The following is a 115,343-nucleotide window of genomic DNA, read 5'->3' as shown; positions in this document are numbered from 1 at the left end:
CCATCGGACGCTTAAGTAACATGCATTCTAAGGCAACAGTACCAGAAGCCAACATCACCGCGTCTGAAGCCGTAATTACGTTACGCGCTGTATCATCCACCAACTTAAAGTCCAATTCTGGAGCGTATTCTTTCCACGCTTGTTCGAATTGCTCACGACGTTTTTGATTTACTAACGCAACGACAAAACCAAGATCTGAGAATTTCTGATGGAGTTTTTTACACGTTTCAATGAAGGGTTGAGAGAGCATTTTCAGCTCACTACCACGACTCCCCGGAAGCACCGCTAGCCATTGCTTATCTTGTTCTAGACCCAATAGCTCGCGAGCAGGCATTTTGTCTGATTGCAGTGGAATCGCATCTGCGAGAGTATGACCAATGAATTCACAAGGTACATTGAATTTGTCGTAGAACGCTTTTTCAAACGGAAGGAATGCCAGCACTAGATTGGTTGCTGCTTCAATTTTGAAAATACGCTTCTGACGCCAAGCCCAAACTGAAGGGCTCACGTAATGCACGGTTTTTATCCCTGCATTTTTCAAATCCAGTTCAACACGCAAGTTAAAATCTGGTGCATCGATACCAATAAAGACATCTGGCGGGTAATCAGTAAAGTACTTAACAAGCTCAGCTTTGACTTTTAGCAATCTTGGTAAGCGCCCTAGAACTTCTACTAAGCCCATTACAGCAAGCTCTTCCATATCGAAGAGAGACTCACAACCTTGAGCGATCATCTTTGGACCGCCAATACCAACGAACTCCGCGTCAGGGTATTGTTGTTTCACCGCTTTGATAAAGCCTTCACCTAGCGTGTCGCCAGACAGTTCTCCGGCAATGATGCCGATACGTAATGGTCTTTCCATATCTACTTCGCTATTTTTCCTGTGCGCTATGGATAACGGTTTGCACTTTCTCTCACACAAACCGTTATCCATAAAACACAAAAAGACCGCAGCCCTGCTTGGGCGCGATCTTTTCTATTTAACCGCTCACTCGTTGATTAACGAATGATGCCACGTTCCGTCGTTTCCAGAATGTCTGAGAAACGTTTCACTGCTGGCCACTCTTGTGCCATTTCAGCTAGGATTGGTTTTACTTCTTCCAGAGTCTTACCTGAACGGTAGATTTCTTTATACGCTTTCTGTAGTGCACGAATCTCTGGTTTTTCAAAACCATTACGCTTCAAGCCAACCAAGTTCAAACCAAATGGCGTCGCATGGTTACCTTGCGCGAGTACGTAAGCTGGTACGTCTTGAACAACGGCAGAACAGCCGCCAACGTAAGCATAAGCACCAACAGTACAGAACGGATGAATCGCAGAAAGTGCCATAACACCAGCATGATCATCAACCGTTACGTGACCACCAAGGATCGCGTTGTTGCCAATGTGAGTGTGGTTACCTACGATAACATCGTGTGCGATGTGAGCGTTAACACACAGCAGGTTATCATCACCAATCACTGTTGTTGCTTTATCTTGAACCGTACCACGGTGAATTTGAACCGCTTCACGAATCACGTTGCGGTCACCAATAACCACTGTTGTATCTTCGCCACCGTACTTCTTGTCTTGGTTCTCTTCACCAATCACAGCATGTGGGAAAATGCGGTTATCTTTACCAATTTTGGTGTGGCCTTTGATCACTACGTGAGACATCACTTCAGTGCCTTCACCAATCTCCACCGTAGAGGTGATGTAAGTGAAAGGACCAACGGTCACGTTAGCGCCAATTTTCGCGCCTTCTTCTACCACCGCTGCTGGGTGGATTTTAGCGGTTTCATGAATCATATTAAAACTCTCGACGAGCACACTTCAGCTCAGCTGAACATACCACTTCGCCGTCAACTTTTGCTACACCGCTAAATGCAGCAATGCCACGGCGCTCTTTCAGAAATTCTACTTCAATAATCATTTGATCGCCTGGTACTACTGGCTTACGGAACTTAGCACCGTCTACACTTGCGAAGTAGTACAGTTCGTTTTCCGTTGGTGCACCAAATGATTTAAATGCAAGTAGGCCTGTCGCCTGAGCCATCGCTTCCAAGATCAATACACCTGGGAATACTGGTAGCTGTGGAAAGTGACCTGTAAACTGAGGTTCGTTAACCGACACGTTTTTAATTGCGTGAAGGTACTTCTCTTCTTGGAAGTCAATCACACGGTCGATCAATAAGAATGGGTAGCGATGAGGTAGTAGCTCTTGAATTTCAGAGATGTTCATCGTTTTCTTTTCAGTAGTCAAAGTCGTCTTCCTATATCAATTCTCAACAACCAAGATGGCAAGGCAGCGGCAAATGCCACTTATTCAGGAATTGCCTGCAAAGTGTATACCAGCTTGGTGATAAATCTACTTATAGCGCGTCATTATAGAAGAAAAAGACCCGCATTTCGCGAGTCTTTGTTCAGAATGTGGAACTAAGATTCTTCTTTCTGTTCCAGCTGCTTTTCAACAGCTTTCAGGCGTTTGTTCATCTCGTCAATACGGTGAACTCGAGTCGCCGTTTTACGCCACTCTCGGTTGGTTTGCAGCGGAATGCCTGATGAGTACAGACCTTTCTCTTCGATACTGCGCATCACCATGCCCATACCGGTGATAGCTACGCCATCTGCAATCGTGATGTGACCATTAAGAACCGACGCGCCGCCGATCTGACAGTACTTACCAATTTTCGTACTGCCCGCCACAATAGTACCACCTGGCATCACAGTACCATATCCGATCTGCACGTTATGAGCGATTTGAAGTTGGTTATCAAGAACTACGTTGTCTTCGATGATGGTGTCTTCTAGCGCACCCCGGTCAATAGTGGTACATGCACCGATCTCGACACGGTTACCGATACGCACAGAACCCAGTTGAGGAATCTTGATCCATTCGCCTTTGTCATTTGCATAACCGAAACCATCAGAGCCAATGACTGTACCAGATTGAACTAGACAATCATCACCCAACGATACTTCATGATAGATCGTCACATTAGCCCAAAGCTTAGTATTGTTACCTAGCTTTGCGTTTTTACCGATAAAGCAACCAGCGCCAACACTTACGTTGTCGCCTAGTTCTACACCCGTTTCAATCACTGCGTTAGCACCGATTGTCACGTTAGTACCCATCTTTACATCCGCTGCGATCACTGCACTTGGTGCAATCTCATCAGCGGGCTTTGGCGTGGTGTCCATCGCTTGAACAACACGAGCGAAAGCAATGTAAGGGTCAGCAACAACCAGAGCGTTACCCGCGCACTGGTCTTTGTGTTCTGGTTTCACCATTACCACAGTTGCTTGGCACTCAGATAGGTGTTTCGCGTATTTTGGGTTAGACAAGAAGGTCACATCGCCTTCTTGTGCTTTATCCATTGGAGCTACGCGGTTTACAACGAGAGACTCGTCACCAAATAGCTCACCCCCGGTAATTGTTGCCAACTCGGCTAATGTCAATTTCTTCATAACTTCTTATTTTAGAGCTTTAATTACGTCTTCAGAGATGTTGTATTCTGGCTTACCGTACTGAAGCGAAGAGATGTCGATAACTAGGTCGTAACCTTTTTTCTCTGCTACTTTCTTCACTGCGTCTTGGATAGTTTTGAATAGTTTTGCTTTCTCTTCAGCTTCGCGACGTGCACTTGCTTTCTCAAGCGCTTGTGCTTTCACTTTGTATTCGCTGTCTAGTTTAGCGATATCAATACGCAGTTTTTCGATCTCTTCTTGACCTAGAAGCTCGCCGTCACGCTGCAGCTTTTCAATCTTTGTCTTAGCTTGCGCTTGGATTGATTTCAGCTCATCAGCTTTGCTCTTAAAGTCTTTCTGCATTTTTTGTAGAACCACTTCACGTTGAGGAAGTGCTTGGAAAACTTGAGCAGTGTTGATGTAGCCAATTTTCTGAGCAGCTTCTGCCGCGTTTGCAAACATTGAAGAGCTAAGTACAAGAAGGCCAATGCCTGCCGCTTTGATCATTTTATTCAAAATATTTTCCTCTTTAGAAGGTTCTACCGATAGTGAACGTGAAGAACTCTTCATCGTCGCCATCAAATTTCTTAATTGGTTTCGCTAGTGAGAATACTAGTGGTCCCATTGGAGACATCCATTGCAACGCCGCACCATAAGATGAACGGTAGTTGGTTGGATCTGAGTAATCGTAGTAGTAACGGTCGCCGTATTCAGCACCAGAACTGCGGTAATCGAATTCCGTATCCCAAACACTTGCCATATCAAAGAAGATACTGGTACGAATTTGGTTACGAACTTCATCCGAAGCAAATGGGGTTGGTACGATCAACTCGATACTTGCAAGCGCTACCGCGTTACCACCAACAGAATCATCTGTTGCGGTGTCAGCACCGTTGTTTGAGCCTGAGTAATCACGGTAAACCGCTTTCGGACCTACTGAGTTAGAGCCGAAACCACGTAGTGTTGTAAAACCACCTGCGTAGTAGTTTTCGTAAAATGGGAACAAGTTATCGTTGCCATCCGTTTGACCATAACCGTTACCATAACCTAGACGACCACGGAACAAGAGCGTGAACTCATGCTTCTTGGTTAATGGCACGTATTGACGAACATCATACTGCATCTTGAAGTATTGAACGTCAGAGCCAGGTACGGTCATCTTGTAGAATGCACGTTGGTGGTTACCTGCTGTCGGGAAGTAACCACGGTTCAGGTTGTTACGTGTCCACGAGATGTTGAAGTCAAAGTCATTAGTATTCAATGCGCCGCTAGAATCAATGTTGTCAGCTTGCGCTTGTAGGAACTGTTCTACCTGTAGGTAAGGTGACAAGTTACCGATCTTGTTGTGGGTGTAACCAACACCGAACTCAAAGCGGTTCAGTTCGTCAAATGGGAAGCCCCATGTCAAACTTGCACCATAGCTTTGGTTGGTATAGTCAACGATACCCGCTTCAGATGCTTCGAACTCATCGTAGAAGATCTTACCACCCAAACTTACACCATCTAGGTTCCAGTATGGGTCACGGTAGTCCAAGCTCACGTTTTTCTGGTAGTCGTTCATCATCGCGTTAATACCAACGCGGTTACCACTACCAATAAAGTTGTCTTGTTGTAGACCAACTTGGAAGCTCACGCCTGATTCAGTACCGTAACCTACACCGAAGTTTACGCTGCCTGAGTTAGCCTCTTTTACGGTATAAACAAGATCAACTTGGTCATCGCTGCCAGGTACACGGACCGTTTGAACCTCTACATTTTCGAAATAGCCAAGACGGTTTAGACGCGTTTTACCCGTTTCGATAGATTTCGAGTTTAGCCAGCTACCTTCCATCTGACGCATTTCACGACGCAATACTTCATCTTTCGTCGAGTTGTTACCCGTAAAGCGAATATCTCGTACATAAATACGGTTGCCTGGGTCAACGTTCACAATCAAAGAAACTTGCTTGTTCTCGTCATCAAACTCAGGGATGGTATTGACTTGTGGGTAAGCGTAACCAGATTCACCAAGTACGCGCTTAATGCCTTCTTCCATCGAAGTCACACGAGAACCATTGTATGTCTCGTTATCTTCAAATGGCACAAGCTTTTCGAATTCCGCCTCTTCACCAATCAGGTTGCCACGGAATTTTACGTCCTTAACGGTGTAAACGTCGCCTTCTTCAAGACCAAGTGTAATGTATACGCCTTTTTTGTCAGGAGAAATCGCCACTTGTGTCGAATCAACGTTAAATTTCAGGTAACCACGGTCTAGGTAGTAAGACTTCAGAGCTTCGATATCACCAGCAAGCACTTGCTTTTGGTATTTTTCGTCCGCTAGGAAGTTCCACCATGGCACATCAACATTTAGGTTGAAACGAGAAAGAAGTTCTTCGTCAGAAAAGACTTCATTGCCGATAAAGTTGATTTGTTGAATTTTCGCCGAAACACCTTCGGTGAAGACGAATTTCAAGTCAGAACGGTTACGAGGCAATGGAGTAACAACCGCTTTTACCGTTGCGTTGTATTTACCAACACTGTAGTAAAAGTCTTCCAAACCTTTTTCGATGTTGCTTAGCGTTGTACGGTCAAGCGCTTCACCTTCACGAACACCAGAAGCATTCAGGTTTTCTTGTAGCTGCTCGTCCTTGATTGCTTTGTTACCCGAGAATGAGATGCTCGCAATAGTTGGACGTTCTTTCACTTGAACAACCAGAACATCACCATCACGCAGTACTTTTACATCTTCGAAGTTACCCGATGCGTACAATGCACGAATGATCTCTGCAACATCGCCTTGGTCAACGGTGTCACCGACACGTACAGGCATTTTCAGCAACGCGGCACCTAGTGCGACGCGCTGCAATCCATCGATTTCAATATCTTTAACTACAAAGTTCTCTGCTCCATTTGCAGATACACTGGTCGCCAGTAAACTTGCAAACAGAATTCGCTTAATCGCCATACTTGTTCTAATTATTCCTTGCTACTACTTTTGTCTCTGAACTATCACAGACGAGTAAAATCATTAAATAGCGCTAACGCCATGAGCGAGAAGATAATCGCACCACCAATTCGATACCCCATTTCCTGTACTTTCTCAGGAACTGGGCGTCGGATGACCGCTTCAATTGCGAAAAATAGCAGATGACCACCATCCAACATTGGTAAAGGAACGAGGTTAATAATACCTAGGTTAACACTAATTAGTGCCAGAAAACCTAAAAAGTAAACCAGACCGTAGTCTGCTGTCGCCCCTGCTCCTTTGGCAATCGAGATTGGTCCACTCAAATTGTTCAGACCAACATCACCTACAATCAGTTTCTTAAGCATACTGATTGTAAGTCCAATAACTTGACCAGTTTTGTCAATCGCTTTGCCAATAGACTCGAATACACCAAACTGTAATTCGAAGCGATAACTTTCTGGCCATTCTGCGACTTCAGGTGCGATACCCGCAAAGCCAACGACTTGTTTGTTAGCTAGCTCACGACTACCCGGTGTCAGTGTGAATGATTGCTCCTCACCTTGACGCAACACCGTCAGTTCCATTGGCGTATCTGGGTTAGAACGAATGGCTTCTACCACTTCATCCCATTTAGAAATCTTATTTCCATTAATCGCAATGATCTTATCGCCAGCTAGTAGACCTGCTTTCTCTGCAGCACCACCTTCGCTTACTTGCGCTAACTCCGTAAAAATCTCTGGAGTATATGGCTTGAAGCCCAACGATTGCATCGCTGATTGTGTTTCTGGATCAAACTTCCAATCACGGATATCAAGTGTCTTCGTGACTTCTGAACCCACTTCGTTTGCAGAAGAGAGTGTCACTGTCATCGAATCATCACCAATATGAGAAACTAATCCCATGTTGACTGATTCCCAGTCCGGAGTTTTGATGCCTGAGATAGATTTTAGTTCCATCCCTGATTCAATTCCTGCTTCTGCAATGATTGAATTGGGCGTAACTTCACCAATTACGGGTTTAACCGCTGGAACACCGATCAGGAAAACCAGCCAGTAAGCCACAATGGCAAAAAGGAAGTTAAAAATAGGACCTGCCGCCACGATGGACGTGCGTTTCCACAAAGGCTTTTGGTCGAAAGCTAAGTGCTTTTCATGCTCTGGGACTTCATCAACACGGCTATCCACCATTTTGACGTAGCCACCCAGAGGGATCATAGAGATGCTGTATTCTGTTCCATCTTTGCCTACCTTGCTCCAGATAGACTTGCCAAAACCGATGGAAAACTTTTCAACTTTTACACCACAACGACGCGCGACCCAAAAGTGACCATACTCGTGCACGGCAACTAAAATGCCCAATGCAACGATAAAAGAAACCAAATTCCACAAGATACCAGTCATTAGCTACGCTCGCGTAAAAAGTCTAAGGCGATAGTTCGTGACATTCTATCTAGCTCTATCAAGCTTTCCAAGCTATTCACATTCTCAGTTGTATGGCTTGCAGTGATTTTGTTCAAAACTGATTCATTGATGCGAGCGATATCTGTGAAACCAAGGCGGTTATTTAAGAAGGCATCAACAGCAACTTCGTTCGCTGCATTCAATGCCGTTGTTGCATGTTGCCCTTCGTAACAAGCATCAATCGCTAGCTTTAAACAAGGGTAACGAGCAAAATCAGGCTGAAGGAAAGTTAATTCTCCAACTTGAGTAAAATCGAGTGGTTTCACCCCAGCATCCACACGCGATGGGTAAGACATTGTCAATGCGATTGGTGTTGCCATGTCAGGCTCCCCCATTTGCGCTAACACAGAGCCATCACGATATTGCACCATAGAATGAATAACCGACTGAGGGTGAATGATCACTTTCAACTGCTCACGAGCAGCATTAAATAACCATTTCGCTTCAATGTATTCGAGACCTTTGTTCATCATGGTTGCAGAATCAACCGAGATTTTTGGCCCCATTGACCAGTTCGGATGAGCAATAGCTTGCGCTGGGGTTACGTTTTCTAACTCTGCAATATCGGTATAGCGGAATGGACCGCCTGATCCGGTAAGAAGAATCGAAGAAATACCATGCTCTTCAAGATTGCAACGACCCAAGTTGGTTTGAACTTGTTGCGGAAGACATTGGAAGATAGCGTTGTGTTCACTGTCGACAGGAAGCAGCTCTGCACCATGTTCTGCAACCGCATCAATAAACAGTTGACCTGACATCACTAGCGCTTCTTTGTTCGCTAACAGCACTCGCTTGCCTGCTTTTACCGCTGCCATCGTCGGCAACAGGCCTGCGGCACCGACGATTGCTGCCATTACGCTATCCACTTCCTCTAACGCAGACACATGGCAAAGCGCATCAACACCACCTAACACTTCTGTGCTTGGAGAAACTGAAGCTAGCTCACTTTGTAGAGCCACAGCCGCCGCTTTATCCGCCATTACCGCGTACTTAGGTTGCCATTTACGACAAAGTGCGACCATCTTTTCAACGTTCGTGCTTGCCGCTAATGCGACGATAGAAAACAGCTCAGGGTTTTGTTCAACCACTTTTAGTGTGCTTGCACCAATTGAGCCTGTTGCACCAAGAATCGTTAACTTTTGCATGATGTAAGACCGTTAGAAAAATTCAGGAGCGACGATGCCGCTCCCGATAAATTAGAATACGTAGTAAAGAAGAGCAAATACTGGGAATGCAGCAGTTAGGCTGTCGATACGGTCAAGAATGCCACCGTGTCCCGGAATGATGTTGCTGCTGTCCTTGATACCTGAAACACGTTTGAACATGCTTTCGACTAAGTCACCAAGAACAGATATCACAACAGTAATCAGAGTAATCATCACCATATGAAGTGGGCTGGTGAATTGGATATCGAACCAACCTGCGAATAACCATCCGACAACTAGTGCTGCGATGATGCCGCCAACCAAACCTTCAATTGTCTTATTTGGGCTCACATGAGGCGCCATTTTGCGTTTACCCATGCTTTTACCAGCAAAGTAAGCGCCGCTGTCTGCAGCCCATACCAAGAAGCAAACGTACAGCACAAGTTTTGCGCCGTGGTATGGATCTACTGAAATATCAGAAGCTCTAAGAATGATCACACTCCAAAGAAAAGGGATCAATGTTAGAAAACCGAATACATGACGAAGGGCTTTGCTACCTTGCCATAAATTGGTGGTTTTAGGGTAAGTGATAGCCATCCCACTTGCGATAATCCACCATACAAAGCCAAGCGATAATACTGCGTAGTGTGGCATTGCTAGTTGATTTAAGCTGGTTGCGTCTGGCGAAATGAATAGAAAACTTAGTCCGGTTACAACGGCTGCCGGAACAAGCGCAGCAATACGTGAATTGCTTTCTGTAAACTGGGTCCACTCCCAAAAGCCTAATAGCGTTACCGCAGTCAAAGCGATAATGAAGCCAATTAGGGGTAATTTAAAAATACCTAAAATAACCAGGGGAGCTAAAATTAGTGCTGTTATTATTCTCTGTTTCAAACTAACTAGTCCTTATTGAGCAGCCATTAATGCCTTTACTTGTTCACCAGTACAACCAAAACGACGCTCTCGGTTAATAAACCAAGTCACAGCCTCTACTAAGCTGTCTTCGTCAAACTCTGGCCAGTACTCGGGAGTAAAGTACATTTCTGCATACGCCATTTGCCACAGCATAAAGTTACTGATGCGGCACTCACCACTCGTACGAATCAATAGATCCACTTCAGGTAAGTCTGACATCGTCAAATGCTGGGAAATTAACTGCTCGTTGATATCCTCTACACGGATCTCACCGTTGCGAGCTTTGAGCGCCAACGTTTTTGCCGCCTCTGTGATGTCCCATTTACCGCCATAGTTAGCAGCAATGTTGATCACCATCCCCGTGTTGTTCGCCGTCAGTGCTTCTGCTTCGACAATTTTACCTTGTAAGCGCTCGCTAAAACGGCTGGTATCGCCAATAACGCGCAAGCGTAAATTGTTTTTATGCAGCTTTTTTACTTCGCTCGATAAAACAGAAATGAACAGCTCCATCAGTAGCCCCACCTCTTCTTCAGGTCGACGCCAATTTTCGCTGCTAAAAGCGAATAAGGTCATGGCTTTAATGCCGAGTTTAGAAGCGGCTGCAACGGTCTTACGAACGGCACTAACGCCTTTTTTATGACCGAATACGCGAGGTTTTCCTTTGGACTTAGCCCAACGACCATTACCGTCCATGATGATGGCAATATGCTTAGGGAGGGAATCAGAGAAGGCTTGAGAATTTTGCATAGGGAGTTAATTGAGTTCCATCAGTTGGATAGACTAACACAAAAAAACGCTGCACTGTGAGCACAGCGTTTTCCAACAGTGATGTGGGTGGGAGTATTAAACTTCCATCAACTCTTTTTCTTTTGCAGCAAGAACTTCATCGATCTTCTTAACTGCAACGTCTGTCAGTTTTTGGATCTCGTCTTGTGCTTTGCGATCTTCGTCTTCAGAGATTTCTTTATCTTTTAGAAGACCTTTTAGGTCGCTGTTTGCGTCACGACGGATGTTACGAACTGCAACACGTGCGCCTTCAGCTTCACCACGAACGATCTTAACTAGGTCTTTACGACGCTCTTCTGTTAGCGGTGGAAGTGGAACACGGATGATTGTGCCAGCAGACATTGGGTTTAGACCAAGATCTGACATCATGATTGCTTTCTCAACTTTTTGAGTAAGCTCTTTGTCGAAAACTGTGATTGCTAGAGTACGAGCATCTTCAGCAACAACGTTTGCTACTTGGTTAAGAGGAGTAGCAGCACCGTAGTACTCTACAGAGATACCAGATAGTAGGCTTGGGTGCGCGCGGCCAGTACGAACTTTAGAAAGGTTGTTCTTTAGCGCTTCAACGCTTTTGTCCATGCGCTCTTGCGCGTCTTTATTGATTTCGTTAATCACGGTTTCACCTTAAAAATGTCATCTTTCCTGAAGAAAGCCTAAAAGGGTTGAGCAAAGCGAAACGCCATCCAACCTAGCGTGGATGGCGTTTAGGATTATGCGTCAGCGTTGATCAGCGTGCCTTCAGCTTCACCCATAACCACGCGACGTAGTGCGCCTGGCTTGTTCATGTTAAATACACGGATTGGCATTTTGTGGTCACGAGCTAGAGTGAACGCTGCCAAGTCCATTACTTTCAGCTCTTTATCCAGAACTTCTGCGTAAGATAGCTTATCATACAGCTCTGCGTCTGGGTTTGCTACTGGGTCTGCAGTAAATACGCCATCAACTTTCGTTGCTTTTAGAACTACGTCAGCTTCAATTTCGATACCACGTAGACACGCCGCTGAATCTGTTGTGAAGAATGGGTTACCAGTACCTGCAGAGAAGATTACCACTCGGCCTTGACGAAGTTCGCGGATAGCGTCTGCCCAATTGTAGTCGTCACACACACCTTTTAGAGGAATTGCAGACATTACACGAGCGTTTACGTATGCACGGTGAAGTGCGTCACGCATTGCCAAACCGTTCATTACCGTTGCAAGCATACCCATGTGGTCGCCTACTACGCGGTTCATACCAGCTTCCGCAAGACCAGCGCCACGGAACAGGTTACCACCACCGATTACCACACCAACTTGAACACCCAGTTCAACCAGCTCTTTAACCTCTTGAGCCATACGGTCAAGAACCGCTGGGTCAATACCGAAACCTTCTTCGCCTTGAAGAGCTTCACCACTCAGTTTTAATAGAATACGTTGATATGCTGGTTTAGGGTTCGTAGTCATGGAGTTTACCTTCCAAAAGAGAGTTGTCGATTAACAGTCATGAATAGACACAAGTTTGCTGATGACTATTCATCACGGCTAATTTTTTGCCGCTCTTTTCGTAAAAAGACCGCAGCCAAGGCCACGGTCTAATCTTTGCACAAATCTCTAAGGATTAACCTTTTTGAGCTAGTGCTACTTCTTCAGCGAAGCTCATTTCAGCCGCTTTCTCGATACCTTCACCTACTTCTAGACGAACGAAAGTCGATACTGATGCACCTTTCTCTTTTAGCATTTCGCCAACAGATTTCTTAGGTTCCATGATGAAAGCTTGACCAGTTAGAGAGATTTCGCCAGTGAATTTCTTCATGCGGCCGATAACCATCTTCTCAGCGATCTCTTGTGGCTTGCCTTCGTTCATAGCGATTTCAACTTGAACTTCTTTCTCTTTAGCAACTACGTCAGCTGGAACGTCTTCTGGGTTAACGAACTCTGGCTTAGAAGCAGCAACGTGCATTGCAACGTGCTTAAGAGTTTCTGCGTCGCCTTCACCAGCAACAACAACACCGATTTTCTCACCGTGACGGTAAGAAGCGATAGCAGTACCTTCTACGTATGCAACGCGACGGATGTTGATGTTTTCGCCGATTTTAGCAACTAGAGCTACGCGCTCTTCTTCGAACTTAGCAACTAGCTCTTCAGCAGTAGCTTTAGTCGCTAGAGCGTCAAGTGCTACTTTGTCTGCGAATGCAGTGAAGTTACCGTCTTTAGCAACGAAGTCAGTTTGGCAGTTAACTTCAAGAAGAACAGCAACGCCGTTTTCTTCTTTGATGATGATTGCGCCTTCAGCTGCAACGTTACCAGCTTTTTTAGCTGCTTTCGCTGCGCCTGATTTACGCATGTTTTCAATTGCTAGTTCGATGTCAGCGTTTGCTTCTACAAGCGCTTTCTTACATTCCATCATGCCAGCGCCAGTGCGCTCGCGAAGTTCTTTAACTAGAGCAGCAGTTACAGTTGCCATTCTCTATTCCTCGTTTGATTCGAAATAAGGTAAAAAACAGGGGCCTACATTGTCGGCCCCCATTGCTAACTATAACTCAGTCTATGCTACAACAAGGTTTCACATAGACTAAGTGTGACACAGAGCCGCTATTATTCAGCTTCTACGAAACCGTCTTTTTCAGCAACTGCTGCAACGTCTTTGTTGCGACCTTCAGTTACTGCAGATGCAGCAGCGTTTAGGTATAGTTGAACTGCGCGGATCGCGTCGTCGTTACCTGGGATGATGTAGTCAACGCCGTCTGGGTTAGAGTTAGTATCTACCACAGCGTATACTGGAATACCTAGGTTGTTAGCTTCTTTAATTGCAATGTGCTCGTGATCAGCGTCGATTACGAATAGAGCGTCTGGTAGACCGCCCATATCTTTGATACCACCAAGAGATTTCTCTAGCTTCTCCATTTCACGAGTGCGCATTAGAGCTTCTTTCTTAGTTAGCTTGTCGAAAGTACCGTCTTGAGACTGTGCTTCGAAATCTTTTAGACGCTTGATAGACTGACGAACTGTTTTGTAGTTCGTTAGCATGCCGCCCAACCAACGGTTGTTTACGTAGTATTGGTTGCTTGCGATTGCAGCTTCTTTAACAGCTTCAGATGCAGCGCGCTTAGTACCTACGAAAAGAACTTTACCTTTTTTCTCGCCAATTTTAGCAAGCTCAGCTAGAGCTTCATTGAACATTGGTACAGTTTTTTCTAGGTTGATGATGTGAACGCGGTTACGAGCACCAAAGATGAATGGCTTCATTTTTGGGTTCCAGTAACGAGTTTGGTGACCGAAGTGAACACCAGCTTTCAGCATATCGCGCATTGATACAGTTGCCATTTTAAAATCCTCTATGGGGTTAGGCCTCCACATCCCCCATAATTCCGACCAAGCTTCTGCTCAGCACCCCGGAACATGTGACGGAATGTGTGTGATTTAAAGATAAAAAGTTAATCGGAAGAAGCTTGCTTCGCCACTTCTCTAACGAAAAGTAAAGAGAACAGTCCTCGATTCCGGCGCGCTTTATACCATATTTTAGCCCAACATGGCTAGTAAAAATTGTTTCTTACCATTCTAATTTACCTATCACAGTCCCCCCTACTCTCTCTTTAATTACATAACTAAACTACAAGTAAGAATGACTCATATTCTTAACTGGCTTGGGTTAGCCACTCGATATCTGATAGAATGCGCGCATTCGCACGTTTGCGTGCTTACGAATAAGTAGAGAAAGCCAATGTCAATCAAGATTAAAACTGCTGAAGAAATCGAACGCATGCGCATTGCGGGCAAGCTAGCCGCAGAAGTTCTAGAAATGATCGAACCGCACATCAAAGCAGGTGTGACAACAGAAGAGCTAAACCAAATCTGTCACGATTACGCTCTAGAGAGAGGCGCTTACTCTGCACCGCTTGATTACCATGGATTCCCTAAATCAATCTGTACGTCGATCAACCACATCGTTTGTCACGGTATACCGGCAACCCAAGATGAAAAGGGTGCTAACGGTCAAATGAAACCTGCGGTCCTAAAAGACGGTGACATCATCAACGTCGATATCACAGTGATTGTTCCAAACGATGAAAACGCAGACCTAAGCGTTCGTCCACAAGGCTACCACGGTGATACGTCTAAGATGTTCCTAGTTGGTGATGTTTCACCAGCAAACAAGCGTCTATGTATGGTTGCACAAGAGTCACTTTACATCGGTATGCGTCAAGTTAAGCCTGGTGCAACTGTTGGTGACATCGGTACTGCAATCGAGAAGTACATTAAAGAAAACAACAAGAACAACCCACGTAACAAGTTCTCTATTGTTAAGGACTTCTGTGGTCACGGCATCGGTGATGAGTTCCACGAAGAGCCACAAGTGGTTCACTACAAGAACAAAGACCGCCGTGTGCTAAAAGAAGGCATGTGCTTTACGATTGAACCAATGATCAACGCGGGTAAATTTGGCTGTACTGTTGACGCGCAAGACGATTGGACAGTTTACACCGGCGACGGTAAAAACTCAGCGCAGTGGGAACACACTATCGTGGTAACTAAAGAAGGTTGTGAAGTGCTTACACTTCGTAGCGACGATACCATTCCACGTATGATGAAAAACGTTTAATCGCCCATCACTTTCCCTATCCCCGCTCATGCGGGGATATTTTTTATCTGCTTCAAATTTGTTAGATTGCTAATAGTTTAGCTTGCACGGATAGCAAATATGACCCTTCAGTCTCCTCTTACGTTTACCGATGAACAAATCAATATCGGAGAACTTAAGCAAGAACTTGAAAAATTCAGTTCATACCAAAAAGAAGAATTTCTACAGCACCACCCTGTGACCAACCTTGTTTTGTCACGAGCCGAGTACATGGACTTACTCCTCAATCGTTTGTGGCAACACTTTGGTTTTAAAGACATCCATAATATTTCTCTGGTCGCGGTAGGTGGTTATGGTCGTGGTGAATTGCACCCCCTTTCCGACATCGACATTTTGATTCTGTCGAACAACAAACTGCCTAATGCACTGGAAGCCAAAATCAGTGAGTTCATTACGCTACTGTGGGATTTACGCCTTGAAGTAGGTCATGCGGTTCGTACTGTCGAGGAGTGTGCTGAAATTGGGCGTTCAGATTTAACTGTCGCCACCAATTTACAAGAAGCTCGTTTGCTCTGTGGCAGTGAAGACACCTTCCAGGCGCTGAAGAAAGTGGTGCTATCTGATTCTTTCTGGCCAAGCGAGACCTTTTATCGAGCCAAAATTCAAGAACAGCGCGAACGCCATGCTCGGTACCATGACACGACCTACAATCTTGAACCAGACATCAAATCCACACCAGGTGGTCTACGTGACATTCATACATTAAGTTGGGTGGCACGCCGTCACTTCGGCGCGACTTCATTGTTGGAGATGAGCCGCTACGGATTCTTAACCGATGCCGAATACCGTGAGTTGGTTGAATGTCAGGATTTCCTGTGGCGCGTGCGTTTTGCGCTGCATATTGAACTACGACGTTACGACAACCGTTTGACCTTTGCCCACCAAGCGCAGGTCGCGGAGCACCTTGGCTATGTGGGTGAAGGTAATCGCGGCGTCGAAATGATGATGAAAGAGTTCTACCGTACCCTTCGACGTGTGGCAGAGCTCAATAAGATGCTACTCAAGCTGTTCGATCAAGCCATCATCAATGGTGGTGCAACAGAAGATGCAGAAATCATTGATGAAGACTTCCAACGTCGTGGCGCCTTAATTGAGGCACGTAAGCCCGCTTTGTTCCAAGCTCGCCCAGAGACGATTCTGGATATGTTTCTGCATATTGCCAATGATTCAAGCATCGAAGGGGTTAGCCCACCAACATTGCGTCAGTTGCGTACTGCGCGTCGTCGATTGAATAAATTCTTACACACCATGCCAGAAGCGCGTGAAAAGTTTATGGCATTGTGTCGCCACCCGAACGCCCTGCATAAAGCGTTCAGTCTGATGCACAAGCTTGGTGTCCTCGCGGCATACCTTCCACAATGGAGCCAAATTGTCGGTCAGATGCAGTTCGACCTATTCCATGTGTATACCGTAGATGAGCACAGTATTCGCCTGCTCAAACACATTAATACCTTCAGCTACGCAGAGAACCACAGTAAGCATCCGATTTGCTGTGAGGTTTACCCTCGCATTCAAAAGAAAGAGCTGCTTATCCTAGCCGCGATTTTCCATGATATTGGCAAAGGCAGAGGTGGTGACCATTCGGTGATAGGCGAAGGTGAAGCGTACGACTTCTGTATTGAACACGGTTTGTCTAAACCAGAGGCGAAATTAGTAAGCTGGCTGGTAAGGCATCACCTATTAATGTCGGTGACTGCACAACGCCGTGATATTTACGATCCAGATGTGATCACAGAATTCGCCAAGCAAGTACGTGATGAAGAGTACCTTGAGTATCTTGTTTGTCTAACGGTAGCCGATATCTGCGCAACTAACCCAGAGCTTTGGAATAGTTGGAAACGCACCTTGCTCGCGGAATTGTTCTATTCCACCCAACGTGCACTGCGTCGCGGCTTAGAAAATCCCGTCGATGTGCGTGAACGTATTCGCCATAATCAACAAATGGCGTCTGCCCTACTACGTAAAGAGGGCTTCTCGGCACGAGAAATTGAGGTGCTATGGCAGCGCTTTAAAGCTGATTACTTCTTGCGTCACACCCATAAGCAAATTGCGTGGCATTGCGAGAATTTGCTGCGTATGGAAGACCCAGCAAAGCCACTGGTACTTATCAGTAAAAAAGCGACACGTGGTGGTACCGAAGTATTCGTTTACAGCCCTGACCAGCCCGCGTTGTTTGCTACCGTTGTTGCTGAGTTAGACCGTCGTAACTTCAACGTGCACGACGCACAAATCATGACCAGTAAAGATGGCTATGTTCTCGATACTTTTATGGTACTTGACCAACATGGCAAAGCGATTGAAGAAGGTCGCCACGGAGCCGTTACTAAGCACATTACTCATGTATTGGAAGATGGTCGCCCAACCAAGATCAAAACACGTCGCACACCGAATAAACTTCAGCATTTTAATGTAAAAACCAAAGTCGACTTCTTGCCAACCAAGAGTAAGAAGCGCACTTTGATGGAGTTTGTCGCTCTAGATACTCCGGGGCTTCTGGCAAAAGTTGGTCGTACATTTGCTGACTTGGGAATTAACCTCCACGCTGCGAAAATCACCACCATTGGTGAACGAGCAGAAGACTTGTTCATTCTAACCAGTGAGGCGGGTGGTAGGCTAAGCGAGGAACAGCAAGCAGAACTGCGTGAGAAGTTGATTGAGAACTTGTCTGAGCCAGTCTCAGCTTAAGAGAAACCTTCCTTTCATCAATAACTAACGTGGGCAAGAACGATAGCGATCTTGCCCACAAGTTGAGCAATTTGGCTAAATATCAGCTATCTAGCTCATTAATGGGCTGCTACAGTTATACGGAAACTAATTCTAGTTATTAGATAGAGGTAGCCTATGTATCCACACCTCACTGGTTTGGGCATCCATGACCCGAAACAGATTGAACGTTACTCCCTGCGACAAGAAGCACACAAAGACGTCCTAAAGATCTACTTTCACAAACAGAAAGGCGAGTTCTTCGCGAAAAGTGTTAAGTTCAAATACCCGCGCCAAGTTAAAAATGTACTGGTCGACAGTGGCAGTCACAAGTACAAAGAGGTCACGGAGATCAACCGCAACCTGACGCTTGTGATCGATGAGCTGAACAAGATAACCAAGCCTGTGAAAGTGGCTGAAGTGGATGTGAAAGAGAAGATACTTTCTGATCTTCGTCATCTAGAAAAGGTGGTTTCAAGCAAGATCGCCGAGATCGAAGCGGATCTGGAAAAACTCAAGTAGCCCGCTCAATTCCTCAAGAATAAAAAAGGGGGGGGGTGATACATATACCCAAGTGACTTCAAGATGCAGGATTCAGAGTGTTGTCATTGATTCGAGAGCAAGGAAAACAATGCAGTGTAATAGCCAGCTCTTTCCAAGTTGTTTGACGCAGCAATCGGGTCAATGACACGCTCCCAAAGGGCGAGCTGCCTTGGCTTGTATACTTTGTTGCCGATTCTTGATTTAGACCCACTAAACCTTTAAATCGCCGCTGCGTCTACAAACCAAGTCAGTCTCGCTGAACCTAGCATCTTGAGGTTACTTGGGTATATACCACCCCTCCTATCTTTCGACTTAATAAAGATAGCCGTTTTATCTTACCAACGATTCATCCCATGCAAATCGAGCAAACAACTGCTGCCAAGTCTCATCGATATTGGCTTTCATCACGATTTCTTCATCAGTGAACGGATGCACAAAGCGCAGCGCTGATGCATGCAACAATAAGCGATGGGAATCAAATTCCGTGCGATAAAGTTTGTTGTGTTTACCGTCACCATGCGTCGTATCCCCAACAATTGGATGACGCAGGTGCGCCATGTGGCGACGCAATTGATGCTTACGCCCTGTCTTTGGCTTCATCTCCATCAAACAGTAGCGTGTAGTTGGAAACTTACCCGTAGAGTATGGCACTTCCACTTTCGCTAACGGTTTGTATGCCGTTACGGCGTCTTGCGCTTCTTTCTCTTGTGAAGCGAACTTATCAGCGATCTTATCAAGCTCAACTTTCAAGGCGTAATCAAGAACACCTTCTTCTTCAATCCAGCCTCGAACAATTGCATGATAGGTTTTCTCCATTTTATGCTCAGCAAACATAGGCATCACTTGCGATGCGACTTCACTGGATAAAGCAAAAACCAGTACACCTGAAGTTGGGCGGTCCAACCGGTGCAATGGAAAAACATGCTGACCAATTTGATCGCGCAATGTTTGCATCACGAACTGAGTTTCGTGCTTATCCAACCAACTTCGGTGTACCAACATACCCGCAGGTTTATTAACCGCGACAAAATACTCGTCCTGATAAACGATCTCTAGTACCACTGGCTCAACCGATGGTGATGTTTCTTGTTCTGACATTGAGGTTACTTACATAGTTCGTCGATGGTTCGAATGGTTACCAGTAGCTCGGCGTAATGCGGCTCTTGTTTCCATACTTCTGCAAAATACGGCTCGATAGAAAAGCCTCGAGGTAAAGGTTGATTATCTTCAACTAACGCACGCATACGGGCAATAAAGATCCATTGTAACCACTCATGTGGATGCAGCGTGTCAATCGCGAAAGGTTCTGTACTCTGTAGCGCTTCTGCAGAGGGCATAGTTTGTTGCCACAACTCATGATGCTGCAGTTGTGCCTCAAGTTGTTGAAGTAAGTCGACCAATTGGATGTTTGTTGCCATTAATTCCGTCTCGAACCTTGAATTAGTCAAGAATGATACCATTTCTTGTGAAAAGAACATTAGGATGTCGTATTTAATGGAAAACATTCAAACCCTCACTCAGTTGCTAAGCAACAGTCAGTGTGAGTATCAAATCTTCGACCTTGGTCGTCGTATCAAGACCATCGAGCCACAAGTATTTGCTGACGTGGAAAAAGGTCAATGCCCATACCCATTCCCAATGCAGCGAAAAGCACACTTGGCGATCGCATACTGGAATGAGCAAAAGCAACCTTGGATTTGGTTCTTAAAGTTCGAGCTGGATGAGCGAGGTCTGCTAAAGCAAGCGGATATCGGCAACTTCATTAAATACGTCGTAGAAGCAATGGGTACTCGCCTAAGTGAAGAAATGACAGAAGAGCAGCAACAAAAGCTCTCTAACAACCCATACACCTTCAAACCCGCAGAAGAAAAGATGGCAGTCTTCCATAGCCAAGTTCGCGCAAACTTGGACTTACCCACCAGCCAATACTACGAGCATACTCAGCACTACTTTACGGGCGGTTTAGGCTGGGAAAACTGGCAAACAGTTGGTCTGCAAGGTATTACTGATATGGCGGCACGTCTGGGTAAAGAGCAAAATGCCGTGACTTTGCGTAAAGCCCTTAACTACTTACCCAATGAACCGCTATACGCCCTACTTGGCGCGTTAGAGCATGTTGATTTGCAAGAACGTTTGGCTAAGCGCATTGCAGAGAAAGCGCAGCAAGAGATCGAAAGTAACGAGCCCGATCTATTCTTACTCTCAGCTTTAATCCGCTCTCTAGCAGGCGCACCAACCGAGATTTCCTTGCCAATCTTGAAGGCAATTTTACAAAGCCCACGCTTAAGCCACCAAGAAGTACTAATCGGTATTGCAGGTCGTACGTGGCACCTACTGGCTGATGCTAGCATTGCTGAACAATTTTTATTGCGCCTCGCACAAACTGGTAATCAGGCTTTATTTAATCAGCTATTTGCCGATTTAGTTATGCTGCCAGAGCTAAGAATGGTATTGCTGCCTTTGCTGCACTCTAGCCCATCGGAAGAGCTAGCGACTGCATTGGTGAAACTGCAGCAAGCAACAAAGGGATAATGAAGGATTAGGGATGATCGGTGACCTATTAGCCATTTTAGGACTGTGCTTTTTCTGCTTTTTGTTTTGGCAACAACGACGTCAATCAGAGTTGGCAAAAGCGGCGATTACGCGTAAATGTGAGCAGTTAGATCTTCAACTGGTAAGTATCGCTTTTGGTGCCCATAAACTGAAAACGCCAGACGGAATCTGGCGTTGGCATACAGTGTATCAATTTGAGTTTTCATCTCTTGGTGATGATTGCTACCAAGGTGAATTGACGATGATCGGGTTTAGGCCGCTGAACTTTCACCTACCGCCACATCGCTTGTAAATTCCATTTCAAAGTAAGGGCCGTAAAGGTCCTTGCTCTCTCTCGTCTTTATAAATCCTAGTTTTTCCAGTACTGCCATGGATGCTTTGTGATGGCTATTCACATTTGCTTTGACTTTGTGTAGCCCAAGCTCACGGCATGCTTTCGGGAAAAACGCCTTTAGCGCTTCTGTCGCTAACCCTTTACCCCAATAAGCTTTATCAAAGATAAACCCTAGCTCAGGTTCATGATCTAGGTTTGAAATGAACACGTGTCCCATATAATCACGGCTGGTACTTTCAAGCACCGCCATACTGTGGACATTCTCATCATCCAGAATCTTCTCAAACAGTTGTTTGGCAGAAGACACCGTATGAGGTCCATTCATCTCTGCGCGATTTTTAGCACAGCAATTCAACATCACGAACTCTAGTTGCAACGACTCATTGTAGGGTAGAAGAAGCATTCTTCTGGTTACTATGGTCACATCTGTTCCTTGATTACAGCAAACTTAATTTATCCACATAACAAAAGTTCAATAGCTTTGAACATATTATGCGGCACATAACGCCTTTTTGAGAAGCCGAAAGTTAAACCAACTGATTGGAAAGGATATTGATCTGGATTGTTTTTTATTCAGTGTTATGAGGAATTTATAAATAATGTGATATTGCCACTTTCAATCATCCCAAAATATGAAAGGGCTTAAATAAGAAAGACCCCGACACAAGCGTATCGGGGTCATAGTCTTACTCGCAGCAGTCCGGCTACTAATTAGTGCTCCATGCATCATCCATAATAGTGGCTGATTCCGTCAGCTTAGTCCTTACGTCGCCGTCCTAGCGGTGTCCTTATCATCCTGATAGCTAACATTCCCCGTTAGCGCACATCACTTGTTCCTTGAGCGGTGTCCCTTGCATCATCCTGATGCTGTCCCTACCTCAATCCTATGAGGGGTTCATTGTCTATCCTTAGTCATCAACATCCTATTGATGATTGTGTCCTTACAATGTCCTACGCTCCTTGCTTGATCATTCATCCTGAATAACCAAATCGTCTTCCTGACGATAACCAAATCCTTGGTGCTTTCCTGTTCCATGTCTGCTTCCTGCCGACAAGGTTTAATTTACGCTTTTCCCTTCAAATCACAATCTACCCTAGAAAATCTTTTGGCAAAAAACTTGGTTAAAAACATGTTAAAACCATACTTTTCAATAGCTTAACTTAAATATTTTCTATTTAACTGATGACGAAATCGTTTTCTCTCACAACCACTGTGAGAGATCTCGCACAAGGCTCTGCCGAAATTGCTATTCGCTAAAATCGACCGTGCAAAGTATGATGATAGAAGTCATTTTAGTATGGATAAATTATGTTAACTCAAGACGTCACTAAAGAGCTGGAAGCCGTGATGGAGCAACTGCAACAGCAGGGTAAAGAACCCACTGTGGCTCTGGTAAAAGCTCGCATGAAAACACCTGTGCCTATGCCAGCACTGATTGCGACTATTAAAAGTTGGAAGAGCGCAAACCGCATTCCGAAAGTTGAAGTCGCGGTCCAAAAACCAAAAGAAGAGGATCGCCTTGCTGCACTTGAAGAGACAGTAGCCAAATTGACTGCTCGTGTTGAAGAACTCGAAGCGAAATTGAGTGAGAAAACATCATGAAATTATGGGTAGATGCGGATGCCTGTCCGAAAGTTATTCGCGAAACAATCGTACGCGCGGCTGAACGTACTGGTGTTGAATGTACATTTGTGGCAAACCATGTAGTGCCAGTACCCAAGCGTGCCAATATTCACTCTTTGCAAGTACCGGCGGGCTTTGATATTGCCGACAATGAAATCGTTCGTCGTGTAGAAGCCAATGACTTAGTGATTACCTCTGATATTCCATTGGCAGACGAAGTGATCAGCAAAGGAGCTCAAGCATTAAGTTCACGAGGCGAGTTATATACTAAAGACACCATCAAAGCGCGTTTGAACATTCGTGATTTTATGGACACCATGCGCTCAAGCGGTATTCAAACAGGCGGTCCTGCGGCTCTATCTCAAACTGAACGCAGAGAGTTTGCTAACCATTTGGATCGTATTTTAGCCAAATTTAAGAAGTAAAACTCTCACCTTTTAAATTGAGCCAGTTGATCAACACCTGGCTCATTAGTGAATATTTTGTACTCAGTCTTGCAAACAAAGCGTGTTATCGCTCCCATTCGCATTGTCTCACTTATTTTTTTAACCTTTTCGATATAGACCCAATATGCAACTTAAATTATTTTGAACGGCGTTTTTAATAACTTTGTAGAAAATAATGGGCTTTAATATCCTTTCCAGTGGAAGCTATCTGCCAGTCAATCAATGGTCAGATCGGGAGATGGATCGCTTCCTAAAATTACCCTCAGGGACTTGTCGAAACAAATTTGATGTTGAATATCGTCATGTAGCCAGCACGAAAGAAACCGCTGTATATATGGCAATGCAAGCGATAATGCAATGTCTCGGCAACACACACTCGCTAAGTTCTGTTGACCTCCTTATTTATGCCAGTGGCACACATCATCAGGCTTTACCTTATGATGCTTCAGCAGTTTTAGCTGCATTAGACGCCCCGACATCGCTAGAAAGTTTTGATTTAAACAGTACCTGTTTGTCTTTTCTCTCAGCTCTCAATCTTGCTCAGAACCTTTTCATAGCAAAACGCTACCAACGTATTATTATTGTCACCAGTGAGCTCGCTACGGGCATCACACTGAATCGCAGCTTCACACTCAAACCTGAAGTTGCGACCTTATTTGCCGATGGTGCAGCAGCGTTTTTACTAGAGCAAACAGAGAATGAAGGGCTGATCACAAGCCACTTTGAAACGCATCACGCTGGGTATTCATTCTGTCAAATTAAGGGGGGAGGCAGTCATATCAACCCGCATACTTCAGAGCATCAAGCCTATTTGAAAAACTGCCAATTTGAGATGGAAGGCAAAGCACTGTTTAAACATGTGCGCAAAACTTTGCCAGCGTTTCTTGAAAAAGGCTTTGGCTCCTCTCCAGTCACTCTTCGCGATATTGACTACTTTCTTCCACACCAAGCAAGTGCTCACGGTTTAAAGAAGTTACCCTCACTTGTCGGTTTACCGAAAGAGAAAACCGTTAATCACTTTTCTACTTTGGGTAACCAAGTCGCTGCGTCACTGCCGATAAATTTGCACTGGCTACGCAACCAACCAGGCACACAAGGGAAACATGTGTTATTGGCGGGCACTGCTGCTGGGCTCTCGTTGGGGATGGGCGTACTTAAATTATGAGAATATTAGTCACAGGTGGCAGTGGTATGCTGGGCAGTGCGATTCTACGAATGTTTCACCAGCAAGATGAACTGCACTTTACTGCGCGAAATACTGTCATCGCAAAACAACTCACAGACCAACTCAATGTCACACCGCATTTAATCAATTTAGAGGATAAATCAGCGGTTCATGACGTATGCCAAGGTATGGATGGGATCATCCATTGCGCTGCACTCTCAAGCCCTTGGGGTAAGTGGGAAGCATTTTATCAATCCAATGTAGATGCCACAAAAAACCTTATCTGCGCAGCGAATGCACATCAGGTACCACGTTTTATCCATATCTCCTCCACCAGCGTCTATTTTGACCACAAAGACAGATGGAACATCCGAGAAACAGACGATATTGCTTCGCGTTGGTGTAATGATTACGCGCACACTAAATACTTATCTGAACTTGAAGCCATACAAGGGCACAGCAAAACAATCATTTTAAGACCTCGTGGTATTTTCGGTCCGAACGATCGCGCGATTATCCCAAGGGTACTTAAAGCGATAAAAAACGACACACTACTTCTGCCATCCGGGCGAAATCCGGTTGTTGATCTGACTTATGTCGATAATGTTGCCCATGCTGCCATGCTTGCTTGTTCTAAAGCGGAACAACTTCAACATGGTGACATCTTCAATATATCCAATAATGAGCCAATGCCGATTGAGACCGTGCTAAGAGCTTTATGTGAAGCATTGGACATAAACGTTAAATTAACATCACTCCCATACCGCTTTGTGTTGCCGTTATTAAAACTCAGTGAGCAAATACGGATGCGCTTACCACACCAACCGGAGCCAAAGCTCACTTCATACAGCGCAGGGCTATTTAACTATCACCAAACTCTAGATATCAGTAAGGCGCAACAAAAGCTGAATTACCAACCACTTTTTTCAGTTCAAGAAGGAATCCAACAGTATGCAGACTGGTCTAAAAATAAAAATCTTTGAGGCTGGGCACTGCGTACACCCTGGTTTTGTCGTCAAGCCCGGCTCTGGGTTAAAACCAAGATCGTTTCCAGCGGCTGTCGCGTTAATTCAACACCCAACTCAAGGTAACATTCTGTTTGACACGGGGTATCACGAGCATTTTTTTCGTGCCACTCGCCCCTTCCCTGAACGCTTTTATGCTTGGACAACCCCATGTCACTATCAAAAAGAGCACGGAATTGTGGCTCAGTTAGCAAAAGAGAAAATCGGACCTCATGAGATTGAACACTTGGTTCTTTCTCATTTCCATGCCGATCACATCGCTGCCGTGTCTGAGTTTGCGCACTCTCAACTACATTGCCAACAAAAAGGAGTGGACGCCCTAACTAAGAGTGGTCGAGTGGGAGGCGTAAAAAAAGGATACCTAAAAGCGCTACTCCCTCAACAACTCGAATCCAACTTGGTCATGCACCGTGATTTTTCCATACCAATTGGTGAAATCCTTCCCCATTGCCAAGGCGTTGCTCTGCTTTGTAAAGATATGTTCAACGACGGCTTAATTTATATGGTGAGTTTACCCGGGCATGCAGCTGGTCAAGTAGGGCTTTTAGCGAAGAGAGAGCAAGGTTGGCTGTTCTTATTAGCAGATGCCTGTTGGTTAATCGAGAGCTTGAGTGAAAACATCGATCAACATTGGCTCGCGAACATGCTTTGCGATGATACCCAAGCTTACAAACAAACACTCTCTGAGTTGAGAAATTGCTACCAGAATACCCATCACTTTGTGCGCTTTGTGCCTTCTCATTGCCAAGCGACAATCCAGCAGTTAATTACAGAAGGATGGATAGTGTGAGAACTTTTCTCTCTGAGTTTTGGCGTACACGCTACCGCCCTTTTAGCTCAAGAACACATGTTGAAAAGTGGCAACAAAAACAGATAACACAACATCTGGATTGGGTGTGTCGTCATTCTCCTTATTATCATTCATTTCAAGGAGCGTCACTCTGTGATTTCCCAATCATGAATAAGCAAACCATGATGGAAAATCTTTCTGAGTTAAACACAAAAGGTTTGGATGCAAACTCATTAATGCAACAGGCGTTAGAGGCAGAACAATCACGTAATTTCGCAGCTTCAAAAGTTGGCAATGTAACTGTTGGATTGTCTTCGGGCACCTCTGGTATGCGTGGATTGTTCCTCGCGGATAAACAAGAAACGCAACTCTGGGCAGGCAACATTTTGGGTCGCCTCTTACCCGGCTTGTGGGGAAAACATCGAATTGCTCTTGCCCTGCGAGCCAACAGCCCGTTGTATAAATCCGTAGCAAAAGGTCCTGTTACGTTCTTTTATGCTGATTTAAACAAACCTTACCAAGAGTGGATAAAGGAACTAGATGAGTTTCAACCCACGCTTTTGGTTGGTAGCGCTCAAGCCCTTCAACTCTGTGCTCAATTCAGTGGTCAGTTTGGTCAGCCAGCGATCCAGCCAAAGCGGATCATTTCTGGAGCAGAGGTGCTAACCGAGAGCGACCGTCACTATATTTCTCAAAAATTCGATAGTGAATTGCATGAAGTCTATCAATGTACTGAAGGTTTTCTTGCGTGCACGGACCAACAAGGACAAATGCGATGGAATCAAGATATTGTCTATATTGAAAAACATTGGCTAAACGCTGAACGCACTCATTACAGCCCTATAATCACTGATTTTCGTCGTAAAACTCAGCCAATTATTCGCTACCAGCTTGACGATATCATTGAGAGCAAACAGGACGACGGCGTATTTGAACCACTCGGAGCCATTGCCGGGCGATGTGGCGACTGCCTAACATTGAACGCAAGCCAAGTACCAGTGTCGGTGCTGCCTGATCTTATTTACCGATCCATCACTTTAGAAATTCAGGATCGTGTCGATTACCGAATCACCCAAACCGGAGCGCAAGCTATTCAAATCGAGGCGGATGTTTACCACCACCCGAGCATTTATCGAGCCCTAGTAAAACTGTTTGATCAACTAAAGCTTGATCCAGTCACATTCAATTATCGCTCCGCTCCAATTTGGACTCCGATGAACAAACAACGACGAGTGGTGAATACATGCGGATTTTAATCACTGGCGCCCGAGCCCCCGTCGCATTAGAGTGGGCAGCAATGTGTATGAACCATGGACACGATGTCGTTCTCACTGATTCATTAGCACAACCTCTGGGGGCGTTTTTACGAGGCATTGAGCATTACGTAAAAACGGCTTCACCTCGATTTTCGTTTCCTACTTACCAGCAACAGATCCTCAATTTACTAACTCAGCAGCGCATTGATATGGTGATACCGACTTGTGAAGAAGTGTACTATTTGGCACACATCGCCCAACAGTGTCCGAGAGTCCATTTTTTTCTACCCAATTCGACATTACTGCGCTCACTGCACAACAAGTTTACCGTCTTTGACCAACTTCGAGATTTACCCGAGATTTTCCTACCTAAAACTCGTTTGGTTACCGATAAACATGACATTGAGATTGATGCTGGCTCAGTACTCAAACCGGTTTACTCTCGATTCGGCGGTGAAGTGATACGAGATATTACCCGTCAGTCTATTTCCACTCTCACGATGTCGACTCAACACCCTTGGGTACAGCAAGAAAAAATCCACGGAGCACCTATTTGCAACTACGCGATTTTTGAACATGGTCAAATGAGAGCGCACCAAGCTTATTTACCCAAAAACTGCGTAAATGGCTCTGCCGCTAGTGCATTTCAACCAGTATTTGATGATCGATTAGATGCATTTATGACTGCTTTTGGACACCGGCATCGCTACCATGGTCAAGTTTCATTCGATTTTATCAAGACAAACAATAAGTTATATATAATCGAGTGCAACCCAAGAGCCACTAGTGGTTTACACCTGCTCTCACCGCAATGTATTCAATTGTTTCCCGAACTTGCGTTCTCTTTTCCTACAAAACCGCAGTTACACCATCTAGGTGCGGTTTCGCTCATCGCACAAGGCTTATTATCTCTCTTTAAAACAAATACTTGGCGGGGTTGGCTATCTGGCGTCAACGTAATGCAGCAACACAACTTACCGATCAGGAGCCAAATGTTAAGCGTTTTTGAACTGCTTCAATTAGCAAGGAAGAACAAAGTGAAATTGGCTGCGGCTTCGACTGTTGATATAGAGTGGAATGGTGAAGAATTGCCTTCATAATGTCTTTCCATCAAAACAGGTTATCAAGTGAGGAAATGGTCTCGCCAGTTCAAACGAAGAAGTGAGGCACGCTCTTCAGTTGACTCCTTATCAAACGTCAAGCAACACCTACTTCTCCGTTGTAATAATTCACCAATGAAATATAAATCCGAAAACTCCGTTCTCTGTAGTTATAACAAGAATGGAGTTTTATTTATGAATGCACGGATCGTCCTTCCCCTATCATTACTTTTTGTCTCTGCCACTTCACTTGCCAATCAAGAATCTTTTGGCATTGTGGGAGGCAGCGTTACCTATGGCGAAAACGTCTTTTCCGTCAAAGACAAGCCTCAGTTTGGTGCCACCCCTAACTTGTTCTATTCCGGTCCTATCGGTTTTGTCGATGGTAGCTTAGCAAACTGGCAAGCGTTACCTTATGTGGGGCTATCAGCAAACTGGCGCTTCGCGGAAGTCTCCGATACGTTTGCCGATCTGCCAAACGGTATTGACGATCGTGATGGGAATGGTGAACTTGGTATTACTTTAGGCACTGTTGGCGCGAGATTGACTTATCTGCATGATGTCACCTCAGAACATAATGGCTACGAAGTTCAACTGCATCTCGGTCGAACGCTAGAAACTTGGTTACCACCGTTTACCCTCACCCCCTTTCTAGAAGTCGATTACCGAGATAAAAAACTCTCTAACCATCTGTACAGTGTTTCAGCACAAGAAGCGGCAGCATCAGGACTAAAAGAATTTAAGGCCGATTCTACTTTTGTTTATCAAGCCGGAGTTATTGGTTTGTATGAGTTCACACCATCTTGGATAGGCATTACAAAGGCTGAATTCATTCATCATGATAGTGAGAGTCCTTTGATTCAGCGTGATGTCGGTTGGTCATTTGAACTCGGGCTGACGTATCGTTTTGCAGGGCTATAAGTAGACAAAAGCCTGCGATAAACGCAGGCTTTGATTGAGCTGAGTGAAGCTTCTAGTTAAGGCGTGTAGTACGTTGCCGCACCTGGACCTACTGGTAGACCGAATACGAATACCCATAGGTAGAATAGAACGCTCCAGCCAACAATGAAGACAATTGAGTAAGGTAGCATGGTCGCAATCAGCGTACCGATACCTAAGTTCTTCATGTAGCGTGTGGCTACCGCGAGGATAAGACCGAAGTAGCTCATCATCGGTGTAATGATGTTCGTTGTTGAGTCACCAATACGGTAAGCCGCTTGAATAGTTTCAGGTGCGTAGCCCACCAGCATCAACATAGGTACGAAGATTGGCGCTGTTACTGCCCACTGTGCTGATGCCGAACCAATCATCAAGTTGATGAAGCCACACATTAGGATGAAGGCGAAGAACAACATTGGACCAGTTAGACCAATTTCCTGCAGGAAGCTTGCGCCCGCAACCGCAAATACCTGACCGAAGTTTGTCCACTTGAAGAAAGCAACAAATTGAGCGGCGAAGAATACCAAAACAATGTACATACCCATTGAAGACATTGACTTCGACATTGCATCAATCACATCGCGATCATTCTTCATAGTGCCTACAACGCGACCATAAACAAAGCCTGGTACTGCAAAGAAAACAAAGATAAACGCAACAATACTCTTTAGGAATGGAGAGCCCGCAACCGTACCTGCATCAGAACGCAGAACACCATCAGCCGGAACAATAGTCCATGCCAGTAGTGCAGAAACGACCAGTACTGCGATACCCGCCAGCTTAAGACCTTTCTTCTCTACGTCAGTCAAACCACCCATTTTATCTTGAGATAGGTCTTCTGCCGCTTCTTCATCATTGTATTTGCCAAGTTTTGGCTCAACGATTTTTTCAGTTACAAATGCGCCTGTAATCGCGATGAAGAAGGTAGAAACAAACATGAAGTACCAGTTTACTTCTGGACCAACGGTGTAAGTTGGGTCAATCATCTGCGCTGCTGTTTCAGTAATACCAGACAACAGAGGGTCAACCGTACCGATAAGTAGGTTGGCAGAATAGCCGCCAGATACACCAGCAAACGCAGCGGCTAGACCAGCAAGTGGATGACGACCTAAAGAGTGGAACAGCATCGCCGCTAGTGGAATCAGTACCACGTAGCCAAGCTCAGAAGCCGTGTTTGAAATGATACCAGCGAAAACAACCGTTACTGTAACCATGCGCTGAGATGCGCCCATTACAAGACCGCGCATTGCAGCAGAAAGTAGACCAGAATGTTCTGCAATGGCAACACCAAGCATCGCAACCAGTACGGTACCTAACGGTGCGAAGCCTACGAAGTTTTTCACTAGGTTAGTTACAATCAGTTGTAAACCTTCAGCATTTAGCAAACTTACAACTTGGATCATGCCATCTGCAGCGCGACCCGGAGCACCTTCAGGGCGAGGATCAACAACGGAAACTTCAAAGTAACCAGCAATGCCGGACATAACTAGGATTGCAAGACAGAAAATGGCGAAAAGTGTGATTGGGTGGGGTAATAGGTTCCCCAAATATTCAACTGTATCTAAGAAGCGCGTAAATAGTGGCTTCTTTGGCGAGTTTTGTTTCATTGAAGCAGATGAACTCATCTGTTCCCTCCTTGTATTTATTCCTGCGCGTTTGTGACAAAAATGTCACAAAGCTTGCGCAGGGTACTCGACACAAGGGTTAAGTGAAAGTTCAAAACGTTACAGAATGTAACGAATAGTCGAACTTATGACCTATAATCGACAAAAATATAGTTATATCACCCACATATAGATCATAAATCAGAATTATAACTCATCGCATTCCATAAATTACTACCATATTTATGGTTATTTCTGCACCGCCTTAAAACGTGGATTCGTTTTGCAAATCACGTATAAACGCCCTCTTCTTTTGACGATTTGACAATCAGGGTGGCGGTTTTTTGCACTCTTTAATGACTTAACGACTTTCATCTCTTAATCCTTATCTTTGCCAAATTGCCCAAAACGACGATTGAAGTTCGCAATACGACCTTCTGCTTGTACTACACGTTGCTTCCCGGTATAGAACGGATGAGACGCAGACGATACATCGAGTGTGAAATATGGGTAAGTTTTGCCATCTTTCCATTCAATCGTTCGGTCGGTTTGCAACGTTGAACCCACAACAAAATATTCATCTACGCTAGTATCATGAAATACCACAGGTCGATATTCAGGATGGATACCTGGTTTCATATAACTTGTCCTTTTGATTAACTGTTATGTTATAACATTTTAATTAATAATCATTCTCAACAAGAAAAGCAAGCAAAATTTGTGATACTTTGCTCTTTAAACCCCAGTTAAAGATCCTACTCATGTATTCCATTGAGCCGATTGGCATTATCGAAAGCCCTTATAAAGAGAAATTCGCCGTTCCTCGCCAGCCTCGTTTGGTACCCGCAGCACGCTCGCGCGTTAAACTACAAGGTGCGGCAAATAGCCCCGAAGCCGTGCGTGGATTAGAGCAATTTTCTCACGTATGGTTACTGTTTTTGTTTGATCAGAATTTAGAAGCAGGATGGAAGCCGACGGTACGTCCCCCTCGTTTGGGCGGAAACGAACGTATTGGCGTGTTTGCTTCACGTTCTACCTTCAGACCCAACGGTATCGGCATGTCCGCAGTGGAGGTCAAAGGTATCAGTAAGAAAGGCGACCAGATCTATTTAGATCTTGGTAACGTAGACCTAGTCGATGGCACACCAATTATCGATATTAAGCCATATATCCCTTACTCGGATTCGATTACAGAAGCACAGGGTGGTTACGCAGAAGAAGAGCCTGAAACATCTCAGGTAGACTTCTCTTCCATTGCACTGGAAACACTCGAAAAGCGTAACGATACTGGGTATGTGAAAACAGTTCTCGAGCAAGTTCTGGCACAAGATCCTCGTCCGGCTTACAAGAAAAACAAGCCTGACAGCAAGGAATATGCGGTAAATTTGTTCGATTTAAACGTCAAGTTCACGGTTAGCGATAACTTAATAACAGTTACTGCGATTGAAAGCTTTTGACAAAGGCATTTGGCTGATATTATAGGCGGCTAACAATTTTCCCCTCGTGGGACCTTCATACTCCTGCCCATTCTGGCTTGAGTATCTAACTTTAATAAACGGATAAATTTAATGCGTACCAGTAATTATCTTCTTTCTACTCTGAAGGAGACTCCAAACGACGCAGAAGTAGTGAGCCACCAGCTCATGCTACGCGCGGGTATGATCCGTAAGCTGGCTTCAGGTCTTTACACCTGGCTGCCTACTGGTCTACGTGTGCTGCGTAAAGTCGAAAACATCGTTCGTCAAGAAATCGACAATGCAGGTGCAGTCGAAACTTTGATGCCCGTTGTTCAGCCGTTTGAACTATGGGAAGAGACAGGTCGTTCTGAGAAGATGGGTCCTGAGCTACTTCGCTTTACTGACCGTCATACTCGTCCGTTTGTTCTTAGCCCTACAGCTGAAGAAGTGATCACTAGCCTTGTGCGTAACGAAGTGAGCTCTTACAAACAGCTTCCGCTAAACCTGTACCAAATCCAGACTAAATTCCGTGATGAGCGTCGCCCACGTTTCGGCGTAATGCGTGCACGTGAATTCTGCATGATGGATGCATACAGCTTCGACATCGACAAAGAAGGTCTAGAGAAATCTTACCAAGCGATGCACGATGCTTACTGTAAAGCATTCGATCGCATGGGTCTTGAGTACCGTCCAGTACTTGCTGACTCTGGCGCTATCGGTGGTAGCGGCTCTCAAGAGTTCCACGTACTTGCTGAAAGCGGCGAAGACCTAATCGCATTCTCTACTGAGTCTGATTACGCAGCGAACATTGAAAAAGCAGAAGCAGCAGCGCCTGCAGGTGATCGCGCAGAGCCAACTCAAGAGATGACACTGGTTGATACACCAAACGCGAAAACAATCGCTGAACTTGTAGAGCAGCACGGTCTACCAATCGAGAAGACGGTTAAAACTCTATTCGTGAAAGCGTCTGACGAAGTTGATGCTGACATCATCGCTCTTATCGTTCGTGGTGACCACGAGCTAAACGAAGTGAAAGCAGAAAACCTACCTCAAGTTGCTTCTCCACTAGAGATGGCATCAGAAGAGGAAATGCGTGCACTTATCGGTGCTGGCGCTGGTTCTCTAGGCCCTGTAGGTCTTAAGCTGCCATTCATCGCTGACCGCTCTGTTGCTGTAATGAGCGACTTCGGCGCGGGTGCAAACATCGACGGCAAACACTACTTCGGTATCAACTGGGGTCGTGACGTTGAACTAGGTCAAGTTGAAGATCTGCGTAACGTAGTAGAAGGCGATCCAAGCCCATGTGGTCAAGGCACGCTAATGCTTAAGCGTGGTATCGAAGTTGGTCACATCTTCCAACTAGGTAATGTTTATTCAGAAGCAATGAACTGTGGTGTTCTTGGTTCTGACGGTAAAAACGTAATCCTAGAAATGGGTTGCTATGGTATCGGTGTTTCACGTGTTGTTGCTTCTGCAATTGAGCAAAACCACGACAAATACGGCATCATTTGGCCAGACGCACTAGCGCCTTTCCAAGTAGCTATCGTTCCTATGAACATGCACAAGTCTGAAGAAGTGAAAGAAGCGGCTGAGAAGCTGTACGCTGAACTGACGGCTATGGGTATCGAAGTACTATTCGATGACCGTAAAGAGCGCCCAGGCGTAATGTTCTCTGATATGGAACTTATCGGTATTCCTCACACTATCGTGATCGGCGATCGTTCAATGAAAGAAGGCAACTTCGAGTATAAGAACCGCCGCACTGGTGAGAAAACCGCAGTTGCAATGGCAGACATCGTTGAGCACGTTAAAGCTCAACTTCAATAAGCTGCACTAAGCACATTGTGCTGAATACATAGCGATGAAAAGGGTTGGCTTCGGTCAGCCCTTTTTTACGTCTGTTTTTATGGGTATAGACCCTCTCTGATATTTGCGTTGTTAATCTTTGGTTCAGATTCATCACCTTACACTGGATTTAATCTAGTAAGGAGGTCACTCATGGATCTAAAAAGTCTTCTTAACCAAGCGCTCAAATCAGACCTACTCAAGCAAGGCGCCGATGCTCTTGGTAAACAAACTAACAATATCAAATCTTCATCGAGCTCTAACCAACTGAAAACACTTGGTGCGGGCGCAATTGGTGGCGGTCTTATCGGCATGCTAATGGGCTCTAAGAAAAGCAAAAAGATGGCGAAGAAAGTGGGCACTGGAGCTCTAAAAGTCGGTGGCGCAGCGGCGTTAGGTGCTCTGGCTTACAAAGTCTACAACGATTGGCAAGCGAAGCAGGATACGCAAGGCGTCAACGAAACCTTCGATCCTGATGACAACAAACACGCGAAACTGATCCTTAAAGCCATGATTGGTGCAGCCAAAGCTGATGGTCATGTCGATGAACAAGAAATGGCTCGTATCGAACAAGCCCTGACAGAGATGGGCGCGGACGAACACGTAAGACAACTGGTTCATCGAGAACTTCACAAGCCTCTTGATCCTGCAGAAATTGCGCGCTTGGCAACATCACCGCAACAAGCATCAGAAATTTATCTCGCGTCATTGATTGTGGCAGATGAACAAAACTTTATGGAAAAAGCCTACTTACAAGAGCTTGCGAAGCAGCTCAATCTTTCTCCAGAAGTCACACTTCAATTGGAAGCACAATTACAGTGATGAATGTTTGCTCAAGTTGTCTGTGAATTTGAGCCAAAACAATTCTCTGCTTTGAGTTTCAAAACGGCTATGTGTATATTTGAGAGCAGTTATCATTTATTAAGGATTTAGCCATGCAAGTATACGGCTGTTGTGATTTGGTTCGTGAGCTTTACGCTCAAATTGGTAGTGGCGATCAAGCTTACGTTCCTCAAGCAATCTCATGTGCAGTAAGAGCACTAAATGATGTTGCTGCTGACGAGTCTTTACCAAAAGACGTTCGTGATAAAGCAGCATTTGCTGCAGCAAACCTACTGATCTCTGATTTCGAGGATAAGTAATGAATCTAACGAACTTCGAATCCATGGATCCAATCATGCTGATGAGCATCGTCAACATGAAGCTGCGTGATGACTTTGGTGGTGATCTGGATAAGTTGGTTGCATTCTTTGATATCGACCGAGCAGCACTTGAAGCAAAACTAGCTACGGCGGGCTTTGACTTTCTGCCTGACGCTGGTCAGTTCCGTTAATCGCTAACCAATACGGACAACGTAAGCAACGAATAGAAAAAAGGGCTTGATGCATTCATCAAGCCCTTTTCTTTTGTGCTTTGCGTAAGCTGATTAGCCGAACGAAGCCCAGATAACTGTCGCGACCAGAATCGGACAAACAAACTTCACGTATGCCGGCCACAGCTTACCGAACCAACCTTGAGTGAACTCCGGACAGCCTTGCTCAAGTTCTTTAATCTTCGAGTGACGGTTCCATACCCAACCACCAAATAAACAGAACAATAGCGCCGCCATAGGCTGTAAGTATTGCGTTGCGATAGTCGCAACCATGCCAAACAGAGCACCAAAGTTAAATACGATAACCACACTAAATAGCGCAATCAGACCACCTAAAACCCAACTCGTCGTGCTACGTTTGGTGTTAAATCGCTCACCCACCAATGCCACTGGGCATTCAAGCATCGAGATAGATGATGTCAGTGCCGCAATCGTCAGTAGTAAGAAGAAGACGATTGAGAACAGTTGACCAAGCAAACCTAAGCTATCAAACATCAATGGCAGAACAGTAAATACCAGCGTATCAGAACTCAATAGCGAACCATCTTCTGCGTAGATTTGAACGCCTTTTTGCATCGCAACGAACATCGCAGGCATCACCACTAGACCCGCAATAAAGGCAACTGCGGTGTCTACCATGGTTACGTTCATTGCCATCTTCGGTAGGTTCTCTTTCTTGCTTAAGTAAGAGCCGTAAATAAGCATCGAGCAGCCACCAATGGTCAGAGAGAAGAAACCTTGTCCCATTGCTGCAAGAATAAGCTTGCGATCCCATACTTTCTCGAAATCAGGCACTAGGTAATGCTTCAAACCTTCCATCGCACCGTTTTGCGTCATGATGTAGATGAACAGCAGACCAAATAGAACAAACAGTGCAGGCATTAGTCGTGTAGACCATTTCTCAATGCCTTGCTTCACGCCGCCTTGTACGATCAAAATGGTTAATACATAAAATGTAATCGTACCAAACAAATTGCGCTCAACACTGAAGCCTTTCAACCATTGTGTTGCTGCCTCCATGCCCATAATGTCGGTAATAGCCCCCAACATAAAGCAAATCAACCAGCCGCCAACAATCGAGTAAAATGCCAAAACGGCACTTGGCACACTCAGACCAATCCAACCAACAAGACCACCAAGCTTTTTGCCTATTGGGTTGCCTGTTAGAGAGCGCATACTATCAACTGGGTTGGCTTGACCATGACGACCGATCGCCATTTCAACCACCAGCATTGGAAATGCAACGATAAGAATCATCACCAAGTAAACCAACAAGAAGGCACCACCACCGTTACTTGCTGCTTGAGTAGGAAAACCCCAAATGTTACCTAGACCCACCGCAGCACCAGCTGCCGCTAAAATGAATCCAAGGCGAGAGCCAAAATGCTCACGAGGCTGAGAAGAAGTTTGTTGTGTCATACCACTCACACAAAATATCAATGAACTAGCTGACTAGTACACTATAGCAATATCGTCTACTCAACAAGAGTGATTAGGTTAATTACTCGACAATCGGATCAATTAGCAGACATTCAGTTTGTAAATTTCCACGTACATCTCATATTCACCACGTATCCGTTTTTGTCCTTTTGATGAATTTATAAATCAGCGTGAAGTGAGCCGAAAAATAATGAGTCGGTTTGTAAAGCATGAATAGTTCAGCGTGATTTCGTGTTGAAAAGTGGAACATAACGCTTCGATTTTCTCTCCTGAGGTCTATTTATCAACTAGTTATCTAACTATATCTGTTCATGTTCTTGCGAACATCGAGTAACTCAAGGAGAGAAAAATGAAGTTCACTCTACTGCATGGTGCAGTGATAGCGACCCTTAGTGTTAGCTATCAAGCTCAAGCCTACAATTGCCAAACTTTACCTGTATGGGATAACACAACGGTTTATAACTCCGGTGACCAAGTGCAAACCAAAGGGGCTGCGTATGAAGCGGCGTACTGGACACAAGGTAATGATCCGGTAAACAATTCAGGTCCATGGGAGGCTTGGAAAGGTCTTGGTCAATGTGATGGTGGCAGTACAAACCTACCTCCTACGGTGTCCTTCTCTTCTCCCGCGAATAATGCGCAAATCCCAGAAGGCAGCGTGATCACCTTATTAGCCAATGCCGCAGATGAAGATGGTCAAGTCGCTCAAGTTGAATTTCTTGCCGGGAACCAAACCGTGGCTATTGTAACCCAATCCCCGTTTCAAGCTGACTGGACAGCATTGGAGGGGGTCTCTCAGTTAACGGCGATCGCAACCGACAATGAAGGTGCCGTAACCACAACCAATGTGTCTATCTTCGTTCAACCACAAACCGAACTACCACCGCCAGTCGTTTCTCTAACGAACCCAACAGGCACAGAAACACCAAGTGTAGGTGACACTATTTCGGTAACCGCCGATGCAGCAGACAGCGATGGTTTAGTCACCCAAGTTGAGTTCTTCATAAACAACCAATCGGTTGCCGTCGATACCACTGCACCGTACGAATACGTCTGGACTGCAGCAGTTGGAACTCATACCTTTAAAGCGCAAGCAACCGACGATTCAAACCTATCGACCATGAGTCAAGAAGTCTCACTCGTCGTCAGTGACTCCAACTCTGGTGGTTGTGCAGACGCCGTGCCTTATGTTGCCGGTAACCGCTATGAAGTCGGTACACTAGTCTCTAACCTCAACCAGAAATACCGCTGTGATGTTGCAGGTTGGTGTTCTTCTGATGCAGCCTGGGCTTATGAACCGGGTGAAGGTTTGTACTGGCAAGATGCGTGGACTGGCTTAGGAGCCTGCTCAACGCCGCCTCAAGTTGCTATTACCGCACCAAGTGAAGGTCAAGTCTTACTTGCTGGTAGCAATGTTGAGATCTCAGCAGATGCCAGTGATGCAGATGGTAACGTGAGTCAAGTTGAGTTCTTTGCTAATAGCACCAGCTTAGGCGTGGTCGCTCAAGCGCCATATTCCGTTTTATGGAATGCAACGCTAGTTGGCACAAATCAACTTAAAGCCGTTGCAACAGACAACGATAATAATATTTCCGAGTCTGTTGTTAACGTGACAGTGAGTGACCAAGACTTGGTGATTTCATTGACGTCACCGAGTGCAGGTCAAACCGTAGGTTTAGGTAAAAATCTCGTCCTAAGCGCGGATGCAACCTCATTAACCTCCGGCGTTAAACACGTCGATTTTATGGTGAACGGAGCAATTGTCGCAACAGACACGACGGCACCTTACTCGACGAACTGGACACCAGCCGCGATAGGCAACTTTACGGTAAGCGCTCAAACCACCGACCTTTCAGGCACAACAGCACTCTCTGATGCCGCTTCAATTACCGTGGTCGAGAAAACCGAGAAACGCCACAAGTTGATTGGTTACTGGCACAACTTCGTGAACGGCGCAGGCTGCCCTATCCGCTTAGCTGATATGTCTGATGCATGGGATGTGATTGATATTGCCTTTGCAGAAAATGACCGCAACAGCGATGGTACCGTACATTTCAACTTGTACTCTGGAGACATCTATAGTGATTGTCCTGCATTAGATCCAACCCAGTTCAAACAAGATATGGCTGCATTGCAAGCCAAAGGTAAGAAGTTTGTTCTATCTCTTGGTGGCGCTGAAGGTACGATTACACTGAACACCGACCAAGATGAAGCAAACTTTGTATCGAGCCTGACCGCACTGATTGCCGAATGGGGCTTCGATGGTTTGGATGTGGATCTAGAAAGTGGTTCTAACCTACTGCATGGTTCGCAAATCCAAGCGCGTTTAGGTCGAGCTTTGTTGCAAATTGAACAGAACATGGGCGGCGATATGTACCTCACCATGGCACCAGAACACCCTTACGTGCAAGGTGGCTATGTGGCTTACAGCGGCATCTGGGGCGCATACATTCCAGTGATCAATGAGACGCGCAGCACGCTCGACCTACTACACGTACAGTTGTACAACAATGGTGGTTTGCCAACCCCTTACTTACCAGGATCGGCACCAGAAGGCTCAGTGGATATGATGGTGGCGCAATCTAAGATGTTGATTGAGGGCTTTGAATTAGCAGATGGCACCATGTTTGAGCCACTGCGTGATGACCAAGTCGCGATTGGCTTGCCATCGGGACCGAGCTCAGCTAACTCTGGTCAAGCACCAACACAGAACATCCTTGATGCGTTAGATTGCTTAACCAAGGGCACTTCATGTGGCACAGTGAAACCAGCGTTCAACTACCCGAACTACGCTGGTGTGATGACATGGTCAATCAATTGGGATGAACACGATGGCTTTAACTTCTCAAAACCAGTGGGTGACAAGTTAACTCAAATGAATGCTGAATAACTCGAATAGATACTGAATAGTACCCATGTAAAAAGAGCGCCGATAATAGGCGCTCTTTGTTGTTTCTGCTTCGCAAATTAAATCGTGAAGACTTGATAGTCTTTTAGCTCTGGAATTTTCTTCAGCAGATCCTGTTCTTCACCAGCCATATCATCCAGTGATTCACACAAATCTTCCGCTTGTTTCTCTACGTCTTTCGAGTGCTCTGCTAGGCGTTCTTGTACCTTAGCTTGCAGTTCTGTCATGCTTTCAGACAGTGCAGTTAAATTCAAACCACCATCTTCTTTCATCTTGGCAGACAACGCATCAAAAGCGCTGGCTAGGAATTCTTTGTTGAAAATTTCTTGTGCCTTCTCGAAGTCCTTTGACCACGATTCTGCCATCGACTCAAAGCTGTCAGCAGGCAGAATAAAATCACCATCTTTGTAGTAACGCGCTTCCACATCTGCGAAGAAGTCCTTTATCGCGACTTTAACATTATCAAACGAGTCTGGCGCATCAAGACTGACCGCAATGTCATCAATAATGTCGTTCGCTAATGCTAAGCCATCACTTGCCAGTTGTTTTGCTTGGGGAATATAAGCATTCATCTTCTCGCGGTAATTCTCGATTGCCGCTTTCTGATCATCATCAAGCTCAATCAGTTCGCCTTTAATGAACAGGTTATTGTCTTCGTCGACAACCGCTTTTTCACCATTGGTATGTACGATTTCTAAGTTCTGACCATCCATACGAACTTCGTTGTTAATATCGACGCGACACTGGGCTGCATAGCCACTGGCGCTGATGGTCAACAATGAGAGTGTGAGCAGTTTCTTCATTACTTTCTCTTTTTTCATGATTATTCCGCTTAACTATAACAACCAACTATGGATACGATGTCAGCAAATCGTCACGACTTCATAACAATTTGTTTTATCACCAATTTTCACATCAATCTCTTCCCCTTCTTCTCTGCCAATCAAAGCACGACCAAGGGGAGATTTTGGAGTAAGTACAAATACCTCTTTGCCTTGCCATTTAACAGTCAGTCCACCAGAGCAAGGACCGATAAAAAAGGTTTTTTCAACATCGTTCTCGTCGACTAATTCCACATAAGCACCAACCGCGATACGAGCATCGACAAAGTCACGTAGGACAAGAGCACGGTACTGACGAAGCTCTTCTTCACTTTCTTGCACACGCATCGCTTGCCCGTGCGCCAGATACGAAGCTTCAAGTGCTAGGGTGTCGTACTTGTGCTCTGGCACTGTTTCTTCATCGGTCGCGGCGTCAATGGCTCTTTGTGTCGAGGCGTGAGCAACGTGCAATTTATCTTCAAGTTGTTGAATGATTATTTGGACTAAATCAGCTTTGTTCATACTTTTAGGGCGCGCGTTAGGCACTCAGGGTGTGTTAATGTAACCCAGTTTATCATCAAACCAAGGTTTCCCTATTATGCAAAGTGCCTCGCTTCAGCAAACGCTTCAATCTGTGTTCGGATTTGACTCATTAAGACCCGGTCAACAGCCGGTGATTGAAGCAGTGATGAACGGACACTCGGCAGCAGCCATCTTTCCGACTGGTTCGGGGAAATCACTTTGCTACCAACTTCCTGCAACCCAGTTACCACACCTAACACTGGTGATTTCACCACTTCTTGCTCTGATGAAAGATCAGCTCGGTTTCCTGCAAAGTAAAGGCATAGCTGCGGCATCTATCGACAGTAGCCAAAGCCGAGAAGAAGCGCAGCAAGTTATGGCTGGCGTGAAGAATGGGCAGATTAAGATTTTGATGATTTCGGTAGAGCGGCTCAAGAACGAACGTTTTCGTGAATTCATTCGTCAGATTCCGCTCTCTTTGATGGTGGTCGATGAAGCACACTGTATCTCGGAATGGGGTCATAACTTCCGTCCTGACTACCTTAAACTGCCACAATACCAACGTGAACTGAATATCCCTCAAACGCTCTTGCTAACCGCAACGGCAACGCCAGCGGTTATCGAGGACATGCAAAACAAGTTTAATATCGCTGGTGAGAACATTACGGTTACTGGCTTCTATCGTCCTAATCTCGATATTTCTGTGGTGCCTTGCGACGAAGAAAATAAGCAAACGCAACTGAATGACATCATTGCTGCAACACCTAAACTACCGAGCATCGTGTATGTCACTCAGCAACAGACCGCTGAGCAAGTTGCCAGCTCTCTTATCCGTTTAGGCATCAATGCTCACGCTTATCATGCGGGTATGAAGAGCGACATTCGTGAGAAAATTCAACAACAGTTTATGGACTCGCAAATCGACTGCATTGTCGCAACAATCGCATTTGGGATGGGGGTAGATAAATCTGACATTCGCCGTGTTATTCACTTCGATTTACCAAAATCTATCGAAAACTACGCACAAGAAATTGGGCGCGCCGGACGTGATGGACAGCGTTCGGAGTGTATTCTTTTGGGCAATACCTCCGGCTTAACGGTATTAGAGAACTTTGTTTACGGTGACACGCCAGAGCCAAGCTCAATCAATTATGTACTGGAGCAAATTCGCGAGAACACTCCGCAGTGGGAGGTGATGGCGTTGCGATTGTCTCGCGACAGCAACATTCGCCAACTTCCGCTAAAAACCTTATTAGTTTACCTAGAGCTGGCAAAAGTAATTGAAGCCAAATACAGTTATTTCGCAGAATATCGCTTCAAGTTTTTACAAGAACAAAGTTTCATCCTCAATCAGTTCCAAGGCGAGAGACGTCAGTTTGTTGAAGCCATTTTTGCTTGTTCAACCAAAGCCAAAGTATGGTGCCAAGTGGATTTAGAAGCATTATGGATGAACTATCAGTCTGAGCGCAGCCGTGTGGTTGCGGCGCTAGATTACTTCCACCAAAATGGCTGGATTGAATTAGAAAGCAAACAGCTTACGGATGTTTACTCGGTTCTCCCTGCCACTCAAAGCCAAGAAGCTATCTCTCAGCATTTAATTGAGTTGTTCCAATCCAAAGAACACAAGGACATTGAACGAATTCATACTATGTTGAGTCTGTTCCAATCGTCAGACTGTTTAAGTCACCAACTGGCGCAGTACTTTGCCGATCACGATGCTCCAACTCAATGTGGTCACTGTTCAGTGTGTCGTGGACAAGTCGCATCTTTTCCTCAACCACAACAAACACAACCTGAATTGGGACACCTATCGACTTGGGTTGATGAATTTGTCCAGCTTTCACCAACGGCGATTAGCAATGCAGCTGTCGCACGCTTCTTATGTGGAATTAGCACACCAATTATCACGCAACTGAAAGCGAGCAAGTTACGCGGTTATGGGTCAATGGCAAATGTCTCTTTTGAGCAAGTACTAAAGCAGGTTGAATTAGCGCGAGCTTAGAAGAAACTCAATTGACGCGCTTGTTGCTCAGGCTTGAGCATCACACTTAAGCCTAATAAGCGTATCTCTCGACCATTTTGGCGCTTGAGTATATCTCTTAACAGTACTTTAAAGTCATCGAGCTCTAACTGAGGGTGGATGTGCTCAATTGTCGTGAGTTGAAAATCGGCAAATTTGAGTTTAATACCCTGTTTGATAATAGACTTATCCGGACAGGCTTTTTCCAATCGTTTCTCTAGTTCAGGGTAGAGCTTGTCTTCAATCACCTGCCAGCATTCATCGTAAGTCACAATGTTTTCGCTAAAGGTGCGCTCGACCCCAACCGACTTACGTTCACGCTCAACCACCACTTCACGATCGTCGATGCCATGACTACGTTTCCAAAGCGAAGCACCTTGGCGTCCAAATTGACGTAGCAGCTCACGATAGTCGCTGTTTTTGATATCCTCACATAGGTAAAAGCCCGCTTGATGTAGCTTCTCCAAGCTCACTTTACCAACTCCTGGAATCTTTTCTAACGGCAGTTTGTCTACGACTTCTTGAACCTTTTCTGGCGGAATAACAAATTGTCCATTGGGTTTATTCATGTCTGAAGCCACTTTGGCAAGAAACTTAATCGGTGCAATACCTGCCGATGCAGTAAGTCCAAGCTCATTCCAGATATCATTGCGGATCGATTCTGCGATTAAGGTTGCAGAACCCCGACAAGCAGTCGAGTCAGTCACATCAAGATACGCCTCATCAAGTGATAGTGGCTCGATAAGTGGCGTGTATCGCTCGAAAATGGTACGGATCTGTTGGGACACTTGTTTGTATACGTGCATTCGTCCCGGGACGACGAGCAAATGGGGGCAAAGTTGAAGCGCTCTGGCTGTTGGCATCGCACTGCGCACACCGAATTTACGCGCTTCATAGTTACAGGTGCTGATCACGCCGCGTTGTTTCTCATGACCGCCAACGGCAAGCGCAATACCACGATAACTGGGGTTGTCACGCATCTCGACCGCTGCATAAAAGCAATCCATATCAACGTGAATTATTTTTCTGACTCGCTCAATCACGTTCCGCACACAAATAAACACTGTTTAAAAAAACAGTATAGCTCTAAATACACGTATTGGAAATAGTGTTATCTGGAGTCAGGTAGCAACAATTTTTCATGGCATTAAAGTGACATTTCATTATTATTGACTTCTATAACACTAAAGTTGATTTATATACGAAAGTAGGGAAACTTTTTGAGTAATAAAATACTGGTCGTCGAAGACAGTCGCGCCTTTAATAACTACTTACAACAAATCTTAAATCAGGCGGGTTATGAAGTACTTGCTGCCGAAAGCTATGCGGAAGCACAATCTATTTTAACGTCTCAGCCTGAGCTTCTCTGTGCAGTTTTAGATTACTGCTTACCGGATGCGCAGGACGGTGAGATCATCGATTTAGTCCTTTCTCACCAACAAAAAGTCATCGTGCTTACGGCGATGTTGCAAGATGATGCTCGTGAAAAGATGCTGGCAAAAGGCGTACTCGATTACATCTTAAAAGACAGCATGGCCTCCGTTTCTTACCTTCTTCCTCTGATTAAACGCCTGACCAACAACCAGCAACACAAATGTCTGGTTGTTGATGACTCAATGACGGTTCGCCGCCATGTCGTACAATTACTTGAGCATCAATACATCCAGACATTGCAAGCCGAGAATGGTCAACAAGCAATCGAAGTTATTGAACAAAATCCAGATATTACCTTGGTTCTGACCGACCATGATATGCCAATCAAAGATGGCATCACTATGATCCGAGAGCTTCGCCAAAAGCTCGATAAAAACCAATTGGCGATCCTTGGGATCTCTGGAAGTGATGACCACTCAATGACAGCGCGCTTTCTAAAAGCGGGAGCAAACGACTTTCTGTACAAGCCTTTTAATCAAGAAGAGTTCTTTTGTCGGGTCCATCAAATCTTGGATATGAAAGAAGCCACAACAGATTTATTTAGAATGGCGAACCAAGATTCACTCACTGGCTTATGGAACCGTCGCTTTTTATTTGGGCAAACATGTGACAACGATGAGCAACGCAATATTGCTATGCTAGATATCGATTTCTTTAAGAAAGTGAATGATAACTATGGTCATGATGGTGGCGATGCTGCACTTGTTATGGTCGCCAATATATTAAAAATCTATTTTCCTGATGATGTGATTGCACGATTTGGGGGCGAAGAGTTTTGCATCCAAGCCTACGGCAGCTACGACGACTTTGTGACACGTTTAGAGCAAATGCGTCAACGCGTAGAGAAAACTCCGATTCCTTATCAAGATGACCAGATTCAAGTAACCATCAGCGTCGGTGTTTCAAACATCAAGGGCAATTTAGATCAGCAAATTAAAGTCGCGGATGACCGTTTGTATCAAGCGAAAGGAAACGGGCGGAATCAAACCGTATCTCAGTAGACGGCACTTAATGTCACCAACCTAATTCAATACTCAAACAGAAACCAAAGCCGAAAAAACAAAACCCAGCCATTGGCTGGGTTTTATCATTCTTATTATCGCATATTAAGCAATGCGATCTTTTTCCCATGCAGCAAGCTTCTCTGCGCGGGCTGCTTCACGTGCTTCGCGCTTCTTACGTGCATCACATGGTTCTGGGCAGTTACATACTTTCTCAATACCAACCGCACCTAGACCGCCACAGCTGCCTTTCACGACCTTCTTTTGGAAGATGTAACCAACTGCCATCGCTGCAATTACCGCAACAAAGACAGCAAAAGTAATTAGAAATGTACTCATAAGGACATGCTCACTTCTGTTGTTATTTCTTCATGAACGGCTTGTATGCTTCCGAAGCCAGCTCTTTAAAACCATCATCCGTTTTCACAATCATGAAAACAGGAATATTATTCTCATTTGCGATTTCCATGCCTTTGTCTTCACCTAGCACCATAAGACCAGTTGCAAGACCATCAGCTGTCATCGACGATTTATCCAGTACCGTTACAGACACCACCTTATGATGGATTGGTTTGCCCGTATGCGGGTTAATGATATGAGAGTATCGCACACCATTGCTCTCAAAGTAATTACGATAGTCACCGCTTGTTGCAATTGCCATGTCACCTGGTTCAATAATCTCTTGAATTGAACGCTCATCAACGGTTGGTTTTTCAATCGCAATACGCCATGGCACACCTTCACGGTTTATGCCTTTCAAACGCATTTCACCGCCAACTTCCACCATGTAGTTATGAATGCCTTCTGATTGCAGGTAATCTGCCACAACATCCACACCCCAACCTTTGGCAATCGTCGATAAGTCAACGTACAAGTTTGGAATATCTTTCGACAGCTTGTTACCTTCAACAGAAAGGTGATGGATACCAGTATTCGCTTTACGAGCTGCTAGCTCTTCATCTGTTGGAACCACATCCGGGCGCGCTTCTGGACCAAAGCCCCATAGGTTCACTAGTGGACCTACGGTTACGTCTAGTGCTCCTAGAGTAAGACCGTTCAAGCGAATCGCTTCTTTCACTACCGTTGCTGTTTGTGGCGATACTTCAAATGGCTCGCTAGTTTTATGTTGATTAAAACGGCTAAGCTCTGAATCTTCACGGTAAGTCGACATTTGATCGTTCACTTCTTCTAGCAATCGATCGATTTCAGTCTGAAGCGCTTCTGGTGAAGGTAAACCATCTTGCTCGATGTATTTAATGTTGTAAGTAGTCCCCATCGTTGGACCACTTAAATGAATTTGATCCGCAGGCTGCTCACAGCCAGCCAAAACCAATAGAGAAGCGAATGCAACAAGCCACTTTTTCACTTGTTTACTCCTATTATCGTTAAATTGATATGGAAAATGGGTTCTCTTGAGATAAACCGATTTCCTATATCAACTGTTGAATATCATTTTGTTTGTTACAAAAAATAATGGCTAGCCCTTATAGAGCTAGCCATAGATTCAATCACTTGGGAGGATTAACCACCGAAGTCATCTAGAAGGATGTTCTCATCCTCTACACCTAGATCTTTTAGCATGCCGATTACAGCAGCGTTCATCATAGGTGGACCACACATGTAGTATTCACAGTCTTCTGGCGCTTCATGATCACGTAGGTAGTTCTCGTAAAGAACATTGTGAATGAAGCCAGTGTAACCATCCCAGTTATCTTCTGGCATAGGGTCAGACAGTGCACAGTGCCATACGAAGTTATCGTTCTCAGCCGCTAGGCCATCGAAGTCTTCTACGTAGAACATTTCACGCTTAGAACGTGCACCGTACCAGAATGACATCTTACGCTTAGAGTGCAGACGTTTTAGCTGGTCGAAGATATGAGAACGCATTGGAGCCATACCTGCACCACCACCAACGAATACCATTTCAGCATCAGTGTCTTTCGCGAAGAACTCACCGAACGGACCTGAAATCGTACACTTGTCGCCTTCTTTTAGAGACCAGATGAACGATGACATGATACCAGGTGGTACATCAGGATTATTAGGCGGCGGCGTAGCGATACGCACGTTCAGCATAATAATACCTTCTTCTTCTGGGTAGTTAGCCATTGAGTAAGCACGGATCGTATCTTCGTTTACCTTAGACTCGTAACGGAACAAGTTAAATTTGTCCCAATCTTCACGGTACTCGTCAGGTACATCGAAGTCAGCGTACTTAACGTGGTGAGCTGGTGCTTCAATCTGGATGTAACCACCAGCACGGAAAGGTACTGATTCGCCATCTGGAATTTGTAGCTTAAGCTCTTTGATGAATGTCGCTTTGTTATCGTTAGAGATAACTGTACATTCCCACTTCTTAACGCCGAAGATCTCTTCAGGAAGCTCGATGTCCATGTCAGTTTTCATTGCAACCTGACACGCTAGACGCTCACCTTCACGTGCTTCACCTTTAGTAATATGGTCAAGCTCGGTAGGTAGGATGTCACCACCACCTGATTTAACTTTTACGCGACACTGACCACAAGAGCCACCGCCACCACAAGCAGAAGATACGAATACGCCAGCACCAGCTAACGCAGATAGTAGCTTACCACCTGGTTGTGTAACGATCGCCAGTGAAGGGTCATCGTTCACAGAAATTGTAATGTCACCTGTTGGTACAAGCTTAGACTTAGCGAAAAGAATCACTAGTACTAGCGCAAGTACGATCAGAGTAAACATCACTACACCAAGAATAATGTCCATTGACTATTCCTTAATTGTTGCGGTTTACCCGACTTACAGTTGAACACCAGAGAAAGACATAAAGCCTAACGCCATAAGACCTACAGTGATAAACGTGATGCCTAGACCACGTAGACCTGGAGGTACATCTGAGTACTTCATCTTCTCACGGATACCTGCAAGAGCGACGATCGCTAGCATCCAGCCCACACCAGAACCGAAACCGTAAACAACAGATTCAGCAAAGTTGTAGTCACGTTGTACCATGAAAGATACACCACCGAAGATCGCACAGTTTACTGTGATCAGCGGTAGGAAGATGCCTAGCGCGTTGTACAAAGGTGGGAAGAAACGGTCAAGAACCATCTCTAGGATCTGTACAAGTGCTGCGATTACACCGATGAAGGTGATGAAGTTTAGGAAGCTAAGGTCTACGCCCTCAACTAACGCGTTCTCTTTCAGAACTAGGTTGTAAACTAGGTTGTTCACAGGAACCGCGATAGTTAGTACTACCACTACTGCAACACCTAGACCGAAAGAGGTCTTAACTTTCTTAGATACGGCAAGGAAAGTACACATACCTAGGAAGAAAGACAGTGCCATGTTTTCGATGAAAATCGATTTAACTAGCAGACTGATGTAATGTTCCATGACGCCCTTACTCCTTCGCTTCTACTTGTTCTGGTTTCAGAATACGGATTACCCAGATTAGGAAGCCGATTAGGAAGAATGCAGATGGTGCTAGTAGCATCAGACCGTTTGGCTGGTACCAACCACCGTTGCTCACTAGAGGTAGAACTTCCATGCCGAATAGCTTGCCTGAACCGAATAGTTCACGGAAGAAACCTACAGTGATAAGAACGAAGCCGTAACCTAGACCGTTACCGATACCATCAATTAGCGATGGGATTGGCGCAGATTTCATTGCGAATGCTTCAGCACGACCCATTACGATACAGTTCGTGATGATAAGACCTACGAATACAGATAGCTGTTTAGAGATATCGTATAGGTAAGCTTTAAGCACTTGGTCTACCACGATTACTAGCGATGCGATGATTGCCATCTGAACGATGATACGCACACTGTTAGGAATGTGGTTACGGATCAGAGAAACAGAGAAGTTAGACAATGCAGTTACGAAAGTTACCGCTAGTGTCATTACAAATGCTGTTTCTAGTTTAGTTGTTACTGCAAGAGCAGAACATACACCAAGAACCTGCAGCGCGATCGGGTTGTTGTCCAACACCGGCGCCATAATGCTCTTTTTAATGTTTTGTGCGCTAGACATTAGTTCAGACCTCCGTCACGAACTTTTGCTAGGAAAGGACCAAAGCCCATGTCACCTAACCAGAAGTCAAATGTACCTTGAACACCGTTACCAGTTAGTGTCGCACCAGATAGGCCATCAACGCCGTGTTCAGAACCTTCTGGAGCACCACCTTTAACAATCTTGATTGCTGGTTTGTGGTTCTCGTCGAATAGTTTCTTACCAACGAATTGAGCACGCCATGCTGGGTTTTCTACTTCACCACCAAGTCCAGGAGTTTCACCTTGCTCGTAGTAAGTAATACCAGACACAGTGTTACCGTCAGTTTCAACCGCAACGAATGCGTACATCATAGACCATAGACCGTTACCGTGAACTGGAATGATAACTTTAGAAATGTCATCACCACTTTTCACTAGGTAAACGATACCTGTGTTAGCACGACGCAGGATCTTAGCTTTGTCTTCATCAGCCGTTAGCTTGATAGACTCAGCAGGATCTTTAGCTGCTTTACGTTGGTCGTAGTTAGCTGCTGTAGAGCCGTCTTCAGCTTTCTCTACAAAATCACCAGTTTTGAAGTCAACTAGACGAGGTTCGATGTACTCAGCAAATAGCTCAGGAACTTTCTTACCTTCAGCGTCGATACCCGCAACTTCGATGATCTTAGATTGCTTATCTAGTACAGCGTTAGCTTTTTGCTGGTCACGCAGACCCACTGCTGCTGTTGATACGATGATTGAACAAACAAGGCTCAACCCGACAACAACACCCAGCGTCTTTTTAATGCTGTCGTTATTACTTGCCATAGCGTGCTAGTCTCCGCTTGATGTTCTTCTCGATAACTACATGGTCGAACAGAGGTGCGAACAGGTTCGCGAATAGAATCGCCAGCATCATACCCTCTGGGTAAGCCGGGTTAACTACACGGATCATCACACACATTGCACCGATTAGGATGCCGTACCACCATTTACCACCGTTAGTAAATGAAGCTGATACTGGGTCAGTTGCCATGAAGAACATACCGAATGCAAAACCACCTAGAACTAGGTGCCAGTGCCATGGCATGTTGAACATTGGGTTGGTGTCAGAACCGATCACGTTGAATAGTGTCGATACTGCGATCATACCGATCATTACACCTGCGATGATGCGCCATGAAGCGATTCGCATGTAAACGATCATCGCTGCACCGATCATTAGAGCAAGCGTTGATACTTCACCAATTGAGCCTGGGATGTTACCGATGAATGCATCCATCCAAGTGATAGGAGCGCCAGTGATGTTGTTGATCAATGCGCCGCTACCGCCGTGAGCCCATTGGCTAAGAGCAGTTGCACCAGAGAAGCCGTCAGCCGCAGTCCATACTACGTCACCCGAGATTTGCGCTGGGTAAGCGAAGAATAGGAAAGCACGACCTGCAAGAGCAGGGTTCAGGAAGTTACGACCTGTACCACCGAAGATCTCTTTAGCAACAACAACACCAAATGTGATACCTAGTGCCGCTTGCCATAAAGGTAGCGTTGGTGGAACGATAAGTGCGAACAGGATAGAAGTTACAAAGAAACCTTCGTTAACTTCGTGCTTACGCACCATACAGAAAAGCACTTCCCAGAAACCACCAACAATAAATACTGTTGCGTAGATTGGTAGGAAGTAAGTCGCACCTAGTAGCATCTTACTGCCAACGCCAGCTTCCGCACCGATGGTGCCACCAAGCATTTCTGTTAGCCAGTAGTGCCAGTTACCTGCGATAACTGTCGCTAGTTGGTCACCAGCGTACATGTGGTTAAGTGCTGCGATAGCTTGGCCACCCGCATTGTACATACCCCAGAACATTGCTGGGAATACTGCGAACCAAACCATGATCATGATACGTTTTAAGTCAACGCTATCACGAACGTGCGAGCTACGTTTTGTTACTAGACCTGGCGTGTAGAATAGTGTTGCTGCTGCTTCGTACAGTGCAAACCACTTTTCGTGCTTACCGCCTGGTTCAAAATGATGCTCGATATCCTCAATGAATTTCTTAAGCATGGATTACCCTTCCTTCACGATGGTATCTAGGCATTCACGAAGTAACAGACCGTACTCGTATTTACCAGGACATACAAAGGTACACAATGCTAGATCTTCTTCATCCAGTTCAAGCGCACCAAGTGCTTGAGCACTATCAGTATCGCCTGCACATAGATCACGAAGTAGCAGTGTCGGTTCCATATCAAGCGGCATTACGCGCTCGTAGTTGCCGATTGGAACCATTGCACGGTCACTACCGTTAGTCGTTGTTGTCATGTTGAACAACTGACCTTTGAAGATGTGACCAAGGAAAGATTTCGTGATTGAGAACTTGTTTTTACCAGGTACAGCCCAGCCAAACAGTTCTTTGTCACGACCTTCGCGTAACACAGAAACTTGTTGGTGGTAACGACCTAGGTAGGCATGTGGACCAGACGCTTGAGTACCAGAAAGTACCGAGCCTGAAATCACACGAACTTCACCAGGCATCAACTCGCTGTCAGTTAGGTCTTCAAGAGAAGCACCAACAACTGTACGAAGAAGACGTGGGTTGTTCACAACAGGACCAGCTAGAGACACAACACGATCAGTGTAAAGCTCACCAGTTAGGAAAAGCTGACCGAACGCGATAACGTCTTGGTAGTTGATGCTCCATGCCACATTTTCTGCATTCACTGGGTATAGGAAATGCATGTGGGTGCCAGCAAGACCTGCTGGGTGAGGGCCATCGAAGACGTGTTCTTCTACGTTTGACTGAGAAGAGCGTGGCAAGCTAGTGCCAGACTTACATACGTAAACCTTGCCTTCTGTCAGGGCTGAAAGAATGTCTAGACCGGCAACGAATGCTTCTTGTTGTTCATTGATGATCAACTCAGGCTGTGCTGCTAGTGGATTAGTATCCATTGCAGTTACGAAAATAGCCTTAGTAGCAGACTCGATTGCTGGAACCTTGCTAAACGGACGAGTACGTAAAGCGGTCCAAAGACCAGATTCAACCAATTGAGTCTTGATCACTTCGCGATCTAGACCTGCTAGTTGAGCTGCTTCGAACTTATCAAATGTAACCTGCTCTTCGCCTGCTACTTCAATCACTACTGATTGAAGTACACGCTTAGCGCCACGGTTAATTTCGATCACTTTACCGGCTGCTGGAGCAGTGAACTTCACGCCAGGGTTCTTTTTGTCTTCAAAAAGAACTTGCGCTTTTTTCACTTCATCGCCAACGCGGACATGCATGGTAGGACGCATGCCAACGTACTCTTCGCCAAGCAAGGCGACTTTTTTGATGGTCTTACCATCATTAATCACCTGGGATGGAGCTCCTGCGATAGGAAGATCCAAGCCCTTCTTTATTGTAATCATACGCACTTGCACTACTTTTATCGGGAAAAAGATTCTTTTGATTGCGTAACTTTTAGACACGACATCAGTGTCCGGTTTTGATGTTGTTTAAAACATCAAAATCGCAACATCCTATTAATTATCTCGTCACAAATATTAGGCGAGATTTATCAGGTGCCGTAGTCTAGCATTTTTTAGGAACTTGATGCCATGACCAATCTTAGGAAAGGAGGGTTTATTTCGGTAGAACAAGGTCTAAAAGGTTAAAGAATAGTCATAAGTTTGACCGAACGCACAAATGCCAATTCCCATATATTTGATATGGAATAAAAACATTCATGCTTTGAAACATGCATTAATTTTCATTCATTTGTTGAAACACTGTTAACACTTTTTATAACCTTTATTTGTGCCACATTTTTGTCCCGAAAAGATGTAAAACAAAAAAAGATGGCCGAAACCATCTTTTTAAATCAGTGTTTTAATCGCGCTCTAGCGACCGCCACCCATACACATAGGACTATCTGGTGCCCCATCTTGTTCAAGCTTCCACTCTTCGTTGGTGTAAGTGTGGATCGCTAATGCATGAATGTGATTATCGAGCTCATCAGCCAATACAGTATGTACCTGACGGTGACGTCCAATAAGGCGCTGACCCGCAAATGCATCACTCACCACAATCACTTTGAAGTGACTTTCAGAACCCGGCGGAACGTTATGCATATAGCTCTCATTGATCACTTTCAAATAATTAGGTTGCAGCTCACTGTGCAGTTTCTTTTCTATGATTTCTTGGATCATATTCAGTCCTCATTGATGCCAATTCGGTAAGTATATACTCTAGTTTACTAAATGAAATCAACGAAACGCCCCGCTGCGAGTTCTTCAACGCCAGGTAGTTCGCTAAAAGCCTGTGAAAATCAGTAAATTTGACAGCTTTTTGTATCTTGAATCTTCATCATTTGCGACAATAATCACTAATTTCCGAATCTACTTACGTTTAGTTATGAAAACCGAATTGAATCTTCATGATCGTAGCCTGACCCTACATCGTTTCCCAATGCGCTCTAATGAGACTCTTCAAGCATGGGACGCAGGTGATGAATACCTCATCAATCACGTGGAAGAACTTGCACTGCCTGACAATCAAAATATCGTGGTTATTAACGATAACTTTGGTGCGTTGGCTTGCTGGTTTTCAGACAAACACAATGTCACTTTAGTCAGTGATTCTTTTATCTCCCACAAGGGAGCACAACAAAACCTAGAGCAAAATGGTGGCAACAAGGTCGCATTTCTCACCACCATGGATGAGATTCCTGCGAATGCAGACTTGGTTTTGTTACAGCTACCTAAAAGCAACCGACATCTTGTTTGGCTGTTGAGTCAATTGCGTAAAACGTTGCCCGCGACCTGCCCTATTATTGCGGTCAATAAAGCGAAAGAGATCCATACTTCGACACTGAAATTATTCGAAAAATACTTAGGCGAGACAAAAACCTCTCTAGCATGGAAAAAACACCGTCTAGTCTTCTCACACGCAAATGCGCAACCTGTTATGGAAGTAGACCCAATGACAGTATGGGGAGTTGACGGCGAAAACATCGAACTCAAAAACCTGCCAAATGTTTACTCTGGTGAAAGCCTGGATTTAGGGGCACGTTTTATGCTTCAACACCTCCCTCAAGATTCGGAGCTAAAACACGTCATCGATCTTGGTTGTGGTAATGGTGTTCTATCCGTAAAGGTGGGGCAATTGAATCCCCAAGCACGCCTGACTTGTGTCGATGAGAGCTTTATGGCAGTCGAGTCTGCGAAACAAAACTTATTGGCGAATTTAGGAGAAGAGCGTGATATTCAGTGCATTGCCAACAACTGTTTGGATGGATTTAAATCAAGCAGTACTTGTATGGTGATGTGTAACCCGCCTTTCCACCAGCAGCAAGCGATTACTGATCACATTGCATGGCAAATGTTCTGCGATGCCAAACAAATACTGAACCAAGATGGCAAACTATTGGTCATAGGAAACCGTCACCTTGGTTACGATGCGAAGCTAAAACGTCTATTTGGCGACAAAAATGTGAAATTAGTCGCTTCTAACAATAAGTTCGTGATTTTACAGGCAACGAAAAATCCTGCTAAATTAGGCGCAAAGCAATAAAGTCCTGACTTTAGCAAAATGTTTAAAAGGAATAATAAGATGAAAAAACTGGTACTCGCGGCTTCGGTTGCTTTGCTTGCTGCATGTTCAGCGCCACAACAACCTCAACTGAATCTGATGCCTGAAACGACATTAAGCACAAACCCTATCGTACAAGGTAAGAGCTATAGCCTAACCAGTAAAGATGTACGCGCAGCACAATACGTTGCACTTGTTGACAACGGTCGTTCAAACATTTTGCCTCTTCATGCAAAGCAAAACCTACGCATTTCTCTTGAAGAAGCGCTAGAGAAGCAGTTCTCTTCTCAGGGCTTCCACTCTGATCTAAACAGTGACAATTCGATTGAGCTGCAAGTTCAAGAAGCGTTGGTGAACGTGAAGCATTCAGTGATGGAAAATCATATGGATGCAAAAGTGGTACTAGAGATCACGGCGGAAACTCCGCAAGGCAAGCTTGTTAAGACCTATACTGGTACAGCTAAACGTTCGGGAACATTAAGCGCTTCAGATTCAGATATTGAGCAAACATTAAATGATGTTGTTGCTTTAACATTGAAAGAAATCGCGAATGACCCTGAGCTTCGTCAATACATGCAGGAGCGATTCTAATGCTACGCAAAGTTATTCTTTCTCTCGCGCTATTGAGCTGCAGTGTTTTCGCAGGTCCGAAAGTTGCGTTTGAAACAACACTGGGTAACTTCACCGTTGAGTTAAATGAGGAAAAAGCGCCAATTACTGTCGCTAATTTCCTTAAATATGTCGAAGACGGTAGCTACGAGGGCACCATTTTCCATCGAGTGATCCCTGGCTTTATGGCACAAGGCGGCGGCTTCAACCAAGATATGCAAATGGTGAAGACATACGCACCAATTAAAAACGAAGGTAACAATGGTTTAAACAATGACCGTGCTACTATCGCGATGGCTCGTACCAACGCTCCAGACTCTGCTACTCGCCAGTTTTTCATTAACCTAGTAGATAACGACTTCTTGAACTATGGCGCTCGCCCACCGGGTTACGCTGTGTTTGGCGAAGTCACTGAAGGCTTTGACGTCATTCAAAAGATGGCACAACAGCCAACCAAATCTGTCGGTCGCATGCGCGATGTCCCTGATACGCAAATCGTCATCACCAAAGCAACACTGCTCAAATAGCCAAACTCATAAGCCCTTTGAATATTCGAAGGGCTTTCTCTTTTAGTGGCTCAATTTTAACGGATTGATTTATGTCTTCATTGCCTTCCATCACTTGGTTGGAAACGGTAAAAAGTTACCTTGATAAACGCCTGCTTTGGGTTTTCATGTTGGGTTGCTCCAGTGGCTTCCCATGGGTACTTATTGGTTCAAATATGTCGGGTTGGCTGAAAGATGCAGGTCTCACTCTGTCTGCTATTGGCTACTTCGGCAGTGTATTTGCGGTGTACGCAATCAACTTTATGTGGGCTCCTTTGGTCGATCGCGTCAAGCTGCCTGTATTACATCGCTTGCTAGGGCAGCGTCGTAGCTGGATCTTTCTATGCCAAAGTGTCGTGCTGGTCGCGACTCTATTTATTGCAGGTGTAAATCCAGCGGAAAACCTAGTTTTCACCTCACTGCTCGCATTGTGTATTGCCACCGCATCAGCAACACAAGACATTGCGATTGATGCATTCCGTATTGATAGCTTTCCAAAATCAGAAGATTCGAAATTACCGCAAGCCTCCGCAATGGCAGTAATTGGTTGGTGGACTGGCTACTCTTTACCTGGTTACTTGGCATTCATCAATGCAGACAGTGTCGGTTGGAATGGCGTGTATTACGGCATGGCGTTTATTGTCATCATTTTGATGCTCTTCACTTTGCTGGTAGGTGAACCGAAAACACAACGTGAACAGCTTCAATCGGAAGCAGAGCAGCGCCATAAAGAAGTAGTTGGCTCTAAATTAGTCGCTTGGTTTACCGTTACCGTTGTAGAACCTTTCTTAGATTTCTTCAATCGAAATGGTGTTCGTGTTGCCATCACGCTTTTATTGTTTGTTTTCCTATTCAAGATTGGGGAAGCATTCTTAGGTCGTATGTCCATCGCTTTCTATAAAGAGATAGGTTTTAGCAACGAGCAAATCGGTTACTACTCGAAACTCATTGGCTGGGGTGCGACCATGTTGTTCACCTTTGTCGGCAGTATGTTCAACGTTAAGTTTGGTATTGTACGTGGCTTGATGATTGGTGGTATTGCAATGGCAGCAAGCAACCTGATGTTTGCTTGGATCGCGAAAGTCGGACCAAATGAACACTTGTTCTTGGCGACGATCATTGTTGATAACTTCACGACGGCATTCTCGACAGTGGCGTTTGTATCATTCTTGACGATATTGACCGGTCAAGCTTTCTCAGCGACTCAATACGCATTGTTGGCGTCGCTAGGTAACTTTGGGCGAACAACATTGGCGTCATTCAGTGGCGAACTGGTCGATTATCTGAATGATTGGACCACATTCTTCGTTATTACTGCCGTAATGGTTGTGCCAAGCTTGATCATGCTCTATTCATTGCGACACTACTTTACTGAGTTGCTGGAAAAGGCAAGACAAAGAAATTAAAGAAAAGATGATGAAGAAAGCCACCGAGATAAGGTGGCTTTTTGTTCGAGTTCCTAGCTTATGGATACATGCCTTTACCAAACAGATTGAAGATTCTCGCGACACCCTGTGTGAATATCATTGGCTCGGTCAGTACTGTCAAACATAAGCAGTCTTCACCGGGCTTAGTAAAAGGGCTATGTTTTACTGACGCATCTCTTACCAGCATATCTCCCACTTCGTAGTGACCATCTTCATCACTGAATCCACCATGGAGTACAAGTGTCGATTCTTGTCCTTTGTGCGTGTGCTGTGGAATACGAACATCTTCGCTTATATACATAAGGTTAACGCGCGCATCTTCCCCTAAATCCAATTGAGCGCTATACACTTTTCCACCGTAACTCTTCCACTCCCCCACTAAATCTGAAAAGCGACTGAGCGTTTTTGGAAGCTTGAAATCTTTACCCGCAACCGCCACCTTCGCTACATCTTTAATAATAATGCTATCTGGTTTGGGCTCTGCCGTAATAATGTCGTTAAACATACTGTCGAACTCTGCATCGTATTCTGGTGAAATGTCATCAACGACAACATTCGCCTGTGCAGCTTCTAACTGATTTACATACTCTCGGCATTTGGAACAGTTTTCTAGATGTGTGGCAACCACCAGACCAGAAACTGCATCAATACTTCCGGAAGCGTAAGCTTCTAACAAGTTGTTATCTGGATGTTTGTTCATAATTGCTCCGTATGCATTGAATGCCTCAACTTCTCTACCGCGAGTCTCAATCGTGATTTCACGGTCCCCAAAGGTATGTCGAACAACTCAGCGACTTGTTGGTGTGGCAACTCTTCGAGGTATACTGCCTGCAAAACGTCTCTTTGATTCTTCGGCAGGATGTCTAAAAACTTCACCACCTGATCTTTGAGCATGTCTTGCTCTGGCGAATAATGGTCCACCAAATCAGGCGGATAATAATCTGATGGCCAAATGTCGTCAGAATGGATGTGTAGGTCCTTACCCTTTTGCTTTCTTAGTAAATCAAAACAAAGGTTACGGATAATGGTGTAAATCCATGTCGACAAAGCACTCTTGGTACCATCGTATAAATGAGCCTTTTGCCATACCGTTGCCATAGTTTCTTGCACCATCTCCATCGCAACTTGCTCGTTACCGACATGTTTGTAGGCGAACTGCTTAAGCTTTGGTGCATAGAAACGAAATACGAAAGCAAAAGCGTCTTTATCACGCGCTTTCACTTTATTCATGTATTCATTCCATTCGCTTCGCCCCAATTTTTGTGGGCTTTCACTCATCATAATCAGCCTTAATTGTTGGGAGGAGTTGCCCCCTCCCATCCTATGTTACTTGGTAATGTCACCAACAAGCAGACCAAAACCACCATTGTCATCAATTGCAATCGCCTGATATACCATGCCATTTTCTAGTGTAGGCAACGGCGCAGGACCAATGACCGGAGTTTTATCACCTGGCGCTGTTACGGTTACAAAGTAATCGCCAGCAGTGACGTAAACATTTTGAGCACTATCTTTATACGCAAAGTTAGCTAATGCTGGATCACTTTGAGAAATATCTTGCGACGGTGTTAGATAAACATCCACACTTGCGGCTGCTGGATTTGCTGCTGCGTGAGTGACATTCAGTACCGCGCTTGTCGCAATCGATCTTCTGTTGTCCGATACCACAAGAGGCTCTACCGCAAGTGGTACCGCAGTACCCACAGCGTAAACACTGTAAGACATGCCACTATCCAAAGTTACATCAGCATCGATAATAGGGTCAGTTAGCCCCGCATCAACTGTTGCATTGTAGGTACCTGCATCAACCGAAAGGTAATTAGAGATATCTTTAAACATCACGTCGTTAAGTACGACATTGCCATCCAGCGCGACGTCCACATTTGGTGCACCATCGACAAGATGCCCTACTCTCAACTCAGATTTGCTGCCTGTATTTAAAATAATAGACGACCCCATACCATCTAGCACTAGTAGCTTGACTGGTGAGCCCGAGATCGTGCCGCCGGTTTTAATGGCAGCAATGGTCAAATCTGCGTTTGCAGGGAGCGGTATGGTACCGGAGTCAAAAGCAACGTTACCACCTGCAACAAGACGAACTTGGTAATCACCTGCAGCAATATTGAGGACGTCTGTCGAGTCTTTATACCCAAGAGTGGTAATAGGCGAAGAAGAAGCAAGGTCTGCACCCGGGGCTGTTACATACAGGTCAACATCACCTACACCAGCAGCCGCATGCACAACTTGTACATCCAAACTGTTTTCATCAGCCATCGACATTGCGCTTCTTGTCACGATCAATGGCTCCACTGGATTAGCCGACCCCATTGCAGCATCACCAACAACAAATGCGGTGTATTTAAGGTCTGAGTCTAAATCCAACGACGTCTTATCAACCACGGTTGCAACTTCGCCACCCGGCAGTTGTACGTCAACTTGAACCGAGTTTGTACCCTCGCGCAGTTTTACGTAACCTGAACCCACACCGTAATCCACCCCGGTTAACGCTGCTTGGTCGTTAATCCAAACATTCGCTAAAGGGGCATCTGCCGACGCGTGTACCGCTTGTAAATTCGAATATTCAATCGAGTCGCTGTCTGAACCACACGCAGCAATCCCTAGCACAGCAACCAAAGTTACTGCGGTTTTAGTTAGTCCTTTCATATCCTAGTCTCTCTTTTCGGTGGGGCGTCTATGGCTTGATTGAGAAATTCCAATGCTGGCAGGCAATCTTTTGCACCAACCAGCTTCTCAAACAACGCACTGTCGAGCGGCAGTAATTCAAGCCAACGTTGGGTGACCCACGAAGCATCATCATAAAAACGATGCTGGTAGAGCCTGCCCACCTGAGGAAACTGTTCGTATATATGATCGAGTTGCTTGCTCAAATAAAGAAAGTTGGGAGTGGGCGTTGGTTCGCACCAATTTTCAATCCACTCAACCTCAGCATGACGAAGACCATCTGAATCTGCTCGTACGCGCGTGACAGTAAAACGCTTTTCACCAACAACGGTGATACCAAGAAGCCCATCACTCAGTGTTTCGAAATCAACGATGGTGACCAAAGTACCAATAGACGACACATTCCCTACTGCTTTTGGATCCTCTCCACTACCAACAAGGCAAACGCCGAACCCGACATTTTGAACGCTGCATTCTTTCACCATGCGTTGATACCGTGGCTCAAAAATGCGCAAATTCATTTTTCCTTCTGGCAGTACAACCGAGGTTAAAGGGAATAACATGACTTCTTTCATTAAATCGTCCTCTTTGATTCCCAAACTCATACGAACGGTGTATTGGAGAGATCACTAACGATTTATGTTGGTTAATCGACTGGCTTAAAAAGTCATAAAAACGTTTACGCAAACGACATGCGTCACATATTTATTGCAAAACGATGCAACAAACAAAAAGTTCCGTGAAATAAACTTATTTCGTGACGAGCTTCACTAAAAACCTTCATTTTTGCATCCTTTATCACTTTCATTTGGGATTTTTATCGCTATTATTCCCGCCAATTGGAAAGCGCAGCAAAGATTGCGTGTTCTGAATCATTACAAACATAGAGAGTCCCCTTATGCGTAAATCACTTTTAGCTCTTAGCCTTCTAGCGGCTACTTCAGCTCCTGTAATGGCTGCTGACTACTCAGACGGCGACATCCACAAAAACGATTACAAGTGGATGCAATTCAACCTAATGGGTGCATTTGACGAACTTCCAGGTGAGTCTTCACACGACTACCTAGAAATGGAATTTGGCGGTCGCTCTGGTATCTTCGACCTATACGGTTACGTTGACGTATTCAACCTAACTTCAGATCCAGGCAGCGACAAAGCTGGTGCAGAGAAGATCTTCATGAAGTTCGCACCACGTATGTCTCTAGACGCACTAACTGGTAAAGACCTATCTTTCGGTCCAGTTCAAGAGCTTTACGTATCTACTCTTATGGAGTGGGGTGGCGCTTCTCAAGTTAACACTCAAAAAGTAGGTCTTGGTTCTGACGTAATGGTTCCTTGGTTCGGTAAAGTAGGTCTTAACCTATACGGTACTTACGATTCAAACCGAAAAGACTGGAACGGTTTCCAAATCTCGACTAACTGGTTCAAACCATTCTACTTCTTCGAGAACGGTTCATTCATTTCTTACCAAGGTTACATCGATTACCAATTCGGTATGAAAGATGAATACACAACTGCTAGCAGTGGCGGCGCAATGTTCAACGGTATCTACTGGCACTCTGACCGCTTCGCAGTGGGTTACGGTCTAAAAGGTTACAAAGACATCTACGGTATCAAAGACACTGACGCATTCAAGTCTACTGGCTTTGGTCACTACCTAGCTGTAACTTACAAGTTCTAATAGAACCCATAAGTTCCCCAAAAATGGCGCCTTCTGGCGCCATTTTTATTTGCTTTCCTTTTTTCCCTCATTATCCTTGCAGCAAACCTTTTTAATGAGAGCGTTTGGTGAATATTCTTATCCTTGGACCTGGAGCCGTTGGCTCACTCTGGGCGACCAAATTCCAACTTGCCGGACACAACGTCTCCTTGTGGGGAAGAACCTCAGATAGTAAGCAACTGCTTCAACTTGATGACTCTCCTGCAATTAATTTTGCTAATCAACACCTTCCTTCTGTACAAGCCGCAGACCTGATTGTTGTGACAGTAAAAGCATGGCAAGTGGACGAAGCGATAACCCCTCTTTTGCCGTATATCAACACTGATACCATTGTAATGCTGATGCACAATGGCATGGGAACAGCACCACTTTTGGAAACAAAGCTCACTGATAACCCTATCGTGATTGCAACCACCACACACGGTGCCTATAAACCAAGCAAAGCACAGGTTCTGCATACTGGTCAGGGAAATACTCAACTAGGTGGTTTTAATGCAAAAGGTGCTCAATGTGACTTCTTAGCTGAGGTGATGAATCACGCTTTGCCTGAGGTGAATTGGAACCCAAATATCAACGCTGCATTGTGGACCAAGCTTGCGATCAATTGCGCTATCAACCCTCTGACCGCCATTCATCAATGTAAGAATGGTGAACTTGCCGCTCCGGAATTTGCCTCCGAGTTGGCGAACATCACCCGCGAGTTGGTGGAGGTGATGAATAAAGAAGAGATAAAGGTCGATTTTGATTCTCTTCACACCACCATTATGCAAGTGGTGAACGCAACGGCAGCCAACTACTCTTCAATGAGACAAGATGTTTACCACCAACGTCGCACCGAAATTGATTTTATTACCGGCTATTTGCTGAAAGCCGCTGAAAAGCATCACATTAGTACGCCAGAGAACGCCAAACTCTATCAACGCATCAAACAGATTGAACAAAGCTGGACAGAACAATGAACAAAAAGATCTTAGTACCTATCGCTCCGGGCACAGAGGAAATGGAAGCAGTAACCGTTATCGATATGATGGTTCGTGCTGGCTATGACGTGACGGTAGCAAGTGCAGACTTCGATGGTGCCCTTACAATGAAGGCCTCTCGCGGTGTAACACTGACAGCGGATTGTAAATTGGTTGATATTGCTGACGATGAGTTTGATGCAATTGTTCTGTCTGGTGGTGTTGGCGGCGCAGAAACCTTCCGTGATAGCACCATCATGATTGAGATTCTGAAACAGCATATGTACGAAGGAAAACTGGTTGCCGCGATTTGTGCAGCGCCAGCTTTGGTTTTGCAACATCACAACCTTTACCCTGAAGCCCTGATGACATGTCATCCAAGCTTCCAATCTCATATTCCTGAAGACAAATGGCGAGCTAAACGTGTCACCATGGATGTGAATCACAACCTACTGACAAGTCAGGGACCAGGAACTGCACTTGAGTTCGCGATGGAAATCATTATCAAACTTTCCGGTAAAGAACATGGATGGATGGTTGCTGAGCCGTTAGTCACTATCCCAACACTGCATTATCACGAACTCGGTGACGAATAATGTTTGACGTAAACGCTGTACGCGAACAGTTCCCAGCCCTAAATCAAGACATCAACCAATCGCCTTTGGTTTACCTTGATAGCGCAGCAACAACACAAAAGCCACAGTGCGTGATCGATGTGATTAGCCGCTACTACAGTGCACAAAATGCTAACGTGCACCGTGGCAGTCACAGCTTAACAGCCAACGCGACCAGTCAATTTGAAGCGGCTCGTGAAACCGTTGCGAAGTTCATAGGGACAAGCAGTTCAAAAGAAATCATTTGGACTAGAGGCGCAACCGAAGCACTAAACCTAATCGCACAAACTTATGCTCGCAGCACACTCCAAGCAGGTGATGAAATCCTGATCAGTGAAATGGAACACCACGCGAACATCGTGCCTTGGCAAATTGTCGCGGAACAAACGGGCGCGAAAATCGTTAAAGTTCCGATGACCTCCGATTGCCAATTCGATATCAATGCGTTTGAAGCACTATTGTCGGAGCGCTGTAAAATCGTGGCGTGTGCACAAATCACCAATGTCACTGGCTCTCGTCAACCTATCGAGAAAATCATCGCAACGGCACATGCAGCAGGTGCGGTTGTTGTTGTTGATGGTGCTCAAGGTATCGTTCATGAACCGTTGAACTTGGCAGAGCTTGATGTTGATTTTTATGTCTTCTCCGGTCACAAACTGTATGCCCCCGCTGGGATTGGCGTACTGTATGGCAAACTTGAACTTTTAGAAGCAATGCCACCATGGCATGGCGGCGGCAAAATGGTCGAAAGAGTCTCGTTTGAGAAAACCACCTTCTCTGCCTTGCCGGGTAAGTTTGAGGCAGGCACACCAAACGTCGCCGGCGCGATTGCTCTAGCGAAAGCCATCGATTGGTACCAAAGCTTCGACCAAGCCGCAGTAGAGGCACATCTGCATTCTCTGCAGGACAAAGCTTACCAAGCACTAAGCCAGTTGGACGACATTCAAATCCTCGGTTACCAACCGAGCGCTTCAGTACTTACCTTTGTGATGGATGGCGTTCACCACCAAGACATTGCCACGCTGCTTGATCAACAAGGTATCGCTGTTCGTGCCGGGCATCACTGTGCGCACCCTCTGATGGATGCGCTCAACGTTAAAGGCACGGTGCGCGTTTCTTTTGGTATCTACAATACGTTAGAAGATGTTGAAAAGCTGATTGCAGCAGTCGAGAAAGCGGTCGATATGCTTTAACAATCAAGATACCAATCTAGATACATAGAAAAAGGGTTGAAACCACTTGGCTTCAACCCTTTTCTTTGTTTTGTTCTTTGCGCGATTTTAACTAACGCCAACTACTGAGCCTGTGTTTTGATCTGCTCAACAATCGCTTTCAAACCATTACCACGCGATGGGCTTAGGTGAGCAATTAAACCGAGTTTTTCAAAGTAAGCATCAATATCAAACGCTTGAATTTGCTCTGCCGTTTTACCGTCGTAAGCCGCCATCACCAAGGCAATCAAACCACGTACAATACGCGCATCAGAATCAGCACAGAAGTGCCATACACCGTCTTGCTCTTTGCTCACCAGCCATACTAGGCTTTCACAGCCAGATACCGTAACTTGCTCTGATTTAAGCTCTTCAGGCATTTGAGGCAACTTTTTACCCCATTGAATTACCTGACGGTAACGGTCTTCCCAACCTTTAAATTGCTGCATGGTTGCAGCGATGTCTTCACTGGTAATGTCAGTGCCAAACGGCGAAACAGGAAAATCAGTCATGATGCGCTCTCTTCTCTGAATTACTTCTTATGCTTTTGGATCAGCTTTTCAACGATACGAGATACCGCAACAAAACCAAACGTTGCTGTTACAACCGTCGCTGCGCCAAAACCACTCGCACAGTCCATACGTTTTGGACCTTCTGCTGTCGATTTCACGCCGCATACTGAACCATCGGCTTGTGGGTACTTCAATTGCTCGGTAGAGAACACACAATCGATACCAAACTTACGTGCTGGATTTTTCGGGAAGTTATGATGACGACGCAATGTGTCTTTGATCTTCTTAGCCAGTGGATCTTGGATTGTCTTGGTCAGATCTGCCACCATGATTTGGGTTGGATCGATTTGACCACCAGCACCGCCGGTTGTGATCACTTTAATCTTGTTACTACGGCAGTAAGCCAATAGCGACGCTTTTGCTTTTACGCTATCGATCGCATCCAACACGTAATCGAACTCTTTGCTCAAGTACTCGTGCTGGTTATCTGGCATGATGAAATCGTCAATCAGATTGACCTTACACTCAGGGTTAATCAGCTTAACACGCTCTGCCATTACTTCAATTTTGCTTTGACCAACCGTGCCAGTCATCGCATGAATTTGACGGTTAATGTTAGTCACACACACGTCATCCATATCGATAAGCGTCAACTCACCAATACCAGTACGTGCCAGCGCTTCTACCGCCCATGAACCAACACCGCCAATACCAATCACACACACGTGTGCAGCACGAAGAATTTCTACTTCGCTGTTGCCGTAGAGACGACGAGTGCCACCAAAACGTTGGTTGTAGCTGTCAGATGCCGGAGTATCGAGTTCACGCATATTGAAGTTCCAGATGATCGATAGAAAAACAAAGAGTGCGATTTATACGCACTCTTTGAGGAAATGTCTAGATGATGAGAGGTGATTCCTCTCACTAGGCGCTTATTGTAACTTCTCTGGTGGTAAAGCCCAAGGCGCTTGCGTTGGTGTGTTTTCCAAACCCAACTTCCATACTCGACCAAAGTGCTTGTAATGACCCGCTTCGGTACCTGCACGTGACCCCATACCATGGTACAAGTCGAGATGGTTTTGTTTTACCGCTCCGCCAGTGTCCAGCACAATAAGAAGGCGGAGTTGGTGCGCGCCACTCCATGTACCGTCTTTATTAAGTAACGGTACTTCTGCCAAAATTGGCGTACCCATAGGAAGAATCGAGCGATCGCCCGCCACCGATGCCATTGGTAATAGAGGGATACCTGCAGAACCCGTTACCGGCGCATCCGCTTGTGGCGCGAAGAAGACATAAGACGGATTTTGCTCAAGCAACTCACGAACCGTTGCTTCATCGTTTGCCATTACCCATTCTTTGATTGCTTTTAATGACATCTTTTCACGTGGTACTTCTCCACGTTCAATCAAAATTCGACCAATGCTCACATAGGCTTTGTTGTTCTTGCCTGCATAAGCAAAATATTCCAACGTGTCATCATCTTCAAAATGAACAAAACCGCTGCCCTGCACTTCCATCATAAATGGGTCGATCATATTTGGCGCGTAACCCAACTCAAGCCCTTGCCCTTCTAGTGCACCGTTGTAGATTTCGGCACGAGTCGGACAATCTGAGCTACACGTCGGCTTGCCATACACTGGGTATTTAAACTTTTCATTTGGCTCATGGCGTAATTCCATCACCGGAGAGAAATATCCAGTAAACAACACGTTGCCCTTTTTATCCCCACCACCAAGTTGCGCAGCCTGAATGCCATATGCACTCAAAGCTGTCGTATCGCCACTTTGCAATGCCCACTCGCTCAATTTTTCATACAACGGTTGGTACATTTTTGCCATTGAAGGAGAGTTAATCACCACCTGCTCTGCTTGCTTATTGAATTCAGTAAAGTCTTGCGGTTTGTTTGATTCCACCACATCCGTTTTATTTAGGATGTTTGGAAACTCGCCATCTAAATATTGTTGAGCGCGATCGTTTTGATCGGCGGCACAACCAAATAGCAAAGCTAAAGAGACGATAGGAAGGAGTTTTTTAAGCACGTGTTTTTTCCATAAAAGAAGATAGCAAAAGGATGGCAAACAAATGCACACGACGCAATTGAAAAGCTGCGACAAAGTGTATCAGCGCTAAGGCAAATGCTCTGTTTGCTGTCAATTTATCCATTTAAACTGGGTTGAGAATGATAACAGCAATGGAATCAAACGATTGTCCGGAAAATGTTTGTGAAAAGTCGCAAGAACATAAAGATGTGACAAAACGCGACGCCCTGCCATCATGCAACGAATCGCGCTTTAAAAGAGTGGGTTATCGAACCGCTAAGTTAGAGTGTCCTTCTAAATGAAAAACGGGCAGATAATGGGCATTCGCATCTAATTTCATCTCGGCATAGTGCTGCCCGACAAACTCAAAAGTGCGAACAGTTGAACCCACTTTATAAGACAAGCTATCACCATCGAACTCAAAGTCAGTAGCGACCGTGGAGCCACGAACCATCACCCCTCGTTCACTCAGGATGAACTCTTCGCGGGCATAAGGTGCAACATCTTGCTCCACCCACTTGCCATAAACGGTAGATTTAGGAATCGGCGGATTTACATAGCGCGTAATTAAGTCGCCGTACATCAAAAGAACGGCAATTGTCCCAACAAGCGCAGTTAACATCAGAGAACGCTCTGTCCACTTGCGTAATGTCGATTTGGTTGATGAATTTTGCTCGGTTTGAGCAGTGATCGCAGCATTCTTATTTACAACTGAAGACATGAGGCTCACGTAATTAAACTAGACCGGAGCATTGTACCCTCTTCGCCCAAACAGAACCAAGTATCATACTCTCGATGTTTGGACTCTATTCCAAAAAATTGCCTTGCCAACAATTGAATAAAAAGACAATATTAGAGCATAAATAAACACAAGGAATGGCTGTAGTGAAAATTCGTAGTACTGCTCTGGTTAAAGGATTCCGTCAATCCACGCCCTATGTAAACGCACACCGTGGAAAAACCATGGTGCTGATGTTAGGCGGCGAAGCGGTTGCTGATAAGAACTTTGGCAACATTATCAATGACATTGCATTGATGCACAGCCTTGGCATCAAAGTCGTCATCGTCTATGGCGCTAGACCACAGATCAATCAACTGCTGGAAAAACAAGACCTTACTACGCCATATCATAAGAATATCAGGATCACCGACGAAGCCGCACTTTCGGTAGTTATGCAAGCAGCGGGACAACTTCAGCTAGCCATTACCGCACGCTTATCTATGAGCCTTAACAACACACCAATGGCAGGCACGCAGCTTAACGTTGTAAGCGGTAACTTTGTCATCGCTCAACCTCTTGGTGTTGATGATGGCGTCGACTATTGCCATAGCGGTCGCATCCGTCGAATCGATACCGATGCTATTCACCGTACACTCGATCAAGGTTCGATTGTGTTGCTCGGTCCTATTGCCAGCTCAGTAACTGGTGAATGTTTTAATCTGCTTTCTGAGGAAGTGGCGACTCAACTTGCGATCAAGTTGGGAGCAGATAAACTGATTGGGTTCTGTTCAGAACAAGGGGTCATTGATGACAATGGCAATGCGGTGGCGGAATTATTCCCTATCGAAGCCGAACATGTCATTAAAAAGCTCACTGAAAATACATCCCCAGACAGCGATTACCACTCTGGAACTCTGCGTTTTCTTAACGGTTCGATTGCAGCTTGCCGAGCTGGAGTACCTCGAAGCCACCTTATTAGTTACAAGGTGGATGGCGCACTTATCCAAGAATTGTTCTCTTTTGACGGTATCGGTACACAAGTCGTCATGGCAAGTGCAGAGCAAGTGCGCGGAGCCAATATTGATGATATCGGTGGTATCTTAGAATTGATTCGACCTTTGGAAGAACAAGGCGTGTTGGTGAGACGTTCCCGAGAACAATTGGAGCAAGAAATTGGTAAATTTACTATTATCGAAAAAGACGGTCTGATTATCGGATGCGCCGCCTTGTATCCCTATGTCGAAGAACGCAAAGCAGAAATGGCGTGTGTCGCCATCCATCAAGACTATCGCGATGGCAATCGAGGGTTGTTATTGCTGAATTATATGAAGCATCGCTCTAAGTCTGACGACATCAACCAAATCTTCGTACTCACTACGCACAGCTTACATTGGTTCAGAGAACAAGGCTTTTATGAAGTAGGCGTCGATTACTTACCAGGAGCAAAGCAAGGTTTGTATAACTTCCAGCGCAAGTCAAAAATCTTAGCTTTAGATCTGTAGAAACAACGAGCAAGGGCACGAAAACTACATATCTTATTATGCAAAGCATTACATTGACACTGGTCGCAATTTAACCTTTTCAATATACATACTGTTGGTTATACTCTGTTCAATGTTTGATTGAGTTTTAATCAATCAACAGTATGGATCTAGGTGAACGTTCTTCACCCTAAAGTGCTGAGAGCTTTGACAACTCAGCACGATACATCAAGGACAGCTGTTACTCTTAAAATGAATAAGATGAGCACTGTTATGAGAACCATTATTTGCAATTCGCTTCAAAGCTTTTGGGATATGGCAGACAACCAGTTTTTGGAAGGGCTTGATGTCCATTGCGTGTTCCCCGTCAATGATGCTATCAGAGATTTTATCTTGGCTTATCAGCAGCAGTACAAAATTCGCAGCGTGTCATTTACCAATGCGTTTACACAAAATTAAAAAAGACCGAGCATCGCGCTCGGTCTTTTCGTACGTATGCTCAGTAAAAGACCATAATTAATAACGTCGAGAATATAACGAATAGAATGATTAGCAGTATCAACCAAGCTAACCTTAATCAGCCATTGAGGACTTATGCTGCGTACATCGCTCAGTCCTCTTTTTCGACCAAGTCGAGGAAACGCGATGGCAGCCAGAAACCAAAGCCAGCTCAACCTCAGTATAATGCTTCCGTGTATAAGCGTATTGCTTAATCTCTTCAGGAGTGGCACATGTCAGAATTATACCGACAATCAGATACCAAAAAATGAGCAGACCACCAGCTATAAAAAATACGACAAACGATAGATCTACCAAAGACATGTTAAGTCCAACTACCTTTGATAATTAAGAGATGGATAGCCATGTAATCATTGAAATAATGACTGTTAACATCAGAAGCAACATTACCGTTGTATAAAACACACACACATAAATAAACCCTCGTCCGCACACACTTCGAATATCTGCCAGCCCTCGCTTTCTTCCCAACAGGGGGAAACATACGCTAGCGATCAAACCAACTCCATAGATAAGAGAGCCAAAATGAAAACCGGAACTGATGGCTAGCTCAACTTCAGAAAAATGTCGCTCATTGAAAGCGTATTGCTTTATATTTTTGGGTGTAAAAAAGACGAGAAAAGCACCTAACACCACAAACCAGGCTAATAACGCCCCCCCCGAGACAAAAAAGGTAACAAACGCAATATCTAATAACTGCATACGTCACCAATTCCTGTATTTGCAGCAATATTAATATCCGAATAATGTTCCTTATAAGTTCTTGCGGCCATTTTACCTATAGTGTAACTCCCAAAAGAAGACACTGTACCCAGCACTAGTGCACTGACCCTGCCAACAGGCGTTGCAAGAACAACTAGAGCTATCGCTGCGCCTGCGAGAGTGCCAACGGCTGTACTCGCCGCGGTTTCTACGATAATCGAACTCCTCTCTACATCAGTTTTAGCACGTGCAATTTGGTCACAAGCCAACCCAAGATTCACAGCGGTTAGAACCGTTCCTCCTTTTGCTACCGCTTTTGACAACTTAGCAAGTTTGTCTGTATTTTTCTTTATAGCAGATGTTGCTGGAACTCCCCCCTTCCTTGAAATCCTCATTGATTCACGCGCTTTCTGACCGTTAAAGAAGAGCTTTTCTGTGGGACCTAGATTTTTTGCGACCGTCTCCAACAGCTTTCTTCTGCGATAGTCATACTGACCTTTTGTTAATCTACCGGCTTTATAGTCTTGATAAAGTCCATCGAGCTTTTTGAGTTCTGATATGTTCCCTTTGGATTCACTCCCTAACAAAAATCCCATTGAAGCAAAACTAGCACCTATTCCAGCACTTGCAGGTCCCCAGTTATCATCTAACCAAGACAGCGCCCAAAAAGCTTCTCGCTCAGGTATAGATAATGCTTTAACTGTAGAATCAAACTGTTTTTGGTCTGCTTCAGAGATAGTTTGGGCATTTGCACTAATTGGTCGACTTTCAACACCAGTCGGAGTGTTTAACTTTCTAAGAATGAGCGATTGTCCAATCTTTATCTTATCGGGGTCATTGACTTGAGGGTTATCTGAGGTAATTTGCTGAAGTGCAGCTTTATATTCATTACTTCCATATCTGACTTGATAAAACTTGAGTATTATTTTTGATAAGGTATCGCCTGGTCTTACGCTATAGATCGAAGTATATCGATTAACGCTATTGAAGTGAGTTGTGTTCATGGAAAGCCTTAAGTGCACCAAAATGCATAGGATGATATCGCCAAGAATTCCAACACTTCAATTTTGAAAAAGAATTGCAGACATAAAAATGGCGGGATTACGACCCGCCACATAAAAAACATATTCAGTTCGTGAAAAATTCTCATTTTTGAATGAGTAAACTCAATTTCTAAGTCGCTCAACCAACCCACTTGCTCGAGTGGTTTTTACTTTAATACCGCGCTTGAGGACACTCATCTCGGTGTACATCGCAAGGCGTTTCTTCGCGCGAGTAATGCCAGTGTAGATCAGCTCGCGAGTGAGGATTGGACTGAAATCTGGCGGCAAAATCATCAGCGTGTATTCAAACTCACTGCCCTGTGATTTATGAATGGTCATCGCATATGCGGTTTCATGCTCAGGGACTCGGCTTGGCAGCACCGACTTCACGCTGCCATCCGGCAGTTCGAAGAACACTTTAAGACGCGGTTCACCTTCGCTGTCGTCTCGCATACAAATGCCGATGTCACCGTTGTATAATCCCAAGCCATGATCGTTACGCGTGACCATCACTGGTCTACCGTGGTACCAAAGTTCTTCTTGGGTTTGAATCAACTTACGTGCCGCGAGTGCTTTTTCAATGCGTTGGTTTAAACCCGTCACACCAAAATCACCTTCACGGATGGCACACAATAATCGGCATTGATTAAAGGTATCCAACACGGCTTTGGCTTTGTGGGTCAGTGTTTCTGGCTCCCCAGTCTTCTGGTCAATCTCTTGCTGTCCGATGCGTTTTAAATAACGACCATATTCGGCAACCAAAGTCTGCATCATCTGATTGTAGTTTTGACTGCTCAGTGCGAAATGCTCGATATCAGCAAAATCACGATTCCACACGTCGTCTACTTTTGCGGCTGAGCCTGCATTGACCGCTTTCGCTAGCTGACCGATACCAGAACGGGCATCGAATCGGTAACTCTTTTGCAGCATACACAAACTATCGGCAATCGAAGCATTACTGTTGGTGCTGTACGCCAAGGTGTCAAAGCCTGTTAACTTCGCGACTGCAGACGCCTGCTCTTTGCCAAAGCCAAATGCGTGGAACGAACAGATATCACCGAGCACCGCACCCGCTTCTACCGATGCCAACTGGTCTTTATCTCCCAGTAGAATCAAACGTGCATGCTTTGGCAGCGCATCGACAACTTTGTACATCATCGGCAAATCGACCATGGAGGCTTCATCCACTACTAAAATATCGAGATGTAGCGGATTTTGTTTGTTGTGACGAAACTCTGCACTGTTCGGGATCGCGCCCAGTAGTCGATGCAAAGTGCTCGATTCGGTTGGAATTTTCGCTTTAAGCTCAGGCTCCACTGGCAACTCTTGAATCGCTTTACCGATAGACTCCGTCAAACGTGCTGCGGCTTTACCTGTTGGCGCCACCAGCTTGATGGTGAGGTTTTTCTCTTGTCCTGCTTGCTCAATCAGCGCGGCAAGCAATTTGGTTACCGTGGTGGTTTTACCCGTCCCCGGACCACCGGAAATCACCGCAAAACGACGCGTCAGTGCCACCGCAGCAGCGACCTTCTGCCAGTTAACACAAGCCGATAATGGTACAAGCTTGTTCAGTACTTGCAATTCATGAACTTGTTTCGCTTGGCAGACTGCCGCATCAATGGCTGCCCAATCGAGACTGTCTACAGTGACCACATCCAAATGGTCACAGACTAATTGCTGGCGTAGCACCTGGTTACTGGTTCCTGCCTCTGTCGCTTTGGCTAATGCATTGAACAGAAAGTGGTACTGACGAGCGAATAAATGATGCAGCAACTCAGACAAACGTGTGAACTCTTGAGGCTGTAGATTTACAGCCGCACTGAGTTGATTGAGCTTGTCCGCCAACGTCACTTCATAGTGCCAGTAACGATGTAAGTAGAGACGCTCACCATCAAACATCATTGGCAAGGCTTCACCTTGAGCACCAACCAAAGGCGACGCTTGCAGAAGCTCAACCCAGTTAACGCCTTGCAGCTGAGTATTAAGCGCTAACGCAGACTCTCCAAACAGACCAAGCTTACTGGCAAGGTCCGCTGGTTGCCCTTGGCTATCAAACAGAGGCAAACAGATATGTCCTTTCCCCAACTCACTGCTGACCACACCAGCAATAAAAGCCAGTTCTTGGCTGTTTTCTTGTTGCTCAACTTGCGAATAGATAAAGCGTGCGAACTGGAAATCCAATTGGCGAATCGCCCCTTTGTTTGCTAGCGATTCTAACGTTGCCAATAGATCTGGTGTTGCCGCTAGATCTCGTGTTGCCACAGGGCTGCTTTGCTCAGAAAGAAGATCATTGGTTTTCATCAAATTAACTCCATCTGACCAGATTCACTGGATCGCGTGTCAGGTGCTTGACCATCAATCAAATGATCCATCTCTTGTAAAAATTCAAAGGTTGGCTTGGCAGAAAAAACACCATGATCACTTTGCCCATCCATACCACGCAAGAACAGGTAATAAACGCCGCCAAAGTGCTGTTCATAATCATAATTTGGCAATCTGCTACGCAAGAAACGATGCAGCGCCAAAGCGTAGATTTGGTATTGCAGATCGTAGCGATGATCCGCCATCGCCGACTTCAACGCATCGCCATGGTAATGGAATACATCATCACCTAAGTGGTTCGATTTCCAGTCGAGGACGTAGTATTTGTCTTGGTGCTCAAACACCAAGTCAATAAAGCCTTTCAACATGCCTTGCACGGTTTGGAAACCCAAATCGCCCGCTTTGGCAGACAGCGGATCATGACGTTGAATCACGCGGTTCAATGCAGGTGCAGACAACACTTCAATCGGCAATAAGAATTCCATCTCAACCAAACGCTGCGCCGGGCCTTTTTGATTGAGCAGCAGGGCTTTGCTATCCAACGGCGTTGCCAGCACGGTATCAATCAACTGTTGCAGGATTGGCAGCCACTCTTCATCAAGCTGCTCACTTTCCATTAAACCGAGGATGATTTGGGTGTTCTCTTCCGATGTCGCAGGTTGAGTAAACTCTATTTCCTCAAATAAGCTGTGCAGGAAAGTACCCGGACGTGCGCCACGCGGGAAGTTGAAGATAGAGCGTTCTGGCTCAACCAATTCCGCCTCATCTTGCTCTTCTGAAGAATCGATATCAAAGCCGGTGATTTCAATCGTCGCGTCATGTTCAGCATGATGAGAACCTTGCTTAACCAAGCCCGAGTAACTGGTAATGCGCCAGTTTCTATCAATCGGTTTTTGCAGCTCTTTGGCAGTCAACGCTTCTAACTCAGTTTGCTCCGCAACATACATCTCATCGTGCTGCTTTGGAGGCTCACAAATCACGACGTTATCGAGATTCTCTTGCTGCTTCTTCAACCCAACAAACAGGTCGTTGATGCCACCCTCTTGACCATTTTGCACCAAGTAACCAATCGCACTGTGATGCACGCCGGTTGGCTCTTTGGTTGAGCGACCATTGCGCAGCGGCGAAGCGCCAATAAAGCAGGCATACACGGCTCGCGTTAGCGCTACGTATATAAGACGCAAGTCTTCAGCAAGGCGCTCTTTATCTGCTTGTTTTAACGACGCATCATTGCCAGTGATATCGAGTACGGTGCGATCGTTCTCTGCGTCGTAGTATTTGGCTTCACTTGCTTCTCGGTAACCAAACACAAATGGCAAGAAGACCAAGTCATATTCCAGACCTTTAGATTTGTGAATGGTGACGATTTGCACCAAGTTACGCTCTGATTCCAGACGCTGAATTTGGTCATCACTGCCACCTAGCCCATGTTCTGCATCGCTGATGGATTGCGCTAACCAACGCAGCAAACCATGGTCGCTGTCTAATTCGTTGCTCGCTTGCTGCAATAGTTCACCAATGTGCATCAGATCGGTAAGTACTCGCTCACCGTTCTCACTTTGCGAGCTCGCCCCTTCTTCTAGCAAACGCTCAGCAATATGACGCTTACTGATCACTGCTCGCAGCATAGGAAGCACACCACGTTGCACCCAAAGCTTACGGTATTCTTTGAACTCGTTAACCGCGTTTTCCCACACGGTTTCATCGTTGTTGAGGGCGTCTAAGCTGGCTGCATCTAGAGCAAATAATTCTGATGCTAGGCTGGCACGCAATGCTCTGTCATTTTCTGGCGTTAACACCGCTTGCAGCAAACGCTGTAAATCTTGTGCGACGGAACTGGTAAACACGCTATCGCGGTTAGAAAGATACACGCTGGCAATGCCTTGGTCTGCTAACGCCTGTTTGACCATGCGACCTTCGCTACCCGTTCGTACCAGCACCGCAATGTCACCCGCTTTGACTGGTTTTTGCTTTTCGCCATTAACCAGACAGGCTTGACCTTGTTGCGCTGAGGTCAAAATGGTTTGAATTTGGCTTGCTGTCGCCTCTGCCATAGCGGTGAGGTATTCACCTTTTGGCAGAGGTTTATCTTCCGCTTCTTGCAGCCAATAAGTCAGTGCAGGCTGTTTTTGACCACCCATAGTCCAAACGCGTTTGTCGGCACTTGGGCTGTAATCCACGGAGTGGAATGGAATGTCGGAGTCGTAAATAAACGGGCTATCTGGCAGAGCAAAAATCTGGTTCACAGCCAATACCATATCGGCACTTGAGCGCCAGTTAGTACCAAGCGTGTAGTGAGCACTAACTTGGTTACGAGCCTTAATGTAAGTGAAGATATCCGCCCCACGAAAGCCGTAAATCGCCTGCTTCGGGTCACCGATCATAAACAAACCGCACTCAGGATTATCCAAATAAATGCGGCTAAAAATACTGTATTGCAGTGGGTCGGTATCTTGGAATTCATCGATCATCGCAACCGGATAAAGCGTGCGAATGCGCTCTGTCAGTAGTGCGGTTTCATCGGTATCAATCGAGGCAGAAAGCTGAGTCAGCAAGTCATCGAATGACAACCATTGCTTCTGATTTTTTGCTTTTGCCAGCATCACGCGACAATGCTCAATCGCATGAGCTAACAATGGCGCTTTTAAGCTGATTGGGTTGGCAAGGAAGGCTTCTATCGCCTCAAACACCGGGTGCTGTGGCGCAGTGCCTTTCGGGGTTTTCTCAAACAACACATTCTGGGCGAACTTCTCCAGCTTATCTGGATAGTCATAGCCCGTGGTTTCTGTCGAAGCCCATGCGTTTACCGCTTCTAACCATGTCGGTAAAGACTTTTTAGTGTAGCTGCGTTTGTTGACGTCGGAATCAGAAATCAGTGCGAGGAAATCCTCTTGGCTATCACACCATTGGGCTTTCAAAGCATCAATTTGCTTTAAGTTTTGCTCATGCAAATCGGCAAGGCTACCTTGCATTGCAGGAACAGAGAGACTTAGCGGCGCACCCGTGAGGTAGTTACTGATGTCATACAGTAGATCCGATGGCGAGCCCCATAGTTGACGCACTTCTCCTGCCAAAGCGAATGGCAGAGGATAGAAGTTACGACGCCAGTAATCGGCAACCACTTGCGCTTTAAGATGGCTTTCGTCGGTCACAAACTCATTATTGAAACGACTACCAGATTCAAATGCGTTTTGCGTCAGCATGCGTTGGCAGAAACCGTGAATGGTGTAAACCGCGGCTTCATCCATTTGGCGCTCTGCTTGCAATAGGATCTCAGCGGCTTGCTTATGATCCTCGACTTCTTCCAGCAAAGGTTGAATCACAGGATCTGAGCTTTGTCCGCGAGCGAATGCGATCCTCGCGTCGTGAATACGCGCACGAATACGATCACGTAACTCTGCAGTTGCGGCTTCGGTAAAAGTCACTACCAGAATTTGATCCACAGTCAACGGCACGCGATGTTTGGTATCAGTCGTGCCATGCCCTAGTAGGAGTCGCAGATACAAACCCGCGATGGTAAAGGTTTTACCCGTACCCGCAGATGCTTCAATTAGCCTTGCACCATGCAGCGGAAAAGTCATGGTTTGCAGTGGAGTTGGAACTGACATTTGCGCCATAACGCTGAATCTCTCCAAGTATTCAACAAGGACATGTGGATCTTCAAAGGCGTTTCGCATCTAAAGATCAACAAACCCTATAATGTGATCTATCGTTAAAAATTTTATTAATGAGTCTAATAGGTTGGAATATTTAAACCTTTGTGGGATCTCACTCACGGTTATCATTACGGAGTACCGTTAGTATGCGCCTCACGAGATAAGCCAAGCCATTCAGGCGGCTACACTCAAACGAATCATGGTCCCTCTGACCTTGTGGCCGTACAGCGAACGCCCTACAAAAAATAATGATTTTCTGGCGGCCACCCTACTCCTTTTCATCCTTAATCATTCCAACTTACTTTTCATCATCAGCATCTTGTGCTGCCAATCTTGCGCCTTGAAGAACCAATGCAGTCAGTGTGCGAACTTCTGCTGCAAGCTCATCATTCCAAGCAGACCAAATACGCGAAATATACGCATTGTTTCCTTCGCCTGGGCTCATGTACCCATCATTGAATGCGTCCGCCATTTTCTTCAGCGATTTCTCTTCGTCATCAGCCCAGTGGCCACGACTAAAGCCCGCCTCGACACACGCCAGTGCTGTTTTCGGGAAATATGGCAATGGCTTAGTCATGCCTTCAAAAAACAGACGTACTAATTCAGCAAGAAATTGTTTCGCTTGCTCAGCGTCTGCCATTGCAGGGTAAACTAAATGCACCGCGCCTTCCTTGCGGTCATAACCGATAACGTGGGTCTTTCTAGCCTGACCAGAGGCAGACATAGCAAGATGATCAATCCATGCAGCAAGATAATCCTGCGCACGAATTTTACCGCTTCGGTAGCGAATCAACCCAGACTGATAACACTGAGTTAGCCAACCGGTTAGACGGATGTTTTTTCCTTCACCAAGCACATCGAAGGTAAGGTCGATTTCTAAATCGTCTTGCGGTGCGCCGGATAAAAACGCCAACTTATCCACCAGCTCTTCCGCTTGCACGCGGTTGGTTTCAAACTCGATATCACCAAATGCCCCAACCGGTAATTTGCCTTGCGCGCGTTGCTCACTCATGAAGTGCTTGAGTACGTCTGCTTTTGCGGACGGTTGAGTAATGGCGGTTTCGAGCAAGGTTTCTAATAACTCATCGCGCATCTGATAGCTTTCTAAGCCACCTAAAACAAACGGCTCATCGTCTTCCATCACAGGTAACGGCGGCTCGAACATCACTTTCAAACGACGGTTAAAGAAATACTGTACAGGCAAACGCCAGAAGCGTTGTAATTCCACCAAGTCCAATTCGATTGGGAAGGTTGCGCCAAGTAAGTAATCATCCAATGCGCGGTTAAACTCGCCACGCGCATGACCTTGCGATTGATTGCTTTGGGTCAACGCAGCTGGAATCCACTCTTTGGCATAGCTTGAATGAGAACCTTGGAATGCGCTTGGGCTGAATGGTACCATGGCATGTACGTTCACTAACTCGTTGAGTAGTTTATCTCCGGAGTCATCAACAGGCTGGTCTTGATCGCCATCTAAGCAGTAGTTCTGGTGGCAATATTCCATCAACTCCGACACCAGCACAGACGGCACGCGCTCAGTGTTGTCTTGGATAGAACGTCCAACATAACTGATGTACAAACTTTGCTGTGCAGACAGCACGGCTTCTAAGAATAGGTAACGGTCATCGTCTCGACGTGAACGGTCGCCCGGTTTAGTACGCCCTGTCATTAGGTCAAAACCTTCTGGTGGCATTGAGCGCGGGTACACACCATCGTTCATACCGAGTAAACATACGGTTCTAAATGGGATCGAGCGCATCGGCATCAGCGTACAGAAGTTCACTTGTCCAGCAAGGAAGCGCTGGCTGACCCGCGTCCCTGACAGCTTGTTTTGTAGATACTGGCTAACAATGGAAGGCGACAAGGCATCATCAAATGCCGCATCAGCTAGCTGTTCTTTCAGTTGGCTCAGGGTATCTCGAATCGACTTAAGCGCCATTTCCCCTTCTAACTCAACAGAGAAGAAGTCATCCAACATTGCCACCAAGGTTTCACGCCATGCATCAATCGACTGAACATGGGAAAGTTTGCGGCGATATTGGCTAACTTGTTGAATAAAGTGAGCTAACTTACCGGCCAGTTCTGCGCCCATACCTTGCACTTCATTGTATGGCGAGAGGCTACCCTCTTGCGCTTCAAACAAACCAGCAGACTCTGGCATCGCGTAACCTAATAACATACGCTGGATACCAAATTGCCATGTGTTTTGGCGTGTTTCTGGCAGTTCAAATTCGCTGCCGGTATGGCTATCTAGCCCCCAGCGAATGCCGGATTCTTCTACCCATTGTTTGGCTTGAAGGAAATCATCTTCGCTTAAGTCGAATCGCTTCAAAATCGCCGGCGTTTCTAACAACTCAAGTAATTCAGAAGCCAAGCAACGTGTATTCGGCAAATTAACAAGTAGCATGAAAGCCGCCAAAATTGGGCTTTCTTGATCGGCCGTTCGGTCTGAAATCGAGTAAGGAATGAATCGTTCACCCGGCGCATTGCCGAATACCGCCTGAATCGCAGGGCTGTAGGCATTGATGTCTGCCACCATGACAATAATATCGCGCGGTTTCAGTGTCGGATCGGCATCGAACATCGCCAGAAGCTGGTCATGTAGCACTTCCACTTCTCGCATTGGGCTGTGGCAAGAGTGCAAGCTCAGAGATTTATCACCTAAACTCACCACTTGTTTGTGCTGACTGCTGTCGATTTGCTCGTCGTCTTGGTGCTCTTCTAAATTAAGAATGTCGGCTTGAAGTTGATGGAGCAGACTGTCGCGCTCAACATCAACAAAAGCTTCTATCTCATGGGATTCAAGCTGCGACAACAGATACATATTATCGCGCCCAAGTTTGCCCATCGAAGCCAACAAACTGTTACCCACCACATCGGTATGCAGCTCATCCACCACGTTTTCTTCTAGTGAACCTTTTAACTGCTCAGTCTCACCTTGCACTTCAGAATGGCCTTCTTGCCACACCACGTGCTGACGATGTTTTGCTGCTAAGCGAGCTAGGAATTTACGGTCGCGTACTTCACCCCAGTAATAACGACAGGGGTTAGTAAACATCAGATGGACATCAATATGTTCACCAATGGCTTTTAGCGCATCCATGTAACGTGGTGGCAGTGAAGAGATACCAAACACAAACAGACGCTTCGGCAGATGATCAAAATTGCCGTTGAAGTTTTCGAGCGTATCAATGAAGTGTTCGTACAAATTGGCGCGATGATAAGGCGATTGCCCAAGGGTAACCGTGTGGTCGTACAATGCCTGCCACAAAATCGGCTGCCATGGGTGTTCGTCTTCAAGTTCAGGTACCGTTTGTCCTGCTTCCCAGCTTGCAATCCATTCTGGGCGATACACCAAATAACCATCGAAAATATCGGCAATTTTCTCTGCCAATTGATACAGCTTGGAGTTGTCACTGTCGTCTTGAAGATAACGTGCCAAAGGTTCGAATGACGCTTCGTTCAACAAACCCGGAAGCAAGTGCATCAGCTTCCACGTCATGGCTTCTTTGTTGAAGGCACTGCGCTTTGGCACATCAGCCAATACTTGGGTAAACATTTCCCAGATAAAGGTCGCTGGCAGCGGAAACTCTAGGTTTGCCGCAACACCAAACTCTTTCGCCAATTCCATTTTTAACCACTGAGACATACCCGGGCTCTGCACCAGAATTTGCTCTTTTTCGAATGGGTTTTCTAATGGGTTGATGCGAATCAGTTCAACAAGAAGTGATTTGAGAACATCGACCTGATTGGAGTGATAGACAGTAAACAAAGTAAGTGCACCGAATGCCATTGGAAACTGCTAGCAAGCTTAGCACAGCCGCATTTATTCCTAGAGCGATCTCGATAGCTTAAATAACAAAAGGTTAGAGAACACTCAAACTGTGCTCAAATAACCAACAACTGACATTTGTAAGCAACGTCTTACACGCAAATACAAAGCGTGACATCAGTCACAAGTATTTCATGATAAAAAACACTGTTTTATAATCATCACAAATTTTTATAACAATACCCATCATATTGAATATTGGTTTGAAACCAACAATTGGAGGCGAAATTGCACCTCTCTTCGGTGGATATCCACTCTAAGTTCAATTAAATGGGCGAGAAATACTGGAATATCAAAGTATGTTACGCAAACTTTCTTCTAATAGTGCTTGGCTGATGGCTTTTTTTGCTTGCTTTGCTCTTTATCTGTCGATCGCTTGTTACCCATTTTTGCTGTCAAATAGCCAAGCAGAACCGCTCACATTTCTGCAAAAGTACTACTTAGTCGCGACACAACTAGGCTGGCTGGGATTGATTGCTATGCCAATGATGTTAGGTTGTTTATTGCTGTCCTTTTTGCCGACACGCATGTTCAAAGTCGTTGTGATCGCCATTGCAATCGCAATCTTGATCATGCTGAAAGTCGATATCCTCGTTTTCCAGCAATACAAACTGCACATCAATGGTCTACTGATCCGCATGTTCTTTGAAGGCGGTCGTGACGTATTTGAAATCTCTTGGATGAGCTGGCTGATCTTTGTTAGCGACATTGCACTGCTTATCATTGGTCTCGCATGTACCGTTTGGCTTAGTCACAAACTTGTTCAGAGCCGGGGGAAGTTTATCCTGCTCAGCATTTGGTTTGCTTTGCTGCTAAGTAGCCAGATGATCCACGCTTATAAAAATGCGCTCTACGATGATGAAGTCAGCCAATTTTCAAATAACTGGCCACTGTATTATCCACTCACTGCACGCCAATTTATCTACCGTCACGGTTTAGTTGACCAAAGCATCGCATCTCAAAACCGAGTAGAACTCAAGAATATTGAAAGCAGTTCACTCAATTACCCATTGGCGCCTATTAAAGTCGAACGTAAAGATAAACAACCTAATGTCCTTTTCATACTGGTTGATGCGTGGCGCTACAGCGATGCAACACCTGACATCATGCCAAATGTCAGCAAGTTCACCGAAAAAACGGTCAACTTCTCTCAACACATGAGCGGTGGCAACTCTACTCAAGCGGGCATTTTCAGCCTGTTCTACAGCTTACCAGCAACGTATTGGAACAGCTTTTATGCGAGTCAGAAATCGCCTGTATTCATGGATACATTGCAAAACCAAGGCTATCGAATGGGCATTTTTGGCTCCGCACCATTAACCAGCCCACCTTTGTCTCGCACTGTCTTTAAGAAGGTGAAAGATCTTACGTTAAAGCAGACTGGCGAAACACAAATCGAACGAGATCAACAGATCACCGATGAGTTTATTCAGTTTCAAAAGCAGGATAGCGACAAACCATACTTTAGCTTCTTGTTTTATGACTCTGCCCACGGCACCAGTTTCCCAGAACCTGAATTTGCCAAATTCAAACCTTACTGGGAGCGCGTCGATCATATTCTGCTCGATAACGATTTTGACGCCTCGCTTTACCACAACCGCTATAAGAACTCGTTATATTTCATTGATAGTTTGATCGAAAAAGTTCTGAAAAACGTTGATCTGGAGAACACTATTATCGTGATTACCTCCGATCATGGGGAGGAATTTAACGATCATAAAATGAACTACTGGGGTCATACGGGTAACTACAGTGATACTCAAGTACACGTGCCGCTGTACGTTTATCTGCCAGATCATCAGCCGGAACAAATTAATTACCGCACAACGCACTTTGATATCGTGCCAACCCTAATGAACGAGCTATTCGACGTTAAAGGGGAAACCCAATCTTACAGTGTAGGACGAGACTTGTTTGACAATTGCGTTCCGCGAGATTGGTTCATCGCTGGAAGCTATTACAACTATGCGCTGGTAGGTAAAGAAACTATGTTAGTGGTAAACCCTGGTGGGCACTCTCAGCAACTCAATAACCAATTGAAAGTTGATAACGAACACCAAGTACCAGTGAACGCCATCCAACAATCGTTGGATGAAATGTCGCGCTTTTACAACAAGGGATAACCAGTCCCTAGTTTGATGAATTAGTATTGTGTCGAACTTTCCTGCCACCCTATTCGGGTGGCTTTTTTATCTACTCGTCAACATAGAATCTATTCGTCGACGTATAACCTAGTCTACCAATATAAAAAAAGCCTCTTGGCGAGAGAGACCAAAAGACTTTGCTTTACGAGTAAAACTTCAGCTTTATGCGTGATGTGTGGTCATCAAGCGTGGTTGAATGAGCAAGTTATTGATGTATTGCAAACCTACGTAAGTCACCACAATCGTTGCCACAATTAATTCGATGCCTGCTAGACCACGAACTTGTTGTACATAGTGCGCTGCTAGACCATTTGCTTCCATCCAATTTGCTGTTTTGAACAGAGCTGTCGCACCAATCACCATTGGGAAGGTAAACGCTGCATAGCCAGGGCTAAATGGCAGTCTTAGCAGTTTAAAGAAAGCTAAGTAGATGATGGCTGTCATCAATACCGCGATACCAAACAATAGAGCAATAATCACTGGTGAAGGCGTCGCTGTTACAGTTAGGTAACCGGCCAACGATAGGCTTGCTGGTGCCGCCATGATTGCCATTGTTGGTTTTGCTGCATCTGGAATTTCATGAGTGAACATGAAACGGTAGATCATCATTGGCAGCATCACAGCGTAAGCCACCATACCGAAGATCAATGCACCATGTGCAATTGGTGCAAGCACTGGGTTACCAGAGAAAGACACGTCTGCAACGATAATACCCACAGGCGGTACGAACCAGCTTGGCACCATGTGGTGTAGTTCGAAGTCTTTCGCGCGGTGGTACAAAAAGCTCACAAGGAACACGATATGTAAAGCTACCGCCACTAACCAAAGCACGTCACCTGCAACAGAGAAGAAATGCCCTAGTGAGTTTGAAACCACCATGGTTCCCATTGCGAAAGTTGGAACGACACTACCCACCACAGGGTGCGCAAGATCTTGTCTTAACAAGTGATTGTGAAAAAGAAATTTAACCGCCAAGATTGCTAGCAATACACTTGCAATACCTGCGCTAATCCACTGTCCATAGCCATGTAATTCGGCGAAGTTTTCCCAACTCCAACCCAAGCTCGCAATACCAAGAGCCAGACCCGCCATTGGGGTTGGTGCTCCCATTACTTTTGCTTTTGTTCTTTGAATCATTACGACCTCAAAATCTAGGCTAACTTTCTATGGGGTGTATATTACTCTTGCACTTCGTTCCAATATATCTAATTATTTAAAACTAACGTTCAGATTTACTTAACGGAATATCATGCCTAGTCATATCTCTCTTAAACAACTGAAAGTTTTTACTACGATCACTCAGCACAAAACGCTGACAGCGGCTTCAGAAAGCCTGTTTCTTTCGAAAGCAGCGGTAAGTATGGCATTGTCTGAGTTAGAGAAACAAATCGGACATCACCTATTTGACCGGGTGAACAACCGCTTAATTCTCAACCAAGAAGGACAAAAACTTTTGCCCCTCGCGGATGAACTCCTCAACCGAGCTCGGGATATTGAGAGTGTGTTCGATGGCGACCAAACCTTATCAGGGCTGCTTCGCATCGGTGCCAGTGACACCATCGGCAACCAAGTTGCGCCTTACCTGTTAAGTGATTTTCGTGATGAAACGAATCACCAATCACAGAGTTTGTTCATCTCCAACTCTGCCCAGATTTGTGACATGTTGATCGCTTACGAACTCGACATCGCGCTCATTGAGGGCAAGACCATACACCCAGAGCTAGAATCAACGCAATTCAGCGAAGATGAAATGTGTGTGATTTGTCCACCTGATTACCCTAACTATGACGAAGGACCTATCAGCCTAAATGAACTCGAAGACACCGAGTGGATTCTGCGTGAAGCTGGTTCTGGTTCTCGAGAGTTTTTTATGCGCGTTATCGCTCCGCGTTTAGAGCATTGGCATGAGGCTTTTCAGCTCAACACCACTGAAGCGCTGATCAATTCGGTATCTGCTGGGCTTGGTTTAGGTTGTTTGTCGCGCTTATCCGCAGAACCTGCAATTCGCGATGGTCGAGTGAAGATGCTCAACATGCCTTTGGATATGAAGCGCCGTTTCTGGCTTTTGATCCACAAAGAGAAGTATCAAAACCCACTTCTGCGCACGTTTATTGAATTTTGCCAAAATTGGGAACGCCCAGAGAACCCGCACCTTAAAGATGACTAGTTCGAGGTGGATAGTTCAAGGTAGAGAATCCAAGGTAGATAGCTCAAATGCTGGTCAGTTAGTTGTACCCGGCTCTCATTCTGAGGCTTGTCGCTAGACTTAATTGGTCAAAAACTGTATAAAAAGCCAGTATAAATTCATCAAGTTAGAGGACCAACCATGGCTGTAATCGTCAAGTACGTGGTAGAACGCAATGGAGAAGAGAAAATGACTTTTACCTCTAAAGCGGAAGCTGACGCATACGACAAAATGCTGGATATGGCGGACGAGTTATTCTCACTGCTAGGTAAAAGTGAACTTCTAGAAGACGAAGGTAAGCAAGAAGATCTTGCAATGTTCCTTGCGCAAAACAAAGAAGAAGTACTTTACGCTTTGGGTGCAAAACGTAAGCCTGCGCCAAAAAAAGCAAAGAAGCTTGAAGCTGTTGAAGAAGATAGCGAACAAGAAGACGCTGCGTAAGCCTCTCATTTGTTTTAAAAAACGTCGCACCATGCGGCGTTTTTTATGCCTTCCGTTTGTCGCCATATATCTCTGAGAATATAAAGAACCGATTTAATATCCCAAATTGCTCTAAATTTCATGTTGCAGATTAGTGTGACTTAGATCTAATCTAAATGGGCACGGTGATGGGGTGCCACCGGAATCGAAAGATTCAAACCGCTTTTAAAGCTAATGACTCCTACAGAAACGAGAACAGGTCAGCCCTGTTGGAAATGCTTTCACCTATATTGTGAAAGTAAGAGTTCTGTAGTGAGCAATTCAACTCTTCTCCAACCCCGCTCCTGTTTTCTCAAAAATTAAAAAGATATCCCAAATAGTTGTTAACTCAACAAGGCGACAAACGCGTAAGCCTCCTGAACATAGTTTTTCTATTTGATGGAGCGAATAAGAGCAGTCAACGCCGTTGAGTCTGACCAATATGCTGGATATCGTACACTGGGAAAACATTATGCAATACTCACACGAAATCCAATCAATGTGCCCGATTCAACGCGGCGATCTTCATGCTTCTGCACCGATCCCTGTTGAAGGCGCAATGATCAATCCAAAAGACGTTATCGCGATTTCCGGTCTTAGCCACGGCGTTGGTGCTTGTGCTCCTCAACAAGGTGCAGCAAAACTGACCCTTAACGTCAAAAACGGCATCATCGAAGAAGCTTTGATCGAAACGATCGGCTGTTCAGGCATGACTCAATCTGCAGCGATGGCCGCAGAAATCCTAACCGGTAAAACCATTCTTGAAGCACTCAACACTGACTTAGTGTGTGATGCTATCAACGTCGCGATGCGCGAAATCTTCCTTCAATTTGTTTACGGTCGTACTCAATCTGCTTTCTCTGAAGGCGGCTTGGAAATTGGCGCGGCACTGGAAGATCTTGGTCAAACTCAACGCAGCCAAGTGGGTACAAGCTACTCAACCAAAGCAAAAGGCGTGCGTTACATGGAGTTAGCTGAAGGCTATGTAACCAAACTCGCGCTAGACGAAAACAAAGAAGTGATTGGTTACCAATATCTCAACCTAGGCAAGATGATGAAAGCCATCAACGAAGGCGTATCTGCAGCAGAAGCAGCAGAAAAAGCAACGGGCACTTACGGTCGTTTTGACGAAGCCGTAACGACTATTAACCCACGCCAACAATAATTGCCACCAAGAGGAAAGAGATTATGAACACTCCAATTACTGAATCTGTACGTCGCACATTAGACGAAATGCAACTTTCTTCTCTGGAAGCGGCTTACCAATACTGTATGGATCGTGGTATCGACCCTAAAGCACTAGTGATGGACACTCAACCTATCGCGTTTGAAAGCGCGGCAGATGCCTACACACTGGGCACCGCTTTGGCGATTTTCCGCGGAGCAAAAACAGCAGAAGAAGCAGCAAACATCATCGGTGAAGGTCTTCAGGCGTGCACTAAACCCGGCAGCGTGGCAGAGCAACGCCAAGTGGGTATCGGTCACGGTGCATTGGCGGCTCGTCTATTGAATGAAGAAAGTGGCTGTTTCGCTTTCCTTGCCGGTCATGAGTCATTCGCAGCAGCAGAGGGCGCAATCAAAATCGCACTAAACGTGAACAAATCACGCAAAAATCCGTTGAAAGTGATCCTGAATGGTTTAGGTAAAGACGCCGCTTACCTAATCTCACGCATCAATGGTTTCACTTACGTACGCACTCAATACAACTACCAAACTGGTGAGTTAGTGGAAGTAGAACGTCGCCGTTTCTCCCAAGGTCCACGTGGTGAGATCCTTTGCTACGGTGCAGACGATGTACGTGAAGGCGTGGCTATCATGCATAAAGAGCAAGTGGATGTGAGCATCACTGGTAACTCAACCAACCCGACTCGCTTCCAACACCCAGTAGCAGGCATCTATAAAGCAGAACGTAACCGTGAAGGCATGCCTTACTTCTCTGTGGCATCAGGCGGTGGTACTGGTCGTACTCTACACCCAGATAACGTGGCGGCAGGTCCTGCCTCTTACGGTATGACCGATACCATGGGTCGCATGCACGCCGATGCACAATTCGCGGGCAGCTCTTCAGTACCTGCACACGTAGCGATGATGGGCTTCATCGGTATGGGCAACAATCCAATGGTAGGTGCAACTGTTGCACTTGCCGTAGCCGTCGGTGAACTTAGCCTTTAAGCCGATTTAATCGCTTTCTATCCAAAGCGATTAAATCCAACAAACCCAGTGTAGGGGGAGTGACTTCGGTCCTCCCCTTATTTTTTGCTATGCCCCTTTTCCAACTTCACTTTGTCTTTACCCCAAATCGGTCTGAGAAGGCTTTTGCGACACATTTCTCATCAGACAAACATATCTCTAAAAAGACAAAAGGTATCCATCTACAGACTTTCTCCATTTCCCCTCTTTAAACTCCCCAACACTCTCTTTATGATGACTGACAACTTAATTATTTCTTGTCAGTGAACAGACGAGACACAAGACTCAACACATGGAGATCAACTATGGCTTTCTTCTCTCTAGCCTTTGGTACGGCAACTAAAAATCGCGACGGCAAAATCATCGAAGCGTTTTTCCCAAACCCAGTTCTTAACCCAAGCGAAGCGCTTGTTAACGCACTAGCAGCAGTAGCAGGTTACGAGCAAGGCAACCAAGCTATCGAGATCTCTGCAGCACAAAGCGCAGAACTGGCAGCAGCATTTGAAGCAAACGGCGATGCGGCAAACGCTTCTTTCGCAGCAAAAGCAGCAGAATCAGCACAACCACTTGTACTGGTTATCCTTGCAACTGACGAGCAGCCACAAAGCGTTGCTGAAGGTTTCCTAAAACTTCAACTTATCTCTAACCGCCTAGTTCAACCACACGGTACGGTACTAGACGGTATCTTCGGTCTACTACACAACATCGCATGGACTAATGAAGGTCCAATCGACCTACCTGAACTAGCAGAGCGTCAAATCGAAGCTCGCCTAGCGGGTCGTGCACTAAGCGTAGATTGCGTAGACAAGTTCCCTAAAATGGTGGACTACGTGGTACCAACTGGTGTTCGTATCGCTGACACTTCTCGCGTACGTCTTGGCGCACACGTTGGCGAAGGCACAACGGTAATGCACGAAGGCTTCATCAACTTCAACGCGGGTACAACTGGCGTGAGCATGGTTGAAGGTCGTATCTCTGCTGGCGTAGTGGTTGGTAACGGTTCTGACATCGGCGGTGGCGCATCTATCATGGGTACGCTATCTGGCGGCGGTAAAGTTGTAGTTTCTATCGGTGAAAACTCTCTACTAGGCGCAAACGCAGGTCTTGGTTTCCCAATGGGTGACCGTTGTACTATCGAATCAGGTCTATACGTAACCGCTGGCTCTAAAGTGCGCATGCTAGATTCTGCAGGCCAAGAAGTAGAAGTAGTAAAAGCACGCGATCTTGCTGGTGTTTCTGACCTACTATTCCGTCGTAACTCTGTAACAGGTCAAATCGAGTGTCTTGCAAACAAGAGCGCGGTTGAACTGAACAGCGAACTGCATAAAAACAACTAATAAGAATACCCAAATAACCTCGAGATGCTTGATTCAGCGAGGCTGACTTGGCTTGCAGGCGCGGCAACGAGTTGAAGATCTAGTCAATCTAAATCAAAGCTCGTTAACAAAGCTTGAAAGCCAAGACAACTCGCCCTTTGGGAGCGTGTCACTATCACGATTCCCACGTCAAATAACTTGAAAATAGCGAGCTATTTCACTTCGTCATTTTATCAGTGACCAGACTCTGAACTGAGCATCTTGAAGTCATTTAGGTATTGCAGTGAATTAGCCCTACGAAAAATCCCCCAACAGGAAACTGTTGGGGGATTTTTTATTGCCTGAGAGAGGGCACATTGTTACGACATGGCGTGTGACGTAATACTGAGAACTTCAAATACTCAGCTTTTTAGAATTTTACTTGTTCAGAAAGTTCACTGCTTTATCAGGGAAGTCAGTAAACAAACCATCCACTTTCACCTGATTGTAGAAGATGTCCATCATGCCATCGAAGCTGTCGGTGTAAGCAGGAATACGCCCTGGATCCGCGCGGAAAGTATAAGGATGCACTTGCAAACCCGCATCTTTTGCCGCTTTCATCAAAGGTTTGATGATGATGTTATCCTTTGTTGATCTGTCATCCACCAACATTGGTTTCCAAGGACCGATCCCTTCCGCGTATTCCGCGACCTTCTTCATACCATTGGCTTCAAACATCCAGTCATAACTGTATGGTGTTGCTTTTTCGCCTTTGTACTCCATGGTCTCGTTCCAGTCGGTGTAAGCCATGAGCTGAACGAGCTTTAAATCCATATCCATTGCAGGCATGAGCTCACTGTTGATGCGCTGAAGTTCATTCGCATCAAAACACTGAAGGTATACTTTGTCGTCTTGCGAATCGTAACCGTACTGCTTTAAAACGTTAAGCACCGCTTTTGAGATGTCTTTGCCTTCATGACGATGGAACCACGGCGCTTTGATTTCCGGGTAAATACCGATGTCATAACCCAGCGTTTTGTTTAAGCCTTGGATTAGCTCAATCTCTTCAGCAAAAGTAGGTACGGTGAAGTCTGATTTCCACATTGGGAATCGTGTTGGATAGCCAGCAACCTTGTTACCTTTATCATCAATATTAAAGCCTTCAGTGACTCGCAATGATTTGATTTCTGCCAACGTGAAATCAATCGCATAGTAACGACCATCTTTACGAGCACGATCCGGGAATCGCTCAGCTACATCGGTCACGCGATCGAGGTAATGATCATGCAATACAACGAGTTGATCGTCTTTGGTCATCACCACATCTTGTTCGATGTAGTCTGGTTTCATCGCGTACGCCAACGCTTTTGCTTCTAAAGTATGTTCTGGTAGATAACCCGATGCGCCACGGTGCGCGATAACAAGCGGTTGTGCAATAGCTCCAGCTGAGATGCTCAGAGCGAGAACCGTCATGCAAACTGACGTTGTTTTCATTGTTCTTTCCTTAGCTTATTGAAGGGGCAGTATTCCACCGCCCCTTTAATGTTTTATGACGCCAATACTTCTTTCTCACGCGCTTTTTGTTCATGGTGAGCACGCTCGCCAAGAAATGCGTAAGTTAGACAAACGATAGAGGTGATACATGAACCGATTAGGATGATAAAGCCGCCATCCCAGCCGAAGTGGTCTACTGTATAGCCAAGAATCGCGTTTGCCGCTACCGCACCACCCAAGTAACCAAATAAGCCAGTTAGACCTGCAGCCGTACCTGCCGCTTTCTTAGGAGCAAGCTCTAGCGCATACAAACCAATCAACATTACCGGACCGTAAATCAAGAAGCCGATTGCAACCAGCGCCATCATATCTACTGCTGGGTTACCTGCTGGGTTGAACCAGTAAACCAACACCGCTACGGTTACTAACGCCATAAATAGAATACCGGCAGGAGCACGACGACCTTTAAATAGCTTGTCTGAAATCCAACCACACAATAGCGTACCTGGGATACCAGCCCACTCGTATAGGAAGTAAGCCCAAGAAGATTTATCAACCGAGAAGTCTTTCGCTTCTTTAAGGTATACCGGCGCCCAGTCCAGCACACCGTAGCGGATCAGGTAAACAAACGCGTTCGCAATCGCAATTGACCACAACAACTTATTAGAAAAGACATACTTGAAGAAAATTTCCTTCGCCGTCATTTCTTTTTCGTGTGACTTGTCGTAATCATCAGGGTAATCATCTTTATACTCTTCAATTGGCGGAAGACCACAAGACTGCGGTGTATCTCTTACGGTGAACCAAATAAAGGCAGCTACGAGCGTGGCAAAAAATGCAGGTACATAGAAAGCGGTGCGCCAATCGTCGTTGAATGCCCAAAGACCAAGGATGAACAGCGGACCAATTAAACCACCACCCACGTTATGTGCCACGTTCCAAACCGACACTATCTCGCCACGCTCTTTGCGCGACCACCAGTGAACCATGGTTCGACCACAGGCAGGCCATCCCATACCTTGGAACCAACCGTTTAGGAACAATAGAATAAACATCGCTGTAATGCTGCCAGTAGCCCAAGGCATAAAGCCGAAGCAGAACATCACAAGCGCTGACATTAATAGACCGCCACTTAAAAAGTAACGAGGGTTTGAGCGGTCAGAAACACTGCCCATTAAGAATTTTGATAAACCGTAAGCAATAGATACCGCAGCTAAGGCAACACCTAAGTCACCACGACTAAAACCTTGTTCAATAAGATAAGGCATCGCCAAGCTAAAGTTTTTACGAACCAGGTAGTAGCCAGCGTAACCAACAAAGATGCCGATAAAGAGTTGCCAACGTAAGCGGGAATAAGTGCCATCGATCTTATCGGACGATAAACGATCGATGTGCGCCTTAGGTTTGAATATTCCAAACATAGGAACCTCATTAATAATGTGAGCGATGGTAGGGAGTATAAAATCGCGAACGAGCAAAAAGGAGTTTCGTTCGAAAGTGAATGCATTTTATGAAATTCGATTTTTATTTCTGTGACAAATGTTGCATAAGAATTAAATTTCAGTAAATACAGAAAATTAGAGGCTTTTAATTAGACTGCGCTTCCACTTTCTGCAGATTTCGTTACTGTCCACATAGAACACGAAGTGCGCAAACGAACAAAATCAGCACAATATTAAGTGAATCAAGTGCTCAAATGACCACAAAAATGGATAAAAGATGGAAGTTGAAGAGACGAAGCACGTGATTTAAGCCATCAAACGCCTCAATTGTGGCGTGTTGCAACAATGTCATCGTGTTAACAATTAGGGTCAACATAATCCCACCGCTTCCAACGTACATTTAGAGCTCGTCTCCAAGCAAAAGATGGCATATGTGCTACGGGAAACGGTCTTCTTTCTTTGAGATGGCGTAGCTCTTAGCAACGAGCGAATGAATATCAGCAATCCCTTATCATCATTAGTATTAGCTAGCTCTTTAGGGTTAGTTTTCGACCAATAATCTGAGTATTTTCCCACCATTCGCGAAGCAGGTTCACAAAACTCCTCTTACCAGTTTGTGCATTGATTTTCACATCGGTAGTTTTAGTCCATCAAAGCAAAATTGAAGACCATAATTCGTTTTATCGAGTTTCCTTTTTGAGCAAAAGATGCGTCAATTAACAAAAACGAAGAGTTTGATTAACAAATTTATGCTCAAACGCTCATTTTTAGCGCTCGTTTGTTTTCGCAAACGTTTATATATGCACAATAGAACCGTGCTAGATAAGCATAAATATTAAAGGACTCTTAACATGACAACGAACAAACACCCCTCACTGCTCGGAGAATGTTTGGCCGAGTTTATCGGTACAGGATTACTTATCTTTTTTGGCGTAGGCTGTGTTGCTGCACTCGTTTTGACCGGGGCTCAATTTGGTCAATGGGAAATCAGTATTGTATGGGGCTTTGGCGTCGCCATCGCTATTTACTGTACTGCGGGCGTATCCGGTGCACACATCAACCCTGCCGTAACTATCGCACTGGCGATGTTCCATGGATTTGATAAGGCGAAAGTTGTGCCTTATATCATTGCGCAAATGCTAGGTGCATTTTGCTCTGCTGCTTTGGTCTACAGCTTGTACAGCAACCTCTTTACGGATTACGAAATCGCACACAACTTCGTTCGTAGCAGCCAAGACGCATTAGCCACAGCGGGCATTTTCTCGACTTACCCACATGCTTCTCTCTCTTTCTTTGGCGCTTTTGCTGTGGAATTCGTGATTACTGCAGTGCTGATGTTTGCCATTCTTGCTCTTGGTGATGAGAACAATGGCGCACCTCGCGGCGCGATGAACCCTCTACTGATCGGTATCCTAATTGCGGTAATCGGCGGTTCTCTAGGTCCACTAACAGGCTTTGCGATGAACCCTGCACGTGACTTTGGTCCTAAGCTGTTTGCCTACTTCGCAGGTTGGGATTATGCCCTGACTGGCGCGCGTGAAATTCCATACTTTATTGTTCCAATTCTTGCTCCTATCGCAGGTGCTTGCTTCGGTGGTTGGTTGTACCCGAAAGCGATTGCTGCATATCTGCCAAAGCAAGGTCACGGCTGCACTATCCCTAACCAGTGCGAAACCGAAGAAGAAGCAGAACAAGCGCAAGCTTAACCCCTACCAATTCGAACATTTACTAAAATATAAATAACGAAACAAAAGGATTCTTACCATGACTGAGCAAAAATACATTGTTGCCCTAGACCAAGGCACGACAAGCTCTCGTGCTGTCATTCTGGATCATGACGCGAATATCGTAAGCGTCGCTCAGCGAGAATTTACTCAGATTTATCCAGAGGCTGGTTGGGTTGAACATGACCCAATGGAAATCTGGGCAACTCAAAGCTCTACCTTGGTTGAAGCACTTGCGAAAACCGGCATCCGTAGCGACCAACTTGCAGGTATCGGTATTACCAACCAACGTGAAACGACGATTGTATGGAACAAAGAAACAGGCAAACCGGTTTACAACGCGATCGTATGGCAATGCCGCCGCACTGCCGATATTTGTGAAGAATTAAAAGCGCGCGGACTAGAAGATTACGTTCGCGACAATACAGGTCTGGTTCTAGACCCTTACTTCTCGGGTACAAAAGTGAAGTGGATTCTAGATAACGTTGAAGGCGCACGTGAAGATGCTGAAGCAGGCAAGCTGCTATTCGGTACTGTTGATACCTGGTTGGTTTGGAAGATGACACAAGGTCGCGTTCACGTAACCGACTACACCAATGCTTCTCGTACCATGCTGTTCAACATTAATGACCTATGCTGGGATCAAAAAATGCTGGATGAGATGGGCATCCCTGCATCCATGATGCCTGAAGTAAAACGCTCATCAGAAATCTACGGTCAAACCAACATTGGTGGTAAAGGTGGTACTCGTATCCCAATTGCAGGCATTGCAGGTGACCAACAAGCCGCTCTTTACGGTCAGATGTGTGTTGAAGCTGGTCAAGCGAAGAACACCTACGGCACAGGTTGTTTCTTGTTGATGAATACGGGTCAAGAGAAGGTAACATCGAAAAATGGTCTGTTGACCACGCTAGCATGCGGTCCAAAGGGTGAGCCAGCTTACGCCCTTGAGGGTGCGGTATTCATGGGTGGCGCTTCAATTCAATGGCTACGTGATGAAATGAAGATTCTGGCTGGTGCCGAAGATTCAGAATACTTTGCGACCAAAGTTGATACTTCAAATGGTGTTTACGTGGTTCCTGCGTTTACTGGTCTGGGCGCACCATATTGGGATGCTTACGCTCGCGGTACGATTGTCGGTCTAACTCGTGGTGTAAACTCTAACCATATTATCCGTGCAACTTTGGAAGGTATCGCTTACCAAACTCGTGATGTGCTGGATGCAATGCAAGCAGACTCGGGCATCAAGCTCGCGAACCTTCGTGTAGATGGCGGCGCAGTGGCGAACAACTTCTTAATGCAGTTCCAGTCTGATGTTCTTAATACCGAAGTTCACCGTCCTCAAGTAACTGAAGTGACCGCTTTGGGTGCAGCATACCTAGCCGGTCTAGCGGTTGGTTTCTGGAATAGCATTGATGAGCTGCAAGACAAAGCAGTGCTCGATCGCACATTCGAACCACACGATGATGAAGAAAAACGTAACCGTCGTTACAAAGGTTGGAAGCGCGCAGTCAAGTGTGCTCAAACTTGGTCTGAGCTTCACGACGAAGACGATTAATTTCTGATAAACGATTAGTTTCCCCCTGATTAATCGTAAAGAGCGCCGACTTGGCGCTCTTTTTTTGCGTTCGATCGCGGATTCCCTATTCCCACGACTTCTCACAATGCGCTAATTCGAGCACAATAGAGCGAGTTTCTATATTCGAATTTGAAGCATTGGCGATTACCAGTGCACAAGGGAGTGCTAAGTGAAGCAAATACCAAGACACCAACAGATTGTTGAGTTGGTGAAAAAACAAGGCTACGTCAGCACGGATGAGCTGGTAGAAAAATTTAATGTCAGTCCTCAAACCATCCGTCGCGACTTAAACGACCTTGCTGATGAAAACAAGATTCGACGCTACCACGGTGGTGCTACCATTCCTCTCAGTTCAGAGAACACGTCATATAACACGCGTAAAGCGCTTAACTTCAATGAAAAAGATGTCATTGCGGAAGAACTAGTAAAACACATTCCAGATGGCGCAACCTTGTTTATTGATATTGGTACCACGCCAGAAGCTGTCGCTCGAGCGCTCAATAAAAACCACAAACAACTTCGCGTGGTGACCAATAACATTAATGTTGCCACCATTCTTTTACCAAACCCAGAAATCAAAGTTATTTTGGCGGGCGGTGAAGTTCGCAACCGTGACGGCGGTATTGTCGGTGAAGCGACGCTCGATTTCGTCAAACAATTCCGCCTCGATTTCGGCATTTTAGGCATCAGTGGTATCGATTTTGATGGCTCACTACTGGACTTTGATTATCATGAAGTTCGCGTTAAACAGGCAATTATTGATAACAGCCGCAGTGTGTTCCTTGCAGTTGACCATTCGAAATTTGGTCGCAATGCTATGGTGAAACTGGGCAATATCGCGCAATTGAACATGGTATTCACCAACAAACAACCACCAGAAGAGATTCTTGCGATTCTAAAAGATGCCTCGGTTCCCCTTGAAGTGGTTGATACACAAATAGAAAGATCTGAGAACGAATAGCAAATTACCTCTCTTTCTATACGAATAAATGACCTCTGTCTTAATTAGGCAGAGGTTTTTTTGTGCCCAAATCACACAAAACGCTCATAAACGAAAATAAATAATGACCACAAACGAAACCTAAGCTAGGATAAACTCATGTTCTAAAATGCTCGTTCGCTCACCAAGAGGTCAAATTTATGAGTATCCAACAAAATGCTTCCACGACTAACGCATCCCCTACTTTAGACCTGATCGTGATCGGTGGCGGCATTAACGGGGCTGGTATTGCTGCAGATGCTGCTGGTCGTGGTTTAAGCGTCGGTTTGTACGAAGCGAATGACTTCGCATCGGCAACCTCTTCTGCAAGTTCAAAACTGATCCACGGCGGATTACGTTACCTTGAACACTATGAATTTCGTTTAGTTTCGGAAGCGCTCGCTGAACGTGAAGTGATCTTACGTAAAGCACCACATGTGGCTCTACCAATGCGCTTCCGTTTACCTCATCGCCCATTTTTACGCCCAGCTTGGATGATCCGCTGTGGTTTGTTCCTTTACGATAACTTGGGTAAACGAACCACACTGCCAGGCAGCAAAACTGTCAACCTAGCAAAATCAGGTCTTTTGAAACCTGAAATGAAAACCGGTTTCGAATACTCAGATTGTTGGGTAGACGATGCGCGCTTAGTCTTACTTAACGTTCTGGCTGCAAAAGAGAATAACGCAGAAGTTCGCAACTACTGCCGCGTAGAAAAAGCACACCGTGAAGGCGGCATTTGGCATGTCACTATTCATGACGTCACCACAGACCAACGTTTCGAACGTAAAGCGAAAGCTCTGGTTAACGCTGCTGGTCCATGGGTGAAACAGTTCTTTGATGAAGGATTAGAGCAAACCTCCCCTCGCAACATTCGTTTGATCAAAGGCTCGCACATCGTTGTTCCTCGTATCCACAACGAGCCGCAAGCCTACATCCTACAAAACAAAGATAACCGCATCGTATTTATGATCCCTTACTTAGATAAGTTCTCGATCATTGGTACCACAGATGTGGAATACAAAGGCGATCCGCGTGAAGTCGCGATCTCCGAAGATGAAGTCGATTACTTGATCGATATCGTTAACCAACACTTTGTCCACCAGCTAAGCCGCGAAGATGTGGTATGGACTTACAGTGGTGTACGCCCACTGTGTGATGATGAGTCTGACTCACCGCAAGCGATCACACGTGACTACACACTAGAGTTGGATGCTGAATACGACCACGCACCTTTACTTTCAGTGTTCGGCGGCAAGCTCACGACATACCGTAAGCTTGGCGAAGCGGCAATGAAGAAACTTGCACCTTACCTACCTGAAATGGGTAAAGACTGGACGGCAAACCAAACTCTTCCTGGTGGTAACTTCAGTTGCAGCCGTGAGCAACTTGCGAAGATGATTCATGCGAAATACTCGTGGGCATCAGAAGCAATGTTGCTGCGCTACGTGACTCAGTTTGGTACACAAACTTGGGATCTGATGGAAGGCACTAACAGCGTAGAAGATCTTGGTCACTGCTTCTCAGAGCAAGCAAGTGGCGTATATCAACGTGAAATTGATTACTTGATGAATCACGAAATGGCGCTAACCGATGAAGACATCTTATGGCGTCGTACAAAACTTGGCTTATACATGAACGAAGAGGAGAAAATCGCACTGGCAGAATATCTAAAAGAGAAGCTGCAACAAAAGGTCGTTAGCCTCTCACAAGTAAGTTAAATTGGACTCTCCTAATACAAAGCCTGCACCCCGCAGGCTTTTTTTTGGAGCTAAATTCTAATATCAACACCTTCTATCGAAAGCACAAAAAGTTTTAATTTCAGACAATTAACACTCTTACTTATTATTTTCTTCAGTCGGCAATTGCCCTCACCTCTAATTAAATCGGTATCCGATGAAGAAATCGCTATTCCTGAGCTTACTTCTCCTCAGTGGTTGCTCTGTTGCTCCTGAAGAAACACCACCTTGCGCATGTGATGACTACGTACCTCCCTATGTAAAGCCGCCAAGTGCATCTAACCAAGAGAATATCCAACAGTTACTGGCTTACATTGCGCAAAAAGCCAAAGATCGCTGGGGTGAAGATGAGTTCGTCGAAGCGGGAAAACACCGCTACGTGAAATACCTTGATGGTTATAACACCCGCGCTCATATCGACTTCGAAGCGGGAAAAATCTACGTTTCGACAATTTCCCAATACCAGCCAACGGAAAAGCTACAAAAAGCGATTGTACAGACACTACTCATGCCTGCCGATCCAGCACATGCGGAGTTGTTTAGTGACAAGGAAGCGGTATTACGTGGTAAGCCTTTTTTATTGGGGCAAGTTCTCGATCACGATGGAAAACCGATTGAATGGGAATGGCGCGCCAATCGTTACGCAGACTACCTACTCGACAACAAACTGCAAAAAAAAGCCATCAAACACGGCAGTGCTTACTATGTCGAAATCAACATGGTGAAAGATCATCTAGAACAACGCGAATACCAGTACGCTGGCTTGATACGTGACGCTGCAAAACGATATGGTTTATCAGAAGATCTGATTTTTGCCGTGATCAAAACCGAAAGTAGTTTTAACCCTTATGCGGTTTCTCATGCTGGCGCTTACGGCTTGATGCAAGTGATCCCAAAAACAGCGGGTGCGGATGTGTTTAATTTAGTAAAAAACAAACCAGGTATTCCGACCAAAGAATACTTATTCGATCCTGCCAATAACATTGATACTGGTGCAGCGTATTTCTATATATTGAAAAACCGCTATCTACGAGACGTGAAACATCCAACCTCGAAGCACTTTAGTATGATTTCCGCCTACAACGGCGGCACTGGTGGTGTGCTTTCGACGTTTGATAGCGACCGTAAGCGTGCAATGAATGAACTTAACAGCCTCAACCCAACTCAAGTTTATGATGCATTAACCACTCAACACCCAAAAGGGGAAGCGAGACGCTATCTACAGAAAGTTCTTTATTTCCAGAAAGACTTCAGCCAAGGGAATATCTAATTTTACCTAGCCACAAAACGAAAAACGCCGCTTAGTTCCACGGAGGTATAGAACTAAGCGGCCATGTAATTACACGAAAGACACCTATGGGTCTAAAACGTCAATTGGCTAGTTAATCACTCATATTCATACGAGCAATAACAGATACAGAGTATCGAACTCCGCCTTTTCTGGCACGAGCAAAACTCAGATTAGAATTCAACGTTTTTCACATTCTTAATAATTTCCTTACTATTAATGGGTTATTTGCTGAAGCAACATCAAACAAAAAAGGCTTAGCATCTCGCCAAGCCCTTCTTCACTTTCATTTTTCTTCGATTATCCCGGATGACCATCCACACGCGGAGTTATCAACATCACACCAAAACGCCACACAAACATACCAAATGCAAGAATCCATAATGCTGCGCTGATATCAATCCAAAAGAACATCTGTGAAGGAGCAAATATCACACCTAAGCTTCTCGCTAACGCCGCAGCAATCACCGCCGCAAACGCGATACTCATGTTCGGACCTTTGTAAATCATACGTCCAGTGTGCCCCATGGTGACACGAGTAATCATTGCTAGGATTAAGCCACCTAGCGCACCAATCGCAAACAAATGAATCAAGTTGTGGTTGGCAAACGCGTTATCCCAGCTGCCACGTAGGATAAGACTTAAAGGCAGACACAAATAAGCCGCATGTAAAGACCAAACAAGTGGCTCGCTCAGAGTCAACCAAGGTTTCCAGCGTAAGAATCGAACCAATTGGGTGATACCAGCAAACAACATCAGCGGCTTCCCAAGTTCAGCAAACGTCACAGGGAAGAAACTCAGTACAAACAACATGACCAATGGTAGGTTGGCGAGCCAATCTAGCCACATCAGCGGTTGAGCTTTTTCAAAGTTGAAACGACGTGCAGTAAAGAAAGGGATTACTCGCCCACCCATGACAGAAAGCAGTAAAGTGAACCACCACAGCATTGCTTGCCACACAGCAGAAGAGGTAAATGGAGGCATACCTTTCACCGTGGCATAACTGGCAAAGTTCGCAAAGATTGCAAGTAAGAATAACGGAACAAAAAATAGGTTACGCCACCCTTTAGCACGATAAACTCGTATGCCGACCTCATACGCTACAAACAGTAAAAACAGCGCTTCAACACTGCTGGTTAACCAAAGTGGTGCAGGCGTCCAAAGTAGAACTCGAGGAGCAAGCCATAACAAAAACAAGGCTAGCAAAGTGTAGTGCTTCGTTCCATTGATCCCCGTCCAGTTTTGTACCGCAGTCAGAACGAACCCCACCACAATCGCCATAGAGAAACCAAACAGCATTTCATGTACATGCCACCACAAAGCCGGAACACTCAACGCGCTAGGCTGCCCTGTTTGAAACATCCATACCCACAACGCAATCGCGATGATGGCGTAAATAGAGCCAAACAGGAAAAACGGTCTAAACCCAAGTCGCAGCCATGCGGGGATTTTTTCTTCCACTTTTTTATCGGTGATATTCAGCATTGTGATGCCCTTACGTACCAATTCGTACTGTCGAAAAACTTAACGTCAGCGATCTTAACACAAACATGCATAAAAAATACATGTTATAAGATCAGACTATCCTTTAGAGGTAAAACATTGCGCCTGATGCCGTGGAGGCATTTCCTCCCAAGAACGTAAAAATGCTGGGCTCAGTAAGAATGACTTAGATATCATATTTAGGTATAACGGATAGAACGGAATTCGTCGAAGTAAAAGGGAACAATCACGATGTATATATTTGGCTACGGCAGCTTAATCAATTCGGCCTCACGTGAGCTTACAGGGCAAACGGGGGAAGCAATTCCCGTTATTGCCCATGGGTTAGTGCGCTATTGGGGCAAAGTCGACGACAGCTATATCTTGTCACCGCTGGTTGTGAATGAAGGCGAAGGGCAAGTGAACGGTGTGCTGCTCGAAGTAGACCACCAAGCGCTGACTGAATTTGACCGCCGCGAACGTGGCTATCATCGTATTCAAATTCGTCCTGAACAAATCGAAACTGACATCAGCTTTAATCCAGATCATGAGATTTGGGTTTACGTGAAAAGCGATCCCCTTCCACCCTGCACGCTCAGCCCAATCATGCAAAGTTATGTAGATACTGTTTTAGCAGGATGCTTGGAAGTCTCTCACGCGTTTGCTGAACACTTTGTTCGCCATACTATAGGTTGGCAACACGCCAAAGAGAATGACCGCCACCAGCCCAAGTATGGCAACCTTGCGGGTGTGCAAGATCATCATTATGAATTAATAGATAACCTGATCAAAAAGGGAGCCTAGTGGCTCCCTTCCATTATTCATATTCGACAAATATCTGATTAGAATTTGTAGTCTAGACCTACGTAAAAGCCATCAAAATCAAAATCTAAATCACCGCCATTTTCAACATCAATCGTGACTGAAGACGCACGGTAACCACCAGAAACAATCAGACCAGAAGCAAATTCATAACCTGCTTCAGCACCGTAGTTGAAACCAATATCGCTACCATCTGTTGATATTGAGCTAGAAGATGCAGTTGGAACATCCAACTTCAGGTCAACACCCATCACGCCCAAGCCAGCCACAGCGCCTAAGTAGAAACCTGTGCCTGTGAAGTAGTATTTAGGTTTCGCATTAAGATTCGCAGCGTAACCTTCAACTTCAATGCTCGCATTGTGCGCAGTGCCAAACTGATCGATGAAGTGTCCGTTCTCTTTAAAGCTGCCAAAGTGAATAAACTCACCCTCAAAAGCTAATACAAACTGCTGAGAGAGCGCCATCTCTTTACCAACAGCGATACCAAAGCCTGTTGAAGACGATGAATCAATGTTCAACTCTGTATCGATCTCAGTGTTATGAATATCCGCACCAATATACCAACCACTATTTGCTTGAACCGACGCTGAAGCAACCACTGCACCTAAAGCCAATAAAGGCAAAACCTTTTTCATTATAATTTCCTATATTTTCATACTGTTAAACAGTTTTAAATCAAGAAAATTATAAATAAAGGTGAATATGAATCAACTTACTCATTTATAAAATGAGACATAAACCATAAGCATTTGTTATATAAATAAATTTAACTTACAGCTTAAACAATTCGCACGCCTGATGGCATTGCGCGTTCCGGTGTCAGTAATACGCTTTCCGACTCATCATCAGTTTCAGCGCACAGCAGCATACACTCAGAGGTTTCACCACGCATCTTAGCTTTTGCTAGATTACACAGCACTACCACTTGTTTACCCATTAACTCTTCTTCTGTGTAGTACGGTACAAGGCTCGTGACCGTTTGCAGGGTTTTCTCACCGACATCGATCTGCACAATGTACAGCTTGTCTGCATTCTCGTGGCGCGCCACCTCAATAATTTTTCCAGTGCGAATTTCTAACTTTGCAAAGTCTGAGTAAGCGATCGTTTCCATTAATTAAAACTCCAGTAAAATTTTACTAAAACAAGTTCAACATTAACAGTTAAGGCTTTAAATACAAGAGGTGAAGATCGCATTTTGATGCGTAAAGGTCGTATGAATTGCAAATATCCTTTACCAAATATCACTCAGTTTCGGCCATCCCCACGCCGTAATCTCAACACCTTTGAAAATATCTTGAAAGCTTAGTGTTTGTTGATGGTGAAGCATTGGGCTAACCAAGCCTTCGTATATAAGGACGGAGCCTAACTGTTCTAATTGATTCAAGTATTCACTAGGAGAAAAGCGCGCACGGATCTGGTTAATTTCGGTGATCAACCACTCTCTCACTTCAGCGCCAATCGACGCATGTAAAACCGGGTCACTGAGGAAATATAAAAGCGCAGATACTTGACGGTTATCATCTAGGTTAAAGCTGCCAAATACGATCTCTTCATCAAAGCTTTCACTCAACGCTTTTTCAATATACGCCTCAAATGAGTAAACAATTATATGCACCTCAATCCCCTCTTTGACCAATATCTCTTGAGTGGCTTTTGCACAACGTTGCAAACCAAGATGGGAATAACAGGCGATGCGAATAGAATCGGGCGGCACCACCTTATGACTTTTGATGTGTTTTACGTTATGCCAGAAAGGGAAAAAATTGTGTGCAACTTCGGCTCCAAACGTTGTCTTGCTCTGCTCAAGCTGCTGCCAAATCTTGTTCCCATTGAGTTTGTCACTTAACCAACGGCGTTGAGAATAGGAGAGGTTTGAGTTGTGCTGATTGAAAAGCATAATTAAACACCCTTCCTCAATACGAGCTCGAGAACGGGTATGCTCTTTATCTATGCTGAATTGATTAAAGTCGTCATTATGGTTGGTGATAATTTTCTTCGAATATTGTTCAGTCTCAGAGAGCTCACGCGTGGTGTTTTCAGAAACCGCATGAACACTATTCAACGACCAGATCGTCACTTTGTCTGTCAACGAACGAAACGCATGAAAACGCTCATTCGCAACCAGAGTTAATTTACTATCGGTGTGAGATTCTAAAGAGAAAATCCCGCATCCAACAATATCCGGCGAATGCTTGTTCAATTGCTCTGGTGGTTGCAGAGAATATTTCAAATCACTAAGGAGAGCAGCAAAACCTTTATCAGGACGGCTAAGTTCTATCGATAAACGATAAGGGGACTCGACAATGATGTTTTCAAGGTGATCGAGTTCATTCTTATAATACGAGCGAGCCTTCAGTTGGCTTAGCAACTGTGAAATAACGACGGCATCGACTTTGACGCCCGAATGAAAACAGACGGACGGACGAAGATAAAAAGTCCACGTTCGCCACGCCTCATCCGCCTCCCAATAATGGGCAATATTGGTGACAACTTCCCCTTTTGAGTTCATATCGACCAAACAGGCATGAATTTGACGAATTAAAAATCGCTCGCTATTTCGGTGGGGAGTTGCAGGGGTTAAAGGCGCAAATGTACGATTGTAAGTCAGTTGAACGTTCACTCTTCCTTCGGTGATTTGAGCGCCAGAGGTTTGCTTTAACAGTTGCTCGAACACGGCTTGATCATAATCGAGGAACTCTAAAGCTCGGTCGTATTTTGTCTCTTGAATCCATTCCAACGCGATGGCGCATTTCACCTCTGCTCGATCAAACTTACGGATCAAGGTTGAGCGCTGGTTTCGCCCTACTCTTGGTATCCACGCTATCCAGTTAAGCTCATTCATTTGCTTAAGAATCGTCCGAGCATGTCTTGAACCTGTAAACATCTTCTCTGCTATGTCGGCTAACGTCACAGCGTGCTCTTCTCGCAATTCAAATGTTTCCAAACGTTCGTAGTATCGAAATAGATTAATACTCTCCAAAACAGGCTCTCCAAAGTTCATTTCCTATTCCTTATATTAGCTACAACCCCGCTCTTTCAAGTAAAAAGGTCTAAAAACTTAAATATCAGGAACCAAGAAAACAAAAAATACTCTGTTTTTTCATGCCTTATTTTTAATCAAAATACTCTCAGATTCTGACGCAGTCCTATGGTTGAGTGATTGAAAAATGCCGTTTCAAATTATAAAAGCACCTCGTTCTTTCACTCGAACACGTTATTTATAAAGCTTTAGCGATAGCAACCTGTTTTATGTTTATGCTCCAAACCCCCGCAAACCATAATCGCGATGCTATCGCTAATCCCCTCGCTTCCCACAGTTTGTTCATGACTGCGCCCACCAAGATTTTCATATAACACGTTGGAGTATATTTATGTTTGCTAACTTTTTTGCCAACCTTTCTAAGGTCGGTAAGGCGCTCATGTTGCCAATTGCCTCGATGCCGGCAGCGGGTATTCTTTTAGGTATTGGCTCGGCACAATTTGGTTTTATTCCCCCCGTCGTATCTGAATTGATGGCGGAAGCTGGCGGTGCAGTGTTTGGCAACCTACCGCTTATTTTTGCGCTTGGTGTTGCTATCTCATTTACCAACAACGACGGCGTTGGTGCGGTTGCCGCAGGTATTGGCTACTACGTATTAGTCGCGACTTTAAAAGTCATGGCAGGCGTACTGGGAATGGATCACATCGACACTGGCGTACTCGGCGGTATCATCTCTGGTGCGGTTGGTGCGTATATGTTTAATCGCTTCTACACCATTAAGATGCCAGCTTATTTGGCCTTCTTTGCTGGTAAGCGATTTGTCCCAATCGTAACGTCATTTTCTATGTTGTTCTTAGGCATCGCTATTGCCTTTGTTTGGCAACCTATCGGTGCAGGCATTGATTGGTTCGGCACGTGGGCAACAGAACAAAATCCGTTAGTCGCATTCTGGGCTTACGGCACTGCTGAGCGAGCGTTGATTCCATTTGGTCTGCACCATGTCATCAACGTGATTATTCAGCTACAAGCTGGGGAGTTTGTGAATGCAGCAGGTCAAGTGTTCCACGGTGAAATCCCTCGTTTCTTCGCCGGCGATCCGAATGCAGGCAACTTGGCAGGTGGTTACTTATTTAAGATGTTTGGTCTGCCTGCTGCTGCGATTGCAATTGGTCGAGCTGCGAAGCCAGAGAACCGTACCAAAGTTATGGGCATCATGATCTCAGCGGCACTGACGTCATTCCTAACTGGTATCACTGAACCTATCGAATTTGCGTTCTTGTTCATCTCACCAGTGCTTTACGTGATTCATGCGATCATTGCAGGTCTGGCTTACCCGCTGTGTATTATGTTGGGTGTCAAACATGGTTACAGCTTTAGTGCTGGTCTGATCGACTACGTGACCTTCTTTGGTATTTCCACCAAAGGTTGGATGATCATCCCATTAGGCTTGGCATACGCAGCGCTCTACTACATCGTATTCACTTGGTTTATTAAGACGTTCGATTTGAAAACACCTGGACGTGAAGAGCAAGATAGCAGCGAAGCCATCAATGACACGAGCTCAGAATTTGCCAGTGAACTAGTCAGTGCATTTGGTGGCAAGCAAAACATCTTAAGCACGGATGCTTGCATCACTCGTTTGCGAATCCAAGTTACAGATCAAGACAAAGTCGACGAAGCAAAACTGAAAGCACTTGGCGCAGCAGGCGTCGTACGAGTCGGCACTGGGGTACAAGCTATCTTCGGCGGAAACAGCGATGTGTACAAAACCCAAATGGTTGACTGGATGAACAATAACTAGTGCCCCAAATGCCATTATCTATGGTCTACATGTTAAAAACATAAACGACAAATCGCGGTGATCTCTAATGACCGCGATTTTTGTTTTCTCACTATAAAAGGATTCAAACCTTTCTTGCATAAGATAACGTTTACACATCATATATCTCTAATAAATTCATAGAGTAATGAGCCATTAGTTGCAATATAAATAGGTACCAATTGCACTTATTACACAATGGGTGTTTAATACTCCGGTTAACGTTTTTAGCCAACGAAAGGTTCCTCATGGCAACAATCAAGGATGTCGCGAAAGAAGCGGGGGTGTCAGTCGCTACCGTTTCTCGTGTGATCAACAAATCACCCAAGGCAAGCCAAACTTCTATCGATGCAGTGACTAAAGCGATGAGCAAACTTGGCTATCGCCCTAACGCGGCAGCACGAGCACTCGTCAGTCAAAGTACCAATACGATGGGCGTGCTGGTGAGTGATGTCTCAGACCCCTTCTTTGGCACCATGGTCAAATCGGTTGATAACGTCGCAAGAGAAAATGGTAAACACATTCTAATTGGCAATGGTTATCACAATCCAGAAGATGAACGACAAGCGTTAGAGCTGCTGATTAATAGCCGCTGTGAGGCGATTGTGATCCACTCTAAAGGCTTATCAGATGAAGAATTGATTGGCTATGCCAAAGAAGTAAAAGGGATGGTATTGATCAACCGCCACATTCCTGAGTTAGCAGAGCGTTGTATCTCTCTCGATAACCGTAAAGGTGCGTACCTCGCAACAGAATATTTACTTCGTCATGGGCATACCAAGATAGCTTGTATCGCTTCTTCACATGACATTGAAGATACCGATGAGCGCTTGCAAGGTTACCAAGCTGCGCTGAAAGACCACAAGATTGAACTGTCGAAAAGTTACGTTGAATATGGTGAACCAAACAGTGATGGTGGTGAAATAGCAATGACCAACTTACTGACTAAATCACTCGAAATCACCGGTGTCGTGGCTTACAACGATTACATGGCAGCCGGGGCACTTGCCGTATTAGATCAAAACGGAATCAGCGTACCAGAGAAAATCTCTATGGTCGGTTTTGACGATGGTTTAATTGCTCGCTTCGTCAATCCAAGTTTGACGACAATTCGTTACCCAATCGAAATGATGGCAGAACGCGCTGCTCGACTAGCGTTGGCATTATCACGAGATGAACAAGTGGAAGAAGACACGATCATCTTCAGCCCAACCTTAGTTCGTCGCAACTCGGTTGACCGCCTCTAACTCTGCACCCAATCTAAAATACGAAATAAAAAAGCTCTGCTACAGAAGTACCAGAGCTTTTTTGTTTTTAGTTCAACTAAGCTTTTGACCTACTGTAGGCAAAAAGCTCATGGCAACCCAAAAGGCTAAAAATCAATACCTTAACTAAAAAGCAAAGTGAAACGTGGTACTGAATCGATACGCTTGCTCAGGTTCAAGAATACAACTTGGTTGCCCCCACTCAGCATGGTTCGGTGAATCTGGCAAAAACTGAGTTTCTAACGCCAAGCCCGCGTAGTCTTGGTATTCCCCACCGCGACGGTTTGGTGCACCCGCTAACCAGTTACCCGTATACAATTGCATGGCAGGCTTATTGGTCACGACAGACATATGCACTTTTCCATCCGGAGAAACCACCCGCGCAACGGGTTTTGAAACGTCGCGATGAGCATCAAATAGATAGCTGTGATCATAACCTTTCGCTGCAATCTGCTGCTCATCTTGTAAGAAATGCTCCGATACTGGCTTTTCATTTCTAAAATCAAAGCCTGTTCCTTTCACATCTTGCAATGCGCCCAAAGGAATACCGACGTCATTAGTTGGTAGATATTGATCTGCTGCGATGGTTAAACGGTGAGAACGGCAATCCAAATCGGCTTCCGCACCAAGCAAATTAAAGTAAGCGTGGTTGGTTAAGTTCACTGGTGTTGCTTTGTCTGTCTTTGCGAAATACGCAATGCTCACTTGGTTGTCATCAGTCAGGGTATACGTCACATGGACTTCGAGGTTCCCTGGAAAACCTTGATCACCATCTTCAGACAACAAAGAAAACGTCACTTGCTGTTCGGACTGAGACTCAATGTTCCAGCGACGCTTATCAAACCCTTCCTCACCACCGTGTAAGCAATTTCCCGCTTGGTTAGTGGAGACTTGAAATGCTTCGCCATTAACCTCAAAAAGCCCATTGGCGATGCGGTTTGCGTAGCGACCAACAGTGACACCCATATAACACTGTTGATGCATGAAACTCCCCATCGTCCCCACTCCGAGAAGCACTTCGCGCAACTCCCCATTCGCCAAAGGTAAACGACAACTCAGCCATGTCGCGCCAATATCCATAAAGGAAACGCTCATGCCTGTGTTATTTTTCAGTTCGATCACTTTGGCAGGCTCGCCATCAAAAGCAGCCTGCTGTGTCATCGTGATGGTTAATGGCTCGGTCATCTCTCGCTCCTACTAAAGCTGCGGTGCGCTTAAAGCACTTCGACTAAGCTAGCGCCATTTTTCGCTTGGCACACGTAGATAGATTCTTTCAACCCTGTTGCTGCTTGGTATTTAGCTTCAACGGTTGCTTTCACGTCATCCACTAATGCAGGCGGTACAAGAGCGACAATACAACCGCCAAAGCCTCCGCCAGTCATGCGTACACCGCCTTGCTCACCGATGACCTCTTTCACCATCTCAACCAATGTATCGATTTCTTTTACTGTGATTTCAAAATCATCACGCATTGAAGCATGAGACTCTGCCATCAACTCACCCATGCGCTTCATGTCGTGTGCGCGAAGAGCTTGTGCGGCTTCGACCGTGCGATCGTTTTCTGTGATCACGTGGCGAGCACGTTTTGCCACCATTTCATCCAGCTCAGACACTTTCTGGTTAAACTGCTCAATGCTCACATCACGGAGTGCTTTTACGCCGAAGATGCGCGCCGCTTCTTCACATTGCTCACGACGAGTGTTGTATTCGCTGTCTACCAAGCCACGTTTTTTGTTCGAGTTGATGATCACCACTGCCATGTCTTCTGGCATCGATACTGCTTCGGTTTCTAGGCTACGGCAGTCCAATAACATCGCGTGATTTTCACGACCTTCTGCCGAAATCATTTGGTCCATGATGCCGCAGTTACAGCCGACAAATTCGTTCTCTGCTTGCTGACCGTTCAGTGCAATTTCCGCTTGGCTGATTTCTAGATTGAACAGCACTTTAAACGTTTGACCAATCACCACTTCCAATGCTGCCGATGAGCTCAAGCCCGCACCTTGAGGCACATTGCCGCTCACTGAGATATCCGCACCAGAAAATTGGTAACCGCGTGCGAGAAGATACTTCACCACACCGCGAATGTAGTTGGCCCACATTTTGTCTTGTTGGAAAGTAATCTCTTGAGTGATATCGAACTCATCAACTGCGTTGCCGTAGTCCACAGATACCACGCGCACTAGGTTGTCTTCACGTTTTGCTGCTGCCACAACCGTTTGGTAGTTGATCGCACATGGCAATACAAAACCATCGTTGTAATCAGTGTGTTCACCAATCAGGTTGACACGACCAGGTGCTTGAATAATGTGGCTTGGAGCGTAACCCAGCACTTGTTCAAAAGAGGTTTTAACGTTTTGGATTAAATCAGACATAGTAAAATCTCAGCATAAAATTTTTGTGTGAATTCTCGACAGCTTTCATATCTCGCAATCAGAAACGACATATTTGATTGTCTAACATTTGTCACTCCGGGCGAGCCCTAGCGAGCATCCGGAATCTACGTTCAGCGCACTCTGATGGTAGATTCCGTATCACGCTCGTTCCTCGCTATACGGAATGACATCTTTCGTATTTATCTTTAAGGTCTGTTCTTTGTAATGCACATCGCTTAGGTCACGTAGGCGCTGTGCTGCTTGCTCTGCGGTTAAGTCGCGTTGGTTTTCTGCCAACATTTCATAACCCACCATGAACTTACGCACTGTTGCGCTACGCAGTAGCGGCGGGTAGAACAAGGCATGCAGTTGCCAATGATCGATATCAGTACCTTCTTCAAAGAATGGCGCGTAATGCCAACCCATTGAGTAAGGGAAAGAACATTGGAATAGGTTGTCGTAACGGCTGGTTAGCTTTTTGATTGCAACCGCAAGGTCATCACGCTGCTCATCGGTTAGCTCACTCATTCGACGAATGTGCGTTTTAGGAAGTAGCATGGTTTCGAATGGCCACGCAGCCCAGTAAGGGACAACAGCAATCCAGTGCTCAGTCTCAACCACAGTACGTGAGCCATCTTTGAGTTCAGCTTGCACGTAATCCACCAGCAAGTTACTGCCATGTTCTTGGTAGTACGCTTTTAAGTTGTGCTCTTTACGCTCAATTTCATTTGGTAAGAAGCTATTCGCCCAGATTTGACCGTGTGGATGAGGTTGAGAACATCCCATCGCTTCGCCTTTGTTCTCAAATGCTTGCACCCACACGTAGTCTTTGCCAAGCTCTTCGATTTGCTCATTCCAGGTGTCAATCACGCCACGAATTTTGTCGACTGGTAGTTCCGGTAGCGTTTTGCTGTGATCGGGAGAGAAGCAAATCACTCGGCTCAACCCGCGCACGCCTTGAGTCTTGAACAAAGGGCTGTCTGACTCAGGTGCATCTGGAGAATCCACCATCAACGCAGCAAAGTCATTCTTAAATACGTAGGTGCCTTGGTAATCTGGGTTTACATCTCCAGAAATGCGCTCGTTCGTTGGACATAGGAAACACTTCTCATCGTAACTAGGCAGTTGATCGATAGACGGTTTCTCATCGGCACCACTCCAAGGGCGTTTTGCACGATGCGGTGACACTAAAATCCACTGACCCGTTAGTGGGTTGTAGCGACGATGTGGGTGATCCACTGGGTTAAATTCAACATTCGACATCTTACTTACTCAACTTTTAAAATTTCTTTCATCTGCATTCCCCAATGAAATTGGAGTTGCTGCTAGGCGGTAAGCTTTCCAATATCCATGAGCATAGGTTTTCTATGTGATTGGAATTGGAAAGTACATGCGACAACGCTGCAGCATCAATTACGCAGGGGAATAGCCTTGCGGGTTATTTGACTGCCATTTCCACGTGTCCGCCGTCATTTCAGTAACGCTGCGAGTCGCTTTCCAGCCAAGATCTCGCTCTGCTTTTTCAGTACTTGCCCAACATTCTGCAATGTCACCAGGACGGCGAGGACACAGCTCGTAAGGCACTGGCTTACCGCAAGCCAACGCGAACGCTTCCACCATATCAAGCACGCTAGAGCCTTTTCCCGTACCTAAGTTGTAAATGTGCAAACCGGCTTTATCACCGACCGATTTCAGCGCTGCGATATGACCGTCCGCTAAGTCCATCACGTGGATGTAATCACGAACGCCCGTGCCGTCTGGTGTTGGGTAGTCATTGCCGAATACCGACAGTTTTTCACGGCGACCGACTGCGACTTGTGCAATGAACGGCATGAGGTTGTTTGGAATACCTTGAGGGTCCTCACCCATGGTGCCGGATGGATGTGCACCCACTGGGTTGAAATAGCGCAGTAAAGTAATGCTCCAATCGTTTTCTGCGTTGAACAGATCACTTAAGCACTCTTCCACCATGTACTTGCTACGACCGTATGGGTTGGTGGTTGCGCCCGTTGGCGAGTCTTCTGTAATAGGTACAATGTCAGGGTCGCCGTACACCGTCGCGGATGAACTGAAGACAATGCTTTTCACCCCAGCTTTGCGCATACTGCGTGCCAAAACGAGCGAGCCATTCACGTTGTTATCGTAGTACTCCAACGGCTTCGCAACGGATTCTCCAACGGCTTTTAGACCAGCGAAGTGAATCACGGCTTGGATATCATGCTCAGCAAAAACCGAGTCTAAAAAGGCTTCATCACGAATATCACCTTGATGGAAGACGGGTTGTTTACCTGTCAGCGCTTCAATACGACTAAGCACTTCTACTTTGGCGTTACACAAGTTATCGACAATGATTGGCTCCATACCTGCTTCAATCATCTGTACGCATGTGTGGCTACCGATGTACCCCATACCGCCTGTGATAAGAACTTTCACTTTTGCTTCCCCATTGTTGCTGCTCATGCTTGGTAACGATTTGAGCCTATTAACCAAGCAAATTCGCTGATCGCTTAACTGGTTAAAAGTCTACCAACCAAAACCGATCCAGATCCGTGATCAAACTCAAACTTGTGTAAACGTTTCCACAAAATTACACAACACATAAAACTTAATAAGATTAAAGCAAATTTATTCATTTAAGGAATCAAAACAAAAAAATCCTAGACAAAATGTATAAACGTTTACATCTTCACGGCAACATTAAAAGGTGACGCGCAACGCAAGAAAGATCAGGCTTCGCTTTAGATCCCTGACATTGCTCTTACAAAACAAGGAGCAAAGCTCGTTACAGTAGCTCCGCCCCAAATGTAACCATTTGTAACAAGACTAAAATCCATGTCTTCTCTTTTATTGGGGCACATTGAGCACAAAGACCAAACCTAAAGGGCATCCATGCTACGCAAGCGAAACGAATTCCGAGACCACAATCAGGAAGTAAGATTGTTTAAAAACCGCGCCATCGTTGCTTTTATCGGCATGGTTATTTTGTTGGGAGGACTAGTTGCTAACCTTTATAACTTGCAGGTTAATCACTTCAAAGATTACCAAACTCGCTCGAACGACAACCGAATCAAGATCCTGCCAATAGCCCCTACCCGTGGTCTTATATATGACCGAAATGGCGTTTTGTTGGCTGAGAACCGTCCTGTTTATAACTTAGATATGATCCCAGAACAGGCGGGCGATCCAGATGCATTAATTGAAAAACTGCGTCACTATATTGATATCACCCCAGATCAAGTCGAATCCTTTAAAAAGCGTTACAAGCACACTCGCCGCTTTCGTTCTGTCACGATCATGAACGAACTGAATGACAAGCAAGTGGCGCGCTTTTCTGTTCATCAGCACGAGTTTAACGGCGTCTTTGTTACCGCAGATCTCAAACGTTACTACCCTTACGGCGAAGAACTGACCCATGTTTTGGGTTACGTTTCTCACATCAACGATCGAGACTTGCGTCGATTGGATGAAGAAGGCAAAGCACAGAATTATCAGGCAACGCAAAACATCGGCAAGTTAGGTGTTGAACGTTATTACGAAGACATCCTCCACGGCACCAAAGGCTACGAGGAAGTAGAGGTAAACAGTCGCGGTCGCGTGATTCGTACGATCAAATATGTGCCGCCAGTTCCCGGAAAAGACATCGTATTGAATCTGGATATTGAGCTACAAGAGTATGTCTACAAACAACTCAACCATCGCCAAGGCAGCGCAGTCGTGCTCGATCCACGCGACA

Annotated in this window: 103 protein-coding genes and 1 riboswitch (2 of these 104 only partly in view); of the genes, 46 read left to right on the top strand and 57 right to left on the bottom strand. The window is 45.3% G+C overall.

The features are described from left to right. The 14 genes from lpxB to rpsB form a co-directional block, all read right to left on the bottom strand. On the bottom strand, positions 1-862 hold the 5' portion of the coding sequence (lpxB, locus tag OH463_RS14345; RefSeq protein WP_269991514.1) for a lipid-A-disaccharide synthase. The gene continues 278 nt to the left of window position 1, outside the view; only the first 862 of its 1,140 coding nucleotides appear in the window; the start codon lies at positions 860-862; its stop codon lies beyond the left edge, outside the window. Positions 863-999: 137 nt separating this feature from the next. Beyond that, positions 1,000-1,788 carry an acyl-ACP--UDP-N-acetylglucosamine O-acyltransferase gene (gene lpxA, locus OH463_RS14340; RefSeq protein WP_005446164.1) on the bottom strand — a complete coding sequence of 263 codons (789 nt, stop codon included), beginning with the start codon at positions 1,786-1,788 and terminating at the stop codon, positions 1,000-1,002. Between the two features lies 1 nt (position 1,789). Next, a complete protein-coding gene (fabZ, locus tag OH463_RS14335) occupies positions 1,790-2,242 on the bottom strand; it encodes a 3-hydroxyacyl-ACP dehydratase FabZ (RefSeq protein WP_005430234.1) in 453 nt (150 codons plus the stop codon). Positions 2,243-2,415: 173 nt separating this feature from the next. Continuing rightward, positions 2,416-3,447, bottom strand: a complete 1,032-nt coding sequence (gene lpxD / locus OH463_RS14330) for a UDP-3-O-(3-hydroxymyristoyl)glucosamine N-acyltransferase (protein WP_005446166.1) — start codon at positions 3,445-3,447, stop codon at positions 2,416-2,418. 6 nt (positions 3,448-3,453) lie between these two features. Then, positions 3,454-3,963 (bottom strand): OmpH family outer membrane protein, encoded by a 510-nt coding sequence (locus tag OH463_RS14325; RefSeq protein ID WP_005446168.1) that lies wholly within the window; start codon positions 3,961-3,963, stop codon positions 3,454-3,456. Between the two features lie 13 nt (positions 3,964-3,976). Beyond that, the gene (gene bamA / locus OH463_RS14320) at positions 3,977-6,391 is read right to left on the bottom strand and encodes an outer membrane protein assembly factor BamA (RefSeq protein ID WP_005446169.1); all 2,415 of its coding nucleotides are present in this window, start codon (positions 6,389-6,391) and stop codon (positions 3,977-3,979) included. Positions 6,392-6,435: 44 nt separating this feature from the next. Next, positions 6,436-7,794, bottom strand: coding sequence for a sigma E protease regulator RseP (gene rseP, locus OH463_RS14315; RefSeq protein WP_009698640.1), 1,359 nt, complete (start codon positions 7,792-7,794; stop codon positions 6,436-6,438). Further along, positions 7,794-8,999 (bottom strand): 1-deoxy-D-xylulose-5-phosphate reductoisomerase, encoded by a 1,206-nt coding sequence (gene ispC, locus OH463_RS14310; protein WP_005446171.1) that lies wholly within the window; start codon positions 8,997-8,999, stop codon positions 7,794-7,796. The genes rseP and ispC overlap by 1 nt, the downstream gene beginning before the upstream one ends. Positions 9,000-9,050: 51 nt before the next feature. Then, the gene (locus tag OH463_RS14305) at positions 9,051-9,893 is read right to left on the bottom strand and encodes a phosphatidate cytidylyltransferase (protein WP_005446172.1); all 843 of its coding nucleotides are present in this window, start codon (positions 9,891-9,893) and stop codon (positions 9,051-9,053) included. A gap of 12 nt (positions 9,894-9,905) precedes the next feature. Continuing rightward, positions 9,906-10,661, bottom strand: a complete 756-nt coding sequence (locus OH463_RS14300; RefSeq protein WP_005446173.1) for an isoprenyl transferase — start codon at positions 10,659-10,661, stop codon at positions 9,906-9,908. Between the two features lie 96 nt (positions 10,662-10,757). Next, entirely contained in the window at positions 10,758-11,315 is a 558-nt protein-coding gene (frr, locus tag OH463_RS14295) for a ribosome recycling factor (RefSeq protein ID WP_005446175.1), read from the bottom strand. 95 nt (positions 11,316-11,410) lie between these two features. Then, positions 11,411-12,142: a UMP kinase gene (gene pyrH, locus OH463_RS14290; RefSeq protein WP_005446177.1), complete on the bottom strand. Its 732-nt coding sequence runs from the start codon at positions 12,140-12,142 to the stop codon at positions 11,411-11,413. Between the two features lie 154 nt (positions 12,143-12,296). After that, the gene (tsf, locus tag OH463_RS14285) at positions 12,297-13,142 is read right to left on the bottom strand and encodes a translation elongation factor Ts (RefSeq protein WP_005446179.1); all 846 of its coding nucleotides are present in this window, start codon (positions 13,140-13,142) and stop codon (positions 12,297-12,299) included. Positions 13,143-13,273: 131 nt separating this feature from the next. Next, the gene (rpsB, locus tag OH463_RS14280) at positions 13,274-14,002 is read right to left on the bottom strand and encodes a 30S ribosomal protein S2 (RefSeq protein ID WP_005446181.1); all 729 of its coding nucleotides are present in this window, start codon (positions 14,000-14,002) and stop codon (positions 13,274-13,276) included. A 397-nt stretch (positions 14,003-14,399) separates the two neighbouring features. Between rpsB and map the strand changes: the two genes are divergently transcribed. The 3 genes from map to OH463_RS14265 all read left to right on the top strand — a co-directional run bounded on the left by map (position 14,400) and on the right by OH463_RS14265 (position 18,542). Beyond that, the gene (gene map / locus OH463_RS14275; protein ID WP_005446183.1) at positions 14,400-15,278 is read left to right on the top strand and encodes a type I methionyl aminopeptidase; all 879 of its coding nucleotides are present in this window, start codon (positions 14,400-14,402) and stop codon (positions 15,276-15,278) included. Between the two features lie 99 nt (positions 15,279-15,377). After that, positions 15,378-18,002: a bifunctional uridylyltransferase/uridylyl-removing protein GlnD gene (glnD, locus tag OH463_RS14270; RefSeq protein WP_009701987.1), complete on the top strand. Its 2,625-nt coding sequence runs from the start codon at positions 15,378-15,380 to the stop codon at positions 18,000-18,002. A 156-nt stretch (positions 18,003-18,158) separates the two neighbouring features. Further along, complete coding sequence (locus OH463_RS14265; protein ID WP_005436760.1) at positions 18,159-18,542, top strand: DUF3461 family protein; 384 nt, start codon at positions 18,159-18,161, stop codon at positions 18,540-18,542. Positions 18,543-18,893: 351 nt separating this feature from the next. On the opposite strand, the gene truC is transcribed toward OH463_RS14265, so the two are convergent. Then, on the bottom strand, positions 18,894-19,661 hold the full coding sequence (gene truC, locus OH463_RS14260) for a tRNA pseudouridine(65) synthase TruC (RefSeq protein WP_005446186.1): 768 nt from the start codon (positions 19,659-19,661) through the stop codon (positions 18,894-18,896). Between the two features lie 5 nt (positions 19,662-19,666). Further along, positions 19,667-19,981, bottom strand: coding sequence for a YqcC family protein (locus tag OH463_RS14255; RefSeq protein ID WP_009698643.1), 315 nt, complete (start codon positions 19,979-19,981; stop codon positions 19,667-19,669). A 76-nt stretch (positions 19,982-20,057) separates the two neighbouring features. Here OH463_RS14255 and OH463_RS14250 point away from each other — a divergent pair, with 76 nt between their 5' ends. Beyond that, positions 20,058-21,095: a DUF3549 family protein gene (locus OH463_RS14250; protein ID WP_005446188.1), complete on the top strand. Its 1,038-nt coding sequence runs from the start codon at positions 20,058-20,060 to the stop codon at positions 21,093-21,095. Positions 21,096-21,108: 13 nt separating this feature from the next. Then, positions 21,109-21,408, top strand: coding sequence for a DUF3301 domain-containing protein (locus OH463_RS14245; RefSeq protein ID WP_005446190.1), 300 nt, complete (start codon positions 21,109-21,111; stop codon positions 21,406-21,408). Here OH463_RS14245 and OH463_RS14240 read toward each other — a convergent pair. Then, positions 21,368-21,853, bottom strand: coding sequence for a GNAT family N-acetyltransferase (locus OH463_RS14240; RefSeq protein WP_005446192.1), 486 nt, complete (start codon positions 21,851-21,853; stop codon positions 21,368-21,370). The two genes, OH463_RS14245 and OH463_RS14240, sit on opposite strands and share 41 nt — an antisense overlap. A gap of 906 nt (positions 21,854-22,759) precedes the next feature. Here OH463_RS14240 and OH463_RS14235 point away from each other — a divergent pair. From OH463_RS14235 to OH463_RS14200, 8 genes are all read left to right on the top strand, one after another. Then, positions 22,760-23,053: a hypothetical protein gene (locus OH463_RS14235; RefSeq protein WP_050907951.1), complete on the top strand. Its 294-nt coding sequence runs from the start codon at positions 22,760-22,762 to the stop codon at positions 23,051-23,053. Beyond that, positions 23,050-23,499 (top strand): YaiI/YqxD family protein, encoded by a 450-nt coding sequence (locus OH463_RS14230; RefSeq protein ID WP_005446198.1) that lies wholly within the window; start codon positions 23,050-23,052, stop codon positions 23,497-23,499. The genes OH463_RS14235 and OH463_RS14230 overlap by 4 nt, the downstream gene beginning before the upstream one ends. 196 nt (positions 23,500-23,695) lie before the next feature. Next, positions 23,696-24,685, top strand: coding sequence for a ketoacyl-ACP synthase III (locus OH463_RS14225; protein WP_026138228.1), 990 nt, complete (start codon positions 23,696-23,698; stop codon positions 24,683-24,685). Further along, on the top strand, positions 24,682-25,668 hold the full coding sequence (locus OH463_RS14220; protein WP_269991513.1) for an NAD-dependent epimerase/dehydratase family protein: 987 nt from the start codon (positions 24,682-24,684) through the stop codon (positions 25,666-25,668). The genes OH463_RS14225 and OH463_RS14220 overlap by 4 nt, the downstream gene beginning before the upstream one ends. Beyond that, the gene (locus tag OH463_RS14215; protein WP_269991512.1) at positions 25,637-26,500 is read left to right on the top strand and encodes an MBL fold metallo-hydrolase; all 864 of its coding nucleotides are present in this window, start codon (positions 25,637-25,639) and stop codon (positions 26,498-26,500) included. Before OH463_RS14220 ends, OH463_RS14215 begins: the two co-directional genes overlap by 32 nt. Further along, on the top strand, positions 26,488-27,756 hold the full coding sequence (locus tag OH463_RS14210) for a F390 synthetase-related protein (protein WP_269991511.1): 1,269 nt from the start codon (positions 26,488-26,490) through the stop codon (positions 27,754-27,756). Before OH463_RS14215 ends, OH463_RS14210 begins: the two co-directional genes overlap by 13 nt. Next, positions 27,744-28,856 (top strand): ATP-grasp domain-containing protein, encoded by a 1,113-nt coding sequence (locus OH463_RS14205; RefSeq protein ID WP_269991510.1) that lies wholly within the window; start codon positions 27,744-27,746, stop codon positions 28,854-28,856. Before OH463_RS14210 ends, OH463_RS14205 begins: the two co-directional genes overlap by 13 nt. 195 nt (positions 28,857-29,051) lie before the next feature. Further along, complete coding sequence (locus tag OH463_RS14200) at positions 29,052-29,777, top strand: MipA/OmpV family protein (RefSeq protein WP_017817744.1); 726 nt, start codon at positions 29,052-29,054, stop codon at positions 29,775-29,777. A gap of 56 nt (positions 29,778-29,833) precedes the next feature. Here the strand turns inward: OH463_RS14200 and OH463_RS14195 are convergent, their stop codons facing one another. The 3 genes from OH463_RS14195 to OH463_RS14185 form a co-directional block, all read right to left on the bottom strand. After that, positions 29,834-31,420 (bottom strand): AbgT family transporter, encoded by a 1,587-nt coding sequence (locus OH463_RS14195; protein WP_005446209.1) that lies wholly within the window; start codon positions 31,418-31,420, stop codon positions 29,834-29,836. Positions 31,421-31,648: 228 nt separating this feature from the next. Beyond that, entirely contained in the window at positions 31,649-31,774 is a 126-nt protein-coding gene (gene ykgO / locus OH463_RS14190) for a type B 50S ribosomal protein L36 (RefSeq protein ID WP_004744821.1), read from the bottom strand. Positions 31,775-31,777: 3 nt separating this feature from the next. Continuing rightward, positions 31,778-32,038: a type B 50S ribosomal protein L31 gene (locus OH463_RS14185; RefSeq protein ID WP_005446212.1), complete on the bottom strand. Its 261-nt coding sequence runs from the start codon at positions 32,036-32,038 to the stop codon at positions 31,778-31,780. Between the two features lie 122 nt (positions 32,039-32,160). Here OH463_RS14185 and tsaA point away from each other — a divergent pair, with 122 nt between their 5' ends. The 5 genes from tsaA to OH463_RS14160 all read left to right on the top strand — a co-directional run bounded on the left by tsaA (position 32,161) and on the right by OH463_RS14160 (position 36,034). Further along, entirely contained in the window at positions 32,161-32,856 is a 696-nt protein-coding gene (gene tsaA, locus OH463_RS14180) for a tRNA (N6-threonylcarbamoyladenosine(37)-N6)-methyltransferase TrmO (RefSeq protein ID WP_009698652.1), read from the top strand. A gap of 111 nt (positions 32,857-32,967) precedes the next feature. Beyond that, positions 32,968-34,683, top strand: a complete 1,716-nt coding sequence (locus OH463_RS14175) for a proline--tRNA ligase (RefSeq protein ID WP_269991509.1) — start codon at positions 32,968-32,970, stop codon at positions 34,681-34,683. A 171-nt stretch (positions 34,684-34,854) separates the two neighbouring features. Continuing rightward, positions 34,855-35,523 (top strand): tellurite resistance TerB family protein, encoded by a 669-nt coding sequence (locus OH463_RS14170; protein WP_005446219.1) that lies wholly within the window; start codon positions 34,855-34,857, stop codon positions 35,521-35,523. Between the two features lie 113 nt (positions 35,524-35,636). Further along, a complete protein-coding gene (locus OH463_RS14165) occupies positions 35,637-35,843 on the top strand; it encodes a YaeP family protein (protein ID WP_005446221.1) in 207 nt (68 codons plus the stop codon). Further along, entirely contained in the window at positions 35,843-36,034 is a 192-nt protein-coding gene (locus OH463_RS14160) for a DUF4250 domain-containing protein (protein ID WP_009698654.1), read from the top strand. Before OH463_RS14165 ends, OH463_RS14160 begins: the two co-directional genes overlap by 1 nt. 93 nt (positions 36,035-36,127) lie before the next feature. Here OH463_RS14160 and OH463_RS14155 read toward each other — a convergent pair whose 3' ends face one another. Continuing rightward, positions 36,128-37,492 (bottom strand): sodium-dependent transporter, encoded by a 1,365-nt coding sequence (locus OH463_RS14155; protein ID WP_005446225.1) that lies wholly within the window; start codon positions 37,490-37,492, stop codon positions 36,128-36,130. Between the two features lie 370 nt (positions 37,493-37,862). Between OH463_RS14155 and OH463_RS14150 the strand changes: the two genes are divergently transcribed. Continuing rightward, the gene (locus OH463_RS14150) at positions 37,863-40,403 is read left to right on the top strand and encodes an Ig-like domain-containing protein (RefSeq protein WP_269991508.1); all 2,541 of its coding nucleotides are present in this window, start codon (positions 37,863-37,865) and stop codon (positions 40,401-40,403) included. Between the two features lie 77 nt (positions 40,404-40,480). Here OH463_RS14150 and OH463_RS14145 read toward each other — a convergent pair whose 3' ends face one another. After that, complete coding sequence (locus OH463_RS14145; RefSeq protein WP_009698656.1) at positions 40,481-41,224, bottom strand: YggN family protein; 744 nt, start codon at positions 41,222-41,224, stop codon at positions 40,481-40,483. A 60-nt stretch (positions 41,225-41,284) separates the two neighbouring features. Beyond that, complete coding sequence (locus OH463_RS14140; protein ID WP_005446230.1) at positions 41,285-41,764, bottom strand: GreA/GreB family elongation factor; 480 nt, start codon at positions 41,762-41,764, stop codon at positions 41,285-41,287. Between the two features lie 76 nt (positions 41,765-41,840). Here OH463_RS14140 and OH463_RS14135 point away from each other — a divergent pair, with 76 nt between their 5' ends. Then, positions 41,841-43,766, top strand: coding sequence for a RecQ family ATP-dependent DNA helicase (locus OH463_RS14135; protein ID WP_053053356.1), 1,926 nt, complete (start codon positions 41,841-41,843; stop codon positions 43,764-43,766). On the opposite strand, the gene dinB is transcribed toward OH463_RS14135, so the two are convergent. Next, on the bottom strand, positions 43,763-44,827 hold the full coding sequence (gene dinB / locus OH463_RS14130; RefSeq protein WP_026000225.1) for a DNA polymerase IV: 1,065 nt from the start codon (positions 44,825-44,827) through the stop codon (positions 43,763-43,765). The genes OH463_RS14135 and dinB overlap by 4 nt on opposite strands. A 177-nt stretch (positions 44,828-45,004) precedes the next feature. On the opposite strand from dinB, the gene OH463_RS14125 reads away from it, so the two are divergent. Further along, a complete protein-coding gene (locus OH463_RS14125; RefSeq protein WP_005450957.1) occupies positions 45,005-46,219 on the top strand; it encodes a diguanylate cyclase in 1,215 nt (404 codons plus the stop codon). A 105-nt stretch (positions 46,220-46,324) separates the two neighbouring features. On the opposite strand, the gene nqrM is transcribed toward OH463_RS14125, so the two are convergent. From nqrM to bolA, 9 genes are all read right to left on the bottom strand, one after another. After that, on the bottom strand, positions 46,325-46,558 hold the full coding sequence (gene nqrM, locus OH463_RS14120) for a (Na+)-NQR maturation NqrM (RefSeq protein ID WP_005436655.1): 234 nt from the start codon (positions 46,556-46,558) through the stop codon (positions 46,325-46,327). Between the two features lie 22 nt (positions 46,559-46,580). Continuing rightward, positions 46,581-47,585: an FAD:protein FMN transferase gene (locus OH463_RS14115; protein WP_017817737.1), complete on the bottom strand. Its 1,005-nt coding sequence runs from the start codon at positions 47,583-47,585 to the stop codon at positions 46,581-46,583. 155 nt (positions 47,586-47,740) lie between these two features. Beyond that, on the bottom strand, positions 47,741-48,964 hold the full coding sequence (gene nqrF / locus OH463_RS14110; protein ID WP_269991507.1) for an NADH:ubiquinone reductase (Na(+)-transporting) subunit F: 1,224 nt from the start codon (positions 48,962-48,964) through the stop codon (positions 47,741-47,743). 33 nt (positions 48,965-48,997) lie between these two features. Further along, a complete protein-coding gene (gene nqrE, locus OH463_RS14105; protein ID WP_005436652.1) occupies positions 48,998-49,594 on the bottom strand; it encodes an NADH:ubiquinone reductase (Na(+)-transporting) subunit E in 597 nt (198 codons plus the stop codon). Positions 49,595-49,601: 7 nt separating this feature from the next. Further along, positions 49,602-50,234 (bottom strand): NADH:ubiquinone reductase (Na(+)-transporting) subunit D, encoded by a 633-nt coding sequence (locus OH463_RS14100; RefSeq protein ID WP_005450954.1) that lies wholly within the window; start codon positions 50,232-50,234, stop codon positions 49,602-49,604. Beyond that, entirely contained in the window at positions 50,234-51,019 is a 786-nt protein-coding gene (locus OH463_RS14095; RefSeq protein ID WP_005450952.1) for a Na(+)-translocating NADH-quinone reductase subunit C, read from the bottom strand. The genes OH463_RS14100 and OH463_RS14095 overlap by 1 nt, the downstream gene beginning before the upstream one ends. Then, positions 51,009-52,250, bottom strand: coding sequence for an NADH:ubiquinone reductase (Na(+)-transporting) subunit B (locus tag OH463_RS14090; protein WP_005427308.1), 1,242 nt, complete (start codon positions 52,248-52,250; stop codon positions 51,009-51,011). Before OH463_RS14090 ends, OH463_RS14095 begins: the two co-directional genes overlap by 11 nt. Positions 52,251-52,253: 3 nt before the next feature. After that, a complete protein-coding gene (locus tag OH463_RS14085; RefSeq protein WP_005450950.1) occupies positions 52,254-53,594 on the bottom strand; it encodes a Na(+)-translocating NADH-quinone reductase subunit A in 1,341 nt (446 codons plus the stop codon). 471 nt (positions 53,595-54,065) lie between these two features. Further along, complete coding sequence (gene bolA / locus OH463_RS14080; protein ID WP_005436644.1) at positions 54,066-54,374, bottom strand: transcriptional regulator BolA; 309 nt, start codon at positions 54,372-54,374, stop codon at positions 54,066-54,068. A 205-nt stretch (positions 54,375-54,579) separates the two neighbouring features. On the opposite strand from bolA, the gene OH463_RS14075 reads away from it, so the two are divergent. From OH463_RS14075 to OH463_RS14060, 4 genes are all read left to right on the top strand, one after another. Next, positions 54,580-55,737 (top strand): methyltransferase, encoded by a 1,158-nt coding sequence (locus tag OH463_RS14075; RefSeq protein WP_269991506.1) that lies wholly within the window; start codon positions 54,580-54,582, stop codon positions 55,735-55,737. A 39-nt stretch (positions 55,738-55,776) separates the two neighbouring features. Then, the gene (locus OH463_RS14070; RefSeq protein ID WP_009698663.1) at positions 55,777-56,346 is read left to right on the top strand and encodes a YajG family lipoprotein; all 570 of its coding nucleotides are present in this window, start codon (positions 55,777-55,779) and stop codon (positions 56,344-56,346) included. Continuing rightward, the gene (locus OH463_RS14065; RefSeq protein WP_005450945.1) at positions 56,346-56,891 is read left to right on the top strand and encodes a peptidylprolyl isomerase; all 546 of its coding nucleotides are present in this window, start codon (positions 56,346-56,348) and stop codon (positions 56,889-56,891) included. Before OH463_RS14070 ends, OH463_RS14065 begins: the two co-directional genes overlap by 1 nt. A 71-nt stretch (positions 56,892-56,962) precedes the next feature. Further along, on the top strand, positions 56,963-58,315 hold the full coding sequence (locus OH463_RS14060; RefSeq protein ID WP_009698664.1) for an AmpG family muropeptide MFS transporter: 1,353 nt from the start codon (positions 56,963-56,965) through the stop codon (positions 58,313-58,315). Positions 58,316-58,373: 58 nt separating this feature from the next. On the opposite strand, the gene OH463_RS14055 is transcribed toward OH463_RS14060, so the two are convergent. The 4 genes from OH463_RS14055 to OH463_RS14040 are packed head-to-tail and all read right to left on the bottom strand — an operon-like array spanning position 58,374 to position 61,593. Beyond that, a complete protein-coding gene (locus tag OH463_RS14055) occupies positions 58,374-59,036 on the bottom strand; it encodes a ChrR family anti-sigma-E factor (protein WP_269991505.1) in 663 nt (220 codons plus the stop codon). Beyond that, the gene (locus tag OH463_RS14050) at positions 59,033-59,617 is read right to left on the bottom strand and encodes an RNA polymerase sigma factor (protein ID WP_005450938.1); all 585 of its coding nucleotides are present in this window, start codon (positions 59,615-59,617) and stop codon (positions 59,033-59,035) included. Before OH463_RS14050 ends, OH463_RS14055 begins: the two co-directional genes overlap by 4 nt. Before the next feature lie 45 nt (positions 59,618-59,662). Continuing rightward, on the bottom strand, positions 59,663-61,000 hold the full coding sequence (locus OH463_RS14045) for a DUF4397 domain-containing protein (protein ID WP_005450935.1): 1,338 nt from the start codon (positions 60,998-61,000) through the stop codon (positions 59,663-59,665). After that, positions 60,997-61,593, bottom strand: coding sequence for an LON peptidase substrate-binding domain-containing protein (locus OH463_RS14040; protein WP_005450933.1), 597 nt, complete (start codon positions 61,591-61,593; stop codon positions 60,997-60,999). The genes OH463_RS14045 and OH463_RS14040 overlap by 4 nt, the downstream gene beginning before the upstream one ends. A 323-nt stretch (positions 61,594-61,916) precedes the next feature. On the opposite strand from OH463_RS14040, the gene OH463_RS14035 reads away from it, so the two are divergent. From OH463_RS14035 to csdA, 4 genes are all read left to right on the top strand, one after another. Further along, positions 61,917-62,699, top strand: coding sequence for a nucleoside-specific channel-forming Tsx family protein (locus tag OH463_RS14035; protein ID WP_005450932.1), 783 nt, complete (start codon positions 61,917-61,919; stop codon positions 62,697-62,699). 107 nt (positions 62,700-62,806) lie between these two features. Next, on the top strand, positions 62,807-63,697 hold the full coding sequence (gene panE / locus OH463_RS14030) for a 2-dehydropantoate 2-reductase (RefSeq protein ID WP_269991504.1): 891 nt from the start codon (positions 62,807-62,809) through the stop codon (positions 63,695-63,697). After that, entirely contained in the window at positions 63,694-64,293 is a 600-nt protein-coding gene (locus tag OH463_RS14025) for a DJ-1 family glyoxalase III (RefSeq protein WP_005450930.1), read from the top strand. The genes panE and OH463_RS14025 overlap by 4 nt, the downstream gene beginning before the upstream one ends. Further along, positions 64,293-65,504: a cysteine desulfurase CsdA gene (gene csdA, locus OH463_RS14020; RefSeq protein ID WP_269991503.1), complete on the top strand. Its 1,212-nt coding sequence runs from the start codon at positions 64,293-64,295 to the stop codon at positions 65,502-65,504. The genes OH463_RS14025 and csdA overlap by 1 nt, the downstream gene beginning before the upstream one ends. A gap of 101 nt (positions 65,505-65,605) precedes the next feature. On the opposite strand, the gene csdE is transcribed toward csdA, so the two are convergent. The 4 genes from csdE to OH463_RS14000 all read right to left on the bottom strand — a co-directional run bounded on the left by csdE (position 65,606) and on the right by OH463_RS14000 (position 68,794). Continuing rightward, positions 65,606-66,034 (bottom strand): cysteine desulfurase sulfur acceptor subunit CsdE, encoded by a 429-nt coding sequence (gene csdE, locus OH463_RS14015; protein WP_005450927.1) that lies wholly within the window; start codon positions 66,032-66,034, stop codon positions 65,606-65,608. Positions 66,035-66,054: 20 nt separating this feature from the next. Beyond that, on the bottom strand, positions 66,055-66,864 hold the full coding sequence (gene tcdA, locus OH463_RS14010) for a tRNA cyclic N6-threonylcarbamoyladenosine(37) synthase TcdA (protein ID WP_045405570.1): 810 nt from the start codon (positions 66,862-66,864) through the stop codon (positions 66,055-66,057). Positions 66,865-66,966: 102 nt separating this feature from the next. Then, positions 66,967-68,073 (bottom strand): murein transglycosylase A, encoded by a 1,107-nt coding sequence (mltA, locus tag OH463_RS14005; RefSeq protein ID WP_258455435.1) that lies wholly within the window; start codon positions 68,071-68,073, stop codon positions 66,967-66,969. 265 nt (positions 68,074-68,338) lie between these two features. Beyond that, positions 68,339-68,794, bottom strand: coding sequence for a DUF2850 domain-containing protein (locus OH463_RS14000; RefSeq protein ID WP_005450924.1), 456 nt, complete (start codon positions 68,792-68,794; stop codon positions 68,339-68,341). 164 nt (positions 68,795-68,958) lie between these two features. On the opposite strand from OH463_RS14000, the gene argA reads away from it, so the two are divergent. Beyond that, a complete protein-coding gene (gene argA, locus OH463_RS13995) occupies positions 68,959-70,296 on the top strand; it encodes an amino-acid N-acetyltransferase (protein ID WP_009698671.1) in 1,338 nt (445 codons plus the stop codon). 252 nt (positions 70,297-70,548) lie between these two features. After that, entirely contained in the window at positions 70,549-70,734 is a 186-nt protein-coding gene (locus tag OH463_RS13990; protein ID WP_005450921.1) for a hypothetical protein, read from the top strand. 387 nt (positions 70,735-71,121) lie between these two features. Here OH463_RS13990 and OH463_RS13985 read toward each other — a convergent pair whose 3' ends face one another. The 5 genes from OH463_RS13985 to recC all read right to left on the bottom strand — a co-directional run bounded on the left by OH463_RS13985 (position 71,122) and on the right by recC (position 82,289). Continuing rightward, positions 71,122-71,496 (bottom strand): hypothetical protein, encoded by a 375-nt coding sequence (locus OH463_RS13985; protein ID WP_005450918.1) that lies wholly within the window; start codon positions 71,494-71,496, stop codon positions 71,122-71,124. Beyond that, a complete protein-coding gene (locus OH463_RS13980; protein WP_269991502.1) occupies positions 71,484-72,500 on the bottom strand; it encodes a LysM peptidoglycan-binding domain-containing protein in 1,017 nt (338 codons plus the stop codon). Before OH463_RS13980 ends, OH463_RS13985 begins: the two co-directional genes overlap by 13 nt. Positions 72,501-72,662: 162 nt before the next feature. Beyond that, positions 72,663-74,840: an exodeoxyribonuclease V subunit alpha gene (gene recD, locus OH463_RS13975; protein ID WP_269991501.1), complete on the bottom strand. Its 2,178-nt coding sequence runs from the start codon at positions 74,838-74,840 to the stop codon at positions 72,663-72,665. Next, complete coding sequence (gene recB, locus OH463_RS13970) at positions 74,840-78,478, bottom strand: exodeoxyribonuclease V subunit beta (protein ID WP_074050781.1); 3,639 nt, start codon at positions 78,476-78,478, stop codon at positions 74,840-74,842. Before recB ends, recD begins: the two co-directional genes overlap by 1 nt. 337 nt (positions 78,479-78,815) lie before the next feature. Beyond that, on the bottom strand, positions 78,816-82,289 hold the full coding sequence (gene recC / locus OH463_RS13965) for an exodeoxyribonuclease V subunit gamma (protein ID WP_269991519.1): 3,474 nt from the start codon (positions 82,287-82,289) through the stop codon (positions 78,816-78,818). A 359-nt stretch (positions 82,290-82,648) separates the two neighbouring features. Here recC and OH463_RS13960 point away from each other — a divergent pair, with 359 nt between their 5' ends. Next, a complete protein-coding gene (locus tag OH463_RS13960; protein ID WP_239923256.1) occupies positions 82,649-84,472 on the top strand; it encodes a DUF3413 domain-containing protein in 1,824 nt (607 codons plus the stop codon). 183 nt (positions 84,473-84,655) lie between these two features. Here the strand turns inward: OH463_RS13960 and OH463_RS13955 are convergent, their stop codons facing one another. After that, entirely contained in the window at positions 84,656-85,630 is a 975-nt protein-coding gene (locus OH463_RS13955; RefSeq protein ID WP_005450908.1) for a TDT family transporter, read from the bottom strand. 112 nt (positions 85,631-85,742) lie between these two features. Here OH463_RS13955 and OH463_RS13950 point away from each other — a divergent pair, with 112 nt between their 5' ends. The 5 genes from OH463_RS13950 (at position 85,743) to dapD (ending at position 90,664) form a co-directional block, all read left to right on the top strand. Next, on the top strand, positions 85,743-86,660 hold the full coding sequence (locus OH463_RS13950; protein WP_005450906.1) for a LysR substrate-binding domain-containing protein: 918 nt from the start codon (positions 85,743-85,745) through the stop codon (positions 86,658-86,660). 159 nt (positions 86,661-86,819) lie between these two features. Beyond that, positions 86,820-87,119 (top strand): YebG family protein, encoded by a 300-nt coding sequence (locus OH463_RS13945; protein ID WP_005380208.1) that lies wholly within the window; start codon positions 86,820-86,822, stop codon positions 87,117-87,119. 154 nt (positions 87,120-87,273) lie between these two features. Next, a riboswitch (Fluoride riboswitch) is annotated at positions 87,274-87,349 on the top strand. Positions 87,350-87,609: 260 nt separating this feature from the next. After that, positions 87,610-88,302, top strand: a complete 693-nt coding sequence (locus tag OH463_RS13940) for an iron-sulfur cluster assembly scaffold protein (RefSeq protein WP_005450903.1) — start codon at positions 87,610-87,612, stop codon at positions 88,300-88,302. 23 nt (positions 88,303-88,325) lie between these two features. Continuing rightward, complete coding sequence (locus tag OH463_RS13935) at positions 88,326-89,309, top strand: GGGtGRT protein (protein ID WP_005450901.1); 984 nt, start codon at positions 88,326-88,328, stop codon at positions 89,307-89,309. A 323-nt stretch (positions 89,310-89,632) separates the two neighbouring features. After that, the gene (gene dapD, locus OH463_RS13930) at positions 89,633-90,664 is read left to right on the top strand and encodes a 2,3,4,5-tetrahydropyridine-2,6-dicarboxylate N-succinyltransferase (RefSeq protein ID WP_005391708.1); all 1,032 of its coding nucleotides are present in this window, start codon (positions 89,633-89,635) and stop codon (positions 90,662-90,664) included. A 396-nt stretch (positions 90,665-91,060) separates the two neighbouring features. Here dapD and glpQ read toward each other — a convergent pair whose 3' ends face one another. Both glpQ and glpT read right to left on the bottom strand, forming a co-directional pair. Continuing rightward, the gene (glpQ, locus tag OH463_RS13925) at positions 91,061-92,116 is read right to left on the bottom strand and encodes a glycerophosphodiester phosphodiesterase (protein WP_009698678.1); all 1,056 of its coding nucleotides are present in this window, start codon (positions 92,114-92,116) and stop codon (positions 91,061-91,063) included. A 53-nt stretch (positions 92,117-92,169) separates the two neighbouring features. After that, complete coding sequence (gene glpT, locus OH463_RS13920) at positions 92,170-93,537, bottom strand: glycerol-3-phosphate transporter (protein WP_009698679.1); 1,368 nt, start codon at positions 93,535-93,537, stop codon at positions 92,170-92,172. An 872-nt stretch (positions 93,538-94,409) separates the two neighbouring features. Here glpT and OH463_RS13915 point away from each other — a divergent pair. The 5 genes from OH463_RS13915 (at position 94,410) to mltC (ending at position 100,849) form a co-directional block, all read left to right on the top strand. Further along, positions 94,410-95,264, top strand: a complete 855-nt coding sequence (locus OH463_RS13915; RefSeq protein ID WP_005450895.1) for an MIP/aquaporin family protein — start codon at positions 94,410-94,412, stop codon at positions 95,262-95,264. 58 nt (positions 95,265-95,322) lie between these two features. Then, entirely contained in the window at positions 95,323-96,840 is a 1,518-nt protein-coding gene (gene glpK / locus OH463_RS13910) for a glycerol kinase GlpK (protein ID WP_005450894.1), read from the top strand. Between the two features lie 190 nt (positions 96,841-97,030). Beyond that, a complete protein-coding gene (locus OH463_RS13905) occupies positions 97,031-97,822 on the top strand; it encodes a DeoR/GlpR family transcriptional regulator (protein WP_005450892.1) in 792 nt (263 codons plus the stop codon). Between the two features lie 179 nt (positions 97,823-98,001). Beyond that, entirely contained in the window at positions 98,002-99,561 is a 1,560-nt protein-coding gene (glpD, locus tag OH463_RS13900; protein WP_005450890.1) for a glycerol-3-phosphate dehydrogenase, read from the top strand. Positions 99,562-99,736: 175 nt separating this feature from the next. Further along, positions 99,737-100,849, top strand: a complete 1,113-nt coding sequence (mltC, locus tag OH463_RS13895; protein WP_017189193.1) for a membrane-bound lytic murein transglycosylase MltC — start codon at positions 99,737-99,739, stop codon at positions 100,847-100,849. A gap of 318 nt (positions 100,850-101,167) precedes the next feature. Here the strand turns inward: mltC and OH463_RS13890 are convergent, their stop codons facing one another. After that, the gene (locus tag OH463_RS13890; RefSeq protein ID WP_114320528.1) at positions 101,168-102,352 is read right to left on the bottom strand and encodes an NnrS family protein; all 1,185 of its coding nucleotides are present in this window, start codon (positions 102,350-102,352) and stop codon (positions 101,168-101,170) included. Between the two features lie 249 nt (positions 102,353-102,601). Between OH463_RS13890 and OH463_RS13885 the strand changes: the two genes are divergently transcribed. After that, positions 102,602-103,153: a gamma-glutamylcyclotransferase family protein gene (locus OH463_RS13885; protein ID WP_005450884.1), complete on the top strand. Its 552-nt coding sequence runs from the start codon at positions 102,602-102,604 to the stop codon at positions 103,151-103,153. Positions 103,154-103,191: 38 nt separating this feature from the next. Here OH463_RS13885 and OH463_RS13880 read toward each other — a convergent pair whose 3' ends face one another. The 3 genes from OH463_RS13880 to OH463_RS13870 all read right to left on the bottom strand — a co-directional run bounded on the left by OH463_RS13880 (position 103,192) and on the right by OH463_RS13870 (position 106,172). After that, entirely contained in the window at positions 103,192-103,806 is a 615-nt protein-coding gene (locus OH463_RS13880; RefSeq protein WP_269991500.1) for an outer membrane beta-barrel protein, read from the bottom strand. 143 nt (positions 103,807-103,949) lie between these two features. Beyond that, positions 103,950-104,282, bottom strand: coding sequence for a tRNA-binding protein (locus OH463_RS13875; protein WP_009698684.1), 333 nt, complete (start codon positions 104,280-104,282; stop codon positions 103,950-103,952). 120 nt (positions 104,283-104,402) lie between these two features. Further along, complete coding sequence (locus OH463_RS13870) at positions 104,403-106,172, bottom strand: SgrR family transcriptional regulator (RefSeq protein ID WP_269991499.1); 1,770 nt, start codon at positions 106,170-106,172, stop codon at positions 104,403-104,405. A gap of 370 nt (positions 106,173-106,542) precedes the next feature. Between OH463_RS13870 and ptsG the strand changes: the two genes are divergently transcribed. Next, positions 106,543-107,952 (top strand): PTS glucose transporter subunit IIBC, encoded by a 1,410-nt coding sequence (gene ptsG, locus OH463_RS13865; RefSeq protein WP_269991498.1) that lies wholly within the window; start codon positions 106,543-106,545, stop codon positions 107,950-107,952. A 266-nt stretch (positions 107,953-108,218) separates the two neighbouring features. Continuing rightward, entirely contained in the window at positions 108,219-109,217 is a 999-nt protein-coding gene (locus OH463_RS13860) for a substrate-binding domain-containing protein (RefSeq protein WP_101960267.1), read from the top strand. A gap of 144 nt (positions 109,218-109,361) precedes the next feature. On the opposite strand, the gene galM is transcribed toward OH463_RS13860, so the two are convergent. The 4 genes from galM to galE all read right to left on the bottom strand — a co-directional run bounded on the left by galM (position 109,362) and on the right by galE (position 114,043). Further along, complete coding sequence (gene galM, locus OH463_RS13855) at positions 109,362-110,420, bottom strand: galactose-1-epimerase (RefSeq protein WP_101960266.1); 1,059 nt, start codon at positions 110,418-110,420, stop codon at positions 109,362-109,364. Positions 110,421-110,449: 29 nt separating this feature from the next. Beyond that, positions 110,450-111,610: a galactokinase gene (galK, locus tag OH463_RS13850; RefSeq protein ID WP_009701722.1), complete on the bottom strand. Its 1,161-nt coding sequence runs from the start codon at positions 111,608-111,610 to the stop codon at positions 110,450-110,452. 159 nt (positions 111,611-111,769) lie between these two features. Beyond that, positions 111,770-112,873: a UDP-glucose--hexose-1-phosphate uridylyltransferase gene (locus OH463_RS13845; protein WP_269991497.1), complete on the bottom strand. Its 1,104-nt coding sequence runs from the start codon at positions 112,871-112,873 to the stop codon at positions 111,770-111,772. 150 nt (positions 112,874-113,023) lie between these two features. After that, on the bottom strand, positions 113,024-114,043 hold the full coding sequence (gene galE / locus OH463_RS13840) for a UDP-glucose 4-epimerase GalE (protein WP_050921731.1): 1,020 nt from the start codon (positions 114,041-114,043) through the stop codon (positions 113,024-113,026). Positions 114,044-114,499: 456 nt separating this feature from the next. Between galE and mrdA the strand changes: the two genes are divergently transcribed. Further along, a protein-coding gene (gene mrdA / locus OH463_RS13835; RefSeq protein WP_188014863.1) for a penicillin-binding protein 2 crosses the window boundary here: on the top strand, positions 114,500-115,343 show its start. 1,061 nt of this gene lie beyond the right edge of the window; the window shows 844 of its 1,905 coding nt (coding positions 1-844); the start codon lies at positions 114,500-114,502; its stop codon lies beyond the right edge, outside the window.

The organism is Vibrio sp. NFR, assembly GCF_027587095.1.
Classification (GTDB): Bacteria; Pseudomonadota; Gammaproteobacteria; order Enterobacterales; family Vibrionaceae; genus Vibrio; species Vibrio harveyi.
The sequence above is the reverse complement of the archived record's forward strand: the minus strand, read 5'-3'. Positions and strand labels throughout refer to the sequence as shown.

Coding starts and splice junctions, on each gene's coding strand:
- lpxA (WP_005446164.1), bottom strand. CDS start 1,788: ATGATTCATGAAACCGCTAAAATCCACCCAGCAGCGGTGGTAGAAGAA.
- lpxD (WP_005446166.1), bottom strand. CDS start 3,447: ATGAAGAAATTGACATTAGCCGAGTTGGCAACAATTACCGGGGGTGAG.
- bamA (WP_005446169.1), bottom strand. CDS start 6,391: ATGGCGATTAAGCGAATTCTGTTTGCAAGTTTACTGGCGACCAGTGTA.
- rseP (WP_009698640.1), bottom strand. CDS start 7,794: ATGACTGGTATCTTGTGGAATTTGGTTTCTTTTATCGTTGCATTGGGC.
- ispC (WP_005446171.1), bottom strand. CDS start 8,999: ATGCAAAAGTTAACGATTCTTGGTGCAACAGGCTCAATTGGTGCAAGC.
- OH463_RS14300 (WP_005446173.1), bottom strand. CDS start 10,661: ATGCAAAATTCTCAAGCCTTCTCTGATTCCCTCCCTAAGCATATTGCC.
- pyrH (WP_005446177.1), bottom strand. CDS start 12,142: ATGACTACGAACCCTAAACCAGCATATCAACGTATTCTATTAAAACTG.
- tsf (WP_005446179.1), bottom strand. CDS start 13,142: ATGGCAACTGTAACTGCTGCTCTAGTTAAAGAACTTCGCGAGCGCACT.
- rpsB (WP_005446181.1), bottom strand. CDS start 14,002: ATGGCAACTGTATCAATGCGCGATATGCTGAAAGCTGGTGTTCACTTC.
- map (WP_005446183.1), top strand. CDS start 14,400: ATGTCAATCAAGATTAAAACTGCTGAAGAAATCGAACGCATGCGCATT.
- glnD (WP_009701987.1), top strand. CDS start 15,378: ATGACCCTTCAGTCTCCTCTTACGTTTACCGATGAACAAATCAATATC.
- OH463_RS14265 (WP_005436760.1), top strand. CDS start 18,159: ATGTATCCACACCTCACTGGTTTGGGCATCCATGACCCGAAACAGATT.
- truC (WP_005446186.1), bottom strand. CDS start 19,661: ATGTCAGAACAAGAAACATCACCATCGGTTGAGCCAGTGGTACTAGAG.
- OH463_RS14255 (WP_009698643.1), bottom strand. CDS start 19,981: ATGGCAACAAACATCCAATTGGTCGACTTACTTCAACAACTTGAGGCA.
- OH463_RS14250 (WP_005446188.1), top strand. CDS start 20,058: ATGGAAAACATTCAAACCCTCACTCAGTTGCTAAGCAACAGTCAGTGT.
- OH463_RS14245 (WP_005446190.1), top strand. CDS start 21,109: ATGATCGGTGACCTATTAGCCATTTTAGGACTGTGCTTTTTCTGCTTT.
- OH463_RS14240 (WP_005446192.1), bottom strand. CDS start 21,853: ATGCTTCTTCTACCCTACAATGAGTCGTTGCAACTAGAGTTCGTGATG.
- OH463_RS14235 (WP_050907951.1), top strand. CDS start 22,760: ATGTTAACTCAAGACGTCACTAAAGAGCTGGAAGCCGTGATGGAGCAA.
- OH463_RS14230 (WP_005446198.1), top strand. CDS start 23,050: ATGAAATTATGGGTAGATGCGGATGCCTGTCCGAAAGTTATTCGCGAA.
- OH463_RS14225 (WP_026138228.1), top strand. CDS start 23,696: ATGGGCTTTAATATCCTTTCCAGTGGAAGCTATCTGCCAGTCAATCAA.
- OH463_RS14220 (WP_269991513.1), top strand. CDS start 24,682: ATGAGAATATTAGTCACAGGTGGCAGTGGTATGCTGGGCAGTGCGATT.
- OH463_RS14215 (WP_269991512.1), top strand. CDS start 25,637: ATGCAGACTGGTCTAAAAATAAAAATCTTTGAGGCTGGGCACTGCGTA.
- OH463_RS14210 (WP_269991511.1), top strand. CDS start 26,488: ATGGATAGTGTGAGAACTTTTCTCTCTGAGTTTTGGCGTACACGCTAC.
- OH463_RS14205 (WP_269991510.1), top strand. CDS start 27,744: ATGCGGATTTTAATCACTGGCGCCCGAGCCCCCGTCGCATTAGAGTGG.
- OH463_RS14200 (WP_017817744.1), top strand. CDS start 29,052: ATGAATGCACGGATCGTCCTTCCCCTATCATTACTTTTTGTCTCTGCC.
- OH463_RS14195 (WP_005446209.1), bottom strand. CDS start 31,420: ATGAGTTCATCTGCTTCAATGAAACAAAACTCGCCAAAGAAGCCACTA.
- ykgO (WP_004744821.1), bottom strand. CDS start 31,774: ATGAAAGTCGTTAAGTCATTAAAGAGTGCAAAAAACCGCCACCCTGAT.
- OH463_RS14185 (WP_005446212.1), bottom strand. CDS start 32,038: ATGAAACCAGGTATCCATCCTGAATATCGACCTGTGGTATTTCATGAT.
- tsaA (WP_009698652.1), top strand. CDS start 32,161: ATGTATTCCATTGAGCCGATTGGCATTATCGAAAGCCCTTATAAAGAG.
- OH463_RS14175 (WP_269991509.1), top strand. CDS start 32,968: ATGCGTACCAGTAATTATCTTCTTTCTACTCTGAAGGAGACTCCAAAC.
- OH463_RS14170 (WP_005446219.1), top strand. CDS start 34,855: ATGGATCTAAAAAGTCTTCTTAACCAAGCGCTCAAATCAGACCTACTC.
- OH463_RS14165 (WP_005446221.1), top strand. CDS start 35,637: ATGCAAGTATACGGCTGTTGTGATTTGGTTCGTGAGCTTTACGCTCAA.
- OH463_RS14160 (WP_009698654.1), top strand. CDS start 35,843: ATGAATCTAACGAACTTCGAATCCATGGATCCAATCATGCTGATGAGC.
- OH463_RS14155 (WP_005446225.1), bottom strand. CDS start 37,492: ATGACACAACAAACTTCTTCTCAGCCTCGTGAGCATTTTGGCTCTCGC.
- OH463_RS14150 (WP_269991508.1), top strand. CDS start 37,863: ATGAAGTTCACTCTACTGCATGGTGCAGTGATAGCGACCCTTAGTGTT.
- OH463_RS14145 (WP_009698656.1), bottom strand. CDS start 41,224: ATGAAGAAACTGCTCACACTCTCATTGTTGACCATCAGCGCCAGTGGC.
- OH463_RS14140 (WP_005446230.1), bottom strand. CDS start 41,764: ATGAACAAAGCTGATTTAGTCCAAATAATCATTCAACAACTTGAAGAT.
- OH463_RS14135 (WP_053053356.1), top strand. CDS start 41,841: ATGCAAAGTGCCTCGCTTCAGCAAACGCTTCAATCTGTGTTCGGATTT.
- nqrM (WP_005436655.1), bottom strand. CDS start 46,558: ATGAGTACATTTCTAATTACTTTTGCTGTCTTTGTTGCGGTAATTGCA.
- nqrF (WP_269991507.1), bottom strand. CDS start 48,964: ATGGACATTATTCTTGGTGTAGTGATGTTTACTCTGATCGTACTTGCG.
- nqrE (WP_005436652.1), bottom strand. CDS start 49,594: ATGGAACATTACATCAGTCTGCTAGTTAAATCGATTTTCATCGAAAAC.
- OH463_RS14100 (WP_005450954.1), bottom strand. CDS start 50,234: ATGTCTAGCGCACAAAACATTAAAAAGAGCATTATGGCGCCGGTGTTG.
- OH463_RS14095 (WP_005450952.1), bottom strand. CDS start 51,019: ATGGCAAGTAATAACGACAGCATTAAAAAGACGCTGGGTGTTGTTGTC.
- OH463_RS14090 (WP_005427308.1), bottom strand. CDS start 52,250: ATGCTTAAGAAATTCATTGAGGATATCGAGCATCATTTTGAACCAGGC.
- OH463_RS14085 (WP_005450950.1), bottom strand. CDS start 53,594: ATGATTACAATAAAGAAGGGCTTGGATCTTCCTATCGCAGGAGCTCCA.
- bolA (WP_005436644.1), bottom strand. CDS start 54,374: ATGATCCAAGAAATCATAGAAAAGAAACTGCACAGTGAGCTGCAACCT.
- OH463_RS14075 (WP_269991506.1), top strand. CDS start 54,580: ATGAAAACCGAATTGAATCTTCATGATCGTAGCCTGACCCTACATCGT.
- OH463_RS14070 (WP_009698663.1), top strand. CDS start 55,777: ATGAAAAAACTGGTACTCGCGGCTTCGGTTGCTTTGCTTGCTGCATGT.
- OH463_RS14065 (WP_005450945.1), top strand. CDS start 56,346: ATGCTACGCAAAGTTATTCTTTCTCTCGCGCTATTGAGCTGCAGTGTT.
- OH463_RS14060 (WP_009698664.1), top strand. CDS start 56,963: ATGTCTTCATTGCCTTCCATCACTTGGTTGGAAACGGTAAAAAGTTAC.
- OH463_RS14055 (WP_269991505.1), bottom strand. CDS start 59,036: ATGAACAAACATCCAGATAACAACTTGTTAGAAGCTTACGCTTCCGGA.
- OH463_RS14050 (WP_005450938.1), bottom strand. CDS start 59,617: ATGATGAGTGAAAGCCCACAAAAATTGGGGCGAAGCGAATGGAATGAA.
- OH463_RS14045 (WP_005450935.1), bottom strand. CDS start 61,000: ATGAAAGGACTAACTAAAACCGCAGTAACTTTGGTTGCTGTGCTAGGG.
- OH463_RS14040 (WP_005450933.1), bottom strand. CDS start 61,593: ATGAAAGAAGTCATGTTATTCCCTTTAACCTCGGTTGTACTGCCAGAA.
- OH463_RS14035 (WP_005450932.1), top strand. CDS start 61,917: ATGCGTAAATCACTTTTAGCTCTTAGCCTTCTAGCGGCTACTTCAGCT.
- OH463_RS14025 (WP_005450930.1), top strand. CDS start 63,694: ATGAACAAAAAGATCTTAGTACCTATCGCTCCGGGCACAGAGGAAATG.
- csdA (WP_269991503.1), top strand. CDS start 64,293: ATGTTTGACGTAAACGCTGTACGCGAACAGTTCCCAGCCCTAAATCAA.
- csdE (WP_005450927.1), bottom strand. CDS start 66,034: ATGACTGATTTTCCTGTTTCGCCGTTTGGCACTGACATTACCAGTGAA.
- tcdA (WP_045405570.1), bottom strand. CDS start 66,864: ATGCGTGAACTCGATACTCCGGCATCTGACAGCTACAACCAACGTTTT.
- OH463_RS14000 (WP_005450924.1), bottom strand. CDS start 68,794: ATGTCTTCAGTTGTAAATAAGAATGCTGCGATCACTGCTCAAACCGAG.
- OH463_RS13990 (WP_005450921.1), top strand. CDS start 70,549: ATGAGAACCATTATTTGCAATTCGCTTCAAAGCTTTTGGGATATGGCA.
- OH463_RS13985 (WP_005450918.1), bottom strand. CDS start 71,496: ATGCAGTTATTAGATATTGCGTTTGTTACCTTTTTTGTCTCGGGGGGG.
- OH463_RS13980 (WP_269991502.1), bottom strand. CDS start 72,500: ATGAACACAACTCACTTCAATAGCGTTAATCGATATACTTCGATCTAT.
- recD (WP_269991501.1), bottom strand. CDS start 74,840: ATGAAAACCAATGATCTTCTTTCTGAGCAAAGCAGCCCTGTGGCAACA.
- recB (WP_074050781.1), bottom strand. CDS start 78,478: ATGGCGCAAATGTCAGTTCCAACTCCACTGCAAACCATGACTTTTCCG.
- OH463_RS13960 (WP_239923256.1), top strand. CDS start 82,649: ATGTTACGCAAACTTTCTTCTAATAGTGCTTGGCTGATGGCTTTTTTT.
- OH463_RS13955 (WP_005450908.1), bottom strand. CDS start 85,630: ATGATTCAAAGAACAAAAGCAAAAGTAATGGGAGCACCAACCCCAATG.
- OH463_RS13950 (WP_005450906.1), top strand. CDS start 85,743: ATGCCTAGTCATATCTCTCTTAAACAACTGAAAGTTTTTACTACGATC.
- OH463_RS13945 (WP_005380208.1), top strand. CDS start 86,820: ATGGCTGTAATCGTCAAGTACGTGGTAGAACGCAATGGAGAAGAGAAA.
- OH463_RS13940 (WP_005450903.1), top strand. CDS start 87,610: ATGCAATACTCACACGAAATCCAATCAATGTGCCCGATTCAACGCGGC.
- OH463_RS13935 (WP_005450901.1), top strand. CDS start 88,326: ATGAACACTCCAATTACTGAATCTGTACGTCGCACATTAGACGAAATG.
- dapD (WP_005391708.1), top strand. CDS start 89,633: ATGGCTTTCTTCTCTCTAGCCTTTGGTACGGCAACTAAAAATCGCGAC.
- glpQ (WP_009698678.1), bottom strand. CDS start 92,116: ATGAAAACAACGTCAGTTTGCATGACGGTTCTCGCTCTGAGCATCTCA.
- glpT (WP_009698679.1), bottom strand. CDS start 93,537: ATGTTTGGAATATTCAAACCTAAGGCGCACATCGATCGTTTATCGTCC.
- OH463_RS13915 (WP_005450895.1), top strand. CDS start 94,410: ATGACAACGAACAAACACCCCTCACTGCTCGGAGAATGTTTGGCCGAG.
- glpK (WP_005450894.1), top strand. CDS start 95,323: ATGACTGAGCAAAAATACATTGTTGCCCTAGACCAAGGCACGACAAGC.
- glpD (WP_005450890.1), top strand. CDS start 98,002: ATGAGTATCCAACAAAATGCTTCCACGACTAACGCATCCCCTACTTTA.
- mltC (WP_017189193.1), top strand. CDS start 99,737: ATGAAGAAATCGCTATTCCTGAGCTTACTTCTCCTCAGTGGTTGCTCT.
- OH463_RS13890 (WP_114320528.1), bottom strand. CDS start 102,352: ATGCTGAATATCACCGATAAAAAAGTGGAAGAAAAAATCCCCGCATGG.
- OH463_RS13885 (WP_005450884.1), top strand. CDS start 102,602: ATGTATATATTTGGCTACGGCAGCTTAATCAATTCGGCCTCACGTGAG.
- OH463_RS13880 (WP_269991500.1), bottom strand. CDS start 103,806: ATGAAAAAGGTTTTGCCTTTATTGGCTTTAGGTGCAGTGGTTGCTTCA.
- OH463_RS13875 (WP_009698684.1), bottom strand. CDS start 104,282: ATGGAAACGATCGCTTACTCAGACTTTGCAAAGTTAGAAATTCGCACT.
- OH463_RS13870 (WP_269991499.1), bottom strand. CDS start 106,172: ATGAACTTTGGAGAGCCTGTTTTGGAGAGTATTAATCTATTTCGATAC.
- ptsG (WP_269991498.1), top strand. CDS start 106,543: ATGTTTGCTAACTTTTTTGCCAACCTTTCTAAGGTCGGTAAGGCGCTC.
- OH463_RS13860 (WP_101960267.1), top strand. CDS start 108,219: ATGGCAACAATCAAGGATGTCGCGAAAGAAGCGGGGGTGTCAGTCGCT.
- galM (WP_101960266.1), bottom strand. CDS start 110,420: ATGACCGAGCCATTAACCATCACGATGACACAGCAGGCTGCTTTTGAT.
- galK (WP_009701722.1), bottom strand. CDS start 111,610: ATGTCTGATTTAATCCAAAACGTTAAAACCTCTTTTGAACAAGTGCTG.
- OH463_RS13845 (WP_269991497.1), bottom strand. CDS start 112,873: ATGTCGAATGTTGAATTTAACCCAGTGGATCACCCACATCGTCGCTAC.